General features: G+C 71.5%; 108 protein-coding genes and 1 tRNA gene (2 of these 109 only partly in view). 57 read left to right on the top strand and 52 right to left on the bottom strand.

Translation table 11 applies throughout. The features are described from left to right. The 5 genes from nuoK to HNQ09_RS03850 form a co-directional block, all read left to right on the top strand. Window positions 1–144 carry the 3' end of an NADH-quinone oxidoreductase subunit NuoK gene (gene nuoK / locus HNQ09_RS03870; RefSeq protein ID WP_184025707.1) on the top strand. 159 nt of this gene lie to the left of the window's left edge, so 144 of the gene's 303 nt are visible here — the last part of the coding sequence; its start codon lies beyond the left edge, outside the window; it ends in the stop codon at window positions 142–144. A gap of 8 nt (window positions 145–152) precedes the next feature. Next, complete coding sequence (gene nuoL / locus HNQ09_RS03865; protein ID WP_184025705.1) at window positions 153–2069, top strand: NADH-quinone oxidoreductase subunit L; 1917 nt, start codon at window positions 153–155, stop codon at window positions 2067–2069. Further along, window positions 2066–3490 (top strand): NADH-quinone oxidoreductase subunit M, encoded by a 1425-nt coding sequence (locus HNQ09_RS03860; protein WP_184025703.1) that lies wholly within the window; start codon window positions 2066–2068, stop codon window positions 3488–3490. Before nuoL ends, HNQ09_RS03860 begins: the two co-directional genes overlap by 4 nt. Continuing rightward, complete coding sequence (locus tag HNQ09_RS03855) at window positions 3491–4951, top strand: NADH-quinone oxidoreductase subunit N (protein WP_184025701.1); 1461 nt, start codon at window positions 3491–3493, stop codon at window positions 4949–4951. A 139-nt stretch (window positions 4952–5090) separates the two neighbouring features. Further along, window positions 5091–5690 carry a hypothetical protein gene (locus tag HNQ09_RS03850; protein ID WP_184025699.1) on the top strand — a complete coding sequence of 200 codons (600 nt, stop codon included), beginning with the start codon at window positions 5091–5093 and terminating at the stop codon, window positions 5688–5690. 20 nt (window positions 5691–5710) lie between these two features. Here the strand turns inward: HNQ09_RS03850 and HNQ09_RS03845 are convergent, their stop codons facing one another. Then, window positions 5711–7171, bottom strand: a complete 1461-nt coding sequence (locus HNQ09_RS03845) for a CHASE2 domain-containing protein (RefSeq protein WP_184025697.1) — start codon at window positions 7169–7171, stop codon at window positions 5711–5713. Then, window positions 7155–8750 carry a hypothetical protein gene (locus HNQ09_RS03840; RefSeq protein ID WP_184025694.1) on the bottom strand — a complete coding sequence of 532 codons (1596 nt, stop codon included), beginning with the start codon at window positions 8748–8750 and terminating at the stop codon, window positions 7155–7157. Before HNQ09_RS03840 ends, HNQ09_RS03845 begins: the two co-directional genes overlap by 17 nt. 100 nt (window positions 8751–8850) lie before the next feature. On the opposite strand from HNQ09_RS03840, the gene HNQ09_RS03835 reads away from it, so the two are divergent. Continuing rightward, window positions 8851–10731, top strand: coding sequence for an ATP-binding cassette domain-containing protein (locus tag HNQ09_RS03835; protein ID WP_184025692.1), 1881 nt, complete (start codon window positions 8851–8853; stop codon window positions 10729–10731). A 3-nt stretch (window positions 10732–10734) separates the two neighbouring features. Here HNQ09_RS03835 and HNQ09_RS03830 read toward each other — a convergent pair whose 3' ends face one another. The 6 genes from HNQ09_RS03830 to HNQ09_RS03805 all read right to left on the bottom strand — a co-directional run bounded on the left by HNQ09_RS03830 (window position 10735) and on the right by HNQ09_RS03805 (window position 15853). Then, window positions 10735–12045, bottom strand: a complete 1311-nt coding sequence (locus tag HNQ09_RS03830) for an erythromycin esterase family protein (RefSeq protein ID WP_184025690.1) — start codon at window positions 12043–12045, stop codon at window positions 10735–10737. Further along, window positions 12042–12704: a phosphoribosyltransferase gene (locus HNQ09_RS03825; protein ID WP_184025688.1), complete on the bottom strand. Its 663-nt coding sequence runs from the start codon at window positions 12702–12704 to the stop codon at window positions 12042–12044. Before HNQ09_RS03825 ends, HNQ09_RS03830 begins: the two co-directional genes overlap by 4 nt. A gap of 87 nt (window positions 12705–12791) precedes the next feature. Continuing rightward, on the bottom strand, window positions 12792–13463 hold the full coding sequence (locus HNQ09_RS03820) for a nucleoside/nucleotide kinase family protein (RefSeq protein WP_343057598.1): 672 nt from the start codon (window positions 13461–13463) through the stop codon (window positions 12792–12794). Further along, window positions 13460–13639, bottom strand: a complete 180-nt coding sequence (locus HNQ09_RS03815; protein ID WP_184025687.1) for a hypothetical protein — start codon at window positions 13637–13639, stop codon at window positions 13460–13462. The genes HNQ09_RS03820 and HNQ09_RS03815 overlap by 4 nt, the downstream gene beginning before the upstream one ends. After that, the gene (locus HNQ09_RS03810) at window positions 13636–14856 is read right to left on the bottom strand and encodes a toxic anion resistance protein (protein WP_184025685.1); all 1221 of its coding nucleotides are present in this window, start codon (window positions 14854–14856) and stop codon (window positions 13636–13638) included. Before HNQ09_RS03810 ends, HNQ09_RS03815 begins: the two co-directional genes overlap by 4 nt. A gap of 118 nt (window positions 14857–14974) precedes the next feature. Then, window positions 14975–15853 (bottom strand): protease complex subunit PrcB family protein, encoded by an 879-nt coding sequence (locus HNQ09_RS03805; protein ID WP_246363114.1) that lies wholly within the window; start codon window positions 15851–15853, stop codon window positions 14975–14977. A gap of 72 nt (window positions 15854–15925) precedes the next feature. Here HNQ09_RS03805 and gatC point away from each other — a divergent pair, with 72 nt between their 5' ends. The 5 genes from gatC to HNQ09_RS03780 all read left to right on the top strand — a co-directional run bounded on the left by gatC (window position 15926) and on the right by HNQ09_RS03780 (window position 20997). Continuing rightward, the gene (gatC, locus tag HNQ09_RS03800; protein WP_184025681.1) at window positions 15926–16216 is read left to right on the top strand and encodes an Asp-tRNA(Asn)/Glu-tRNA(Gln) amidotransferase subunit GatC; all 291 of its coding nucleotides are present in this window, start codon (window positions 15926–15928) and stop codon (window positions 16214–16216) included. Beyond that, entirely contained in the window at window positions 16216–17508 is a 1293-nt protein-coding gene (gene serS, locus HNQ09_RS03795) for a serine--tRNA ligase (RefSeq protein WP_184025679.1), read from the top strand. Before gatC ends, serS begins: the two co-directional genes overlap by 1 nt. A 410-nt stretch (window positions 17509–17918) precedes the next feature. After that, on the top strand, window positions 17919–18479 hold the full coding sequence (locus tag HNQ09_RS03790; protein ID WP_184025677.1) for a hypothetical protein: 561 nt from the start codon (window positions 17919–17921) through the stop codon (window positions 18477–18479). A 47-nt stretch (window positions 18480–18526) separates the two neighbouring features. Continuing rightward, entirely contained in the window at window positions 18527–20494 is a 1968-nt protein-coding gene (locus HNQ09_RS03785) for a trypsin-like peptidase domain-containing protein (protein ID WP_184025675.1), read from the top strand. A 98-nt stretch (window positions 20495–20592) separates the two neighbouring features. Further along, window positions 20593–20997: a hypothetical protein gene (locus HNQ09_RS03780; RefSeq protein ID WP_184025673.1), complete on the top strand. Its 405-nt coding sequence runs from the start codon at window positions 20593–20595 to the stop codon at window positions 20995–20997. A 9-nt stretch (window positions 20998–21006) separates the two neighbouring features. Here HNQ09_RS03780 and HNQ09_RS03775 read toward each other — a convergent pair whose 3' ends face one another. Further along, window positions 21007–21300 (bottom strand): hypothetical protein, encoded by a 294-nt coding sequence (locus tag HNQ09_RS03775; protein WP_184025671.1) that lies wholly within the window; start codon window positions 21298–21300, stop codon window positions 21007–21009. A 240-nt stretch (window positions 21301–21540) separates the two neighbouring features. On the opposite strand from HNQ09_RS03775, the gene HNQ09_RS03770 reads away from it, so the two are divergent. The 4 genes from HNQ09_RS03770 to HNQ09_RS03755 all read left to right on the top strand — a co-directional run bounded on the left by HNQ09_RS03770 (window position 21541) and on the right by HNQ09_RS03755 (window position 24071). After that, entirely contained in the window at window positions 21541–22065 is a 525-nt protein-coding gene (locus HNQ09_RS03770) for a hypothetical protein (protein WP_343057597.1), read from the top strand. A gap of 8 nt (window positions 22066–22073) precedes the next feature. After that, on the top strand, window positions 22074–22697 hold the full coding sequence (locus HNQ09_RS03765) for a ComF family protein (RefSeq protein WP_184026189.1): 624 nt from the start codon (window positions 22074–22076) through the stop codon (window positions 22695–22697). 103 nt (window positions 22698–22800) lie between these two features. Beyond that, the gene (locus HNQ09_RS03760) at window positions 22801–23340 is read left to right on the top strand and encodes a hypothetical protein (protein WP_184025669.1); all 540 of its coding nucleotides are present in this window, start codon (window positions 22801–22803) and stop codon (window positions 23338–23340) included. Between the two features lie 23 nt (window positions 23341–23363). Next, on the top strand, window positions 23364–24071 hold the full coding sequence (locus HNQ09_RS03755) for a DUF2259 domain-containing protein (protein WP_184025667.1): 708 nt from the start codon (window positions 23364–23366) through the stop codon (window positions 24069–24071). Window positions 24072–24121: 50 nt separating this feature from the next. Here the strand turns inward: HNQ09_RS03755 and HNQ09_RS03750 are convergent, their stop codons facing one another. From HNQ09_RS03750 to HNQ09_RS03735, 4 genes are all read right to left on the bottom strand, one after another. Further along, a complete protein-coding gene (locus HNQ09_RS03750; RefSeq protein WP_184025665.1) occupies window positions 24122–25771 on the bottom strand; it encodes a VOC family protein in 1650 nt (549 codons plus the stop codon). A gap of 61 nt (window positions 25772–25832) precedes the next feature. Continuing rightward, complete coding sequence (locus HNQ09_RS03745; RefSeq protein ID WP_184025663.1) at window positions 25833–26318, bottom strand: MarR family winged helix-turn-helix transcriptional regulator; 486 nt, start codon at window positions 26316–26318, stop codon at window positions 25833–25835. Between the two features lie 68 nt (window positions 26319–26386). Beyond that, window positions 26387–27664, bottom strand: coding sequence for an aspartate aminotransferase type Ic (locus tag HNQ09_RS03740; protein ID WP_184025661.1), 1278 nt, complete (start codon window positions 27662–27664; stop codon window positions 26387–26389). A 44-nt stretch (window positions 27665–27708) separates the two neighbouring features. Further along, entirely contained in the window at window positions 27709–28155 is a 447-nt protein-coding gene (locus HNQ09_RS03735) for an HIT family protein (protein ID WP_184025659.1), read from the bottom strand. A 40-nt stretch (window positions 28156–28195) separates the two neighbouring features. Here HNQ09_RS03735 and HNQ09_RS03730 point away from each other — a divergent pair, with 40 nt between their 5' ends. From HNQ09_RS03730 to queA, 3 genes are all read left to right on the top strand, one after another. Then, window positions 28196–28378: a hypothetical protein gene (locus HNQ09_RS03730; protein ID WP_184025657.1), complete on the top strand. Its 183-nt coding sequence runs from the start codon at window positions 28196–28198 to the stop codon at window positions 28376–28378. 110 nt (window positions 28379–28488) lie between these two features. Further along, on the top strand, window positions 28489–29046 hold the full coding sequence (locus HNQ09_RS03725) for a LabA-like NYN domain-containing protein (protein ID WP_184025655.1): 558 nt from the start codon (window positions 28489–28491) through the stop codon (window positions 29044–29046). Continuing rightward, on the top strand, window positions 29015–30085 hold the full coding sequence (gene queA / locus HNQ09_RS03720) for a tRNA preQ1(34) S-adenosylmethionine ribosyltransferase-isomerase QueA (protein ID WP_184025652.1): 1071 nt from the start codon (window positions 29015–29017) through the stop codon (window positions 30083–30085). Before HNQ09_RS03725 ends, queA begins: the two co-directional genes overlap by 32 nt. 38 nt (window positions 30086–30123) lie before the next feature. On the opposite strand, the gene HNQ09_RS03715 is transcribed toward queA, so the two are convergent. After that, window positions 30124–31092 (bottom strand): GNAT family N-acetyltransferase, encoded by a 969-nt coding sequence (locus HNQ09_RS03715; protein WP_246363113.1) that lies wholly within the window; start codon window positions 31090–31092, stop codon window positions 30124–30126. A gap of 86 nt (window positions 31093–31178) precedes the next feature. Between HNQ09_RS03715 and HNQ09_RS03710 the strand changes: the two genes are divergently transcribed. Both HNQ09_RS03710 and HNQ09_RS03705 read left to right on the top strand, forming a co-directional pair. Further along, window positions 31179–33239 carry a M3 family metallopeptidase gene (locus HNQ09_RS03710; protein WP_184025648.1) on the top strand — a complete coding sequence of 687 codons (2061 nt, stop codon included), beginning with the start codon at window positions 31179–31181 and terminating at the stop codon, window positions 33237–33239. Window positions 33240–33740: 501 nt separating this feature from the next. Next, on the top strand, window positions 33741–34232 hold the full coding sequence (locus HNQ09_RS03705; protein WP_184025646.1) for a CAP domain-containing protein: 492 nt from the start codon (window positions 33741–33743) through the stop codon (window positions 34230–34232). A gap of 45 nt (window positions 34233–34277) precedes the next feature. Here the strand turns inward: HNQ09_RS03705 and HNQ09_RS03700 are convergent, their stop codons facing one another. Next, window positions 34278–35060 carry a 3-hydroxybutyrate dehydrogenase gene (locus HNQ09_RS03700; protein WP_184025645.1) on the bottom strand — a complete coding sequence of 261 codons (783 nt, stop codon included), beginning with the start codon at window positions 35058–35060 and terminating at the stop codon, window positions 34278–34280. 93 nt (window positions 35061–35153) lie between these two features. On the opposite strand from HNQ09_RS03700, the gene HNQ09_RS03695 reads away from it, so the two are divergent. Next, window positions 35154–35759 (top strand): Rad52/Rad22 family DNA repair protein, encoded by a 606-nt coding sequence (locus tag HNQ09_RS03695; RefSeq protein ID WP_184025643.1) that lies wholly within the window; start codon window positions 35154–35156, stop codon window positions 35757–35759. A gap of 73 nt (window positions 35760–35832) precedes the next feature. Here the strand turns inward: HNQ09_RS03695 and HNQ09_RS03690 are convergent, their stop codons facing one another. From HNQ09_RS03690 to HNQ09_RS03675, 4 genes are all read right to left on the bottom strand, one after another. After that, window positions 35833–38853, bottom strand: a complete 3021-nt coding sequence (locus HNQ09_RS03690) for a winged helix-turn-helix domain-containing protein (protein ID WP_184025641.1) — start codon at window positions 38851–38853, stop codon at window positions 35833–35835. 162 nt (window positions 38854–39015) lie between these two features. Then, on the bottom strand, window positions 39016–39531 hold the full coding sequence (locus HNQ09_RS03685) for a chromate transporter (protein ID WP_343057595.1): 516 nt from the start codon (window positions 39529–39531) through the stop codon (window positions 39016–39018). Next, entirely contained in the window at window positions 39528–40130 is a 603-nt protein-coding gene (locus tag HNQ09_RS03680; RefSeq protein WP_184025639.1) for a chromate transporter, read from the bottom strand. Before HNQ09_RS03680 ends, HNQ09_RS03685 begins: the two co-directional genes overlap by 4 nt. A gap of 211 nt (window positions 40131–40341) precedes the next feature. Then, on the bottom strand, window positions 40342–41091 hold the full coding sequence (locus HNQ09_RS03675) for a spermine/spermidine synthase domain-containing protein (RefSeq protein ID WP_184025637.1): 750 nt from the start codon (window positions 41089–41091) through the stop codon (window positions 40342–40344). A 137-nt stretch (window positions 41092–41228) separates the two neighbouring features. On the opposite strand from HNQ09_RS03675, the gene HNQ09_RS18645 reads away from it, so the two are divergent. The 5 genes from HNQ09_RS18645 to HNQ09_RS03650 all read left to right on the top strand — a co-directional run bounded on the left by HNQ09_RS18645 (window position 41229) and on the right by HNQ09_RS03650 (window position 44715). After that, window positions 41229–41432: a hypothetical protein gene (locus tag HNQ09_RS18645; RefSeq protein WP_221269574.1), complete on the top strand. Its 204-nt coding sequence runs from the start codon at window positions 41229–41231 to the stop codon at window positions 41430–41432. Continuing rightward, on the top strand, window positions 41429–41782 hold the full coding sequence (locus HNQ09_RS03665) for a VOC family protein (RefSeq protein ID WP_184025634.1): 354 nt from the start codon (window positions 41429–41431) through the stop codon (window positions 41780–41782). Before HNQ09_RS18645 ends, HNQ09_RS03665 begins: the two co-directional genes overlap by 4 nt. A 145-nt stretch (window positions 41783–41927) precedes the next feature. Beyond that, the gene (locus HNQ09_RS03660; RefSeq protein ID WP_184025633.1) at window positions 41928–42935 is read left to right on the top strand and encodes an ABC transporter ATP-binding protein; all 1008 of its coding nucleotides are present in this window, start codon (window positions 41928–41930) and stop codon (window positions 42933–42935) included. Window positions 42936–43025: 90 nt separating this feature from the next. Further along, on the top strand, window positions 43026–43829 hold the full coding sequence (locus tag HNQ09_RS03655) for an ABC transporter permease (protein WP_184025631.1): 804 nt from the start codon (window positions 43026–43028) through the stop codon (window positions 43827–43829). Window positions 43830–43926: 97 nt separating this feature from the next. Beyond that, the gene (locus HNQ09_RS03650) at window positions 43927–44715 is read left to right on the top strand and encodes an ABC-2 family transporter protein (RefSeq protein WP_184025629.1); all 789 of its coding nucleotides are present in this window, start codon (window positions 43927–43929) and stop codon (window positions 44713–44715) included. Window positions 44716–44730: 15 nt separating this feature from the next. Here HNQ09_RS03650 and HNQ09_RS03645 read toward each other — a convergent pair whose 3' ends face one another. Continuing rightward, the gene (locus HNQ09_RS03645; protein WP_184025627.1) at window positions 44731–45471 is read right to left on the bottom strand and encodes an alpha/beta hydrolase; all 741 of its coding nucleotides are present in this window, start codon (window positions 45469–45471) and stop codon (window positions 44731–44733) included. 45 nt (window positions 45472–45516) lie between these two features. Beyond that, window positions 45517–45957: a GNAT family N-acetyltransferase gene (locus HNQ09_RS03640; RefSeq protein WP_184025624.1), complete on the bottom strand. Its 441-nt coding sequence runs from the start codon at window positions 45955–45957 to the stop codon at window positions 45517–45519. Window positions 45958–46037: 80 nt separating this feature from the next. On the opposite strand from HNQ09_RS03640, the gene HNQ09_RS03635 reads away from it, so the two are divergent. Then, entirely contained in the window at window positions 46038–47156 is a 1119-nt protein-coding gene (locus HNQ09_RS03635) for an NADH:flavin oxidoreductase/NADH oxidase (protein WP_184025621.1), read from the top strand. 83 nt (window positions 47157–47239) lie between these two features. Here HNQ09_RS03635 and HNQ09_RS03630 read toward each other — a convergent pair whose 3' ends face one another. The 5 genes from HNQ09_RS03630 to HNQ09_RS03610 form a co-directional block, all read right to left on the bottom strand. Further along, the gene (locus tag HNQ09_RS03630) at window positions 47240–48508 is read right to left on the bottom strand and encodes a VanW family protein (protein ID WP_246363112.1); all 1269 of its coding nucleotides are present in this window, start codon (window positions 48506–48508) and stop codon (window positions 47240–47242) included. Between the two features lie 99 nt (window positions 48509–48607). Further along, complete coding sequence (locus tag HNQ09_RS03625; protein ID WP_184025618.1) at window positions 48608–49099, bottom strand: fasciclin domain-containing protein; 492 nt, start codon at window positions 49097–49099, stop codon at window positions 48608–48610. Between the two features lie 310 nt (window positions 49100–49409). Next, on the bottom strand, window positions 49410–50123 hold the full coding sequence (locus HNQ09_RS03620; RefSeq protein ID WP_380003286.1) for an ABC transporter ATP-binding protein: 714 nt from the start codon (window positions 50121–50123) through the stop codon (window positions 49410–49412). Between the two features lie 33 nt (window positions 50124–50156). After that, entirely contained in the window at window positions 50157–52133 is a 1977-nt protein-coding gene (locus tag HNQ09_RS03615) for a tetratricopeptide repeat protein (protein WP_184025616.1), read from the bottom strand. A 124-nt stretch (window positions 52134–52257) separates the two neighbouring features. Continuing rightward, window positions 52258–53490, bottom strand: a complete 1233-nt coding sequence (locus HNQ09_RS03610; RefSeq protein WP_343057594.1) for a S8 family serine peptidase — start codon at window positions 53488–53490, stop codon at window positions 52258–52260. A gap of 280 nt (window positions 53491–53770) precedes the next feature. Between HNQ09_RS03610 and HNQ09_RS03605 the strand changes: the two genes are divergently transcribed. After that, window positions 53771–54463 (top strand): Crp/Fnr family transcriptional regulator, encoded by a 693-nt coding sequence (locus HNQ09_RS03605; protein ID WP_184025612.1) that lies wholly within the window; start codon window positions 53771–53773, stop codon window positions 54461–54463. A 220-nt stretch (window positions 54464–54683) separates the two neighbouring features. Here HNQ09_RS03605 and HNQ09_RS03600 read toward each other — a convergent pair whose 3' ends face one another. Further along, a complete protein-coding gene (locus HNQ09_RS03600) occupies window positions 54684–55886 on the bottom strand; it encodes a class I SAM-dependent rRNA methyltransferase (protein WP_184025611.1) in 1203 nt (400 codons plus the stop codon). A 312-nt stretch (window positions 55887–56198) separates the two neighbouring features. Here HNQ09_RS03600 and HNQ09_RS03595 point away from each other — a divergent pair, with 312 nt between their 5' ends. The 5 genes from HNQ09_RS03595 to hrpB all read left to right on the top strand — a co-directional run bounded on the left by HNQ09_RS03595 (window position 56199) and on the right by hrpB (window position 63573). Next, the gene (locus tag HNQ09_RS03595) at window positions 56199–58970 is read left to right on the top strand and encodes an ExeM/NucH family extracellular endonuclease (protein WP_184025609.1); all 2772 of its coding nucleotides are present in this window, start codon (window positions 56199–56201) and stop codon (window positions 58968–58970) included. 62 nt (window positions 58971–59032) lie between these two features. Then, a complete protein-coding gene (locus tag HNQ09_RS03590) occupies window positions 59033–59377 on the top strand; it encodes an inorganic pyrophosphatase (protein ID WP_184025607.1) in 345 nt (114 codons plus the stop codon). Window positions 59378–59387: 10 nt separating this feature from the next. Continuing rightward, the gene (locus tag HNQ09_RS03585) at window positions 59388–60080 is read left to right on the top strand and encodes an SDR family oxidoreductase (protein WP_184025605.1); all 693 of its coding nucleotides are present in this window, start codon (window positions 59388–59390) and stop codon (window positions 60078–60080) included. After that, window positions 60080–61048: an NAD(P)/FAD-dependent oxidoreductase gene (locus tag HNQ09_RS03580; RefSeq protein ID WP_184025603.1), complete on the top strand. Its 969-nt coding sequence runs from the start codon at window positions 60080–60082 to the stop codon at window positions 61046–61048. The genes HNQ09_RS03585 and HNQ09_RS03580 overlap by 1 nt, the downstream gene beginning before the upstream one ends. A 14-nt stretch (window positions 61049–61062) precedes the next feature. Next, entirely contained in the window at window positions 61063–63573 is a 2511-nt protein-coding gene (gene hrpB, locus HNQ09_RS03575) for an ATP-dependent helicase HrpB (protein ID WP_184025600.1), read from the top strand. Window positions 63574–63759: 186 nt separating this feature from the next. Here hrpB and ddrA read toward each other — a convergent pair whose 3' ends face one another. The 3 genes from ddrA to HNQ09_RS03560 form a co-directional block, all read right to left on the bottom strand. After that, a complete protein-coding gene (gene ddrA / locus HNQ09_RS03570; protein ID WP_184025598.1) occupies window positions 63760–64365 on the bottom strand; it encodes a single-stranded DNA-binding protein DdrA in 606 nt (201 codons plus the stop codon). Between the two features lie 146 nt (window positions 64366–64511). After that, window positions 64512–66053: a S8 family peptidase gene (locus HNQ09_RS03565; protein ID WP_184025595.1), complete on the bottom strand. Its 1542-nt coding sequence runs from the start codon at window positions 66051–66053 to the stop codon at window positions 64512–64514. 403 nt (window positions 66054–66456) lie between these two features. Further along, window positions 66457–67515 carry a peptidylprolyl isomerase gene (locus HNQ09_RS03560; RefSeq protein WP_184025592.1) on the bottom strand — a complete coding sequence of 353 codons (1059 nt, stop codon included), beginning with the start codon at window positions 67513–67515 and terminating at the stop codon, window positions 66457–66459. A 102-nt stretch (window positions 67516–67617) separates the two neighbouring features. On the opposite strand from HNQ09_RS03560, the gene HNQ09_RS03555 reads away from it, so the two are divergent. Then, entirely contained in the window at window positions 67618–68682 is a 1065-nt protein-coding gene (locus tag HNQ09_RS03555; RefSeq protein ID WP_184025589.1) for a lipid II:glycine glycyltransferase FemX, read from the top strand. Window positions 68683–68727: 45 nt separating this feature from the next. Here HNQ09_RS03555 and HNQ09_RS03550 read toward each other — a convergent pair whose 3' ends face one another. Both HNQ09_RS03550 and HNQ09_RS19235 read right to left on the bottom strand, forming a co-directional pair. Further along, on the bottom strand, window positions 68728–69114 hold the full coding sequence (locus HNQ09_RS03550; protein WP_184025587.1) for a VOC family protein: 387 nt from the start codon (window positions 69112–69114) through the stop codon (window positions 68728–68730). A 50-nt stretch (window positions 69115–69164) separates the two neighbouring features. After that, on the bottom strand, window positions 69165–69866 hold the full coding sequence (locus HNQ09_RS19235) for a helix-turn-helix domain-containing protein (protein ID WP_184025584.1): 702 nt from the start codon (window positions 69864–69866) through the stop codon (window positions 69165–69167). Between the two features lie 263 nt (window positions 69867–70129). Between HNQ09_RS19235 and HNQ09_RS03540 the strand changes: the two genes are divergently transcribed. From HNQ09_RS03540 to HNQ09_RS03510, 7 genes are all read left to right on the top strand, one after another. Further along, on the top strand, window positions 70130–71269 hold the full coding sequence (locus HNQ09_RS03540) for an acyl-CoA dehydrogenase family protein (protein ID WP_184025581.1): 1140 nt from the start codon (window positions 70130–70132) through the stop codon (window positions 71267–71269). A gap of 99 nt (window positions 71270–71368) precedes the next feature. Next, on the top strand, window positions 71369–72151 hold the full coding sequence (locus tag HNQ09_RS03535) for a hypothetical protein (RefSeq protein ID WP_184025578.1): 783 nt from the start codon (window positions 71369–71371) through the stop codon (window positions 72149–72151). Window positions 72152–72457: 306 nt separating this feature from the next. Continuing rightward, entirely contained in the window at window positions 72458–73615 is a 1158-nt protein-coding gene (locus tag HNQ09_RS03530; RefSeq protein WP_184025576.1) for an ABC transporter substrate-binding protein, read from the top strand. A 91-nt stretch (window positions 73616–73706) separates the two neighbouring features. After that, on the top strand, window positions 73707–74681 hold the full coding sequence (locus tag HNQ09_RS03525) for a branched-chain amino acid ABC transporter permease (RefSeq protein ID WP_184025573.1): 975 nt from the start codon (window positions 73707–73709) through the stop codon (window positions 74679–74681). A gap of 1 nt (window position 74682) precedes the next feature. Next, window positions 74683–75624 carry an ABC transporter permease subunit gene (locus HNQ09_RS03520; protein ID WP_184025570.1) on the top strand — a complete coding sequence of 314 codons (942 nt, stop codon included), beginning with the start codon at window positions 74683–74685 and terminating at the stop codon, window positions 75622–75624. Continuing rightward, on the top strand, window positions 75621–76400 hold the full coding sequence (locus HNQ09_RS03515; protein ID WP_184025567.1) for an ABC transporter ATP-binding protein: 780 nt from the start codon (window positions 75621–75623) through the stop codon (window positions 76398–76400). Before HNQ09_RS03520 ends, HNQ09_RS03515 begins: the two co-directional genes overlap by 4 nt. After that, a complete protein-coding gene (locus HNQ09_RS03510; protein ID WP_184026181.1) occupies window positions 76400–77110 on the top strand; it encodes an ABC transporter ATP-binding protein in 711 nt (236 codons plus the stop codon). The genes HNQ09_RS03515 and HNQ09_RS03510 overlap by 1 nt, the downstream gene beginning before the upstream one ends. A gap of 73 nt (window positions 77111–77183) precedes the next feature. Here the strand turns inward: HNQ09_RS03510 and HNQ09_RS03505 are convergent, their stop codons facing one another. Genes HNQ09_RS03505 through HNQ09_RS03485 form a run of 5 tightly spaced genes read right to left on the bottom strand, consistent with a single transcriptional unit; the run spans window position 77184 to window position 81645 of the window. Then, a complete protein-coding gene (locus tag HNQ09_RS03505) occupies window positions 77184–78074 on the bottom strand; it encodes an NAD(P)-dependent oxidoreductase (RefSeq protein WP_184025564.1) in 891 nt (296 codons plus the stop codon). Further along, a complete protein-coding gene (locus tag HNQ09_RS03500; protein WP_184025561.1) occupies window positions 78055–78621 on the bottom strand; it encodes a GNAT family N-acetyltransferase in 567 nt (188 codons plus the stop codon). Before HNQ09_RS03500 ends, HNQ09_RS03505 begins: the two co-directional genes overlap by 20 nt. A gap of 5 nt (window positions 78622–78626) precedes the next feature. Next, window positions 78627–79715: a 3'(2'),5'-bisphosphate nucleotidase CysQ family protein gene (locus HNQ09_RS03495; RefSeq protein WP_184025558.1), complete on the bottom strand. Its 1089-nt coding sequence runs from the start codon at window positions 79713–79715 to the stop codon at window positions 78627–78629. Between the two features lie 53 nt (window positions 79716–79768). Further along, window positions 79769–81094, bottom strand: a complete 1326-nt coding sequence (locus HNQ09_RS03490; RefSeq protein ID WP_184025555.1) for an MFS transporter — start codon at window positions 81092–81094, stop codon at window positions 79769–79771. Continuing rightward, window positions 81091–81645, bottom strand: coding sequence for a TetR/AcrR family transcriptional regulator (locus HNQ09_RS03485; protein ID WP_184025552.1), 555 nt, complete (start codon window positions 81643–81645; stop codon window positions 81091–81093). The genes HNQ09_RS03490 and HNQ09_RS03485 overlap by 4 nt, the downstream gene beginning before the upstream one ends. A gap of 231 nt (window positions 81646–81876) precedes the next feature. Here HNQ09_RS03485 and aspS point away from each other — a divergent pair, with 231 nt between their 5' ends. Continuing rightward, window positions 81877–83235, top strand: coding sequence for an aspartate--tRNA(Asn) ligase (gene aspS, locus HNQ09_RS03480; RefSeq protein ID WP_184025549.1), 1359 nt, complete (start codon window positions 81877–81879; stop codon window positions 83233–83235). Between the two features lie 66 nt (window positions 83236–83301). Here aspS and HNQ09_RS03475 read toward each other — a convergent pair whose 3' ends face one another. Continuing rightward, entirely contained in the window at window positions 83302–83817 is a 516-nt protein-coding gene (locus HNQ09_RS03475) for a pyridoxamine 5'-phosphate oxidase family protein (RefSeq protein WP_184025545.1), read from the bottom strand. Window positions 83818–83920: 103 nt separating this feature from the next. On the opposite strand from HNQ09_RS03475, the gene HNQ09_RS03470 reads away from it, so the two are divergent. Beyond that, window positions 83921–84661: an alpha/beta hydrolase gene (locus HNQ09_RS03470; protein WP_246363111.1), complete on the top strand. Its 741-nt coding sequence runs from the start codon at window positions 83921–83923 to the stop codon at window positions 84659–84661. A gap of 65 nt (window positions 84662–84726) precedes the next feature. Here HNQ09_RS03470 and HNQ09_RS03465 read toward each other — a convergent pair whose 3' ends face one another. From HNQ09_RS03465 to HNQ09_RS03445, 5 genes are all read right to left on the bottom strand, one after another. After that, the gene (locus tag HNQ09_RS03465; protein WP_184025542.1) at window positions 84727–85464 is read right to left on the bottom strand and encodes an ABC transporter ATP-binding protein; all 738 of its coding nucleotides are present in this window, start codon (window positions 85462–85464) and stop codon (window positions 84727–84729) included. 166 nt (window positions 85465–85630) lie between these two features. Then, the gene (locus tag HNQ09_RS03460; protein WP_184026177.1) at window positions 85631–86404 is read right to left on the bottom strand and encodes an ABC transporter ATP-binding protein; all 774 of its coding nucleotides are present in this window, start codon (window positions 86402–86404) and stop codon (window positions 85631–85633) included. A gap of 5 nt (window positions 86405–86409) precedes the next feature. Further along, window positions 86410–87402, bottom strand: a complete 993-nt coding sequence (locus HNQ09_RS03455) for a branched-chain amino acid ABC transporter permease (RefSeq protein WP_343057593.1) — start codon at window positions 87400–87402, stop codon at window positions 86410–86412. Further along, on the bottom strand, window positions 87399–88259 hold the full coding sequence (locus tag HNQ09_RS03450; protein ID WP_184025539.1) for a branched-chain amino acid ABC transporter permease: 861 nt from the start codon (window positions 88257–88259) through the stop codon (window positions 87399–87401). Before HNQ09_RS03450 ends, HNQ09_RS03455 begins: the two co-directional genes overlap by 4 nt. 123 nt (window positions 88260–88382) lie before the next feature. Continuing rightward, window positions 88383–89543 (bottom strand): ABC transporter substrate-binding protein, encoded by a 1161-nt coding sequence (locus HNQ09_RS03445; RefSeq protein ID WP_184025536.1) that lies wholly within the window; start codon window positions 89541–89543, stop codon window positions 88383–88385. Between the two features lie 122 nt (window positions 89544–89665). Here HNQ09_RS03445 and HNQ09_RS03440 point away from each other — a divergent pair, with 122 nt between their 5' ends. Genes HNQ09_RS03440 through HNQ09_RS03425 form a run of 4 tightly spaced genes read left to right on the top strand, consistent with a single transcriptional unit; the run spans window position 89666 to window position 92844 of the window. Continuing rightward, on the top strand, window positions 89666–90766 hold the full coding sequence (locus tag HNQ09_RS03440; protein ID WP_184025533.1) for an alpha/beta fold hydrolase: 1101 nt from the start codon (window positions 89666–89668) through the stop codon (window positions 90764–90766). Continuing rightward, window positions 90759–91487: an alpha/beta fold hydrolase gene (locus HNQ09_RS03435; RefSeq protein WP_184025530.1), complete on the top strand. Its 729-nt coding sequence runs from the start codon at window positions 90759–90761 to the stop codon at window positions 91485–91487. The genes HNQ09_RS03440 and HNQ09_RS03435 overlap by 8 nt, the downstream gene beginning before the upstream one ends. A 32-nt stretch (window positions 91488–91519) precedes the next feature. Beyond that, window positions 91520–92215: a CoA transferase subunit A gene (locus HNQ09_RS03430; protein WP_184025527.1), complete on the top strand. Its 696-nt coding sequence runs from the start codon at window positions 91520–91522 to the stop codon at window positions 92213–92215. Continuing rightward, a complete protein-coding gene (locus tag HNQ09_RS03425) occupies window positions 92215–92844 on the top strand; it encodes a CoA transferase subunit B (RefSeq protein ID WP_184025525.1) in 630 nt (209 codons plus the stop codon). Before HNQ09_RS03430 ends, HNQ09_RS03425 begins: the two co-directional genes overlap by 1 nt. Before the next feature lie 303 nt (window positions 92845–93147). Here the strand turns inward: HNQ09_RS03425 and HNQ09_RS03420 are convergent, their stop codons facing one another. After that, a complete protein-coding gene (locus tag HNQ09_RS03420) occupies window positions 93148–93597 on the bottom strand; it encodes a hypothetical protein (protein WP_184025522.1) in 450 nt (149 codons plus the stop codon). A 236-nt stretch (window positions 93598–93833) separates the two neighbouring features. Between HNQ09_RS03420 and HNQ09_RS03415 the strand changes: the two genes are divergently transcribed. The 6 genes from HNQ09_RS03415 to HNQ09_RS03390 all read left to right on the top strand — a co-directional run bounded on the left by HNQ09_RS03415 (window position 93834) and on the right by HNQ09_RS03390 (window position 99912). Further along, window positions 93834–94058 carry a hypothetical protein gene (locus tag HNQ09_RS03415; protein WP_184025519.1) on the top strand — a complete coding sequence of 75 codons (225 nt, stop codon included), beginning with the start codon at window positions 93834–93836 and terminating at the stop codon, window positions 94056–94058. A gap of 66 nt (window positions 94059–94124) precedes the next feature. Continuing rightward, entirely contained in the window at window positions 94125–95798 is a 1674-nt protein-coding gene (locus tag HNQ09_RS03410; RefSeq protein WP_184025516.1) for an acyl-CoA carboxylase subunit beta, read from the top strand. A 228-nt stretch (window positions 95799–96026) separates the two neighbouring features. Continuing rightward, entirely contained in the window at window positions 96027–97229 is a 1203-nt protein-coding gene (locus HNQ09_RS03405; protein ID WP_184025513.1) for an acyl-CoA dehydrogenase family protein, read from the top strand. A gap of 488 nt (window positions 97230–97717) precedes the next feature. Beyond that, entirely contained in the window at window positions 97718–98290 is a 573-nt protein-coding gene (gene hpf / locus HNQ09_RS03400) for a ribosome hibernation-promoting factor, HPF/YfiA family (protein ID WP_184026173.1), read from the top strand. Between the two features lie 142 nt (window positions 98291–98432). Continuing rightward, window positions 98433–99521, top strand: a complete 1089-nt coding sequence (locus HNQ09_RS03395) for a butyrate kinase (protein WP_184025510.1) — start codon at window positions 98433–98435, stop codon at window positions 99519–99521. Window position 99522: 1 nt separating this feature from the next. Beyond that, entirely contained in the window at window positions 99523–99912 is a 390-nt protein-coding gene (locus tag HNQ09_RS03390; RefSeq protein ID WP_380003298.1) for a hypothetical protein, read from the top strand. Between the two features lie 136 nt (window positions 99913–100048). On the opposite strand, the gene HNQ09_RS03385 is transcribed toward HNQ09_RS03390, so the two are convergent. Continuing rightward, window positions 100049–100125 (bottom strand) — tRNA-Met (locus HNQ09_RS03385). 173 nt (window positions 100126–100298) lie between these two features. Here HNQ09_RS03385 and fni point away from each other — a divergent pair. Further along, window positions 100299–101354 carry a type 2 isopentenyl-diphosphate Delta-isomerase gene (gene fni, locus HNQ09_RS03380; protein ID WP_184025507.1) on the top strand — a complete coding sequence of 352 codons (1056 nt, stop codon included), beginning with the start codon at window positions 100299–100301 and terminating at the stop codon, window positions 101352–101354. 115 nt (window positions 101355–101469) lie between these two features. Here the strand turns inward: fni and alr are convergent, their stop codons facing one another. Continuing rightward, window positions 101470–102528: an alanine racemase gene (alr, locus tag HNQ09_RS03375; RefSeq protein WP_184025504.1), complete on the bottom strand. Its 1059-nt coding sequence runs from the start codon at window positions 102526–102528 to the stop codon at window positions 101470–101472. Between the two features lie 80 nt (window positions 102529–102608). Between alr and HNQ09_RS03370 the strand changes: the two genes are divergently transcribed. Beyond that, window positions 102609–103058, top strand: coding sequence for a hypothetical protein (locus HNQ09_RS03370; protein ID WP_184025501.1), 450 nt, complete (start codon window positions 102609–102611; stop codon window positions 103056–103058). Between the two features lie 71 nt (window positions 103059–103129). Here HNQ09_RS03370 and HNQ09_RS03365 read toward each other — a convergent pair whose 3' ends face one another. Then, window positions 103130–103864, bottom strand: coding sequence for an ABC transporter ATP-binding protein (locus HNQ09_RS03365; protein WP_184025498.1), 735 nt, complete (start codon window positions 103862–103864; stop codon window positions 103130–103132). Further along, on the bottom strand, window positions 103864–105024 hold the full coding sequence (locus HNQ09_RS03360) for an ABC transporter permease (RefSeq protein WP_184025495.1): 1161 nt from the start codon (window positions 105022–105024) through the stop codon (window positions 103864–103866). The genes HNQ09_RS03365 and HNQ09_RS03360 overlap by 1 nt, the downstream gene beginning before the upstream one ends. 497 nt (window positions 105025–105521) lie before the next feature. Here HNQ09_RS03360 and HNQ09_RS03355 point away from each other — a divergent pair, with 497 nt between their 5' ends. Continuing rightward, window positions 105522–106784: a DUF4127 family protein gene (locus HNQ09_RS03355; protein WP_184025493.1), complete on the top strand. Its 1263-nt coding sequence runs from the start codon at window positions 105522–105524 to the stop codon at window positions 106782–106784. A gap of 242 nt (window positions 106785–107026) precedes the next feature. Then, complete coding sequence (locus HNQ09_RS03350) at window positions 107027–107398, top strand: hypothetical protein (protein ID WP_184025490.1); 372 nt, start codon at window positions 107027–107029, stop codon at window positions 107396–107398. 4 nt (window positions 107399–107402) lie between these two features. Here HNQ09_RS03350 and HNQ09_RS03345 read toward each other — a convergent pair whose 3' ends face one another. From HNQ09_RS03345 to rapZ, 4 genes are all read right to left on the bottom strand, one after another. After that, complete coding sequence (locus HNQ09_RS03345; RefSeq protein WP_343057592.1) at window positions 107403–108311, bottom strand: DMT family transporter; 909 nt, start codon at window positions 108309–108311, stop codon at window positions 107403–107405. Further along, window positions 108308–109045 carry a glucodextranase DOMON-like domain-containing protein gene (locus HNQ09_RS03340; protein WP_343057591.1) on the bottom strand — a complete coding sequence of 246 codons (738 nt, stop codon included), beginning with the start codon at window positions 109043–109045 and terminating at the stop codon, window positions 108308–108310. The genes HNQ09_RS03345 and HNQ09_RS03340 overlap by 4 nt, the downstream gene beginning before the upstream one ends. A 40-nt stretch (window positions 109046–109085) precedes the next feature. Continuing rightward, window positions 109086–110363, bottom strand: a complete 1278-nt coding sequence (locus tag HNQ09_RS03335) for a gluconeogenesis factor YvcK family protein (RefSeq protein WP_184026167.1) — start codon at window positions 110361–110363, stop codon at window positions 109086–109088. 92 nt (window positions 110364–110455) lie between these two features. Then, window positions 110456–110781, bottom strand: the final stretch of a protein-coding gene (rapZ, locus tag HNQ09_RS03330) for an RNase adapter RapZ (RefSeq protein WP_184025485.1). The gene runs 517 nt beyond the window's last position; the window shows 326 of its 843 coding nt (coding positions 518–843); its start codon lies off the right edge, out of view; it ends in the stop codon at window positions 110456–110458.

Below are 110781 nucleotides of genomic sequence, written 5' to 3'. Positions count from 1 at the left end.
GGGGACCTCGCCGGGCAGACAGCCGTCTTTATCGTGATGACGCTGGCCGCCGCCGAGGTCGCCATCGGCCTCGCGATCATCGTCGCCATCTTCCGCAAGCGTGAGACCACCAACGTGGACGACCTCGCGACCCTGAAAGGCTGAGTCTGCGCGTGCCCCTGTACCTGCTTCCCTTGCTGCCCCTCTTGGGCTTCGCGCTGCTGATGCTCTTTCCCCGTCTCTTTCCCGGCAAGTCGGGCGGCTGGCTCGCGTCGGGCACCGTGCTGGCGAGCTTCGTGATCGCGGTGCTGCGCTACCTCGGCCAGGGCGACGAACCCGCCCGCGAGGTGCTGTGGACCTGGCTGCCGGGCATGGCGCTGAACGCCAACCTGTCCGTCGGCTTCTGGTACGACCAGCTGTCGGCGCTGATGGCGCTGATCATCACCGGCATCGGCTTTCTGATTCACCTCTACTCGGTCAGCTACATGGGCCACGACCGCCAGTTCACGCGCTTTTTCGCGTTCCTGAACTTCTTCGTGGCGATGATGCTGATTCTGGTGCTGGCCGACTCCTACCCCCTCATGTTCGTGGGCTGGGAAGGGGTGGGCATGGCGTCCTACCTTCTGATCGGCTTCTGGTTCAGCGGGCGCAACTCCGAGGCCTCGGACAGGGACCTGCGCGAGGCCAGCGACCGCGAGGGCGTGGCGAACTCCAACGCCGCGCGCAAGGCCTTCATCATGAACCGGATCGGGGACCTGGGCTTTATGTTCGGGATGTTCCTGATCTACCGGCTCTACGGCACGCTGGTCATTCCCGAACTCGCCGTGCGGGTCGAGGGGGCGCAGGTGGCCGTCGCTGGCATCGAACTCGCCTGCCTCTTCTTGCTGGTCGGCGCCATCGGCAAGTCGGGTCAATTGCCGCTGACGACCTGGCTGCCTGACGCGATGGCGGGGCCGACGCCCGTCTCGGCGCTGATCCACGCCGCCACGATGGTCACGGCAGGCGTGTACCTGATCACCCGCAGCCACTTCCTGTACGAGCTGGCGCCGAACGCCTCGACCTGGGTCGCCTGGGTGGGCGGCCTGACCGCGCTGTACGGGGCCCTGTCGGCCCTGAACCAGCACGACATCAAGAAGATCTTGGCGTACTCCACCGTCTCGCAGCTCGGGTACATGTTCATGGCGGTGGGCCTGGGGGCCTACTCGGCGGGCGTGTTCCACCTGCTCACCCACGCTTTTTTCAAGGCGCTGCTGTTCCTCGCAGCGGGCGCGGTGATCCACGCGCTGCACGAGGGGCAGGACGTGCGCCAGATGGGCGGGATGCGCAGGTTCATGCCCTTTACCCACATTGCGGCCCTGATGGGCGTGCTCGCCATCGCGGGCATTCCGATCTGGAGCGGCTTCTTCTCCAAAGACGCGATCCTGGCTGCCGCCTTCGAGGCGAGTCCGGGGCTGTACGTGGTGGGGCTGGGCGTGGCGTTCCTGACCGCCTTCTACATGGGCCGCTGGTACTTCCTGGTGTGGCGCGGCGAGTACCGGGGAGACGTGGCCCATCCGCACGAGGCCGACGGGCTGATGAAGGTGCCGCTGGGCATCCTGGCGGCGGGCGCCACCCTGATCGGGTTCCTGAACGTCCCGACCTTCCTGGGGGGCGGGCACGCCTTCGACGACTACCTGGGCCGGGCCATTCCGGTCCACGCCCATGAGATTCCGGTGGCGACCGAGTGGCTGCTGACCCTGCTCGCCGTGGCCGCCGGAGTGGGCGGGCTGCTGTGGGCGCTGGCCGAGCACCGCCGCCGCACGCTGGCGGACGGCCCGCTGGGGGCCGCGAGCACCAACGCGCTGTACCTCGACCGGGTCTATGACGGTCTGGTGGGGGCGCCCAGCCGCGCAGTCGCGAGCGGGCTGGACGTGGTGGACCGGGGCGTGGACGGCACGCTGGCGGGGATCGCCCGCACCAGTGCCGCGCCGGGCGGTCTCTTTACCCTGTGGCAGAGCGGCTTCGTGCGGGCCTACGCGGTGTCCATGCTGCTGGGCACGGCGCTGATGCTGGGGTACTGGGCGCTGCGCACCATTGGAGGCGGCGCATGATTCACCTGATGATTTTTCTCCCCCTGCTGGGGAGCCTGCTGCTGTTCGCCTTTCCCCGGCAGTGGCGCGAGGAGGTCGCGGGCTTTTTCGCGGCGCTCACCCTGGGGCTGGGCCTGCTGATCTGGCGCGGGGGCGGGGCCGAGCTGTTCAGCATCAACTGGGTGCCCGCGCTGGGCGTGACCTACTCGGTCGAGCTGGGCGGCGCGAGCCTCGCGCTGGCGCTGGTAACCGCCTTCATGACCCTGGTCGCGGTGGTCTACGCCGCGCGGCGGGTCGAGAACCCCGGCACCATGCTCTCGCTGGTGCTGGCGATGGAAACCGGGCTGCTGGGCATCTTCGCGGCGCGCGACCTGGTGCTGTTCTACGTCTTTTTCGAGGACGCCCTGATCCCGGCCCTCCTGATGCTGGCGATCTACGGCGGCCCCGCGCGGATGCGGGCGCTGGTGAAGTTCGGCGCTTACACCCTTTTCGGCAGCCTCTTGATGCTGCTCTCGATCATCGGCGTGAAGTACTACGGGGGAAGCCCGACCTTCGCGCTGAGTGACCTGGTGCAACACCCGGTCGAGGGTCCGGCGCAGACCTGGCTGTACCTGGGCTTCCTGGCCGCGATGGCGGTCAAGCTGCCGCTGTGGCCGCTGCACGCCTGGCTGCCCGACTTTCACGAACAGAATCATGCCAGCGGTGTGCCCGACGTGATGGGCACCCTCTACAAGGTGGGCGGCTACGGGCTGTTCGTCTTCGCCCTGCCACTCTTCCCCGACGCCTCGCTGGCGCTGCGGCCGGTGCTGATGGGCCTCGCGGCCTTCACGGCGCTGTACGCGGCCTGGATCGCCTTCCGCCAGACCAACTGGAAACGGCTGCTGGCCTACGCGGGGCTGTCCCACATGGGCATCGTCGCGCTGGGCATTTTCAGCCTGAACGAGACGGCGACCGTGGGCGCCCTGTACCTGCTCGCCTTTCAGAACGTGTATACCGGCGCGCTGTTTCTGGCGGTCGGGATGCTTCAGGAGCGCGTCGGCAGCCTGGACACCCGCGTGGGCGGCGTGATGACCCAGGCGGGCGCGCTGGGCGGCCTCACCATGAGCCTGTGGTTCGCGTCCATCGCGGTGCCGGGGCTGGCGGGCTTCGTCGGAGAGTTCAGCGTGCTGCTGGGGGCCTATCAGGTCGCGCCCTGGCTGACCTTCGTGGCGGGCCTGTCCACCATCGCCGCCGCCGCCTACGCGCTGACGGCCTTCCAGACGACCTTCTGGCAGGGGAGACCGCCCGGCGGGGTGCGGGTGGCGGACCTGCGCCAGACCGAGTGGCTGGTGCTGGGGGTGCCGCTGGCGGTCGCCATCTTGTTCGGCGTGTACTCGGCCCCGGCCCTGAACCTGATTCAACCTGCCGTGCGCGGGGTGCTGTCTACCCTGGGAGGAACCTGAATGCTTACCCCTCCTGACGTGGCGCTCGCGCCGCTGCTGCCCATCCTGCTGGTGCTGGCGGGCGCGGTGGCCTCGACTGTGCTGGGCTTTCACCTGCCCCGCCGGACCCTGACGTATCTCAACCTCGCGCTGCTGGTGCTGAGCGGCCTCAGCATGGCCCTGCTGTGGAGCGGTCCCGGCGAGGTGCCTGCGACCTCCTTCGGCGGGGGACTCCAGGCCGACAACGTGGCGATCCTGCTGGGGCTGACCCTGCTGGTCGGCAGCGTGATGACCCTGCTGGTGAGCCTGGACACGGCCTTCCGCGCCCGGGTGAGTTTCCCCGAGTTCGACGCGATGCTGATGTACGCGGTGACCGGCACGCTCTTGATCGCCTTTTCCGGCGACCTGATCGTGATGCTGATCGGGCTGGAGATCATGAGCCTGAGCAGCTACGTGCTCGCCACCCTGCAAGACTCGCGCCGCGCCGAGGAATCCGGCCTGAAGTACTTCCTGCTGGGGTCGGCGGGCAGCGCCGTGCTGATCTACGGCCTCGCCTTCGTGTACGGGGCGACCGGCAGCCTGGGCTACGCGGGCATCGCCCAAGCGGCGGCGGGCCTGAATCCCGGGAATCTCGCCCTCTTGGTCGGCGGCGCGCTGCTGATGCTGGCGGGTTTCGCCTTCAAGGTCGCGCTGGCGCCCTTTCACCAGTGGACCCCCGACGTGTATTCGGGCGCGCCGACCTCGGTCAGCCTCTTTCTGAGCACGGTGGTGAAGGTCGCGGCCTTCGCGGGGATGCTGCGGGTCTTCGGCGGCGCCCTACAAAATGCGCCGGGCTGGGCAGGCGTCCTTCAGATCCTGATCGCGGCCACCCTGATTATCGGCAACGCCGCCGCGCTCTTTCAGCCCAACTTCAAGCGGATGCTGGCGTACTCGGCGGTCGCGCACACCGGCTTCCTGGCGATGACGCTGCTGGGCACGCCGGAGGTGGGCGGCTCGGCGCTGAGCTACTACCTGCTGGTGTACACCCTGATGACCGCCGCCGCGCTCGCCATCGTGGCCGCGCTGCAACGCACGGAAGCGGGCATGGAGATCAGTGACCTGCGCGGCCTGTACTACCGCCACCCGGCCTACGCGGCGGCGCTGGCGGTCTGTCTGGCGAGCCTGGCAGGGTTGCCGCCCTTCGCGGGCTTTTTCGGCAAGTACCTCGCGTTCCAGGCGGCCTTCCAGAACGGCTACGTGTGGCTGAGCGTGCTCGCCGCGCTCGCCAGCGTGGCCGCGCTGGTGTACTACCTGCGCCCGGCGATGCTGCTGTTCATGCCCGACCGCACGCCTGCCCGCGAGTACGCGCACGGTCAGCGCACCCCCACCACCCTGACGGTCGCGCTGGGCGTGGTCGGCGTGACGGTGCTGGGCATTCTGCCCAACCTGTGGTACGGCTGGGTCTCCAACCCCGGCATCTGGCAGGCGCTGGCGGGGAGATAGGGTGTAGGCACAGACGGCAGGCAGGGCCGCCCGGGTGGATGGGGCGGCCCTGCCTGTTTTCCGCAGCCTCGGGGCTTACGGATTGACGGGAGACGGAGCGCGTCGCCCCGGCCTCATTCGGCGGGCTTAACTTTGAAGCATGCGTCGCCTCGTCTCCCTGCTCCTGCTGCTCAGTCCGCTGGCCCAGGCCGCCCAGGTCACGCTGCGTCAGGGGGAGACCGGGCGGCTGGGGGCGCGCCAGATCACGGTCCTTGGGGTGCAGGACCGGCGCTGCGGCCCCACAGAAGACTGCCTCGCCGACGTGGTGGCCCGGGTCCGTGTCCAGCAGGGCGCCCAGACGTCGCTGCTGACCCTGCGGTTCCCGCCAGACCGCTTGCCCCGCTGGAGTGGGGTGGGCGTGGCCGGCATGACCGGGGGCGTCTCTTCCAGGGTGACGCTGACAGATCAGCCCTCTGGCAGCCACCAGAACGCCCAACGGGTCACGCTTGGGCGCGGTGAGAGCGGACAGCTCGGTCCCCGGCAGGTCAAGCTGCTTGGCGTGGAGACGCGGCGCTGCCGGGAAGGCGTGTTCTGTACCCGGCCCGTGCTGACCTCCGTTTACGTTCAGGTCCGGTGGGGCAAAAATGCCAGCTGGCTCGCGCTGGCATACCCCCCTCCACCAGCTTGGCCGGGCGTGAGCCTGATCGGCGCGACCGCTGGCCCACGTCCGGCCCTGACCCTGTCCGACCAGCCGCGCTGAGGCCCGGCGACCTCTCCCCGCTACGCCTCCTGTTCGCGCTGGTACTTCATGCGGTAGCGGCTGCGGCTGGCGGCCTCGATCAGTTCGCTGGGGGTGTGGATCTCGGGGCCGGTGGAGGCGGCGCCGACGCTCGCGCGCAGGCGCAGATCGCGGTAGCCGAGGTCGGCGAGGGACCGCTGCGTGCCCTCGCTGATGGTCTGGATGCCCGCTGGCCCGACGTTGTCCAGCAGCACCGCGAACTCGTCGGGACCCCAGCGGAAGACCAGATCGCCCCGGCGCTTGTGGGCCTGAAGGCGGCCCGCCAGGTCGCGCAAGACCTCGTCTCCGGCAGCGCGGCCGTAGGTCTCGTTGACCTGCCGGAAGCCGCTGAGGTCCACCAGCAGGAGGCCGATGGGTCGCCCGCCCCGGCCCGGCCAGCGGTGCTCGACCGCGCGGGTAAAGCCCAGGCGGTTGCCGAAGCCGGTGAGGGGGTCGCGGGTGCCGATGTTCCGCAGGGTCCACCAGCGTTCCAGCGCGACCAGGGCGCTGCCCAGAATCGCGGCGACCGAGACGGTCACGCCGGGAAACAGCACGCCGAGCTGCCACAGCGGCACCGACAGGGCCAGCACCCCCAGCGCGATCACGAAGCCCCACAAGCCCCGCAGCAGCACCGCCAGCACCGCGACCGCCACGCACAGCAGCGCCGTGAGCCACAGCGGCAGGCTCAGCAGCGGCGCGCCCAGCAGGGTGGACACCGCCCGCGCCTGAAGCACCACGCCCGGCGTCTCCTCGCCGGAAGGCCCGCGCCGGGTGGTGCCGGGCAGGCTGGAGGCCGTGAGGCCGATCAACACCACCCGGCCCTGGAGGTCTCCGAAGCGCACGTTGCCGTTGACCACGTCTCGAAAGGGAACCACCCCCAGCCGCGAGGGATCCTGCCGCACCTGCCGCAGCAGCCGGGGCGTGGTGTCCAGCGGCACGTTTTGGCCCGCGCTCTGGGCGAGTTGCCGGGCGAAGCTGGGGCGCAGGGTGCCGTCAGGGTCCGGGTAGGCGGTCTGGAAGCGGCGCACCACCCCGCCGGAGTCGGCATTCAGGGCGCTCACGCCGGTCGCGGTGCGCTGGCCGCTCAGGCGGCGCGGCACCTCGCCGGGGGGGCTGGACAGCACCACGTTGGGCCGGGCAAAGACCCCCGCCAGCTCGGGCGTGCGCGCCAGCGCCGAGAGCCGCACGTCCAGGCCGACCGTCTGCACGCCCGCCTCGTCGAGGGTGCGCAGGGCCTGCGCGTACAGGTCGCGCGGCCAGCCGGACAGGGGGCCATAGTCGCGCAGCGAGGCGTCGTCGATGCCGACCACGACCACGCGGGGATCGGCGGGCGCGGGCAGCGCGCGGTTGAGGCTGTCCCACAACCGGCTGTTGTCGGGAAGAAGCAGGCCCAGCCCCAGCGCCAGCAGCGCGGCGGCCGGCACCATCACCCGCCTGAGCGAGCGTTCAGGGGAGGAGCGCATACGTCTCGTTTCCGGCCTCGTCGCGCACCGTCACCCGGACCGGGGTGCCCGGCGCGGGGGTGGGCAGCGGCACCCGCAGCTGGGCCGCGCCATTGGCGGCCAGCGTCAGGCTGCGCGTGAAGCTCGCCCCCGGCGGGGTCTGGCCCCCCAGCCGCACCGTCACCGCGAGGCGCCCGGCCCGGGTCGCCGCCGTTCCCGCGTCGCGCACCTCGCCGCTCAGGAGCAGCACCCGGCCGCTGCGCTCGGCCCGCACCCTGCTCAGCGCCGGGGGGGTGCGGTCGATGACCACCGGCAGCGTGCGGGTCCGTACCTGCCCGCGCCACTCGGCCCGCACCTGCACGGACGCGGTGCCTTCCGGCAGCGCCGGGGCAGGTGGGGTCAGCCGGAAGCGCCCCGGCTGCCCGGCGACGGCGGTCAGCGGCAGGCTGCGGCGGCCCACCCGCACGCTGACCCGCGCGCCCGGCAGGCTGGTCGCCTCCAGGCTGAGGTTGCGCTGCGCTCCGGCGACCTCGGCAAGTTGCAGCGTCAGCACCTGCGGCTCCCCCGTGGTGGGCGGCGGGTCGGGGCGGCGGGGTGCCGGGGAGGGCGCCGCCGGACTGCTCGCCGGACGGCCCAGGGGAGCGGCGCCGAACGTCTGCGTCAGGCCCGCAGCGCCCACCTGAAAGACGCTGCCGCGCAGCGCGGACCCCACCAGGGAGGCGCCTCCCTGCGCCACGTTCCAGGCGCTGCCGCGCGTGAGCTGCAAGGTCACCTCGCGGCCCCGCGCGGTGCGCTGAATGCCCAGCACGCCCAGCTCGCTGCTGGCCTGGAGCCGCAGATCGCCGCCCTCGGCAAAATGGATCTCGGCCCAGGCCCCTTCGCCGGTCTGGAGCCGCTCGCCCGCCTCCAGCGCGGCCCCCACCCCCACGATCTGCCGTCCCGACGCGCGGGCCACGTATACCGGCCCGCGGGTGGCCTGCACAGTTACCCGTCCCAGCCCCACGAACTGCGCCGCGTACCAGGGGTCGCCCCCCGTGAAAGGCGTGACCTGCCCGCCGCGCAGGGCGACCTGTTGCCCGGCTTGCAGGTTGGTCACCCGCCCCAGCGCCAGCCGGGCGCGGCCCTCCAGCACGGCGACCCGGGGCGCGGCGCTGGAGGGCGGCAGGTCCACCCGCGCCTGCGCTCCCGGCTCCAGCACCAGGTGGCTGCCCAGCACATGCACCGCCAGCGGCCCGGCCAGCAGGAACTGTCCGGCTTGCAAGTCGGCCTCGCCCCGGTACACCCGCAGGCGCGACGAGGCGCCCACCAGCAGCGATCCGGCGCGCCCGCCCCCCGCGCTGCTCAGCCAGGCCCGCCCGTTGCCGGTCCGCAGGCCCTGGGTGACTGGCCCGCTGCCGGAAACCGGGCGCCAGGTCAGGCCCTCTTGACGCTCGGCGCGGCCCAGCAGTTGCTGAAGCCGCAGCGGGGTGGTTTGCGGGGTCTGGACGGACGAGGTCTGCGCCCGCGCCCCAGCTCCGGCAACGAGCAGCGCGGCGAGGGCCAGACCCAGGGGCAGCGGGGCGGGGCGGGCGGCTCTCGGCCCCGGGACAGCGGCTCTCATCACCTCAGTCTAAAGCATAGATAAAGCCTGTGCCCACCCGGCGGCGGCCTCGCGCGCCCGGCCCGCCGCTCCCCGGGAGGCAAAACGTATACTGCGGGGCGTGCTTGTCGCCGTTCAGGACGTTACCAAGGAGTACGGGCCGCTGACCGTCCTGTCGGAAATCAGTTTTGCCGTCGAGCCGGGCGACCGGGTGGGGCTGGTGGGCCGCAATGGGGCGGGCAAAAGCACCCTGCTGGGGCTGCTGACCGGCGAGCTGCGCCCCGACGGCGGAACCGTGCGCCGCGCCCCCGGCGTGCGTGCCCGCGCGCTGCGCCAGGACCCCACCTTCGCGCCCGGCGCCACGGTGGATCAGGTGCTGGAGGCCGCCTTCCACGACCTCGACGCGCTGGAGGCCGACCTCGCCGCCGCCGCCGAGGCCATGGGCAGCGGCACCCCCGAGAGCGTGCTGCACCACGAGGCCGTGCTGGAACACTACGTCCGGCGGGGCGGCTTCGAGCGCCGCAGCCGCAAGGAGGCCGTGACCCTCGCCTTCGGGTTCCGGGGCCGCGAGCACGACCCCGTCTCGGGGCTGTCGGGCGGCGAACGCACCCGCCTGGGCCTCGCCGCCCTGCTCGTCGAGAACCCCGACGTGCTGCTGCTCGACGAGCCGACCAACCACCTCGACATCGTGATGGTGGAGTGGCTGGAGGGCTTTCTGGGGCGCTACCCCGGCGCGGTCCTCGTCATCAGCCACGACCGGGCCTTTCTGGACGCGGTGACGAACGAGACGGCCTACCTGCGTGGCGGCGGCCTGAGCGTCTACAAGGGCGGCTACACCGCGTTCCGCGAGGCGCTGGCCGCCGAACTCGAACAGCAGGCCGCTCAACACGCGCAGGACGCCAAGGCGATCGCTGCCCTCCAGGCCAGCGCCGACCGCATGAAGATCTGGGGCCTGGGCATGAGCAAGCTGGCCCGCCGTGCGGGGGCGATGCAGGCCCGGGTGGACCGGATGCAGGCCCGCGCGGCGGCGGCCCCCCCACCCGAGGAGCGCACCACCCGCATCACCTTCCACGCGCCGGAAAGTGGCGACGTGGTTCTGGACGCGCGGCACGTCTCCCGGTCGCTGGGCGGGCGGACCCTTTTCCGGGACGTGAACGTGCAACTGCGCCGGGGGGACCGGGTGGCGATCATCGGGCGCAACGGGGCGGGGAAGACCACCCTGCTGCGCGCCCTGCTGGGCCTGGACCCCTCTGACGATCCCCGCGCCCGGGTGCTCACCGGCGCCCGCGTCAGCGTGGGCTACTACGACCAGGCGCTGCGCGGCGTGGATCCCTCCCAGACCCTCTACGACGTGGCCCGCGAGTACGTGGGGAAGGACTTCGAGGCCCACAACCTGCTGGGCACCTTCCTCTTTCCCTACGACCAGCACGACAAACAGGCCCGCATCCTCTCGGGCGGCGAGCGGGCGCGGCTGGCGCTCCTCAAGCTCGCGCAGGAGGACCACAACCTGCTGGTGCTCGACGAGCCGACCAACCACCTCGACATGGAGATGGTCGAGGCCCTCGAAGACGCCCTGACCGCCTACGCCGGGACCCTCCTGATGGTCAGCCACGACCGCGCCTTTATCGAGGGCCTGGCCGACCGCATCTGGCTGATCGAGGACGGGCATTTTTACGAGTACCCCGGCTGGGCCGACTACCGCGAGAAGCACCGCCCCGTGGTCCCCGAGGCGCCGAAGCCGAAGGTGGAGGCCAAGCCCGCGCCCGCCGCCCCGAAAGGCAAGGGCCTGTGGCACCTGAGGCGCGAGGTCGGGGCACTGGAGGCCGACATCGCCCGGCTGGAAGCTGAATTGATGGACGCCCAGGCGGCCCTCGCCAGCGCCGCACCAGACGCCGATTTCGTGGTGCTGGGGCAGGCCGCCCACGACCTCGAAGTGCAGTTGGAAGCCAAGATGACCGCCTGGGGCGAGAAACAGGCGGAGGTAGAGGCGCGGGGGGGCTGACGCTTACAGCCCCGTCGGGTACGTCTCCGGCACCTCACCTTCCTCCTCCGCGCCCGCTGTGGCGTCCAGCGGCACTAGCGCCGTCGTCCCGTCGAAGTGCAGCAGGGCGCCATACATGTCGGCCGGGCGGGTCGGCACGTAATGGCTCTGGCGCTCGGTCCCCGGGCGGTAGATCACGCCGATGAAGCGCTGCAAGACCTCCTCGCCCAGCGCCCCGGCGACCTCCGGCGAGCGCAGGTCGAGCCAGAAGTCGCCCCCGACCGCGTGCAGCCGCTCTTCCAGGCTGCCGGGCAGGCCGGGCCGCACCTGCTGGACCCGTGCTGGCTGGTCCCAGCCGCCCGAGGCGGTCACGCTGCCGTGGTGGGTGGTCTGCCCCAGGATGAAGGTCGAGTCCGGCCAGCGCTCGCGCGTGAGCTGCCCCAGGTTGAGTTCGCCTCGCGCCCAGCCCATCTCGCTGGCGCGGGCGTCCCCCAGGTGCGAGTTGTGCGCCCAGACCACGATCTTCTGGGGGCGGCCCTGGGCCTCGCCGTGGGCCACCAATGCCGCCAGCGTCCCGGCCATGTGGGTGTCGCGGATGTTCCACGCCTCGCCCCGGCCCCGGAACACGGCGCGGGAGTAACGCTCGGCGTTCTGGACCAGCCGCGCATTCTGCTGGGCAGAGAAGAGGTCGTCGCCGCCCAGTGGTCCCCGCGCGGGGTCCGGCCCGCGCCGCTGGAGTTCGAGAAGCTGCGCGGCGGCGGCCGCCTCACAGGGTTCCTGGTGGCCGTGTTCGGCCGCGTGGCCGTAGGTCTGCGGGTCCCCGCCGGAGCCGTCGAAACAGGCGTAGCGCTCGCGGGCGCGGGCCGCCGCCCCAGGGTCCACGCCTTCCAGATACTCGGTCACTGCCCGCATCGAACGGTGCAGGCTGTAGAGGTCCAGGCCGTGAAAGCCCGCCTCCTGTCCCGGGTGGCGCCTGGTGTGCTCCCGCAGCCACGCCACGAACCGCCGCACGTCCTCGTTGCGCCACAGCCATCTCGGGAAGCGGGTGAAGTCGCCCAGGGCTTCCTGCGCGCTGCCGTCCTCGCCCCCGCCGCGCACCCAGCGGTTGACCCGGGAAGCGTCGGGCCAGTCGGCTTCGGCCGCGACCGCCGTGAAGCCCCGTTCCTGGATCAGCCGCCGGGTCAGCCGCGCCCGCGCCCGGTAAAACTCGTGGGTGCCGTGGGACGCTTCCCCGATCAGGACGAACCGCGAGTCCCCGATGCGCTCCAGCAGGGCGTCGTAAGCACGGGAAGCGCCGGTCAGGGGCCGGGCGGCCGTCTGGAGGGGGTCGGTCATGGTGACTCCTGGGGACGGGCGTGGCGGGCCAGCAGGTCCCGCACCTCGCCGTCGCTGGTCTGGGCAAAGTCGCGGTAGAACTGGCCGACCGCCCGGAAGTCGGGCGGGGTGAGCAGGCAGACCACCCCGTCGGCCAGGGTCCTCAGCGTGCGGCAGGCGTTCGGCGGGGCCACGGGCACGGCGACGACCACCCGCGCGGGGGACAGGGCGCGCAGGGCCGTCACCCCGGCCCGCAGGGTGGCCCCGGTCGCCACGCCGTCGTCCACGAGCAGCGCGGTGCGGCCCGCGACCGGCGCCGGCGTGCGGCCCTCGCGGTAGACGCGTTCGCGGCGGGCGAGTTCGGCGCGTTCGCGGATCTCCACCGCCGCGAGGGCTTCCGGCGTGACGCCCGCGCGGCGCACCAGATCGTCGTTGAGTACCCGCACCCCGCCCGAGGCGACGGCGCCCATCGCCACCTCCTCGTGGCCCGGCAACCCCAGCTTGCGGACCACGAACACGTCCAGCGGCGCGCCCAGCACGGCCGCGACCTCGGAGGCCACCGGTACCCCGCCGCGCGGCAGCGCGAGGACGGTCGTGTCCGGCCAGTCGTGCAGCGAGGCGAGCCGGGCGGCGAGCTGCTGTCCGGCGTCCTGGCGGTGAAGAAAGGGAGGCTGGGGCATAGACACCTCGCCCCGATTCTCAGCGCCCCCCGCGTGCGCCGCCAACCCGGGTTCACTTCATGGCCTCCGGGGGCGGCACTCATGCGTTCAGGCCAGGGCAGAGGCCCGGACGACAAAAGGCGCGGCCAGGTCGGTGTTGTCCACCACCACGCCCGCGCGCCCGGAGGGGTCGGCCTCGCGGAAATACAGGCGATGGCCCTCCACATACCGCCGGTTGGAGGCCGCGTGCGGGTCGGGTGAGCCGTACCCCGGCCCCCGCGCGGCGCCGCGCGGCACCGAGACCCCGAACGGCACATGCAGGAAGACCGAGTCGTCCCACACGTCGCGCAACTCCGGGCGGTGCAGGAAAAGGCCGTCGAAAATCAGAACGCTTCCGGGTGGGGCGACCTCTTCCGGTGGATGCACGGGCGAGTCGGTGGTGTGGTCGAAGATCGACGTGCGGTAGCGCCCCGACCCGCCCGGTCCCAGCGGGTCCAGCAGCGCCGAGCGCAACCCCGCGAGGTCATAGGAGTCCCGGTAGAACCCCTCCGGTGAGGTTCGGCCCCGGCGGTAACGCACCTCGCGTGGCGCGTGGAAGCCGTCCACCGAGGCGCGGATCACCGTCCGGCCCCTCTCCCGCAGCACGCCCGCCAGCTCATCCGCGAAGGTGGTCTTGCCCGCGCCGTCCACCCCATCCACGGCGACGCGCAGGACCGGGGCGGCGGGCTGGGGTTCCAGGCGGTCAGCCAGAGCGCGCAGCAGTGCTGTGCGGAGGCTCACCCCCGGCTCCGACGGTCGCGCCAGATCAGGCCCGCCCCGGTCAGGTACACCAGACTCGATACCGCGCCGAAGATCCACGGGTCCCGCGCCTGCCAGTCGCCAAGGGCTTCCCAGCCCCTTGAAACCCCGAGCAGCAGGATCAGCAGGGCCAGGGCAAGCTTCCAGCGGCCCCTCACAACTTCAGGTCGCCCTGCTCGGTCACGTTCAGCCCCTGCGCCACGTCTCTTGAGGTGCGCTGGCGTTCGCGGTCGAGGTAGCTCTGGGCCTGCCCCACCTCGCGGTCGAGGACCTGGATGGTGTCCTTGAAACGGTCGAGGGCCTGGGCGCGGTAGGTGCTGATCGCGTCGAGCGCCCCGTACACCTCGCGGAAGGCGTTCTGGATGACCTGCGGGTCCACGGTAGCGCTGCCCGCCTGCTTCTGGATCTCGGTGGACTGCTGCCGCAGCAGGCTGGCGGTCGAGCCGATCATGCGCCCCGTCGTGTCGTTGAGCGCCGTGACCTGCCCCAGCACCGCCTGCTGGGTGCCCAGCGCCTGCGCGACCATGATGGCGGTCCGCAAGGCACTGACCGTCGTGGTGGTCGCCCGGTCCACGCCCTTGATGAGTTCGATGTTGTTGCGCCGCACCAGGTCGAGCGCGAGGTAGCCCTGAATGCCCACCGCGAGCTGGGTCAGCAGGTCGGTCACGCGCTGGCGCACCGCGAACAGCAGCTCCTCACGGACGATGCGGGCCTTTTCGGGGTCACTCTGCGCCAGGCTGTCGAGCCGGGTGGTCAGCGCCTCGTCCACCGCCTTGCCGACGTGGGCGTACTGCCGCAGCTTCTGCATCGTCTCCCAGAGGTGGACCTTCTCGGTCTCGATGCTGGCGTTGTCGCGCCGCAGCTCGTCTTGCGAGCGGTAGAGCGACTCCAGAATCGCGTTGAGGTGGCTCTGCGCACTCTGGTAGCGGTCGAGCGCGTTCTGCGCCTTGCGGCCCCCCGGCAGCTTGCCGAAGAAACCGCGCACGGTGGGCGTGCGGCTGGGGTCGAGGTCCTCGACCGTGCGGCGCAGGTCGGTCAGGCCCTTCAGGATGTCGCTGCCCTCGGCCAGGGCCCCGGCGCGGGTCGCCCGCAGCGGGCGCTCCAGCATCCGGCTCGACACCTGCGCCGCCGCGCGCTGCTCGGGCGCGCCGAGGTCATGCACCGCGTCGAGCTTGCGCTTGAAGTCGGGGCTGTGGGTGCCCGCGTGCAGCACGTCTTCCACAAAGGCGCGCGCCAGCGTGTCGAGCCGGGCGCGGTCCTCGGGGGAAAGGGGCACCATCTCGGGCGCGTCGTCCGCCTGCACCGGGGCCACGGCCTCGGGGGCCTTCAGCAGGGACTCGGGCGGCGTCAGGGGACCGGGCTTGTCGGCGCTCATGTCCCACAGTACGCCCCGGGGGGAGTCAGGGTTGCATCGGGCGAAAGGTGGAGGAGACAGCGGCCAGCCTCCGGCAAAAAGCCCCACCTGCCGGGGCGGGTGGGGAAGGAAGGGCGGCTCAGCGGATCAGGCCGCCGCCCGTGCCGAGCTGCACCGGGCGGCCCGCCGCGTCCACCAGCCTCACGTCGCGGAAGCTGCCCGGCACCCGCACCAGGGTCCAGGGGCTGGTCAGCGCCTGGGTGGTGATCGCCCCCGCCCCCGGTGCGCGCACCTCCACCGTCAGCGTCAGCGTCTCGCCCTGTCCGCTCGCCCCGGTCACCCGCACGCTGTAGCCCCCGGTGGGCCGCTGGCCCAGGAAAACGCCGACCACCGTCTCGTCGGCGCGCAGGGTGGGGACGGGAGGGGCGCCGGTCTGGTTGCCGTAGGCGACCCGGTACAGGGTGCCCAGGGCGCCCGGGGTGGTGGCGAGCTGCACGGCAGGGGCGGTCTGGGCGGCGTTGGTGCCGCTGGCGAGTTCGGTCACGGGCACGCGGCCTCCGGAGACGGGCGTGATGATGGGGTCGGTGGTGCCCACCGGGGGCGTTGCGGCGGGCGGGGCGCTGGGCGTGGGCGCGGTCGGCGTCTCGGTCACCGTTCCGGTCGCGCCCCCCGTGCTCGTCGTGTAGGTCACGATGCCGCTCGGCAGCCCCGCCGCCGACAGGCGTTGCAGCACGGCCACGCGCTGCACGGCCGTCCCCACGCTCACCCGCACGCGGCCCTGCGCCGTATCGATCTCCTTGGCGGTCAGGCCCGGCAGGCCCTCCAGCGCGGCGGAGGCGGCCTGAAGCTGCGAGAGCCGGTAGCCCGAGCGGTACTGCGGGTCCGCCGTGGGGCTGGCCGTGGTGGGCGCCGTGGGCGCGGGCGCGCCGGGCGGCGTGGCGGGAATGGCGGTCACGCCCTGGGCCGAGGCGCAGGTGCCCAGGGTCAGGGTCAGGGAGAGCAGCAGTCTGGCGGTCATGGACCCAGACTCGCGCGCCGCCCCTGACGCTGCATGAGCGCCCGTATACTCCCCTTTAGAATGAGCACTGGCATGATTGATGCGGCGCAAGTTTCCCATCTCGCCCACCTCGCGCGGCTGGAATTGACCCCGCAGGAGCGGGAGACGATGCGGCACGACCTGAACACCATCCTGGGCCATTTCGAGCAGCTCAGCGCGGTGGACACCACCGGGGTGGAGGAGATGCAGCGCCCGGTCGCCCTGGTCAATGTGCTGCGGGACGACGTGCCCGGCGAGGTGTTCGGCGCCGGGGTGGTCGCCGCCCTGGCCCCCGAGATGGAGGGCGGCTTCGTCCGCGTTCCCCGCACCGTGGAGACGGACTGATGCTCGACCTCAAGTTCATCCGCGAGAATCCAGATGCCGTGAAACGCGCCATCGAGGTCAAGGGCGTGGCGCTGGATCTGGACGAATTGCTGCGGCTCGACCGCGACCTCGTGGCGATGAAGCAGCAGGTCGAAGCCCTTCAGACCGAGCGCAACGCCAACGCCAAGCTGGTGCCCAGGGCCGCCCCCGACGAGCGTCCCGCCTTGATCCAGAAGGGCAAGGACCTGGGCGAGGAACTCAAGGGGCTGGAGCCTCAACTCCGTGCCCACGAGGACAGGCTGCACCAGCTTCTCCTGCGCGTGCCCAACATCCCGCACAGCTCGGTGCCCGTCGGCCGGGACGACTCGGAGAACGTCGAACTGCGCCGCGAAGGCACGCTCCCCGAGTTCGCCTTTTCGCCCCTCGACCACGTCGAACTGCTGGAACGCCAGGGCTGGAGCGATCCCGAGCGGGTGGCGCGGGTGTCGGGCAGCCGCTCGTATCTGTTGAAAGGCGACGCGGTGATGCTGGAGATGGCGGTGCTGACCTTTGCGCTTGGTTTCCTGCGCGGGCGCGGGCTGGAGCCGCTGAGCACGACCGCGCTGGTGCGCCCCGAAGCCTTCGTGGGATCGGGCCATTTTCCGGGCGGCGAGGATCAGGTCTACAAGATCGAGGGCGACGCGCTGATGCTGGCCGGAACTTCCGAGGTGCCCGTCAACAGCCTCTACGCGGGCGAGCAGCTCTCGTACCAGCAACTGCCGCTCGCCTTTGCCGCGATCAGCGCCGCCTTTCGCAGCGAGGCGGGGTCGGCGGGGCGGGACGTGCGCGGGCTGATCCGCGTCCACGAGTTCCGCAAGGTCGAGCAGTACGTGATGACCCGCGCCGACGAGGCCGAGGCCCTGGACTGGTTCGCCCGCATTCTGGACAACGCCGAAGCGCTGCTGCGGGCGCTGGAGCTGCCCTACCGGGTCGTGCAGAACTGCACCGGCGACATGGGCGCGGGCAAGGTCCTGATGTACGACCTCGAAACGTGGGTGCCCAGCGAGGGGCTGTACCGCGAGACCCACTCCTGCTCGTACCTGGGCGACTGGCAGGCCCGCCGCACCGGCCTGCGCTACCGCGACGAACAGGGCAAGCTGGTCTACGCCCATACCCTCAACAACACCGGGGTCGCCGCCCCGCGCATCCTGGTGCCCTTCCTCGAAAACCACCAGCAGGCCGACGGAACCATCCGCGTTCCGGCGGCGCTGAGGCCGTATCTGGGTGGGCGCGAGGTGTTAGGGACGGCGGTGCGCGACGTGGCGACGGCGTAGACATAAGCGGAGGTGGGCGCGGGCCGGTGTCTTCGTGAATAGAGACCCTCACTTCAGCTTTAGGTTACTATTGACAGGTCCCGCGAGGGACGGGGCGCATGACAACCGGGGAAAAGCGAGGGGGAACAACGAAACGGAGCGTGGAAGCGCCCGGATCGTGACTCCGGGCGCTTCAGAAAGGGGGTGGTACTTGTGACTAACCATCGCAAGTCTACCAAAAACCCCCGCCGGAGACCACTGAAGCCTGCTGAAATCGCCGCGATTCTCGTGGCGTTCGGTACGGTGCTCAGTGGCCTGGCGGCCCTCATTCAAGCCCTGAGATAAGCCCTCTCGCCTCCCCGGTGGCGCCTTCTCTCCTTGGATCACGGCGAGGTCAGGTGGCCTGGCCCTTTTTTCTGTACCTTGTCCGCATGAGCAGGCACGGGCTGTCGGCGCTGGCGCTAGCTGTGCTCCTGAGTGGTGGGGCTGCCGCAGGTGGCGCAACTCCTCCTGCCTCCTGGCTGGGCCAGCGGGTGGACGTGGCGCAGACGGCGTTTTGCCGGGCGCAGGGGTGCGCGTTGGTCGAGGTTCGGGAAAACAGTTTCAACACTCCGGGCTGGCACGACGGAACGAAGCGAACCTACCGACTCCGGGGCGGCGAACGGCTGGAGGTGGACGTGCGTCCGGGCGGCTGGATCAGTAACGTTTTCCTGCTGAAAGACGGGGCGCGGCTGGGCAGCTCGTTGACCCTGCGGGAGCGTCGGCTGGCCGCCGAGTTCCTGACGCTGGCGACCGGGCGGCGCTTTCCTTCCCAGGCGGTCGCCCAATGCGTCGCGGCAGGGCTGACTGCACAGAGGCGCAATCCAGACGTGTACGGTCCCGACCAGCCCCTGAGTCAGTGGTCCACTCCGGCAGGTCTGCCCTACAAGGCGCGTTGCGGTGTCGCGGGCGCCGGGCCGCTGGGTGTCTGGGCGGGGTGGATGCAGCAGTAAGCCGATCCCCGGCGACCCCCTCACCCCCACCCGTTACCCTGACCGGCATGGACATTCCGCCTGAGGTACTGGAGCAGACGCAGGCCCGCTTCATCCAGCGCGACCCCGAGCGCGGGGAGTGCCGCGAGCGGCTGAGAAGCGGGGGACCGCTCGCTGCCGACACGGAGGCGCGGGTGGAGGCCCGCCTGGCCCGCCTGGGGGTGCCGCTGCCCGACGCCCGGGCGGTGGCGGGGGGCCACGAGGACGCCCTGGCCGTCGCGGCCCGCCTGCCCGAGGAGGCCCGGCTGGGGCTGGAGCGGGTGATCGGCGCCAACGATCTGGTGGGGGTGGCCTACCTCGACCTGGCGCGGGCGGCGGCGCGGGCGGTGGGGCGCATCGTCTTGCGGGACGCGCGGGGCCGCGCCGCCGGGTACGGGACCGGCTGGCTGTGCAGCCCCCGCGCCCTGCTGACCAACCACCACGTGCTGGAGGGGGCCGAGGCTGCCCGCAGCGCCGTGATCGAGTTCGACTACGAGCTGCGCCCGGACGGCACCCTGCGCGACCGGGTGACGCTCGGCCTCGACCCGGCGGCGCTTTTCGTGACCTCGGAGACGCTGGACTATTCGCTGGTGGCGGTGCAGGGCGACACCTCGGCGTTCGGCTGGCTGCCCCTGTTCGGCAGCACCGGCAAGGCGCTGGTGGGCGAGGCGCTGAGCATCGTGCAGCACCCTTCCGGCGAACCCAAGCAGATCGCGCTGCGCGAGAACCGGCTGGTGGACCTGCTGCCCGACTTTCTGCACTACGAGACCGACACCGCGCCGGGGTCGAGCGGCAGCCCCGTTTTCAACGACGCCTGGGAGGTCGTGGCGCTGCACCACAGCGGCGTGCCGCGCCGGGACGCCCAGGGCCGCCTGCTGCGCCGGGGCGGCCAGCCCGCGCAGCCCGGCGACCCCGACACCCTGCTCGACTGGATCGCCAACGAGGGCGTGCGCGTCAGCCGCATCGTGGAGGACCTGCGCCGCCGCCCGGACGCGGCCGGAAATGCGCTGGTCGCGGAGGTGCTCGCCGCCCACCGCCCGGCGCTGGCCGCCCCGCTGACGGTCGCCCCGGCCGCGCAAGTCTCCCCGGCGCAGGGTGGACCCGAGGCCGCCCGCGTCCTCGACCTGGGCACGGTGACGGTCGGGGAGGGCGGCGTGGCGACCCTGCCCGTCACCCTGCGCCTGCGGGTGGGCGGGGGAGAGGCGGGGCGGCCCGCTGGGCCTGGCCCCGCACGCCCCTACCTTGACCCCGCCGACGCGGAGCAAGCGGCGGCGTACTACGCGGGGCGGCCGGAGGGCGGGACCCCCCAGGCCCGCTTCCTGGCCCTCTCGGACCTCGTGACGCGCACCCACACGCGGCCCCTGGGCTACGACCCGGCGGACGACCTGTACCCCTGGGTGGACCTCTGGCCCGACGGCCGGCTGCGCAGCCTCTACTCGGCCCGCGAGCACACGCCGGAGGAACTGATTCAGGCCGACCGGGCCGTGCAGGAGCGCCGCCTGACCCTGGCCGCCCGCGAGGGCCTGAACGTGGACGCGCTGGAAGCGGCGCTGCCGTACAACTGCGAACATGTCGTGCCGCAGTCGTGGTTCGGCAAGCGCGAGCCGATGCGCGGCGACCTGCACCACCTCTTTGCCTGCGAACCGGACTGCAATTCCTTCCGGGGCAACACGCCGTACTTCGACTTTCCCGACTACGGCGAGGCCCTCAGAAGCGATTGCGGGCGGCGCGACCCCGGCGAGTTCGAACCCGCCCACGGCAAGGGGGCGGCGGCCCGCGCGACCCTCTATTTTTTGCTGCGCTACCCCGGGGTGGTGCGCCAGTACGGGGAGCGCCACCTCCAGACCCTGCTGGCCTGGCACGCGGCCGAGCCGCCCGGCGACTGGGAGCGCCACCGCAACGCCGCCATCTTCGAGAAGCAGGGCAACCGCAATCCGCTGATCGACCACCCCGGGTGGGCCGGGGAGGTGGCTTTCAGCGAGGGGCTGGGGCGCTAGCGTTCAGGGCACGGGCGGCGGTCGTGCGTTCCTGAAACAGCAGGAAGTCGAAATCGGAACGGTCGCCAGCCTCCCCCGTCACCCGCTACCCTCCTGCTATGACCAAGCCCCCCACCTCCACCCGCACCGACAAGGGCGTGCGCGGCTTCGACCTCGACCTGCACGTGACCTTTGCCCGGCCCCTGCCGCGCGAGCAGGCGCTGGCCGTGCTGCGCGCCGCCGAGGGCTTCACGGTGGACCTCTACGCCCCGCACGACCAGCCGCAGGCCCCGGTGCCCTCCGCGCGCCTGACTGGCCCGTTGCGTGACCCGGACACGCTGCGCGCGGTCCTCACCGCCTGGCTTCAGGGGGAGGTGCGTTCCGTGGAAGTCGGCCTGCACGGCTTCCTGCGCTCGGCGACCGGGCAGACCGAGTGGATGCCCTGGCGGCGCAACGCGGTGCTCCCGCGCGATCAGGTGGCGCGGGTGGCCTTCGACGAGGGCGTGAAGTACGTGCTGGAGTAGGGGGAGGGCTTAAGCGCTCAGCGGCAGCACCAGCGCCCGCGCCTTGGCCGCGTCGGTGCCCGGCGGGCGCAGCACCAGCACCGCCAGCCGCGCGTCGGGCCGCAGCAGGTAGGGCAGGCAGGTGTAGTTCAGCGTCAGCAGCGCCTTGCGGGCCTGTTCGGCGGTGTCCACCAGGCCGATGCCGCGCAGCACCAGCACGGCCCGCTCGCCGCCCTCGCTCGCCCACACGTCCACCACTCCTGCCCGGTCGATGCCCCGGTGGTCGCGGTACTCGAATTGATGCCTGCGCCTGAGCAACTGCATTCCTCTTCACCCTCCCGTGTCGTGTGCCCGCAGCCCTGGGTCAGGCGCCGCGCCTCCCGTGACAGGCGGCGTGTGCCCCTCTCCGTGCCCGGTCTGGACTGTGGTTGCCTGTCCAGCGTACCGGGCCGCGCGATGGCCTTTGTCCCGCTGGAGGCGGCCTGCGGGGCACGGGGGGAAGCTAAAGGCCCCGCCTGCGCCCCAGCTCACGGTGCTGCGGGCGGGCGTTTCTAGAATGGGCGGGTGACGCGGGGCGGGCTGACCGAGATGCTGCTGGAGTTTCAGGGCTACGTGCTGGCGTGGCGCCTGCGCGCGGCGGTGGGCGGCCGGGTGGCCCCGCCCGGCGAAACCCTGACGCTGGAAGGCTACGCGGCGCGGCGGCTGGAGCGCCAGGAGCTGGCCCGCCGCCTGGTCCGGGCCGGGCTGCATCCCCGCGACCTGAACCGCCTGGAGACGCTGTCCGACGAGCTGATGTTCGGCTTCTGGCTCAACCCTGCCGAGGTCGCCGCCTTTCTGCGCGCCGCCATCCGTCAGGGCAGCCACCCGGCGCTGGGCGACCCGCGCGCCTTTGCGGCCCTGCTGACCGCCTCCGAGCGTGACCGCCTGGGCGAGACCGGGGTGCAGCTGGTGTGCGCCCACCACCTGAGTTGCCTGTCGCTCGCTGCGCCCATGCTCGACCCCGACGCGCTGGCGGGCGTGTGGGCACGGGTGGAGGCGACCACGCCGCCGCTCTTCGTGGATGAACTCGCCTCGGCGGGGCGGGCCTGAGCGTGGACCTGGCGGGGGTGCTGCGGGCGCTGCTTCCCCGCCGCTGTCCGGGGTGCGAGGCCCAGCTCGGGCGCGAGGCGGGGCTGTGCCTGGCCTGCCGGGCGGCGCTGCGGCCCCGGGTGGAGACGCACTCGCCGCTCTCTTCCCGGCCCGCTCCCCACCTCGTCACGCTGGGGGCGTACGGGGGCCGCACCCGCCGCGCCGTCCGCGCGCTGAAGTTCGGCGGGGCGCGGGACCTGGCGGGCGCGCTGGGCGGGGCGCTGGCCGGGGGCGTTCCGGCCGGGTGGCAGGTGGGCGCGGTCGTGCCGGTCCCGCTGCATCCGGGCCGCGAGCGCCAGCGCGGCTTCAACCAGTCCGAGTTGCTGGGGCAGGCGCTGGGCGCCGCGCTGGGGGTGCCCTGTGTCCCCGCCCTGCGCCGCACCCGCGCCACCGCCCAGCAGGCCCGGCTGCACGCGGGTCAGCGCGGGGCCAACCTCGCCGGAGCCTTTGCCGTGGACGCCCGGCGGTTGCCCCCCGGCCCGGTCCTGCTCCTGGACGATGTGCTCACGACCGGAAGCACCCTGCTGGCCTGCCGGGACGCGCTGCACGCGGCGGGGGTGGGGCCGGTCTACTTCGCGGTGGTGGCGCGCTGACGCGCCGCCGCCCTCCGGCTGGATGACGGCGCCCTGACGGCCTCCGCCCGCCCTTTCACCCCGCGTGTGGCGGCGCCTCATGGGAGCGGGGTACGGTCGGGGCATGAAGTCTGCCCTCCTGACCTCCCTCGCCGCCGCCCTGCTGCTGGGGGGCGCTTTTCCGTCCAGCGCTGCGGCCCAGACCGGGGCCGCCCAGACCCTCGTGCCCTTCAACGACGCCCGCTTGCCCTTCACCCTCACCCTGCCGCGCGGCTGGTTCGGCGCCAACTTCGAGGACGGCTCCAGCGGCGTGAGCGTGGTGTCCGCGCAAAAGCCGCCCGCCACCCTGATGCGCTTCCTGTTCGTGGACAAGAAGGGCAAGGCCGCCGACCTCAAGACCGAGTTCCAGAACTTCGAGGCCGGGGTCAAGGGATCGGGCGGCACCTTGCGGCTGATCGCGGGCAAGAACAGCGCCTACGGCGGCGTGCGCGGCGTCGAGCGGATGTACGCCCTCAAGCACGCGCAGGGCGAGCTGCGGATCAAGGTCTGGTTCGGCAACGGCGCGAAAAACCTCTACTCCTTCCAGGTCACCGACTCGCCCACCCGGTTTGCCGCCAGCGACGCCCTGTTCAAGCGGGTGCTGGGCAGCGTGCGCTTCCGCTAGGGGCGCGGGGGAGGGTCAGGGAGATGCGGCGAGAAGGGTGGGTCCGGCGGGGGCTGCTGGCCCTGCTCACCCTAGTGACTACGGCCCAGGCAGGTGACCGTCTGGACGTGCAGGGGGTCCGCTTCTCGCCCCCCGGTACCCGCGCCCTGGTCGTGACCGGGGGCGTGCAGGACGGCAGCGGCTTTCGCGTGGCGGCCCTGACGGTGCTGGAAACCGCCACGGGCCGGACCCTGCTCAGCGCCCGCGCCCGCTCGGAGACCGCAACGGTGGCGAGCGTCGTGGAAACCCTGCTGCGGCGCGAGCGGGCACGGCTCGCCGCGTGGGGGCTGGAACAGGCACGTCCCGCCCGGCCGGTGTATGCCCGCTCCTTCCCGGTGCAGGCCCCGGTCTGGGGCGAGGGCGTCCGCGCCGGAGCCAGCCAGACCACCCCGGTGCGGCTGTGGACCCGTACGGTCCCGCTGCGCCTGAGCGTGCGGCCCCTGGCCTCGCCTTGCGCGTCTCCCGAACTGCTCCCGCCCGGCGAGCGGCCCGCCGGATTCAGTCTCACGGTGCGCGATCAGGTGGTTCACCGCGACCACGTTCTGCCTCCTGGCCGCGCCTGCGCCGCCCGTTACACGCTTGACCGGGTGTATGTGCAGGGCAACCGCGCCGTGTTTATCGTGCGGGCCTACACGCCGGGCTTCGAGGGACCGAATGCGGACGTGGTGCCGGTGGCGGCGCGGCTGCGGTAGGAGCAACAGGGAAGGGGGCGCGGAGTGTGCTCTCTCGCGCCCCCTTCCCTTTACACCTGTCCCGCCACCCGCTGCATGACCGTCCGCACCGCGTCCAGCTCGTCCGTGTTGATGCTGTGGCCCAGGCCCGGATAGACCCGGGCGTCCACCGCCGCCCCCCGCGAGCGCAGGTGCGCGGCGCTCTGCTGAAAGCGCGAGAGGGGAATATGGGCGTCGTCGGGGGCCACGCCCATAAATACCGGGACCCCCGACAGGTCGCCCGCCCGGTCCAACGTGATCAGCCCGCCGCTGAGGGCCACCACGCCCCCCAGGGGTCGCCCGGAGCGGCTGGCATATTCCAGCGCGAGGCACGCCCCCTGCGAGAAGCCGCCCAGCACCACGTTCTGCGGCGGAATGCCCTGGCGCTCCAGCTCGGTCAGCACCCCGTCCACCGTCGCCAGCGCCCGGTCGAGGTGCGGCTGGTTTTGCTCCACCGGGGCCAGGAAGGACAGCGGATACCAGGTGTTGCCCGGCGCCTGCGGGGCGAGGTACGCGAAGGCGCTGAGGTTGAGGTCGTCCGCCAGCGAGAGGATGTCCGGCGCCGTTCCCCCCCGCCCGTGCAGCAGCACCGCCGCCACCCGCGCTTCCCCGAGGGGCCGCCCGGCGGTGTGAACCTCGATGCCCGTTACGGCGTCGGGCGAGACGGGCGCGGCGGCGCTCAGGTCGCGGGACCCCAGCGTGCTGCCATACTCGCGGTTCACGATCTTCGGCACGTGCGCCTCGATGGTCGCGCGGCGGTCCTCGTACCACGCGGGGAGCTTGAGGTGCTTGCCGAGTTCCTCCACTGCCTCGTCGTCCGGGAAGCCGGGCGCGTCGGTGGCGATCTCGAACAGCACGCTGTTGGGTTCGCGGAAGTAGATGGAGTGGAAATACTGGCGGTCCTGCACGGGGGTGGGGCGGTAACCGACTTCCGTCAGTCCCGTCAGGTACGCCTCCTGCTCGGCGTCGTCCCGGGTCCGCAGGGCGACGTGGTGGATGCTGCCCGCGCCGAAGGTGCCGCGCGGCTGGCCTGGCCGCTCCACCACGTCCACGTACAGGCCCACGCCGTCGCCGCTGCCCCGGAACCGGGTGCGGGTGCCCTCGGGGTCCGGTTCGCTTCCGGCCTCCGTGAAGCCGAGGTGCCCCACCAGCAGCTCGCGCACCGCGCCCGTGTCGCGCACCCAGGCGGTCACCGAGTGGAAGCCGCGCAGCTCGTGTTCGGCGGGGACCGGGCTGGCGGGCCAGGGCTGCACGGCCCCGCCGTCCTCGAACACCAGTTCGACCCAGGTGCCGTCGGGGTCTTCGACCGTCAGGACGGGCTGCCCGAAGCGTTCGGAGCGGGTCGGCTTGAAACCCTGCTCGCGCAACCGGGCCTCCCAGTACTGGTCGCTGCCGCGCGGGGCGCTGTAGGCGGTCGCCACCACCTCGCCGTTGCCGCGCACGCCCTTTTTCGCGCCGGGCCAGGGAAAGTGGGTCATGATCGTGCCCGGCTGCCCGGTCAGGTCGCCGTAGTACAAGTGGTAAGTGCCGGGATCGTCGAAGTTGACCGTCACCTTCACCAGCCGCTGCCCCAGCGTCTGCGAGTAGAAGTCGATGTTGCGCTGCGGGTCGGAGGCCATCACCGTGACGTGATGCAGGCCCTGCACCGGGCTGGTGCCGGGAAAGGGGGAAAGGGTCGTCATACCCCCAGTATAGTTCAATGTTGAACGATTGGGGTCGGGTGGAGCCGAACGGTGAAGGACTTCAGCGCCGGGCGGACGGGGCCGGTTCGGCCGCCTCGCCTATCAGCGAGCGCCCCAGCTTGCGCGAGAGGGCGGCGAGCTGAGCCAATTCCTCGGGGTCCAGGCCCGCGAACACCTCGCGGATGCCGCGCACGTGGTCGGGCAGGACGCGGGCGACCAGCGCCTCGCCGCCCGGGGTCAGGAAGACGTTGATGACCCGGCGGTCCCCGGGATCGCGCTCGCGGCGCACCAGCTGGCCGCGCTCCAGGTTGTCGATCACCATGGTCAGGTTGCCGCTGGAGCGCAGGATCTTGCCCGCCAGTTGCCGCTGGCTGAGGGGGCCGAGGTGGTGCAGCGCTTCCAGGACCCCGAACTGGCTGACGGTCAGGCCGTGGTCTGTCAGGTGCCGGTGGGCCGCGACCTCGACGGCGTGCGCGGCCCGCCACAGCTTGATGTAGGCGTCCAGCGCGGCGCGTTCTTCGGGGAGACCGGGATAACGGGTGGGCATCTCCCCGCCATGGTCGGGCATGGGGGCGCCGGGGGCAAGGGAATTTGCCTCTGGACCCCGGCCCGCCGTCAGGAGCCTTCGTCCGCCGCGCGGCGTTCCTCGGTCGCCAGCCGGATGCACGCCGCGAGGCCCTGCATCGCCACCCGGACCTCCTCCAGCGGGGGACGCGTGGGCGCGAGGCGCAGGTTGCGCCCGGTGGGGTCTTTGCCCCCCGGATAGGTCGCCCCGGCGGGCGTGAGGCTGACCCCGGCCGCGTCCGCGAGTTCGACCACCCGCGCCGCGACGGGTTCGGCGGTATCCAGGCTGATGAAGTACCCCCCGCGCGGCACCCGCCACGTCGCGTACTCGCCCTCCGTGCCCAGCTCGGCCCGCAGCACCTCGTCCACCGCCCGGAACCTGGGCGCGATCAGCCGGGCGTGCGCCTGCATCAGCCCTTCCAAGCCGCCGGGGTACCCCTCCAGAAACCGCACGTGCCGCGCCTGCTCGACCTTGTTGGGGCCGATGCTCTGGGCGTTGAGGTACTTCGACAGCCACTTCACGTTGTCCTCGCTGGTGCCCACGAAGCCCAGCCCCGCGCTGGCGAAGGTGATCTTGGACGTGGAGGCGAAGACAAAGGCGCGGTCGGGGTGCCCGGCGTCGCGGGCCAGGGTGACCAGATTGACCGGCTCGTCGCGTTCGGTGTCGGAGAGGTGGTGCGCCCGGTAGGCGTCGTCCGCGAAGACCGTGAAGTCGGGGGCCGCTGCCCGCACGCCCATCAGCCGCCGCGCCTTTTCCGGGCTGATGCTTTCACCGCCGGGGTTGGAGTAGGTCGGCACGAACAGCACACCCTTGACCGAGGGGTCCCCCGCCGCCAGCCGCTCGATGGCGTCCACGTCGGGGCCGTCAGGCTGCATGTTCACCGCGAGCATCTCGAAGCCCAGCGTCTCCAAGAGTTGGAAGTGGCGGTCGTAGCCCGGCACCGTCACGATCATCTTGGGCCGCTCGTGAATCCAGCCCCCCTCGGAGCCGCGCAGCCCGTGCAGCAGCGCGAAGGTCAGCACCAGCCCCTGCAACTCCAGGCTGGAGTTGTTCCACACGATCAGGTTCTCGGCCTTGAGGTCGAGATACCCGGCGAACAGCGCCCGCGCCGAGGGCAGGCCGGTGACCCCGCCGGGGTAGTTCCGGAGGTCGAGGCCGTCCATCTTCACGTCGTCCTCGCCCAGCGCGGTCAGGAGTCCGTTCGAGAGGTCGAAGTCGGCGTCCGACGGCTGGCCGCGCTGCATGTTGAGCTTCAGGCCCCTGGCCCGGAAGGCGTCGTAGGCGGCGCGGGCCTGGTCCAATGCCGGGGAGGTGGCGTGCTGGGTCATGCCCCCACGTTACCCGCGCGGGGCCGGGGAGGGGAGGGGGCTGCTTAGGAGGCCGCCCCCGCGTAGGCACGCTGGAGTTGTTCGGTCAGTGCCTCACTGTCTTTGGGCGTCAGAGGCCGCACCGGGGCGGGAACCGCGTAATGCGCCGGGTAATCGGGGTCCGTGAAGGTCTGCCCCCCGAACTTTCTCGGCCCGCTGTATCTGGGAATCACGTGCAGGTGAATGTGCCGGTCCTGATTTTGCAGGAAGGCGTAATTGAAGTGGTCGGGGGCAAACACGTTCCCCAGCGCCCCGGTCGCTCGCCCCAGGACCACGTGCAACTCGGCCCACTCCTCCGGGCGGAGGTCGGGCACGGCCTCGGCGTGGTGGCGCAGGACCAGCATCAGCTTGCCCAGCAGGTTCTGGTTGCGGTTCAGGACCACGGTCCAGTGCGCCTCCTGGGCAATCACCGGGCCGAGCGTGGGCGAGCAGAGGACGCAGGGAGTCGGCACAGCCCACCTTACCGGCAGCGGGAGGGGTCTACACTGCCCCATGACTCCGCGTTCCGGCCTGCGTCTGCTGCTGGCCGCCCTGCTCGGCGGGTTTGCCCTGGTGCTGGGCTGGACAGCCCTCCCGGTCGCGGAGAATGGCGCGTCCTGGCGGCCCTTTCTCGTGGTCAGCGGGGCGGTCGCCGTGCTGGCGCTGACGCTGGGTTGGCTGGTCGCGCCCGCCTGAGCCGCAGCCACCCTCCTTCCCGATTTGCCCTATCCTGCATCCGCTTGCCCGACCGGGTGGGCTTTCATACCGCCCCCCTTTTTCCGGCCCCACCCAACAGGAGACTTCCAATGCAGTACGTCGTGTCCCGCCCCCGCGTGGGCGTTTTTATCGATACCCAGAACCTCTACCACTCGGCGCGCGACCTGCTGGAGCGCACGGTCAACTTCGAGACGATCCTGCGCGAGGCGGTCGCCGGGCGCGAACTCGTCCACGCGATCTCGTACACGGTCGAGCGCGAGGGCGAGGCGACCGCGCGGCCCTTCATCTACAAGCTCTCGGCGCTGGGGTACAAGGTGCGCCGGATGAACCTGACGCTGCACCACGTCGCGCAGGACGGCCGCGCGATCTACGAGGGCAACTGGGACATGGGCATCGTGGCCGACATGGTGCGGCTGATGGACCACCTCGACGTGGTGGTGCTGGGCAGCGGCGACGGCGACTTCACCGACATGGTGGAAGTGTTGCAGGAGCGCGGCAAGCGGGTCGAGGTGATCGCCTTCCGCGAACACACCGCCCAGAAGCTGATCGACGCCGCCGACCGTTTCACCCACCTGCCCGACCTCGACGGGGCGCTGATGCCCGCTCGCCAGAAGAATGGAGCCAAAGCCAGCAGTGACGAGGCCTGACCCCGACGCGGTTCTGGCGTGGCTGCACTTCGAGCTGCCCGAGTCGCGCATCGCCCAGACCGGGGCCGAACCGCGTGACTCGTCCCGGCTGATGGTGGTGGGCGAGAGCGTGGAGCATCACGTCTTCCGCGACTTGCCCGACCTCTTGCGGCCCGGTGACCTCTTGGTCTTCAACGAGAGCCGCGTCATTCCGGCCCGCGTAATGGCCCGCAAGCCCGTGGTGAACGGCATGGGCGGCGGTCAGATCGAGGTTTTGTTGCTGAGGGAGGAGGAGGCGAATGTCTGGTCCGCGTACCTCAAGCCCGCCAAACGCGCCGGGAACGAACTCTGGCTGGGTGAGCACAAGGCCGAGGTCGTCGGCGTGCTGGAGGACGGCGCCCGGTTGCTACGCTTTGAGCACGACATCAAGCCGCATCTGGACGAGATCGGACGGCTGCCGCTCCCGCCCTATATCGCGGCGGGCGACTCGGACGAGACGTGGCGCGAGCGGTACCAGACGGTCTACGCCCGCGAGCCGGGCAGCGTGGCCGCGCCGACGGCGGGCTTGCACTTCACGCCGGAGTTGCTCTCGCGGCTGGAGGCGCGGGGCATCGAGCGCGTGGCCGTGACCCTGCATGTGGGGGCGGGCACCTTCAAGCCCATCACCGGGCCGGTGGCAGAGCACGTCATGCACGCCGAGCGCTACACGATTCCGCATGCTACGGCGAACGCGATCAACCGAGCCAAGGCGGAGGGCCGCCGCGTGGTCGCCGTGGGCACCACCACCGTCCGCGCCCTGGAAAGCAGCGCCCAGGAGGACGGCACCGTGCGCCCCGGCGAGGGAGATACCCGCATCTTCATCACGCCGGGGACGCGGGTGCGGGTGCCCGACCTGCTGATCACCAACCTGCACCTGCCCGGCTCGACGCTGCTGCTGCTCGTGGCCGCCTTCGCTGGAGAGGAGCGCATTCGGACGGCCTATGACGCGGCGCTCGCGGGGGGCTACCGGTTTTACTCGCTGGGGGACGCGATGCTGCTGGAGAGGGAGCATGGAGTGTAGAGCGTGGATCGTGGGAGCCTCGGCTAAAGCAGAAGTTCCTACGATCTACGATCCACGTTCCGAACCAGCGTCACCGTCGCCGCCTCCCGCACGAAGCCCAGCCGCTCGTTGATGGCGAGCATGGGACGGTTGCCGGTGTGGTTGCTCGTGCGCGAGTAGGTGTAACCCCGTGCCAGGGCTGCCCGCGCCGCCGCGAGCTTGAGGGCCAGCCCCAGCCCGTGTCCGCGCCATGCGGGAAGCACCCCGGTCAGGCCGTTGTGCAGGCTGCCGGGCCGCGCGGGGAGAGGCTGGGCCAGTTGGCTGGTGCCCACCCATTCGCCGTTCGGGGTGACGGCCACGAACAACCCTTCGCGCTCAATGCCATTGCCGAAGCGCCGCTGCCACACCTCGAAGGGCCAGGGTTCGATGCGCCGGGTGCTGGGCACGTCTGCAAGCAGGGCGATGGTCAGCTCGTAGTAGCGCCGCTGCTGTGCCTCATCCCAGGGGCCGAGTTCGGTCAGGGGGAGGAGGCGGAACCCAGCCTCCCGCGCCCTCGCCTCCTCGTCGGCAAAGGCCGCGAAATCCAGCGTCCGCAGGTCGAGGGTCGACGGCCACATCCGGTCGTGTTCCTGCCAGCCCCGCGCGAGCAGGAAGGGAAGGTCCGGGGTGTCCTCCTTCACGCGGGTGACGGCGGTCTGCGCTCCCGCCGCTGTGACGGTCGCTAACGCCTCGGCCCACAGCGCCTCCCGCACCGCGTCCTCCGGGCGCACGGGGTGGACGACGAGTTGGAGCCAGCCCTCGAAGCTGTCCATGCGGGGTAGCTCGGTTTCCAGGGCGCCCACGATTTCCCCGCCCTCCCACGCGAGGCGGCGGGTGTGGTGCTCGCCGGGAACGCGGGCGGCGTCAAGGCGGTGCAGGTCGGCGGCGGAGACGGGCGCATCGGGGGCCGAGGCGTTCACAGCGGCGGCAAAACCCTCCGCGTCGGCAGGCTGAAAGGTAAGTTGGGCGGGCGGGGCGGCGCGTTCCATAGGGCAGGACAGCATAGGTGCTGGGGGAAAGAACATCCGCCGTTTGGCGCAGTCGCCCCTCTGCACGGCTGCCTATACTCGGGGTCATGACGCAAGCGCCACCCGCGCCCGTTCAGAGCGACAACCCGCTGCTGAACGTCGGCTTCCGCATTCCCTTCGACCAGATTCGCCCCGAGCACGCCGAACCCGCCGTGGATACGCTGCTCTCGCAGACGCAGGAGCGGCTGGAGCATCTCGCCCGCGCGGGCGAGCGCGACTATGCCGACTTCATGGCCGACCTCGACACGCTGACCGAGCAGCTCGACACCGTGCGCGTGATCGTCGGGCACCTCGACAGCGTGGTGACCAGCCCCGAGTGGCAGGCGGCCAAGCGGGCGATTCTGCCCAAGGTCACCGAGTTCTACACGGGCCTCAGCCTCCATCCGGGGCTGTGGACGGCGCTGAAGGGCTTCGCGGAGACGGAAGCGGGGCGCGGCCTCGACCCTGTGCGGGCGCGGCACCTCAAGCTCACGCTGGACGAGTTCCGCCGCCAGGGCGCCGACCTGCCCGAGGACCAGAAGGCCCGACTGCTGGAGGTCAACACCCGCCTCGCGCAGATCACCAACGACTTTTCCAAGAACGTGCTGGACGCGACCGCCGCCTTCGAGCTGTACGTGCCCACCGAGCGACTGGCGGGCGTGCCCGAGCGCGTTCAGGAAGCGACCCGCCTCGACGCCGAGAAGCACGGGCAGGAGGGCCACCGCCTGACCCTGCACCTGCCCACCCTGGAACCCATCCTGACCTACGCCGACGACCGCGAGCTGCGCCGTGAGCTGTGGCTGGCGCAGAACTCGGTCGGCAGCCAGGAAGGCCGCGATAACCGCCCCCTCGTGGGCGAGATTCTGCGGCTGCGCCGCGAGCAGGCCCGGCTGCTGGGCTTCGGCGACTTCGCCGACTACGTGCTGGAAGACCGCATGGCGGGCGGCGGCGAGCGGGCGTTGACCTTCGAGCGCGACATGGAAGCCCGTGTGCGCCCCTTCTACGAGCGCGAGAACGCCGAGCTGGAAGCCTTCTACCGCGAGCAGGTCGGCGCGGATGCACCCGCTTTGGAAGCCTGGGACGTGGGCTACTGGGCCGAAAAGCAGCGGCAGGCCAAGTACGCCTTTGACGAGGAGGCGCTGCGGCCCTACTTCGCGATGGACAGCGTGCTGTCGGGCCTCTTTGAAATCTGCCGCCGCGTCTTCGGTATCACGGTTACGGAGGCCGAGGCCCCCGGCTGGCACCCCGAGGTGCGCTACTACGACATCCGCGACGAGGAGGGCACGCACCTCGCCTCCTTCTACACCGACTGGTTCCCCCGCGACACCAAGCGGGCGGGCGCGTGGATGAACGCCTTCCTGACCGGCGGCCCGCGCGAGGACGGCGTCGAGCCGCACCTGGGCCTGATGTGCGGCAACATGACGGCCCCCAGCGGCGACACCCCCGCGCTGCTCTCGGTGCGCGAGGTCGAGACGGTCTTCCACGAGTTCGGCCACCTGCTGCACCACGCGATGTCGAACGTGGAGGTTCGCTCGCTCAGCGGCACCCGCGTGGCCTGGGACTTCGTGGAGCTGCCCTCGCAGATCATGGAGAACTGGGTGCTGGAGCGCGAGGCCCTGGACCTCTTCGCCCGCCACTGGCAGACGGGCGAGCGCCTGCCCGACGACCTGTTCGAGAAGCTGGTCGCGGCCCGCAACTACCGCGCGGCGAACGGCACCATGCGCCAGCTCTCGTTCGGGACGGTGGACCTCGAATTGCACGTCACCTTCGACGCCGACGCGCCGGGGGCGGACCCGATCACCTTTGCCCGCGACATCATGGCCCGCTTCTACCCTTACGCGCTGCCGGAGGATTATGCCCGCATCGCGCAGTTCGGGCACCTGTTCTCCAGCCCGGTCGGGTACGGGGCGGGGTACTACTCGTACAAGTGGGCCGAGGTTCTCGACGCCGATGCCTTCTCCCGTTTCGCGCAGGAGGGCATCTTCAACCGGGAGACGGGGCGGGCCTACGTGGAGAGCATCCTGAGCCGGGGCAACAGCAAGGACGCCGCCGAGCTGTACCGCGACTTCATGGGGCGTGACCCGGATGCGGAGGCGCTGCTGCGGCGGAGTGGGTTGGTCGAGGCTTAAACACAGCTTGGTTTTGGGCCTCTGCCTTCGGGTAGAGGTCTTTTTTTGTGGGCAGGGTGTCTTGATCCGGCTTCGTCCCCACCCCCCAGCCCCCTCCCCCAGACTTGCAAAGCTGCGAAGCAGAGGGGCGGGGGGAGCGGCGCTGCGCTGGGCGAAGGTCGTTCCCCCCTCGGCGTCTCTGCTTGCCCCGCTCCCATCTCCCCCTCCACGCCATCCTCCGCCCGATTGGGAGGCCTCGGCGCTATCGCGCCGAACGGCTCGGCTGCCTGGAAGATGGCCTCGCCGGGTAGGGACGTTGAGAGCGGCTGACACAGGAAAAAGATGGCTTTTGCGAGAGCAGCGGTTGATCCCTCTCCCCCCGTGGGTGACTTGCAAAGCTATGAAGCAGAGGGGGCGTGTAACCATCCCCCCGCCCAGAGGCCCTGTACCATCCACCGCCCCCTCCCGTCTGCCCCCCAGTTCACTTCGCGGTGTGAGCCAGGTCTTTATCCTGCGCCCATCATGCTTCGTGCAAAACTCACGATTGCGGCGGGGATGTTCGCGGCGCTGGCCGCCTTCCCGGCGGGGGCGCAGTCCCTGGCCGAGACGCAGATTCTGGCGGGGCTGAACGCCGCGCGGGCGCAGGGAGTTACGTGTCCGGGGACGGGGAGGCGGCCGGTCGCGTCGCCGCTTTTTGCCAGCGGGACCCATGCCCTCGCTGCCCGCACCCAGGCGGGGTACATGAGCAGCCGGGGAGGAATCACCCATTCCGGGGCCGGGGGCAGCACGCCGCGCGTCCGGGCCGCCAGCGTGGGCGTGGAGGCCGTCAGCGTGACCGAGATCATCTACATGGGCGCGGGGGCGGGGCCGCAGGGCGCCGTGACGTGGTGGCTGAATTCCCCGGTTCACTGCGCGATCCTCACCGACGCGCGCTACACCCACGCGGGGGCCGCCGTCGTGCAGGGGGCACGGGGCACCGCCTACGTGGTGGTGCTGAGCAGCCAGCCCAAGTAGGCGGGTGGCAAAAGGCTGCGGTCGCCCCGGCCTCCGGCCTTCCGCCTACCGCGCCGTCCACCCCAGGTCGAGGTCCAGCACCGCGCCGGTCATGCCCCAGGCGGCGGGGCTGACCACGTAGCTGGCGAGGGCGGCCACATCCTCGGGATCGAGCAGCCGCTTGATCGCGGCAGGTTCCAGCATCACCTTCTGCTCGACCTCCTGCTCGGAGAGGCCGCGTGTGCGGGCCTGGTCCGCGATCTGGCCCTCGACCAGCGGCGTGCGCACGTAGCCGGGGCAGATGGCATTCACGGTCAGCCCCTGCTCGCCCGCCTCCAGCGCCGCCGTGCGGGTGAACCCGATCACGCCGTGCTTGGCGCTGATGTAGGCACTTTTAAAGGGGCTGGCGACGTGCCCGTGGATACTCGCCACGTTCACGATCCGGCCCTGCCCCGAGCGCGTGAGGAACCCCCAGGCGTACTTGCTGAGCAAGAAGGGAGCCGTGAGCATCACGTGCAGCATGGCGTCCCAGGTGTCTTCCGGAAACGCCGCGATGGGGTCGATGTGCTGAAAGCCCGCGTTGTTCACCAGCACGTCCAGGCCGCCCAGCGCCGCGACTGTCTCGTCCACCGCCCGGCGGCAGTCCTCCCGGCGCGAGAGGTCGGCCCCGACGAACGTGAAGCCGTGGCCGCGTGCCACCTCGCGCGCCTGCGGGCGGTCGAGGTCGAGGACGGCTACCCGCAGCCCGTCTTGCTGAAGCCGCCGGGCGATGGCGAGGCCGATGCCGCTGGTGCCGCCGGTGACGAGGGCGGCGCGGGCCGGTGCTCCCTGGGAGTTGGGCTGGGTCATGCGGCGAGTGTAGGGTGGGGGCGTCACGGGGCCGTTTCAGCCGCCCTCTTTTCTGTTCATGTCAGAAACAATGAAATGTTTTAGTCTGGAGGCGTGACGTATCCGCAGGTGAAAGACCTTCTGGCGGCGCCGTTCCCGGCGGCGCGGATCGCCTGGAAGCCCCAGACGCTCAGCCGCGACCGTTCCTCGGCGCTGATGGTCGCGTTCGTGGACGCGCGCACGGTGATGGAACGGCTGGACGCCGTGTGCCCGGGCGACTGGACCTTTGACGTGAAGCTCTTTCCGGGACAGGCGGGGCAGCCGCCCACCGCGCGGGGGCGCCTGACCGTGCTGGGCCTGACCCGCAGCGACGTGGGCGAGGCGGGGGAGGGCGAGGCCGGGACCCTCAAGGCCGCCGCCTCGGACGCCCTCAAACGCTGCGCCGTGCATTTCGGGGTGGGCCGCTACCTGTACGACCTGCCCCGGCTGTGGGTCGCCTGGGACGAGGGCCGCCGCGCTCCCCTCGACCCCCCGAGGTTGCCTGACTGGGCGCTGCCCGAAGAAGAACGCACCCCCGGCGCCGCGCACGTGCTGGGCGCGCTCGAGGCCCTGCGCGCGGGGCTGCCCCAGGACGTGGCCGAGCTGCGCGAGGTGTACCGGCACCTCAGGGCGGCGCTGGACACGGCCGAGCGCTCCGGCCGGTCACAGGAGGTCGTCTAGCACGTCGGGCGGGTGCCCTCAGGGGCAGACTGATCTGGGCGGGTGCCCCAGGTTCAGGGCCGCGCCCGCTGGGTCACCCGCCGCGCTGCTCTCTGCCCTGCTCATGCCCGGTCAAGGCCCGGTGCAGGGCCTCGGTTTCGGGCAAGGGGGTCAGGCCCAGCTCCGCGAGGGCGGCGCGCAGGGCCGCGTAGGTGCGCGCGGCGGCGGCAGGGTGGGCGCGGGTGTGGTGGACGCGCAGCAGGGTGCGGGCGGCGGGTTCGAAGGCGGGGTCGAGGCCTAGGGCGCGCTCGGCCAGCCGGGCCGCGAGGTCGGGCCGGTGGGCGCGCAGGGCCTGGTCGGCCTCCTGGGTCAGGGCCTCGGGCAGGTGGGCGGCGTAGCGTTCGGCCTCGGCCTGCACCGGGGCCAGGTCGCTGGCGGCCACCTCGCCGGGGAGGGCCAGCAGCGCGGCGGCGCGGCCCGGGGCGCCGGGAGGCGCGTCCAGCCAGGCGTGGGCCTCGTGCAGGTCCACCGTCAGGTCGGGGCCGCCTCTCAGGCGCAGCCAGTCGCCGCGCTCCAGAAAGGTGCCGCTGGTCACCCCGTCTTCAAGCACCTGCCCCAGCGCGTGCAGCGTGACCCGGAAGTTGCGTTCGCCCACCCCGGGGTCCACGCCCGGAAACAGCGCCTCCTGGGCCGCCTCGCGTGGCAGGCCCTGGGGGTGGACGGCCAGCAGCGCCAGCAGGTCGCGGGCGCGGGCGCGGCCCCACTCGCGCCCCGCTTCCCCCCCCCGGGTGACCGCCACCCGGCCCAGCACCTGCACCCGCACGTCGGCGTCCGGGACCTCGCCGGGACGCGGCAGGGCGGGGTAGCCCAGCGCGCGGGCGACCGGCAGGAGGTCCGGCCCCGCCTCGGGCACCGCCGCTCCCAGCCGTGCCAGCAGCGCCGCGCGGCCCGCCCGCCCCGGCGCGGGCGAGAGCAGCGAGCGCCGGGTGAGGAGGAAGGGAAAGGCGGCCGCGGCCCGGGCCGCCGCCTGTGCGTCTTCACCCGCAGCCGCGTACTGGGCCAGCGCCGCCGCCGCCGCCCCGAAGCGGTCCCCGCAGGCCGCAAAGACTTCGGCGGCCTGCCGCAAGCCGGGCAGCGCGCCCGCCGGGTCGCCGCCGTGCAGCCGTCCCAGCGCCGCCGTCAGCCGGGTCAGCCCGGCCACGTAGCGGTCGCCGCCCGCGTGGGCCAGCGCGGCCCGCTCGTGGTCGGCGGCCCGGTCGGGCGCTCCGGCGCGGCCCTCCAGGTAGGCCAGCCCCATCTGCGGCTCGACCTGAAGCCGGGGCACCACGTCCTGCGCGAGCGCGAGGGCGTCCGCATACGCCTGGCGCGCGGCCCCGTCCTGCCCGCGGGTGGCCTCGGCGTGGCCCAGCCGGGCCAGGGCCAGCGACCGCACGAAGCGGCTCTCCAGCCGCTCGCCCTCCTGAAGCCCCGCGCGGGCGCGCCGGGCCGCCTCCTCCGGCTCGCCCAGCACCGCGTGCAAGAAGGCGGCGAGCAGCAGGCCCTCGCGGTGGTTCTGGGCGGCGCGGTCGCCCCCCGCCTCGCCCTGGGCGGCCGTGAGCGCCAGCGCCAGGGCGCGCGTCAGGTCGCCCGAGCGCAGCGCGTAGCGTGCCCCGCCCGCCAGCTCGGGCGCCAGCGCCAGCGCGCGGTCCAGCTCTCCGGCGTTGAGGTGGTTCTCGGCGCGCATCCGGGCGACCTGCGCGCGGGTGGCCGCGTCCGGCGCGAGCGCCCCGGCGGTGTCCAGCGCCTCCCAGGCGTGACCGGGCTGCACGGTGTCCAGCGCCACCTGCGCCTCGCCCAGCGCCCGCGCCAGCGGTCCCGCCTGCGCGTAGGCCGCCAGCGCCTCGGCGTAGCGCGACGAGAGCCGCCGCGCGTCGCCCGACAGCGCGTGCAGCGCCGGGGTCCAGGCGCTGCCCGGCAGCCGGGCCAGGCTGCGGCCCACCAGCGTGACCCGGCCCTGCGCCAGCCAGCGCCCCCCCGACCCCGCGAGCAGTTCGGCGGCCCGCGCCGCGTTGCCCGCCTGGAGATGCGCCGCCAGCGCCCGCCGGGGCCGCCCGCTGCGCTCGAAATAGGCGGCCCCGCGCGCCGCGATGCGCTGCGCCTCGCCGGGGGCGAGCAGGCCGCGCAGGTGGGCGCGCAGCAGCGGATGCGCCCGGTAGGTGTCGCCCGTGCGGGTCAGAAAGGTGCCCTCGCCCGCCAGCGTGCCCAGCAGCGCCGCCGCCTGGCGCTCCTCCAGCACGTCTTCGAGCAGCCCCGGCGAGAGTTCCTCGAAGACGCTGCCGCGCGTGAGCAGCCCGCGCAGGGCTGGCCCCAGCGGTCCCAGCACCTCCTGCGCGAGGTAGGCAAAGAGGGTGCCCAGCTGCGCTTCCCCGCCGTCGAGGTCGGCCAGGTCGGGCAGCCGCACCCGCCCCTGCGCCGCCGCCTGCGCCAGAAATCGGGCGGCGATGGGCCAGCCTTCGGTCAGGGCGTGGGCCAGCCGCACGTCGGCTCCGCTGGCCGCCACCCCCTGCGCGGCCAGCAGTTCGCCCAGTTCGTCCGGCGTAAAGGCCAAGTCCAGCGCCGTGACGCGCGCCAGCTCGCCCCCCGCCTCCAGCCGGGTCAGCGCCGGGGTCTCCAGCGGGGTGCGCGACAGCAGCGCCACCCGCCCGCCCAGCAGCTCGCGCAGCACGCCCTCCGTGAGCGGCCCGGCGAGGTGCCCGGCCTCGTCCAGCACCAGCAGCGCGCCGGAAGCGTCCAGCACGTCGGCCACCCGCGCAGCCACCCGCCGGGGCACGGCGCCCGCGTCGAGCAGCGCGCCCGGCGCCTCGCCGCCCGGCAGCCCCGAGACCGCCACCGCCAGCCCCGACACCAGCACCTGCGGGTCGGCGTCGTCCACGTCCAGGGTCAGCCACGCCGCGCGCCCCAGCTCGGGCAGGTGCGCCGCCAGCGCGGTCGTCTTGCCGTAGCCCGCCGGGGCGACCACCGTCACCACCCGCGCCGAGCTGAGCAAGGAAAGCAGCCGGGGCCGCGCCACCGCCCCGCGCACCTGCGGGGGCCGCGCCCGCCGCGCCGAGGCGTGTTCGCGCCAGTCTGCCGTCACGGGGGCATGCTAGAGCATCCCTCCGCTGGACTTCAGGACAGGCGTAGGCGCGGCGAAGGGGTCCAGCCCCCTGTCTGGAGGCGAGCCAGGAGCCACAGGCGGGGCTGGACGCGGCGCCGAGCTGCCCCACAGCTTCCTGGGGCGACTCCGGGCCGGCCAGGATCACAGCCCCAGCAGCGCCCCCAGGACGGCCGCCCCCAGCACCACCACGGCGCTGTTCACCCGCGTGCGCCACAGCAGCAAGAAGGCGAGCGCGGCCAGCCCCGCCGCCCCCCAGGAGGTCACGCTGGTCTGCCCCAGCACCAGCGCCCCGGCCAGGACCACCCCGCCGCCGAAGGGCAGCAGGGCGTTGCGAAAGGCGATCACCCAGGGGTGCGCGCTGTGGCGCTGCCACGCCAGGGCCGCCCCCGCGCTCACCAGCGCCGTCGGGCCGTAAAAGCCCAGCGTGGCGACGAGCGCGCCGCCCAGCCCCGCCGCCGCGTAGCCGTAGTGGGTGACCGCCAGCATGTTCGGCCCCGGCATCAGCTGGCCCAGCGCGAAGCCGTTCGCCAGCGTCTGCGCGTCGATCCAGCCGCGCTCCAGCACCAGCGCCCGCTCGATCTCCGCGACGTTGGTGCCCCCGAAGCTGATCAGGCCCAGCCGCGCGAAGGCCAGGAACATCTCCCCGAGGTCCGTCACGGCGCCCGCCGGGGACGGTGGACGACCAGCCCGGCGCCCACCAGCACCAGCAAGACGGGCAGCAGGTCGAGCCGGAAGACGCCCAGCGCCAGAAAGGCCAGCACCGTGATCACCGGCCCGCCGCGCACGCCCCAGCCCACCCGCACCACCGGCAGCGCGGCGCCCAGCAGCACGGCCAGGGCGGCGCAGGCCGCGCCCCGCAGCGCGCTTTGCAAGGTCGGCGGCAGCCCGCCGGGGTGTCCCAGGGTGACCACACTCACGGCCAGCATGGCGGCCAGCCCCGGCAGCAGCACCCCCAGCACCGAGGCGGCGGCCCCCGCCTTGCCCGACAGCCGCGCGCCCACCATCGCCGCGAGGTTCACCGCGTTCGGCCCCGGCGTGAGCTGCGCCAGCGTGAAGGTCTCCGCGAAGGCCTCGTCACCCAGCCAGCCGCGCCGGGCCAGCGCCCGCCGGGTGTGGGCCGGGAGGCCGCCGCCGATGCCCGCCAGCGCCACCCCGGCGAACATCCGGGCCAGCGCCAGGGGCGTCGGTGGGGCAGAGGTCGCCGGGTCGTCCTCCGGCACGCTGGCGGCTGGGGGGGCAGGCGAGGGCGCAGTCATGGCCCGAGCCTAGACCCGCGCCCGGGCGGCGACCCCGTGACTGGGCGGGGAACAGGGAGGGCGCCTGGGGAAGCGCTCAGAGCGCGGTTCGAGCGTGGGACGGGAAGCCTCGCCAACCCCGTGACGGCACTCTCTGTGCTCCTGTGCAAGCCGCTCTGCGGGTCCCGCCTCCCTCCTTCACTGGAGAGAAGGCCCCTCTATGACCAGGTGCTCAGCGCCGCCCGCTTCTCCGGCCGGCCTCCTGCCGCCTCACCGCCCCCGTGACGCTCTCCTCCTTGCCCGGCGCGTGGGCCAGCCAGACCGTGTGGTGAGCGCCCTTGCCGGGGCGGGCGCGGACGGTGTGGACCTCGGTGCGGAAGCCTGCCCGGTTCAGGCGGGTGGTGAAGCGCGGCTCGGGCGTGGCCGACCAGACGGCCAGCACGCCGCCGGGGCGCAGGGTGCGCTGCGCGGCCGCCAAGCCGGGCGGCGAGTACAGCCAGTCGTTGCCGTGGTGGGTCATGCCCTCGGGGCCGTTGTCCACGTCGAGCAGCACGGCGTCGAACGTCCCCTGCCCGCGCCGCAGCAGCTCGGCCACGTCGCCCACGTGGACGCGGGTGCGCGGGTCCCGCAGCGGGTGGCCCGCGCACTCGCCCAGCGGGCCTTTGTTCCACTCCACGACCTCGGGCACAAGTTCGGCCACCGTGACCGTCCCCGAAGGTCCCACCCCCCGCAGCGCCGCCGCCAGCGTGAAGCCCATGCCCAGCCCGCCCACCAAGACGTGGGGCCGCGCCCGCCCCGCGATGGCCGCGCAGGCGAGGTCGGCCAGCGCGTCTTCCGAGGCGTGCTGGCGGCTGTTCATCAGCTCGCTGACGTAGCCGGAAATCTGAATCGAGAACTCCAGCAGGTCGCCCCGGCGGTACAGGCACAGCGCCTGGTCGGTGCCGGGGATGGGCGCGCGGCCCAGGGGCGCCCAGGGAATCACGCGGGCACCGGACGAGTAGAGGGGAGGAGAGACGGACTCATCCCCTGAATCTATCCGGCGGGAGGACCGCCGACAGGTCAGAGACAGACAGGAGCCTGGCCGTTGCTAGCTTGCTAGCATCCTAGTATGCTGCCGGTATGGGAGACGACGACAAGCGGCAGTTCAACATCTACCTGCCTGGGGCTTTGATCCGTGAGGTGAAGATCGCCAGTATCGAGGCCCGCGAGAGCCTCAGCGCCTATGTCGAGCGGGCGCTGCGCCAGCACCTGCTGATCGAGGCCGAGGCGAAGCGGGCCGGGGACGAGGCCGCCGCGCAGTTCAGCGGGAAGGCCGGAGCATGAGGCCCAACGTCCTGATCTACGCCACGGACGTGAACCGCAGCCGTGACTGGTACGAGCGGGTGGGGTTTCGGCTGCGGCGGGTCAACCGCAACGGCGGCTGGGCCGAGCTGGAATGGGGAGAGTTCCTGCTGTACCTGCATGGCGCGGCGGCGGCCCGCCCGCCGGGGTTTGCCCTGCCCGGCTTCGAGGCGCAGGAACCGCTGGAACTCCTGGCCGCGCGCCTGACCTCGGCAGGCGTCCTGCCTGATCCCGAGATTCTCGACGAGGGCTTCGGGCGCGTGCTGAAGCTGCGCGACCCCGACGGCTACCAACTCGACATCGTGGAGCATGACCCGGAGCTGTACGCCTGAGCGCGCGCCAGGCGGCGCCGTCCCCCTTCTCATATACCCCGTCCTCACGCCCCCCCTTCAGGCTGCCCGCGCCCGCTGGGCGGACCAGACACGCCAGTTTGCCCCCATGCCCCGCCTCCCCCCGCCGCGTACTCTGAGGCCACCTATGACCACACCCACCCCGGACGCCCGCGTGCGCGTCCGCGACCTGCGCAAGAGTTACACCGTCCACGAGAAGGAACCGGGTTTTCTGGGCAGCCTCCGCAGTTTCGTCCACCGCAAGAGCCGCAGCGTGGAGGCGGTCAAGGGCGTCTCCTTCGACCTCGCGCCGGGGGAGGTGGTGGGCTTTCTGGGGCCGAACGGGGCGGGCAAGACGACCACCCTCAAGATGCTCTCGGGCCTCTTGCACCCCTCGGGCGGCGAGGTGCGGGTGGCAGGCTCCGAACCCCGGCGCCGCGAGACGGCCTTCCTGAAGAACATCACGCTGGTCATGGGGCAAAAGCAGCAGCTGATCTGGGACCTTCCGGCGCTCGATTCCTTTCTGGTCAACCAGGCGATCTACGAGATCCCCGACGCCCAGTACCACGCCACCATGCGCGAATACACCGAGGTCCTGGGCCTGGAGGGCATCCTGAAAAAGCAGGTCCGCAAACTCTCCCTGGGCGAGCGGATGAAGTGCGAACTCGCCGCCGCGCTGCTGCACCGGCCCCGGGTGCTGTTTCTCGACGAGCCGACCATCGGCCTCGACGTGAACATGCAGGAAGCCGTGCGGACCTTTATCCGCGACTACAACGCGCGCTACGAGGCGACCGTGATCCTGACGAGTCACTACATGGCCGACGTGACGGCCCTGGCCCGCCGCATCCTGGTGATCGACCAGGGCCAGCTCGTCTTCGACGGCGACCTCGCGCGGCTGGCGGAGCAGGGCAGCGGCGGCAAGACCGTGCGGCTGCAACTGCGGCGGCCCGTCACCGAGGCGCAGCTCGCCCGCTACGGCTCGGGGGTCAAGGTGGACGGCCTGAGCGCCGAACTCACCGTGCCCCGCGCCGAGGTGAGTGTGCGCGCCGCCCGACTCCTCTCCGACCTCGACGTGGCCGACCTGACCGTCGAGGACCCGCCCATCGAGACGGTGATGGGGGAGCTGTTCGGAGGCAAGGAGGCGGTCCGTGGCTAGTGGTCCGTGGTCCGTGGGGCGCGGCTCTCGCCCCCCGCGTCTTTCCTCCTCGCCGCTCCCCGCTTCCCACCCACCGCGCCGGGAGCGCCCATGACCGCCACCTGGAAAAAACTCCGCACCCTCTTCGCCGCCCAGTTCGCGGAGATGGTCGAGTACCGCGCGGAGGTCGTGATCTGGATGCTGTCGGGCACCCTCTCGCTGGTGATGATGCTGGTGTGGATGGCGCAGGCGGCGGCGGCCCCCGGCGGCGAGATCAACGGGTACACGCCCTCCGAGTTCGCGTCCTATTTCCTGGGCACCTGGACCGTCTCACAACTGATGGTGGTGTGGGTCGCCTGGGAACTCGACCTCGACATCCGGCAGGGCACCCTGTCGCCCAAGCTGCTGCGCCCGCTCGACCCGCTGTGGACGTGGTACACCGGGCACCTCGCCGAGCGGGTGGTGCGTTTCCCGCTGATGCTGGTGCTGGTCGCCGTGTTCGCGTGGCTGGCGGGGGCGCGCTTCACCACCGACCCGCTGGCCTACCTCGCCGCCCTCGGGCTGGCCTTTCTGGGCTTCAGCGCGCGCTTTCTGTGGGAGTACTGCGTGGGGCTGCTCGCCTTCTGGACCGAATCGAGCACCAGTTTCCAGGAGGTCGTGTGGCTCTTTTACGCCGCGCTGGGCGGCATGTTCGCGCCGCTCGCCTTTTACCCCCAGTGGGTGCAGAACGTGGCGGTGTGGACGCCTTTCCCCTACATGCTGGGCCTGCCCGCGCAACTGCTGGCGGGCAAGGCGTCCCTGGCCGACGCGGGGCGCGGGGCGGCGGTCCTGGCCGCTTGGCTGGTGATCTTCTGGTTCCTGCGGCTCCTGGTGTGGCGGGTGGGGCTGCGGAAGTACGGGGCGGTGGGGGCGTGAGGGGGTTAGTGGTCAGTGGTCAGTGGTTAGTGGGTCGGTCGCTTTTCCCGGTCCACTTCCCACTCACCACTTCCCACTCACCGCGCCGGGGGCGCGAGTGACCCGCTACCTGCGCCTCATCCGCATCTTCACGGGGGCCACGCTCTCGGCACAGCTCGAATACCGGGCCAACTTCCTGGGCGCCGTGCTTGCCAGCGTGGGCGAGGCCGGGGTGGCCCTGCTGGGCATCGCGGTGCTGTTCGGGCAGCCGGAGCTGGACACGGTGGGCGGCTGGACTTTCCACGAGGCGCTGCTGGTCACGGGGCTGTTCATGCTCACCGAGGGGGTCATCAGCGTCTTTATCCAGCCCAACATGAGCAAGATCGCCGAGGCCGTGCGCACCGGCAGCATGGATTTCACGCTGCTCAAGCCCATCGACGCGCAGTTCGGGGTCAGCACCCGGCACCTCAACGTGCTGCGGGTGACCGACCTGTTGATCGGGGCGGGGCTGATCGGCTACGCGGCCTCGCACCTGACGGTCACGCCGGGGGGCTTGGCGGGGGCGGCGCTGCTCTACCTCTCGGCGGTCGTGATCGTGTACTGCATCTGGCTGGCGCTCTCCACCACCGCCTTCTGGTTCGTCAAGACCCAGAACGCTTCCGAGCTGTTCAACGGCGTCTTCGGGGCTGCGCGCTTTCCGGTCACGGCCTTTCCGGTGCCGGTGCGGGCGCTGCTGACCTTCGTGGTGCCGGTCGCCTTCATCACGACCGTTCCGGCCCAGGCCATGACGGGCACCCTCACGCCCGCGCTGGCGCTGGCCTCGCCGCTGGTGGCCGCCGCGCTGTTCGTGCTGACGCGCCTCTTCTGGCTGAGGGCGGTGGCGAGCTACACCAGCGCGAGCAGCTGAGGCCGGGTGGCCGCGTCAGCGGGCGCGCAGGAAGCGCAGGAGCGCCCGCCAGTACTCCTCGCTGGCTTCCGGGCCGTCCATCGCGGCGGGGTCCAGACTCTGGGCGCCGGGCAGGCCGAAGCCCGGCGGGACGTACTGCACCTTGCGGGCGCTTTGCGCGGCGTGCAGGAAGTTTCCTGCCGTCTCCACCGCGTACGGGCCGTTCTCGCTCGTCACGAACACCGGCACCCGCACGTGCCGGGCCGCCGCCAGCGCGTCCAGGTCAGGAAGGTCCGAGGGATTGGGGCTGAAGGCCAGGATGCCCGCGAGTCCTGGCTGCTTTGCTGCCAGCCCAAACAGCAGCGTGGCGCTCCGGCCGCTGCCCAGCGCGAAGAGGGGCCGCCCCGGATAGCGGCGCCTCAGCCAGCCCAGGGCGACCTCCAGGTCCGCCAGCTCGTCGGCCCCGGTGAGGACGCGCTGGCCCAGGCCCTGCGCGGTGAGATTGGGATGACCCCCGTACTCCCCGCCCGAGCGCTGGTCGAGTGCCAGCGAGGCGTAGCCCTCCTGCGCCAGCCGCCGGGCCACCGCGTCCAGTTCGTGCCGGTTGCGGGCCGCCGAGTGCAGCAGCAGAACCGCTCCCCAGGGCCGGGCCGCTCCGGGCTGGGCTGCCGGGGTGGCTTCCGCGTGCAGCGTCAGGCCGTCGGGCGCCCGGAGCTGGACGGGCGTGGCCCAGGCGGCAGAGAGGGCCAGCAGCAGCGGCAGGATCAGGTGACGCATGGGGCCTCCAGCGGTGTTCCTCGGGGAGAAGTTGGGGTGGCCCGGTCAGTCTAGGCCGCCTGGTCCGGGCGTGTCTGGGAAGCCGCTCACACCACTCTGCCGCGCGTAGTTCCGCAGGGACATCGCGTTGCCCCGTTCCATCCCCAGCCGCTCGTAGAAGGGCACCAGTTCCGCGTCGCAGCTCAGGTCCACGGCGTAGAGGTGCTCCAGTTGACCGAGCAGATGGCGCATCAGCCGCGTGCCCAGGCCCTGTCCCTGGTGCTCCGGCAGGACTTCCAGCAGCGGGATGAAGGCGGTCAGCACGCCGTCGCTGATCGCCTGCGCGAAACCGGCAACCCGCCCACCTTCCTCCACGGCCAGCGAGATTCGGTACGACCCGGCGAGGAGGCGGTGGAACGTTTCGGGTGAGGGCGGGTTGGGCCAGCCCGCGAAAAAGCCCTGCAAGTTCTCCGGCGTGAGGCCTTCCAGCGAGTCGGTCAAGCGCATCACCCCACTCTGCCCGCCCCGGCCTGCATGAAGCGTCCGCCATCTGGCGCAGGGGAGGGGCGCGTGGCTAGATTCGGGGCATGACCCAGCCCGTCCCGGCGCCCGCCGCCACCCCCGCCACAAGCGCGCCGACGCCCCTGCTGTTTACGCCCGTCAAACTGGGCGGCCTGACCCTGCCCAACCGCGCGGTCGTGTCGCCCATGTGCATGTACAGCGCCAAACACGGCCTGGCGAACGACTTTCACCTCACCCACCTGGGCCAGTTCGCGCTGGGCGGCGCGGGCCTCATCCTGACCGAGGCGACCGCCGTGTCGCCCGAGGGCCGCATCAGCCCCGAGGACCTGGGCCTGTGGAGTGACGAGCAGATCGTGCCGCTGGGCCACGTCACCGATTTCGTGCACCGCCACGGCAGCCTGATCGGGGTGCAGCTCGCGCACGCCGGGCGCAAGGCGAGCACCTACGCCCCCTGGCGCGGGCGCGGGGTGGTGGCCCCGGAAGCGGGGGGCTGGCAGGTCATCGGCCCCTCGGAGGACCCCTACAACGCCGTCTTTCCCCATCCCGTCGCCATGAGCACGGACGACATCCGGCGCGTGACTTCCGACTTCGCGGCGGCGGCGCGGCGGGCGCAAGTCGCGGGCTTCGACGTGGTCGAGATCCACGCCGCGCACGGCTACCTGCTGCACCAGTTTCTCTCGCCGCTGGCGAACAGCCGCGCGGACGAGTACGGCGGTCCCTTCGAGAACCGCGTGCGCTTCTTGCTGGAAGTCGTGCGGGCGGTGCGGGCGGTGTGGCCCACCCACCTGCCCCTCTTCGTGCGGGTCAGCGCGACCGACTGGGCGCCCGGCGGCTGGGACCTGGGGCAGACGGTGCAGCTCGCCGGACTGCTGCGCTTCGAGGGGGTGGAAGTCCTCGACGTGAGCAGCGGGGGCCTCACGCCCCTCCAGGAGATCAGCGCCGGGCCGCTGTATCAGGCGCCCTTCGCCGCCCGCATCCGCGCCGAGGTGCCCGACCTGCGGGTGATGACCGTCGGCATGATCGAGACCCCCGCCCAGGCCGAAGGTGTGCTGCAAGACGGCGTCGCCGACCTCGTCGCGCTGGGCCGCCCCTTCCTGCGCGACCCGCACTGGCCCCAGCGCGCCGCCCGCGAACTCGGCCTGACGCCCGCGCTGCCCGACGTGTACGCGCGGGCCGGGTGGTAGGGGGCGCGCCCCTGGCCGGGAGAAGATGAAAGAAGGTGGGCGGCGGAAGCTCCGCTGCCCACCTGCCTTTCCGCGCCACCCGCCTACCGCAGCCGCTCGTCTCCCGGCGCCACCGCGAACACGCCGCCCCAGGGGCGGTAGTGGCTGAGGGTCTCGTCGCGGCGGACCTTTCCGTCTCTGCGCACCGTGCGTTCAATGCGCACCCGCATCCCGGAGGCGGGCAAGTCGATGCGGCGGGCTTCCCCTGGCTTCAGGTCGGGGGCGGGCACGAAGGAGGGCGCCAGTGCGGGCCGCAGGTCGCGGATGCGGGGAGGGGAAACCTGCACCTGACGGTCGGGCGGGCCGCCGAACAGGTGGATGCTCAGCGTCCCCGCCTCCAGGTCCCAGGCGGCCTGCATCAGCAGGGGAGAGGCCGTGTCGTTGCGAAAGCGCAGGTTCTTGGCGGGCGCGTACACGGTCGCCTCGAAGCCGGGCGGGTCGTAATAGGCCACCTGATGCGAGTGGGCGTGGCGCTCGACGACCTCCAGCCCCGCCAGATACGCGGCGCGAAACACGGTGGTGCTGACCTGGCAGATGCCCCCGCCGGGTTCCATCGTCAGGCTCTGGCCCGCGATCACGTAGCCGGGCACGAAGCCCCGCTCCTTCGAGATGCGGCCGATCAGCGCATTGAAGTCGAAGACCGCGCCGGGCTCAAGCCAGACCCCGTGCAGGCGGCTGCTCCCCACCCGGATGTTGTGGACCCGGAACTCCGGGCTGCCCGCAAAGCCCGACTCGCCCGACGCGAGGTGCGCCACCACGCCGCGCTCGTGCAGGTCGGCCACCGTCCGGGCCGGGGGGGTCAGGCGCAGGGCGACCTCGACCTCCAGGGCGCCCCGGCCCGCTGCGGGGCGTTCCAGGGCCGCGCGCAGCCGCTCCGCCGTCTCGGCCCGCCGCACCCGCCAGCCGGTCTGCGCCTGCGCGGTCCACTCGCCCCCCACCCGCACGAAGCGGGCGTCTCTGGGCGTCCTCGCCTCGATGCGGGCGTAGACCTGTTCCAGCAGCGCGTTCAGGTCGCGGCTGGGCTGTTCCCGGCTGGGTTGGCGGGCGCGCAGCAGGCGGCGTTCCCCGGCATCCAGGGTCAGACTGTAGGTCCGGGTGACCTGGCCGGGCACGACCACGCCGCCGCGCAGCACGGGTTCGGGGGCCGTGACCTTCAGCAAAAGCGGACGGGGCGCCGCCGGAACGTCCGCGCGCACGGGGGGCGCCAGCCCGGCCGACACCAGCATCAGCGCCGCCGCCAGCGTGGCGGTGCGGGTCAGCCCCCGCCTCAGGACCAACGGCCGGGAGGGTCTCTGGTCTGCCTGATGGGTCATGGGCACCGTCCTGGGAAAGGGGGGCAGCCAAATCCCGGCAGCAGAGGAAAGCTGCGCCTCTGGCTGCCGGGGTCCGGGTCTGTGCCGAGCGTCAGGCGCTCAGTTGGGCGGCAGCAGCACAGTGTCGATCACGTGGATGATCCCGTTGCTGGCGCGGATGTCGGCGCGCGTGACAGTCGCGTCGTTGATCTGCACCGTGCCGCTGCTCGCGCTGACGCTCAGGTCGGCGCCCTGCGCGGTGCGCGCGCTCGTGAGGCTACTGACCTGCGCCGCCGTGACCCTTCCCGGCACCACGTGGTAGAGCAGCACGGCGCGCAGCTGCGCGGGGTTGTTGAGCAGCGCGGTGAGCTGGTCGGCCGGAACCTTGGCAAAGGCCGCGTTGGTGGGCGCGAACACCGTGTAGGGGCCAGGCTGCGCCAGCGTCTGGGTCAGGCCCGCCGCCTGCACCGCCGCGAGCAGCGTGCTGAAGTTCGGATCGTTGGCGACGATCCCGGCGATGGTGTTCGCCGCAGGCACAGAGGAGCCGCCGCCCGCCAGGGCCGGAGAAACGAGGAACAGGGCGGCGCTGACCATCAGGATTCGCTGCTTCATGGTGTCCTCCAGAACAAGGCAAGACGGGGGCGCTTCTTGACAAGAGAGCCGACCTCTCTGCCATGACGCGCGGGACCTTTCGATTGACCCGTCCTGTTGTGCTTTCAAAGCGTAGATGACACGTGCCGCAGCTGTCGTAGCGCCCCGTACAATCAAGTGTTCGGGCGTTACAATAAAGACCCGGCCAACAACTGACTGACAGGCGAAGTGGGCCTCTGGCGCAGGCGCGCGGTCTGTTTTGGACCGGGTCAGGCGCGGCCGATGAGAAAGAATTCAGCTGGTGAGGGTGCGGGCAGCGAGGGTCTGGCGCTCAGGCGTCCACGATCCGTCCGTCGAGCAGGTGCAGCGCCCGGCCCGCATGCGCCGCCAGCCGCTCGTCGTGGGTGACCAGCAGCACGCCCGCGCCGTCCTCGCGGGCGAGGTCGAGCAGCAGCGTGGCGATCACCTCGGCGTTGGCGCGGTCGAGGCTGCCGGTCGGCTCGTCGGCCAGGATCACGGCGGGGCGGGTCGCCAGCGCGCGGGCCACCGCGACCCGCTGGCGCTCGCCGCCGCTCAAGACACCGGGCAGGCTGCTTTCCCGCCCGGCCAGCCCCACCCTTCTCAAGAGGGCGCGCGCCCGCTCCTGGCCGTCTTGCCGGGTCAGCAGGGCGGGCACCAGCACGTTTTGCAGCACGCTCAGGTCCTCCAGCAGGTAGTGGTGCTGAAAGACCAGCCCGACCCGGCCGGCCCGCCGCAGCGCCCGCGCCTGGGTGCCCAGGCTGTCCACCCGCTCGCCCGCCCACCACACCTCGCCCGCCTGCGGCGTGTCCAGGCCGCCCAGCAGGTGCAGCAGCGTGCTCTTGCCGCTGCCCGAGGGGCCGGTCACCGCGACGACTTCGCCCCCCTCCACGCTGAGCGAGACGCCGTGCAGCACGGGCGTGCTGCCAAAGCCGTGGCGCAGGTCCCGGGCCGCGAGCGCCGGAGCCGCTTGGGCCGGGGCCAGGGTCGCAGGGGCCAGGGAGGGGAAGGCGGGCGGCGGAGTCACGCGGAGCACTGTAGCGCAGCGGGGGAGTCCGGCTCAGCGCGGCGTGATCGGTCCCTCGACCCGCGAGAAGACCCGCAGCCCCGCCGCCACCACCTCGGGGTCGAACTGCTGGTCCGCCTGCCGCTGCAATTCCGCGAGCGCCTGCGCGCGGGTCCACGCCGACTTGTAGGGCCGCTCGTTGGTCAGGGCGTCGAATACGTCCGCGACGGCCACGATGCGCCCGGTGAGGGGGATGCTGTGTCCGGCCTGGCCCAGCGGGTAGCCGCCGCCGTCCCAGCGTTCGTGGTGCGACAGGGCGATTTCCTCGGCCATTCGCAACAACCGGGAGTGCCCGCCCGACAGGATGCGGGCGCCGATCAGGGTATGGACCTTCATCCGCTCGAACTCTTCGGGGGTGAAGCGCCCAGGCTTGAGCAAGATGGCGTCGGGAATGCCGATCTTGCCCACGTCGTGCAGGCGCGCGGCGATCCGCAGCAGGGCCACGTCCTCCTCGGGCAGGCCCAGGTCGCGCGCGATCAGGGCCGAGACGTGACCCACCCGCCAGGTATGCTCGCCGGTCATGTCGTCGCGGTACTCGGCCGCCACCGCCAGCCGGGTCACGATCTCCACCTGGGCCTGTTCCAGCTCGGCGGTGCGCGCTTGCACCAGCGCCTCGGCCTCCTCACGCGCCGTGTCGGCCAGCTCGCGTTGCAGGCGCTGCACCTCGGTCTCGTGGCGGGCGCGCTCCACCTCGAACTGCGCGCCCAGTTCACGGGTCTTGCGGTCACTCTCCTCGTTGAACAGTGCGCGTTCGGCCTGGTGATAAAGCTCGTGGTGGCGCAAGGCGCGCTCAAAGTCTCCAGCCCGCTTGTGGACCTCTGCCAGGGCGCGGTGGGCCTCGTACACCGTCTTCTTGTGGTCGGCGTCCTGGGCGAGCGTCAGGGCGCGCTCCAGCGAGGCCAGGGCAGCGGGGAAGTCGCCCTGTTCGGCCTGAACCTCTCCCAGGTGGTTCAGGGCATCGAGTTCGCCCTCCAGGTCCTCGATCTCGCGGGCGATGGCCACGGCCTCGGCGTGGGCGGCGGCGGCCTCGGTCAGTTCGCCGCGCTGCGCCAGGAGCCTGCCCAGGCCGATCAGCGCGGAGACCTCGCCGGTGCGGTACTGGATCTGGCGGGCGGTGGCCAGCGCCTCGCTGTAGGCAGCCTCGGCCCGCTGGGGGTCCCGGTTGCCGGTCCACGCCTCGGCGATGTTCAGCTTGGCCGTGGCGATGGTCAGCCGGTCGCCCCGCTGCACCGCGATATCCAACGCCTCCTCGAAGTAGCGCGCCGCTCTGGTGAATTCCCCCATGTCCAGGTGAACGGTGCCCAGATTGATGAGGGCTATCGCCTGCATCCGCTCGTCGCTGAGGCTGTCGCGGAAGATCCGGTAGGCCTCGGACAGGTGCGCGAGGGCATCGGGGTAGTTGCCCAAGCTGGTGTGGAGGGTGCCCATGTTGCCCAGCACGTTGGCGACCTCCCGCTGGTCCCCCAGCAGTTCATGGATCTGCCGCGCCCGGTGCAGGTGGCTCAGGGCCTGCGCATATTCCCCGCTGGCATGGTGGGACCCGGCCAGCAGGTTGAGTATCTGGGCCGCCTCGGCACTCTGTTTTTCGGTCAAGGACAGCGCCGCCGCCAGGTGGTCCCGGGCGACCAGAAAGTCCCCCAGTTGCATGCCGATGCGCCCCAGGGCCGTGAGGGCGTCGCGCTCCCCGGCGGGATGGTCGGCGGCCCGGAACAGCCGCAGTGCGTCCTGCAACTGCGCCAGCGCCTGCTCGCTCTCGCCGCGCCGTGCATAGACCGACCCCTGAATCAGCTGCGCCCGGGCCAGTCCAGCCACGTCGTGGGTGCCCGCGAGGCAGGCGGCAGTCTGCGCAAGACTCAGCGCCCCTGCCTCGTCGGTCTTTAGCAGGGCAGAGGCAGCCTCGTTCAGCGCGGCTACCCTTGCGGCGGGATCGTCGCTGCCAGTGTGCTGTGCAGCGCTCCCAGGTCCGAACATGGGGGCATAGTCCCCCCCGGGGCCTGTCCGGACTCTTACAGCTGCGGAGGTAGACAGCATCAGGGACAGGAGAGGGCGGCGAGCCTTTCTCCTGTCAGTCTGACAGCCTGCTGGGCCGCTGGGTTCAGTACCGAACGACGTTGATCAGGAACTTCTCCAGATCGAGGCGGCCCTTGCCCAGCTTGTCCTTGTAGGCGCCGTTCATGCCGTTGTTGTAAAGGTCCTGCCCATTGTCGGCCATCTTCTTGGTGACGTCCTTGAGGCTGACCGCCAGCGTCTGCCCCTGCGCGAGCGCCAGCCCGCCCGCGACCATCGGCGCCGCCATCGACGTGCCGCTCCACGACACCAGCAGGCCTTCTGGCCCCGCCGCGTAGACGTTCTCGCCGGGGGCGACCAGTTCCAGCTTGTCTTTCTGGTAGTTGGAGAAGTCCGACTTGAGGTCGAGGGGGTTGACGCTGCCCACGCTGAGGCTGCGTTCGCCCGCCGCGCCGTCCGTCGCCTGGGCCGCCGGGTAGGTGATCGCCGCGAGGTCCTCGTTGCCCGCCGAGGCGACGACCAGGATGTTCTTCTTCTCGGTCGCGTATTTGATGGCCTTTTCGATCACGTCCGAGCGCTCGGCGCTGCCCAGGCTGAGGTTGATGACCCGGGCCCCCACGGCGGCGGCGTGGTAGATCGCGTTGGCGACCTGCAAGGTGTCGCCCGAGCCGTCCGGTCCCAGCACCCGCAGCGGCAGGATGGTGGCCCGGGGCGCGACCTGGAGAACGATGCTGGCGACCGCCGTGCCGTGCCCGTACCCGCCGATACCCAGGGTGCCTTCCTCCTGCGGCAGGTCGTCGTTGCCCACAAAGTCCTTCCACTCGGTGGACGGCGCCAGAGCACCGACGAAAGCCGGGTGGCTCAGGTCGAGGCCGGTGTCGATGACCGCCACCTTGACCCCCGCGCCGAGGTTAGGCGCGAGCTGGTGGGCACGCTCCAGTCGGATCTGCTGGAAGGTCCCCGAGTTCTGTTCGACCGGGGTATAGGTGCCGCCCATCCATATAGTCCGGCGCGCTCCCGCCCAGGTCTCCCATTCGCCGCCCATCCATATGCTGCGGCGGGCACCCATCAGGGCCGTGTTTCCGGCGCGGAACTGGTCGAGGTTGCGCTCGGCCATCCCCAAACGGCTGCCTGTCTGGGCGCTGAGGTTGTGGGCCTGCGCCCCGGCCCGGTCCAGCCCCAGGACCGCGTAGCCTGCCGCCACGTTCAGCCCGGCGACCTGGCCACCGTAGCGCGCCTCCAGGCTCTGCGCGGTGTCCTCAGCCGTGACCGGCACGCTGACAATGTAGGCCGGGCGGTACGCCGCGGGGGCCTTGGCCACTGGGGCCTGCGTACAGCCAGCCAGCAGGCCCGCCGTACACACGGCCACAGCAAGTTGAAGTGTTATTCCTGGCTTCATGTGACTCCTTTCATCGAAAAAGTCGCGGAAACTGGGCTAGGCTCCCACACTTCTTCAGGTCAGATCATCAAGAACTTAGCATGTAAGGTTTCTTACATGAAGCCTGTGTAAAGAGCGGTGGCCTGAGACGGGGTGGCCAGGGCCTGCGGACCGCCGGGCGCTCTTTGCCCCGGGGTGGCCGGATGCTCTAGGATGCCCCGCGATGGCGCGCCTGGACGACCTGAAACGTTCCCCCCTCTTTCAACAGGTTCCCGAGGACGCCCTGCGGGAGGCCGCGCAGATCGTGACGCCCCGGACCTTCCGGCCCGGTGAGCTGGTCGTCGAGCAGGACGCCGAGGGCGAGGCGCTGCACCTGATCACCGCCGGGGTGGTGCGGGTGAGCCGCATCAGCCTGGGCAGCCGCGAGCGGGTGCTGGGCGACATCTATGCGCCCGGCGTGGTGGGGGAGACGGCGGTTCTCGCGCGGCAAGACCGCAGCGCCTCGGTGCGCGCTCTGACCCCGGTGGGGACCCTGATGCTGCACCGCGAGCACTTCGAGACGATCTTGCGTCGCCACCCGCGCGTGCTGTGGAACCTCGCGGAGATGCTCGCCCGGCGCGTGACCTTCTTGAACGACGAGCTGATCGCCTTTGGCCTGAACACCGAGGCGGCCCTGGCGCACGTCTTTGCCAACCTGCACCAGCAGCGGGTCGCCGCCGGGGTGCCCCGCCCCCAGGAGCTGCCGCTCACCGCCGCCGACATCATGGCCCGCACCAGCAGCAGCCGCGAGACCGTCTCGCGCGTCCTGAAAAAGCTCGAAGCCCAGCGCCTGCTGCGGGTCACTCCCCAGGCCGTGATCCTGCTCGACCCCGGGGCGCTCGACCACGTTTCCATCGAGGCCGCCGAGGGAGACTGACGGCGGCGTCCCGTGCCGTGGAAGGGAGGAGGGTGGCCCCTCCCACGGCGCGCCAGCCACGGTCGAGCGCGGTCCCTCGCTTCCGGTCGCCTGATGACCGTTGTGAGGCGGGGCGTCCCGTCACGCGGCGGTCTGCCCGGCCCCGGTCGGTCCATCCTGGAGGCGGCCCAGACCGGAGCAGCCCAGACCAGGCCCCGGCGAGGTCCGTTTCCCCCGGCCCTCATCCCTCCTTGCGCAGCAGGATGCTCTTGAGGTAGAGGCTCTCCGGCACGCTGAGCCGGTGGGGATGGTCGGCAGGCTGGTAGGTGATCGCCACGACCTCGGCGCCGGAGCCTGCCTCGCCCGCCGCCACCCGCGCGGCGTCGAGCAGGTCGCTGACCCCGATGTAGTGGGCGCAGGTGCTGACCAGCAGGTGTCCGCCGGGCCGCAGCATCCGCAGGGCGCTGGTGGTCCCCTCGGTAAAGACGCGCTTGGCCCGGGGCACGTCGTCCTTGCGCTTGGCGAGGGTGGGGGGGTCGAGCACCGCCGCCCCGAAGGTGCGCTTCTCCTTTTCCAGTGCCCGCAGCGCCTCCAGCGCGTCGCCCCAGCGCACGCCCACCTGGACCCCGTTTTCGCGGGCCTCGCGCTCCAGCACCGCCAGCGCCTTCTCGTCCTTGTCGATGGCGACCGGCTTTCCTCCCGCCCGCGCCGCGTGCAGGCTGAAGCCCCCCGTGTAGGAATACACGTCGAGAAAGCCCTCGCCGGGCTGCACCACCGAGCGCATCAGGCGGCGGTTGTCGCGCTGGTCGAGAAAAAAGCCGGTCTTCTGCGCGTCGAAGGGGTGGAAGTGCAGTTCCAGGTCGTCCTCGTGAAAGGCCACGCGCTCCGGCACGTCGCCCCACAGCACGCCGGTCCGCAGGTCCAGGCCCTCGCGGCGGCGCTCGCCGGTGTCGCTGCGCTCGAAGGCCGAGGCCGCGCCCGTCTCCTCGCGCAGCGCCCGCACGATCAATTCGCGGTGGCGCTCCACGCCCGCGTTGCGAAACTGCACGCTCAGCACGTCCCCGAAGCGGTCGGCGACCACGCCGGGCAGGCCGTCGGCCTCGGCGTGCAGCACCCGCATGGCGTCGGTGCCCGTGATGCGCCCCGCCCGCCGGGAGAGGGCCGCGCGCACCCGCGAGCGGTAGAAGTTCAGGTCGATGGCCTCGCCCGGCGTCCAGGTCAGCAGCCGCAGCGGCGTGGCGCCGTCCGGGTTGAAGTACCCGCGCCCGATCAGCGTGCCGTCGGGTGCCCTGACGTCCACCACCTCGCCCGGCGTGAGGCCCGCGTCCGCGTCCGCGATGTCCCCACTGTGCCCGAACGGGTAGCGGCCCGCCACGCGCCGCACCGCGCCGGGCTGGAGGGTCACGCTGCTGTGGGTGCCTTTGGGGGAACTCTGCTTGCTCATCGGCCTCGCCTCATCCGGCCAGCCTAGCAGGGGCGGCAGACCGCTGCCCCGGCGCGCCTGACAGCCTCTGGCACCCCCCAGGGACGCGGCCCGCAGGGGGCGGGAACGGGACACGCGGCGGCACCCCGCGTCACACGGGGGCGCCCTACCACCCCTCTTCTGACAGGACTGTCACCGCTGACGGGCGGTTGACCCTCCAGGCTTTATACTCCGCTCATCCAGAACAGGGTCGCTCTCCCGCCTGGACCGGGACGACTTTGCGGCTGGACCACGGCGGCCACTTTCCCTGCCCTCCCAAGGAGACCTTTTCCCATGCCCAAGACCCTGCCTAAGACACTTCCGACCGCCTCCAAATGCCTGCTGCTCGCAGGCCTTCTTGCGCTGGCCTCCTGCGGCCAGACCCCCCAGGCTGCCGGGCAGACGGCGCTCCGGACCCAGAGCCTCGGTGAGGCCGACGCCGGTCCCGTCACGAACATCGCGGCGGTGCAGGGCCAGACGGCCAGCGGCAACGCGCCCTCGCTGCTGCTGGGCCAGCGGGTGACGGTGGAAGGCGTGGTCACGGGGCTGCGGACCTCCTATGTGGCGGCGACCCGCTCGGCGCAGGTGGACGGCTTCTTTCTCCAGGAGGAGCAGCCGGACGCCGACCGCAACGAGCTGACCAGCGACGGCCTGTTCGTGTTCTGCGGCGGCACCTGCCCCAGTCTGGGCTCCAGCCTGGCGCCGGGCGACCTCGTGCGGGTCAGCGGCACGGTGGCCGAGAGCTTCACGGCGACCCAGCTCACGGCGGAGGGGCTGACCAAAGTCGCGTCGGGGCTGGAATTGCCCGCTGCCGTGCGCGTCAAGCTGCCGTTGCCGGTGGCCGAGCGCGAGCGCTACGAGGGGATGCGGGTGGGCACGGCGGGCGTGGTCACCAACAACTTCACGCTGGGCCGTGGGGCGAGTTTCGACATCGCCGACGCGCGCATCCCGACCTACACCCAGGTCAACCGTCCCAGCGCGGCGGGCCTCGCCGCCTATCAGGCGGAGGTCGCGAACCGCGTGCTGCGAATCGACGATTCCAGCCGCTGGCAGAACCCCGATCCCGTGATCTTCGCGCGGAACGGCCAGCCGCTGAGCGCCGCCAACACCCTGCGCGGCGGCGACCGGGTGGTCGTGACCGGCGTGCTGACCTTCAGCAACGACGGCTGGACCGGCAGCGGCTCGGAGGACGTGTACCGCCTGCAAGCGACCTCGGCCAGCATCGACGGCCAGGAGCGCCCCAGCGAGCCGGGCGGCGTGGGCGGGCGTCTGCGCGTCGGTTCGATGAACGTGCTGAACTACTTCACCACCCTGGTCGAGAGCAACAGCGGTTGCACGCTGGGCGGGGTGAGCAGCGCCGCACGCGGGGCCGACGACTGCGTGGAGTTCGAGCGTCAGCGCGCCAAGATCGTGGCGGCCATCACCAAGATGAATCCCGATGTGCTGGGCCTGCTGGAAATTCAGAACGACTTCGAGAAGGGGAGCCGTTCCTCCATCGCCAATCTGGTCACGGCCCTGAACGCCGCCACGGCCCCCGGCACCTACGCCGCGATCAACCCCGGCGAAAATGTCGGCACCGACGCGATCACGGTCGCCCTGATCTACAAACCCGCCAGCGTGACCCCGGTCGGGCAGCTCGCGGTGCTCGACAACCGCGTAGACCCCACCTACCAGGACACCCGCAACCGCCCCACCCTGGCGCACACCTTCCAGAGCAAGGCGAACGGCGGGCGCGTGACGGCGGTCGTCGCCCACCTCAAGAGCAAGGGCAGCGCCTGCGCGGGCGATCCGGACCTCGGCGACGGCCAGGGCAACTGCAACCTGACCCGCACGAACGCGGCGCGGATCATCGCGGGGTGGCTCGCGACCAACCCCACCGGCGTGCAGGAGGACGACCGCCTGATCCTGGGCGACCTCAACGCCTACCGCATGGAAGACCCGCTGCGGGCGCTGGAGGAGGGCGGCTACCTCAACCTCTTCGACGCGTCGAGCTACTCCTACCAGTTTGGCGGCCAGTGGGGCAGCCTCGACCACGCGCTGGCGACCCCCAGCCTGGAGCGTCAGGTCGTCGGCGAGGCGAAGTGGCACATCAACGCCGACGAGCCGACCGTGCTCGACTACAACACCGAGTTCAAGAGCGCGGCGCAGCTCGCAGGCTTCTACGCCCCCGACCCCTTCCGCTCCAGCGACCACGACCCGGTGCTGGTCGGCCTGAACCTGCGCGCCCAGACGCCGCTGCCCGCCTCGGTCCCCGTCACGCGCGTCCACCTCTCGCCCGACGCGGCCCAGCTCACAGCCACGGTGGGCGCCGAGGCCGTGAGCCAGAACTTCACGGCGAGCAGCGTGAACGTCCCCGACGAGCTGACCGTCAGCGTGACCCCTCAGGGCGGCGCTCCGGCGCTGGCGACTGCGCCCGCCACGGCGACAAGCGGCGAGGCCTTTACCGTCACCGTCTCGGCCCCCGAGGGCACCGCGCCCGGCGTCTACACCTACGAGGTGAAGGCGGCGGCGGGCGGGGCGAGCGACACCAGCCTGCTCACGGTGACGGTGCAGGCGCCCAAGCCGGTCCAGGCCGCCGACCTCTACTTCAGCGAGTACGTGGAGGGGAGCAGCAACAACAAGGCCCTGGAGATCTATAACCCCACCTCGCAGGCGGTGGACCTCGGCGCCTACAGCGTGGAGCTGTACTCGAACGGCGCCACGACCGCCGGGAACAGGGTCACCCTCAGCGGCACGCTGGCGGCAGGCGGCACCTACGTCCTGTACAACAGCCAGGCGGTCGCCGCGCTGAGGGAGCGGGGTCAGCTCAGCAGCGCCGTGACCAACTTCAACGGCGACGACGCCCTGCTGCTCAAGAAGGGCGGCGAAGTGATCGACTCCTTCGGGCAGGTCGGCTTCGATCCGGGCACCGCCTGGACCTCCGGCGCCGTCACCACGCTCGACCGGACCCTGCGCCGCAAGGCCAGTGTGACGGCGGGCGACGCCACCGGCACGGACGCCTTCGATCCCGCCGCCGAGTGGGACGTGTTTCCCATCGACACCTTCGACGGCCTCGGCAGCCGCTGACCCTTTCTCCCCTTTGGCCACCCCGTCTCCCTCCCGGCGGGGTGGCTTTCTATGCTGGCCCGGTGAAGCCTGACCTGACCGCCTGGCTGGGCCAGATCGTCCGCGTCGCCGTGGACCGTCCGCTGGGCAGCGTGCATCCCCGTCACCCCGACCTCGTGTACCGGGTGAACTCCGGCGAACTGCCCGGAACACTCAGCGGCGACGGTCAGCCCATCGACGCCTACCTGCTGGGGTGGGACGTGCCCGTGGGGGAGGCGAGGGGCGTGGTCGCCGCCGTGATCGTCCGCGAGGACGACGTGGAGGACAAGCTGGTCGTCGTGCGGCCGGGCACCACCTGGGCAGATGCGGACATCATGAAGGCCGTTTGGTTTCAGGAGCGGTATTTCCGGGTACGGCTGGTGCGTTAGCCTGCCGCCCATGACCCACTCCACACGGCCCGTGACGCTGATTACCGGCGCGGCGGGCGGCATCGGCGCGGCGCTCGCGCGGGCGCTGGCAGGCACCCATACCCTGATCTTGCAAGGCCGCGACCCGGCGCGGCTGGCGGCCCTGGCGGACGAGGTGGGCGGCCAGCCCCTGCTCCTCGACCTGCTCGCGCCGGACACCTTCGGGGAGGCGCTGGCAGGGCTGGGCCGGGTGACCAACGTGGTCCACAACGCGGGGGTGGCCGAGCTGGGGGCGGTGGCCGAGCAGGGGCACGCCGCCTGGACCCACACCCTGGGGGTCAACGTGGTCGCGCCCGCCGAGCTGACCCGGCTGCTGTTGCCGCGCGTGCGGGAGGAGCGCGGCACCCTGGTGTTCGTGAACAGCGGGGCGGGCCTGCGGGCCAACCCCGGCTGGGCCAGCTACGCGGCCAGCAAGTTTGCCCTGAGGGCACTGGCCGACGCCCTGCGCGACGAGGAAGCCCCCCACGGCGTGCGGGTCTCGACCGTCTATCCGGGCCGCACCGCCACGCCCATGCAGCAGCAGGTGCGCGCGCAGGAGGGCGGCGCCTACGACCCGGACGCCTACCTGACCCCGGAGACGGTGGCCGCCACGATCCATTTTGTGCTGGGCGCTCCCCGGGACGCGGCCCTGCCCGACTTGAGCGTGCGGCCGGGTCCCCGCTGATGCCCAGGCAGGAGTATGACGCCGTGGTAGTCGGCGCAGGTCCGGCGGGGCTGAACGCCGCGCTGGTGCTGGGCGGCGCCCGGCGGCGGGTGCTGCTGCTTGACGGCGGGCCGCCGCGCAACGAAAAAGCCACGGCGGCCCACGGGGTCTTTACCCGCGACGCCAGCCCACCCGGTACCCTCAAGACGCTGGGACTGGCCGACCTCACCGAGTATCCGGTGACGGTGCAGCCCGGCGTGGCCCGCGAGGCCAGGGCGCTTCCTGAGGGATTCGCGGTCCGGCACGACGGCGGCTGGGCTTTTGCCCGGCGCCTGCTGTTCGCGACCGGCGTGCGCGACGTGCTGCCGGGCGTGCCGGGCCTGCGTGCCCGCTGGGGCCGCACCGTCCACCACTGCCCCTACTGCGACGGCTGGCCCAACCGCGAGGCGGCGCTGGGCGTGCTGGGATCGCACCAGGAGGGCCACCACCTCGCCCTGAGCGTGCGCGCGTGGTCCGGCCGGGTGGTGCTCCTGACCGACGGCCCCGACGAGCTGACCGAAGAGCAGCGCGAGGACCTGCGCCGGGTCGGCGTCCCCATCCACACGGCCCCGATCCTGCGGTTGGAGGGCCGCGACGACCTCCGGGTCCGCTTCCGGGGAGGGGAGCGCCTGCACCTCGACGCGCTGTTCCTCAACCCCACCCAGGTTCAGAACAGCGCCCTGCCCGCGTCGCTGGGCTGCGAGCTGAACGAGAAAAGCCGGGTGGTCGTCAACGAGCACGGCATGACCAGCGTACGCGGCGTGTGGGCGGCGGGCGACATGACCGGCGCGCCGCAGTACGTGATGAGCGCGGCCTCGGCAGGGATGCTCGCCGCCGTCTCGCTGAACACCACCCTGATTCATGAGAACGTCCGCGCGCTGGGGGCCGCCTTTCACAAGTCCCCCGACGGGGAAATCGGCAAGGCTCCCAGCGGCGGCGAGGCGTCCTGAGCGTCCCTGCTACCATGCCCCGCGTGACCTCGCCTGGCCTCGCTCTTCCCGTTTTCGAGGTGTTGCCCGAGCTGCGCTCGGCGCTCGCGGCGCACCCGCTGGTGGTGCTTCAGGCGCCGCCGGGCGCGGGAAAGAGCACCGGGCTGCCGCTTGAGCTGCTGCATGAACCCTGGCTCGCCGGGCAGGGCACCGTGATGCTGCAACCGCGCCGGGTCGCTGCCCGGGCGGTCGCGGCCCGGCTGGCCGAAGGGCTGGGGGAGGAGGTCGGCGGCACGGTCGGCTCGCGGGTGCGCTTCGAGTCGAGGGTGTCGAACCGGACCCGCATCGAGGTCGTCACCGAGGGCATCCTGACCCGCCGCCTCCAGCGCGACCCTGAACTGGCGGGTGTGGGCCTGGTGATTCTCGACGAGTTCCACGAGCGCTCGCTGAACGCCGACCTCGCGCTGGCCCTGCTGCGTGAGGTGCAGGGGGCCCTGCGTGACGACCTGCGCGTGCTGGTCATGTCGGCTACGCTCGACCCGGCGCTGCCCACCCGCCTGGGCGCTCCGCTGGTGCAGAGCGCGGGCCGGGCCTACCCGGTGGACGTGCGCTACCTGCCTGCCGACCCGGCAGGCCGCGTCGAGGACCAGGTGGCCCGCGCGGTGCGGGAGGCGCTGGCGGCGCACCCGGAAGGGGACATCCTGGCCTTTCTCCCTGGTGTGCGCGAGATTCGCGGGGCGCTGGGGGCGCTCTCCGGCGTGGACGCGGCCGTGCTGCCGCTGTACGGCGACCTCCCGCTGGCCGAGCAGCGCCGGGCGATCCTGCCGGACCCGGGGGGCCAGTGCCGGGTGGTGCTGGCGACCTCCATCGCGGAAACGTCGCTGACCCTGGCGGGCGTGCGGGTGGTCGTGGACGGGGGCCTGAGCCGCACCCAGCGCTTCGACCCCGGCACGGGCCTGACCCGCCTGGTCACCACCCGCGTCACCCGCGACGGGGCCGAGCAGCGCGCGGGCCGGGCAGGCCGCACCGCGCCGGGCACCGCCTACCGCCTGTGGAGCGAGCGCACCCACGCGGCCTTGCCCGCTGCGCGCCCCCCCGAGATCGTGGAGGCCGACCTCGCGCCGCTGACCCTGGAACTTGCCGGATGGGGCGCGCCCGACCCTGCCGCCCTCGCCTGGCTCGACGAGCCGCCCGCGCCCCGGGTCCAGAGCGCCCGCGCCCTGCTGCGCGATCTGGAGGCCCTGGACACCGCTGGGCGCATCACGCCGCGTGGCTCGGCCCTGCTGGAATTGCCCACCCACCCCCGCCTGGCCCATCTGCTGCACGACGGGGCCGCGCTGGGGCTGGGACCCCTCGCTGCCGACGTGGCTGCGCTGCTGGAAGAACGCGATCCCCTGGCCGCCGGGGCCGGAGCCGACCTGACCGACCGGGTGGCAGCCCTGCGCGCCTGGCGCCGCCGGGAGGGGAGCCGGGGCGACGCGGGGGTGCTGGAACGCGCCGAGCGGCTCGCGCGGCAGTGGCGGCAGGCCCTCGCCGTGCGGCCGGACGACACCCCGCCGGACGGGTTCGCGGTGGGCCAGCTCGTCGCCCTGGCCTACCCCGAGCGGCTGGCCCTGGCCCGCGAGGGGGGTGGAGGCCGCTTCCTGCTCGCGGGCGGTCAGGGGGCGCGGCTGCCCGAGGGGGACGCGCTGGCCGCGAGTCCGGCCCTGGCGGTCGCCCACCTCGACGCGGGCACGGCCGAGGGCCGCATCTCCCTCGCCGCGCCGCTCGCCCCGGCGGTCCTAGGCGCCCGCGCCGGATGGCAGGACGCGGTGCGCTGGGACGCCCGCAGCGGCACCCTCGTCGCCCAGCGCGAACGGCGGGTGGGGGCGCTGGTGCTGGACACCCGGCCCCTGCGCGACCTGCCGCACGCGGCGCGGGTGGAGGCGCTGGCCGGGGCGATCCGTGCGGAGGGCCTCCACCTCCTCACCTTCTCCCCGGACGCCGCCAGCCTGCGCGCCCGGGTCCAGTCGCTGCGCGCGTGGCGCCCGGAAGAAGCCCACGCCGATCCACCCCAGTGGCCCGACCTCTCGGACGCCGCGCTGCTCGCGGGGCTGGAGGACTGGCTGGGGCCAACGCTGGAGGGGGTGCGCACCCGCGAGGACCTGGGCCGCCTCCCGCTGCTTCCGGCCCTGCAAGCGCTGCTGCCCTGGCCGCTCCCGGCCCGCCTCGACGAGCTGGCGCCCACCCACCTGACGGTGCCCAGCGGCTCGCGCGTGCGCCTGAGCTACCAGCCTGACGGCTCGCCGCCCATCCTGGCGGTGAAGTTGCAGGAACTCTTTGGCCTGACCGAGACCCCCAGCGTCAACGGGGGCCGCACGCCCGTGCTGCTGCATCTGCTCTCGCCCGCCGGGCGCCCGGTGCAGGTGACCCAGGACCTGAGGTCTTTCTGGAACTCCTCGTATTTCGAGGTCCGCAAGGAGCTGCGCGGCCGCTACCCCAAGCACCCCTGGCCCGACGACCCCTGGAGCCACGCGCCGACGCGGCACGTCAAGAAGCGCCTGTAGGGCGTGGCCTGCGGCATGGGCGCGTAGGCCAACGAGGAAGGTGGGAGACGTACGACTGCGTCTCCCACCTTCCTTGACCAGCCACCGGCCACACGCTCTACAGCAGGTTCGCCAGCGCCCCGCCGACCAGGGTCAGCGTCAGGATGCCCAGCATCACGGCGGCGAGGTGCCGGGGCTGCACCGGATTCACGCGGCCCGTCCGTGCCCGCCCTGCGGCAGGGGGTGGAGGCTGCCCAGCGCGGCCTTGAGGTGCTTGTACACCTCGCGCTGGAGTTCGAGGTCCTCGGGCAGCTCGTACTTGAGCTGCTCCATGGCCTGCACGATGTGGGCGCCGCCGGGGCTGCGCTCGTGGTCGGGGCGCGCCCACTCGGGCAGCTCGGGGGTCACGGCAGGCTCGCGCCGCGCGTCGTTCCAGTCCACCCACTGCTTGGGCAGGTCGTAGAGGTAGCGCCCGAGGCCGAACTGCACCGCGCAGCGCTTCAGCGCGTCCGACGAGGCCGCCTTGAGGGTCCCGTACTCGCCCTCGCCCGCCTCGCCGATGTCCTCGCGGGTCACGCCCAGCACGGTCAGGCGGCCCTTGACGGTAGGGTGCTGGGTGCCCGGGATGACCTCGATCTCAAACGACCAGCCGTCCGGGCAGATCGCGTCCAGGCGGTCTTGAACGGCGCGGGCGTCCACGTAGGCCAGCAGCAGCGCGCGGGTGCGGTCCTTGGTGAATGCCTGGGGCTTCCAGCCCACCAGGTGAGCGGGAAACGGAGCCTGGAGTCGTTTCTGAACATCGCTCAACTTCATGGATTTAGTTTATAACAGAATGTAATTACGGTCAAGGCGTAATTCTGGGACTGGAGTTGTCGGCTGTGCCGTCCAGCAAAACCCCCAGCACGGGGCTGGGGGGTCGTGGAGGGGACTGAGAAAGAGGGAGACGGCCTGCGAGGCGTTTACCTCGTCTCGGTCAGGCTGTAGCTGCCGCTGCCGGAGTAGGCGTAGACCTCCCAGCGGTAAGTGCCCTGAGCGGCCGCGTAGTTGATGCTCTCGCTGCTGCTGGCGCCCTCGCTGGCGGCCACGTCGGCCCAGGCGCTGCCGTTCCACTTCTGGAGGAACAGGTCGAAATCGGTGCCGCTGGCCGCGCTGAGGGTGCCTTTCAGGGTCCCGCCCGCGTAGGAAAAGCCCCCAGTGCCCGGCTGGTAGCTGCTGGCGCGGCTGCCCACGCTGCCGGTATAGGTCGTGCCCGGCGCGGGGGTGGTCGTGGTGCCCGTGCCCGTGTACAGCAGGCGGTTGGGGCTGCCCGTCTGGGCGCCCGTGACCTTGCCGGTGGTGGCGCCGTTGAGCAGGGCGCTGGTCGCCGCGCTGTTGGTGGTGTTGCCGCCCGCGATCAGCAGGGCGATGGCGCCTGCGACGTGCGGGGTCGCCATGGACGTGCCGCTGATGGTGTTGGTGGCGCTCGTCGAGCCGATCCAGGTCGAGGTGATGTTGCTGCCCGGCGCGAACAGGTCCAGGCACGTCCCGTAGTTGGAGAAGCTGGAGCGGGCGTCGGTGTTGGTGGTGCTGCCCACCGTGATCGCGCTCGCCGCGCTGGCGGGGGAGACGTTGCAGGCGTTCTGGTTCTCGTTGCCCGCCGCGACCGCCATGATCAGGTTCTTGCTTGCCGCGCTGTTCACCGCGTCGTTCACGGCCTGGCTGAAGCCGCCGCCGAGGCTCATGTTCGCCACGGCCGTCGCGCTGCCCTTGTTGGTCACGGCCCAGTTCACGCCCGCGATCACGCCCGAGTTGGTGCCCGAGCCGTCGCAGCCCAGCACCTTGACCGCCACCAGCTGCACGCCCTTGGCGACGCCCCAGGTGTTGCTGCCCACCGTGCCCGCCACGTGGGTGCCGTGGCCCTGGCAATCACTGTTGGTGCCGTCCCCGGTGGTGTTGGTGCCCCACACCGCCCGGCCCCCGAAGTCGGTGTGCGCCGTGTTGATGCCGGTGTCGATGATGTAGGCCTTCACGCCGTTGGCGGTGCTGTTGTAGGTGTAGCTGCCGTCCAGCGGCAGGTTGCGCTGGTCGATGCGGTCCAGGCCCCAGGTCGCGCCGCCCTGGGTGGCGCTCATGCGCATCACGCCGTCTTGCTCGATGTACTTCACGCGCGTGTCGGCGCGCAGGGCGGCGAGGTTCTGGGCACTGAGCTTGGCCGCGAAGCCGCTCAGGGCCTGCGCGTAGATATGCTGCACGGTCACGCCCTGCGGATCGAGGCCCAGCGTGCGGACCAGGGCGCCCGCGTCCTGCGCGCCCAGGTTGGTCGGCAGCGCGCCGTCACTGAACACCACGATGTACTGCCCCGGCACCGCGTCGGGATTGGCGGTGCCCAGCAGCGGCGCGGAGGTGCGGGCGCCGCGCTCGGTGGACGCCTGGGCCGGGGCGACCGAACCGGGAGCCTGCTGACCACAGGCGGCGAGAAGCAACGCGAGACCGAGTGAACCGAGCGCAATACGTGAAGTCATCCTGAACCTCCGGGGGCTGGACTGAGAGCGAGATGGGTTGTGGATGTGTTGACGAGGAAGGTGTAGCACATCCTTCCAAAAGGCCCTTTTGCAAACAGCTAGACAAGCTTGGTAGCGTCTCACAAAGCTTCGATTTCCTAAAAATGTGCTTTTATAAATTTACAAACGCAATCTATAGAGACAGAGAGTTTTACATTTGGTTAAAAGGGCGGCGTCCGCTGAGCCTCTTGTGATGGGCCTGTGTGCTAGGAGTGACGGTGCCGTTTCTGCGCTGGTCCTCTTTGGAGCGTGCAGCCTCATGTTCCGGGAAGGCCGTCCCGGGCAGGGCGCGGCTGGAGAATGACAGAGGACCGGGACGGTCCCGCGCGTGGCGAAACCGTCCCGGCCTGGGGATCGCAGGATTTTAGCGGGGGGCTGTCACCGTCACGGCCGCCGGGTTGGTGGTGATGGTCAGGCGGGCGAGCTGCGAGTCGAGGTACTTCTGGGCGGCGTCGCGGGCGAGCTGTTCGCGGATGACGGGCGCGACCTCGGTCAGCGGAGCCAGGCCCGCCGCCGTGCGTCTGGTCACGACCAGCACGTGCCAGCCGTACTCGGTCTGCACCAGCTGGGGCTGGTTGACGGCGCCGTTGAACGAGGCGCGGTCAAAGGCTTCGACCGTGTCCCCGGGCGACAGGCAGCCCAAGTCGCCGCCCTGCGCGGCGCTGCCGGGGTCCTGGCTCTTGGCCTTGGCGATGGCCGCAAAGTCCCCGCCGCCCTGCACCTCGCGCAGCACGGCCTGACCCTCGGCCTGGGTGGCGACCAGAATATGCTTCACGCAGGCCTCGGCCGGACGGTTGAACGACGCCTTGTTGAGGTTGTAGAAGCTCGCCACCAGCGCGTCTCCGAACTTGAAGCGGTTCTTGGTGGCGTCGAGGTACGCCTGCACGACCGCCTGCCGCTCGATGTCGGCGCGCAGATCGGCCTCGTTGGCAAAGCCGGTGGCCGCCAGGGCTTCTGCAAAGTCGGCGTCGTTCTCGAAGTCCTTTTTGGCCTGGGCGACCTGCTCGTCGATCTGCGCGGCCGGGACCTGGGTGGTGCGCCGGGCGAGCTGGTAGACCGCGCGGTCGCGGGCGTACTGGGTCAGGAACTCGGGCCGGGCCTCTGCAAATTCCGCGAGCATCTCGGGCGTGAAGGGCACCCCCTGCGAGTTCAGGACCCGCGCCACCGCGATGCGGAAGGCCTGCTCGTACTGCGCCAGCGTAAAGCGCTCGCCGCCCACCTGCGCGACCACGGTCTGGGGATCGGCGGCTGGGGCAGCGGGCGTGGCCGGGGCGGGCGCGGTCTGGGTCGGCGTCGTCGGAGCCGGGGCCGTCTGGGCAGGCGCGGCAGGAGCAGGCGGCGTGGCCGTAGGAGGCGTCGGGGCTGTCTGCGCGAGGGCCGCACCGCCCAGCAGCAGGGCGAGCGTCAGGATGCTCTGTTTCACCCGTTCACTCTAGAGCATTTGCTCTGGCGCGCAGGCGGCTTCCGGATAGGCTGGCCCCCGCTTGTCCGGCCACTTTGCGCGGCCCTGCTACAATCCCCCCCGATGCGCCTGACCCTCGTGCCCACCCAAGACCCGCGCCTGTACGACGACGCGGTGCGCGCCCTGCCGCTGACCAGCGCCCTGCAAGGCTGGGGCTACGGCGAAGCGCGGCGTGAGCTGGGGCAGACGCCGCTGCGCTACCTGATTCAGCGGGGCGCCAGCACGGTGGGCGCCGTCCAACTGCTGCGCAAACGGCTGGTGCCCGGCTTTTCGACCCTGTATGCCCCGCGCGGCCCGGCACTGGAGTCGCTCGACCTGCTGCCCGCCGTGGCTGAGGCCATAAGAAAGGTCGCGCGCCCCGGCGACGCCCTGCTCAAGATCGAGCCGCCCTCGCCCGTTCCCGCCGAGGACGGCGTGGCGGTGCCAGACGCTTACGGCCCCTTTCGCCGCGCCGAGAGCGAGCAGCCCGAGCACACCATCCTGGCCGACCTCACCCGCCCGGAAGACGAGCTGTTTTCTAACCTGCACTCCATGGCCCGCCGCAACGTGCGCGCCGCCCAGAAGCTGGGCGTGATCGCCGCCCGCGACGACGACTTCGACGCCTTCTGGGAGATTTTCACCGCGACGAACGAGCGCGCCAAGCTGGGCGCCTTTCCCCGCAGGTACTACGAGACCATGCTGCGCGAGGGCGGCGCCCACGGCGGCGAAGCCTACCTGGTGCTGTCGCGCTTCGAAGGCAAGGCGCTCGCCGGGGGCTTTTTCCTGGCGATGGGGGGCGGCACCTCCTACCTGTTCGGCGGCAGCGTGCGCGACGACCGTACCCACCCCGACGGCAGCCCCTACAAGGACGTCAAGGCCCCCGACGCCTTTTACTGGAACGCGATGCTCGACGCCAAGCGCCGGGGCTACACCACCTTCGATTTCTGGGGCATTCCGCGCAAACTGGACGAGGACAAGCATTCCTTCGGCGTGTTCAAGATGAAGCTGAAGTTCTCCGAGCAGCGGGTGTGGTACCCCGCCTACGACCTCAGCCTCAACCCCGCCGCCCCCGCCATCGTCCGGGCGCTGCGCTGGCGCAAGACGCAGAACAACCTTCGCAAACGCGGCAGCGCCGACGACGTGCTGTAAGGGGCAGTCAGCGGTCAGCTTTCAGCAGTCAGAAAAAACTTGGGGTCAGCGGTTTTCCGGACTCAGCGTGTAGACGACCAGATGGTGCCCGTCGAGGTCGCGGGCGTCGAAGGTGCGTCCGAAGCCCTGATCCTCGATGGCCCTGACGAACGCGCCCAGTTCGGTCAGGGCAGCGTGGACGGCCTCCAGCTCCTGCGTCTCGAAGCCCAGCTCGACCGACCCCGGGCCGGTGCGCTTGCCTACGTCCTCGGTCTGGGCGGCCTTGAGGCTGAGGGTGCAGCCCGGCGCACCCAGAATCAGCATGTGGGGAGGGGCGGATCGGGAGGCGTCCATCACCAGCCCGAAGGCACGTTCGTAGAAGTGCTGCGCCCGCGCCACGTCCGCCACAAGCAGGTTGACGTTGCCGAGCCTCGCCCTGGAGATCATTGTCATGGGTCCACGGTGCCACGACGCTCGCCCCCCGTCTTGAACGAAAACGACCGTCAGGCGCGCAAGCGTTCGGCGAGGCGCGCAGGGGAGAAGCCGGAGAAGGCGCGGACTTCGCGGGTGAAATGCGATTGGTCGGCGTAGCCCAGGCTCAGGGCGAGTTCGGCGAGTGGCAAGGCGGGCGGGGAGGCCAGCGCCGTCACGGCGGCCTGGAAGCGGGCGAGCCGCTGAAGGCCCTTGAGGGTGAGGCCCAGCTCGCGGCGGCTGCGGCGCTGCAATTCGCGGGCCGAGCACCCGGCGAGGTCCTCCAGCTCGGGCAGGTGAAACGTCAGGGGCGCCTCGCAGACCTGCCGGGCCGCCGCCTGAAGGGGACCGGGAAGTGCGGCCAGCCGCCGCCCCACCCAGGCCCGGACTGCCTCGGCCGCCCCCGCAAGGTCATCCGCCCGCAGCCGCTCCAGCACGTCGGGGGCCGCGTTTGCCCCGGCGAGCACGTCCGCGTAGAGGGCGGGAGGGACCCAAGGGGACAGCCGCACCCGCAGGACGTTCCCCTCCCCCACCTGCGCGAGCAGCGGCCGCCGCTGGATCCCCGGGGTGAAGACCGGACCCGGACGCCAGACGCCGCCGCCGGGCGTCCCCAGGGTGAGCCGTGCGGTGCTAAACACCAGTTCTACCCCCGCGTCCGGCCACAGCCAGCGGGGGGCCGGGGCCGCCGCGAGCCGCCCCACCCTGAGGTCCTGGACGAAGGGGGCGAGGTCCACGCTCCGGCCTATCCGCCCGCCCAGACCCGCCGCGCCGGGGCGCTCACGCCCAGCGCGACCCTGCCGTAGCAGACCCTGCCTGCCTTGGGGGTGGGGGCGCTCATCCTCCCAGTGTAGGACTGGTGGCGCCGCGTTCCGCAAGCAGTGACGGCCGCCCTCCTCTCGCCGCCCTAAGGCCCCCATGTTAAATTGAACCGAGTTCAGCGCCCCCCTTTTCCCGGCCCGGCAAGGCCCCGGCGCCGCGCCCTTTTCCAGGAGTGCCCATGATCGATTTCACCTTGACCGACGAGCAAAAGCAGCTTCAGCAACTCGCGCGCGACTTCGCCCGCAAGGAAATCATTCCCATCGCCGCCGAGTACGACCAGAAAGAAGAGCTGCCCTGGCAGGTCGTGGAAAAGGCCTTCGAGGTCGGCCTCCTGAACGCCTCCATCCCCGAGCACGCGGGTGGCCTGGGCCTGGGCATGGTGGACGAGTGCCTGATCGGCGAGGAGCTGGGCTACGGCTGCATGGGCATCTACACCGTGCTGATGGCCTCTGAACTCGGCATCACGCCGATCCTGGTGGGCGGCACCGAGGAGCAGCAGAAGCGCTTCCTGGGGCCGCTGACCGAGAAGCCCTCCCTCGCCGCTTTCGCCCTCAGCGAGCCGAACAACGGCTCCGACGCCGCCGCGATGCACACCACCGCCGTGCTCGACGGCGACGAGTGGGTCATCAACGGCACCAAGATGTGGATCAGCAACGGGGGGCTGGCCGAGATCACGGTCGTCTTCGCCACCACCGACCGCCAGGGCGGCCACAAGGCGACGGTCGCGCTGGTCGTGCCCAAGGACGCGCCCGGCTTTTCGTACAACAAGATCAAGCACAAGATGGGCCAGCGGGCCTCGCTGACCTCGGAACTCGTGTTCGAGAACGTCCGGGTGCCCAGGGAGAACCAGCTCGGCGGCCTGGGCGACGGCTTCAAGATCGCCATGAAGACCCTCGACAAGACCCGTATTCCGGTCGCCGCCGGGTCGGTCGGCATCGCCCGCCGCGCGCTGGACGAGAGTGTGAAGTACGCCAAGGAGCGCGAGGCCTTCGGCAAGCCCATCGCCCAGTTTCAGGCCATTCAGTTCAAGGTCGCCGAGATGGCGATGGGCGTCGAGACGGGCCGCCTGATGTACTGGAAGGCCGCGTGGCTGGTGGACCAGGGCCTGCCCCACGGCTACGAGTCGGCCATCGCCAAGGCCTACTGCTCGGAGATGGCCTTTGACGCCGCCAACGAGGCGATTCAGGTGCACGGCGGCTACGGCTACGTGGGCGAGTACCCGGTGGAGAAGCTGCTGCGCGACGTGAAGCTCAACCAGATCTACGAGGGCACCAACGAGATTCAGCGCGTGGTGATCAGCCGCAACCTGCTCAAGTAAGGCCGCCTCGTGTCCGGCGCCCGGGGTCCGCTCCGGGCGCCTTGTTGTGGGCCACGCTGGATCATCCGGACGTCATTCGTGCCCTTTAGCCTTCAGAACATGCCCCGACGCAGCGTCCTCCTCGCGTGTGCCCTGTCCTCTGCTCCGGCCCTGGTCGGCGTTTCCGCCCAGACGCTGAGGAGTCAGGCCGCGCCGCTTCCCCACGTCACCCTGAAGGCCCCCGGCTATACGGTGCAGACTGAGGTCCGCAAGGCCGTGGTGTACCCGGAAAGCGGGCCGAACGTGGGGCCATATTTCCAGTTCTCGCCCGCGCAGGTGCGGGTGGTCCTCAACCGCCCTGGTGAGCACTGGAAGCCGGGCTTCGAGGCCGACGTGCCGCCCGCCTCCGTCACGGTGACGCCGGTCCAGAACTGGCTGACCCTCTATAAGGGGCCGACGGCGCGGGTGGTCAAAGAGCGGCTGGACCTGCTCAGGAAGATCAATGCGGGCCAGCAGGACATGGGCCAGTTCCGCAACTGGCTGGAGTTGCCCTATTTCCCACTGCGGAACTCGGCGCAGGCGGTCAGCGGTGCGGTCAAGCGCATCAACACCGGGCACCTTCGGGGGGTGCGTTACCTCGCGGTCTACAGCCAGGAATCCCTGAAAGCGTATCCGCGTTCGGCCGCCTTCTACACCTTCCAGGGGCTGACCCGTGACGGCAAGCACCTCGTTTCGGTGCGGCTGCCTTATGCGCCCCGAAGTTTTCCGGTGGAGCCGGGAGAAGGCGTCTTGCCCGAGAAAGGCTGGCTCGCCTACCGCCAACAGGCCCAGACCAAACTTGATGCCGAGAGTGGCAAACTGGGCCAGCTCGACGCCCTCGTGCAGTCCATCCGGGTGCGCTGAGGCCCACGGGCGCTGCGGTTCAAGGGCAAAAATCCGGGCGGGGGCGAGAGCTTCCGCCTTCACCGGGCACCGGCCCAGGCGGGTGCCTTCGGCCTGATCGCGGGACGGGTGTGGGTGGGCGACTTCTGAAAAGTTCTCTCCTCAGATCGCCCAGTCCCCTCCGCCTGCCCCCAGCTTGACTTCCCCTGCCCTCCACCCGATAGTGGGCCAATCCACAACGCAGGATGAGCGGGTGTCTCATCCGGACCGCTGGCTGGCGCGGCCGCCGCCTTCCATTTTGCAGAAACGTTCTCAGGAGGAGTGCCGATGAAACGAGTTGCTTTGACGGTCACGCTCGGGCTGGTCGCCGCTGCCCACGCGCAAAAAGTTCAGGCGCCCATCCCCATCGGGGTCGCGCTGGCGCAGACGGGGAATGTGGCGCTGCTGGGGCAGGAACAGGTGATCGGGGCGCGCCTGGCCGAGAAGTACATCAACGCGCGCGGCGGCATCAACGGCACGCCGATCCGGTTGATCTTCCAGGACGCCTCAGGTGACGAGAACACCGCCATCAACGCCTTCCAGAACCTGATCAGCAAGTCGAACGTGGTGGGCATCGTGGGGCCGACGCTCTCGCAGCAGGCCTTTGCCGCCGACCCCATCGCCGAGCGCGCCAGGGTGCCGGTGCTGGGGCCGAGCAACACCGCCAAGGGCATCCCGCAGATCGGCAACTACGTCGCGCGGGTGTCGGCGCCGGTCGCGGTGGTCGCCCCCAACGCGATTCGCACCGCGCTGAGGCTCGATCCCAAGATCAAAAAGGTCGCCGTGCTGTACGCGCAAAACGACGCCTTCTCGGTCAGCGAGACGGGCACCTTTCAGGAGACGGCCAAGGCGCAGGGCCTCGACGTGGTCACGGTGCAGAAGTTCCAGACCACCGACACCGACTTCACCACCCAGGTCACCTCGACGCTGAACTCGGACGCCGATCTGGTGATCGTCTCGGGGCTGGCGGCCGACGGCGGCAACCTGGTCAAGCAGCTGCGGCAGCTGGGCTACAAGGGCCTGATCGTGGGCGGCAACGGGCTGAACACCTCCAACATCTTCCCGGTGTGCCAGCAGTACTGCGACGGCGTGATTATCGCGCAGGCCTACAGCCCGGCGCAGCCCAGCGCCGCCAACCAGGTGTTCGTGAAGGACTACCGCGCCCAGTACAAGAAAGACCCGCCCCAGTTCGCCGCCCAGGCCTACGCGGGCGTGCAGGTCATGGCCGACGCGCTGCGCGTCATCGACCGCCGCAAGAAGCTGACGACCTGGGAGCTGCCTGCCCTGCGAACCGAGCTGAACAAGCAGATTCTGGCCGGGAAGTACAACACGCCGCTGGGCGAACTGCGCTTCGACAAGGACGGCGAGATTCTCCAGAAACAGTTCTACGTCGCCCAGATCAAGATGAAGGACGCCAAGAACGGCTCGTTCGTGTTCCTGAAATAAACCCTCGGCGGTCAGCCGTCAGCGTTCAGCCGCCTGTTTGCTGAGGGCTGACGGCTGAGTCGTGAACACCTCCCCGCCAGAAAGGGCCACCATGGAACTGAGCCAACTGATCCAGAACCTGCTCAACGGTCTTGCCATCGGCAGCGTCTATGCCATTTTCGCGCTGGGGTACACGCTGGTCTTCTCGATCCTGGGCATCATCAATTTCGCGCACGGGGCCGTGTTCACGCTGGGCGCCTACTTCACCTACACGCTGGTGGTCGGGCAGTTCGAGAACAACGGGCTGCTGAGGGGCATCAACCTCTTTCCGGACGGGTCACCCTTTGCGGGAAATCCCTGGGCTTTCGCGCTGGCGACCCTGATCGGGGCGGCCGTCGCCGGGGTGGTCGCGGTCCTGATCGAGCGCCTCGCGTTCCGGCCGATGCGGGCACGCGGGGCCGATCCGCTGCTCGCGCTGGTCAGCAGCCTGGGCGTGGCGCTGGTGATCGTGAACCTGATTCAGCTGCTGGTGGGCGCGGAGATCTACAACTTCCCGTCGAACGCCTACGGCGAGGTGCGGCCCGCGCTGAGTTTCGAGCTGGGAGGCCGCACCGTGATTGTCCGCACCGTGCAGCTCATCATCTTCGGGGTCAGTCTGGTGATGCTGGCGGTGCTGGGCTACGTGATCGGCCGCACGAAGGTGGGCAAGGCGCTGCGGGCGGTGGCCGAGAGTCCAGGCACCGCCAGCCTGCTGGGCATCTCGGTGGACCGCTTCATCCTGATCACCTTTTTCCTGTCGGGGTTTCTGGGCGGGCTGGCGGGCACGTTGGTGGGTACGGCCTTCGGGGTGGCGGGGCCGTATTTCGGCGTGACGTACGGCCTCAAGGGCCTCGCCGTGATCGTGCTGGGCGGGCTGGGCAGCATTCCGGGCGCGGTGGTGGGCGGGCTGGTGATCGGGCTGGCCGAGGCCTTCGTGCCCGGCGACTACAGCGCCTACAAGGACGCGGTGGCTTTCGCGCTGCTGTTCCTGATCCTCCTCGTGCGGCCGCAGGGGCTGCTGGGCCGCGCCCAGATTCAGAAGGTATGACGTGACCGAGTTTCTCGCGCAGTACGGCTTTCTGATCGTCACGCTGGTGCAGGCGGGGCTGCTGGGCCTCAGCCTGTATTTCCCGCTTCAGGCCGGGCAGCTCAGCCTCGCCAGCCCGGGGTTTTACGCGGTGGGCGGGTACGTCGCCGCGATCCTGCTCACGAACCCGGCGTTCCTGGGCCTGCGCGAGTCGCTGGGGAACGCGGTCTTCCCGCTGAGCTGGCTGGCCGCCGCCCTGATCTGCGGGGTGCTGGGCGTGGTCGTGGGCGTGCCCGCGCTGCGGCTGCGCGGCATCTACCTGGCGCTCGCCACCATTGCCTTTGTCGAGATTCTGCGGGTGGTCAGCCTCAACCTGGCGATCACCGGGGGCGCGGTCGGCATCTTCGGGATTCCGCAGGCGTTCGGGTTTCAGGACCGCTGGCAGTACATCTTCCTGTTCGGGCCGCTGCTGCTGCTCACGCTGCTGTTCGCGCGGCAGGTCGAGCGCTCGCGGGTGGGGCGGGCCTTCCGGGCCATCCGCGAGGACGAACTCGCCGCCGACGCGATGGGTGTGCCGCCGACCCGCTACAAGGTGCTGGCCTTCGTGATCGGGGCGGTCCTGGCGGGGATCGTGGGGGCGATGAGCGCGCCTTTTCTGAACACCTGGAACGCCAAGCAGGGCACCTTCGACGCCTCCATCGCCATCCTGGCTTTCGTCCTGATCGGCGGGTCGCGCAACATCTGGGGGCCGGTGGTGGGTGGGGCGCTGCTGACCGCCGTCCCCGAGCTGCTGCGCTTCCTGGCCGACTGGCGGCTGGTCATCAACGGGCTGGTGCTGGTGGTGGCGAGCCTGTATCTGCCGCAGGGGATCGTGGGCGCGCTGCAAGGAGGAAGGCGTCCGGCTCCGCCCCGGCGTCCGCCTTCCGTGCCCGTCGTGGTCGAGGCGAAGGGAGAGACGCCATGACCGCCACCCTCACCGAGCGGGCGACCGTGCTCGAAGCGCGTGGCCTGACCCGGCGTTTCGGCGGCCTGATCGCCGTGAACGACGTCTCGTTCGACGTGCAGGGGGGCGAGATTTTCGGACTGATCGGGCCAAACGGGGCGGGCAAGACGACCCTCTTTAACCTGATGACCGGCCTGACGCCGCCGAGCGCGGGCACGCTGACCTACCGGGACCAGCGGGTGACGGGCCTGGCGCCGCACCGGGTCGCCGCGCTGGGGATCAGCCGCACCTTCCAGAACATCCGGCTGTTCCGGGCGCTCTCGGCGCTGGAGAACGTGAAGATCGCCCAGCACGTCCGCACGGGCGCGGGGTTGTGGGCGGGCGTGTTCGGCACCGCGCGGGCCGAGGAGGCGCGGGTGGAGGAGCGGGCCTGGGCGCTGCTCGACCTGGTGGGGCTGGCGGACCGGGCGGGCGAGAGCGCCGGGAACTTCAGCTACGGCGACCAGCGGCGGCTGGAGATCGCCCGCGCCCTGGCGACCGAGCCGCGCGTGCTGCTGCTCGACGAACCCGCCGCCGGGATGAACACCGCCGAGAAGGGCCAGCTCACCAGCTTTATCCGCGAGGTGCGGGACCGCTTCGACCTCACCGTGCTGGTGATCGAGCACCACGTTCCGCTGGTGATGAACCTGTGCGACCGGGTGGCGGTGCTGAACTTCGGGCAACTGATCGCGGTGGGGGACCCGGCGGACGTGCAGCGTGACCCCCGGGTGATCGAAGCGTACCTGGGAGGCGAATGATGCCGCTGCTGGAGATCGAGAACCTCAGCGTGAACTACGGCGCGATTCAGGCGGTGCGCGGCCTGAGCCTGACCGTCGAGGAGGGCGAGGTCGTCACCCTGATCGGCGCGAACGGGGCGGGCAAGACGACCACCCTGCGCGCGGTGTCGCGCCTGCTGCGGCCTAGAGCGGGCCGGATCGTGTTCGCGGGCCGTGACCTGTCGCGCGCCGCCCCCGACGAGGCGGTGCGGCTGGGCATCGCGCAGAGTCCGGAAGGGCGGCAGGTGCTCGCCCGCCAGAGCATCCAGGACAATCTGGAACTGGGCGCCTACACCCGGCGCGACCCGGCGGGAGTCCGCGCCGACATCGCCGAGATGTACGACCGCTTTCCCCGTCTGGGCGAGCGGCGCACCCAGCTCGCGGGCACCCTGTCCGGCGGCGAGCAGCAGATGCTCGCCATCGCCCGCGCGCTGATGAGCCGCCCCCGCCTGCTGCTGCTCGACGAGCCGTCGTTGGGGCTGGCTCCCCTGATCGTGCGCGAGATCTTCGACATCATCCGCACCCTCAACGAATCGGGCACGACCATCCTGCTGGTCGAGCAAAATGCCCGCCTCGCCATGAGCCGCAGCCACCGCACCTACGTGCTGGAGGCCGGGCAGATGACGTTTTTCGGGGAGAGCGCCGAACTTATCAGCGACGAGCGGGTGCTGCACGCGTACCTGGGGGGGTAGACGCAGGAAAAATCGGGGTGGCTTCCGACGAGGCCGCCCCTTTTTCGTGCCGCCGGTGTGGTCCGCCGGGTCTTCAGTACCCGCGCCCGCGCGCCACCCGCCCCTGCGGCTCCCGCCCGGCCCTCAGCTCCTCCAGAAAGGCCCGCGTGTACTCGGCCCCGCGCTGCACGAGGTCGGCGGTCGTGCTGGCGATATGCGGGGTGAGGATCACGTTCTCGCGGCTCCACAGCGGGTGCCCCGGCGGCAGCGGCTCGGGGTCGGTCACGTCGAGGACCGCGCCCCCGAGGTGGCCGGAATCGAGGGCAGCGAGCAGCGCTTCCGGCTGTACCAGAGAGCCGCGTCCCTGGTTGCTCAGCCAGGCACCGGGTTTGAGGCGGGCGAGGACTTCCGCGCCCACGATGCCGCGCGTCTGCGGCGTGTTCGGCAGCAGCAAGACCACCCAGTCGGCCTCCGCCAGCGCCTCGTCCCGCTCGGCCTGCGGGGTGCTGGACCGGATGCCCGTGACCCGGACGCCGAAAGGCGCGAGCAGGCTTTCCAGAATCCGGCCGATATGCCCGTATCCCCAGATCACGACCCGCGCCCCGTCCAGCGTGCTCAGGTCGCGGCGGGGCCGCCACTCCCCCCGGTGCTGGGCGTCGCGGAAGTGGTGCAGGCCGCGCGCGGCGGCGAGCATCCCGGCGGCCGCATGGACGGCGACCGCGTGGTCGTGCAGGCGGTGGGCGTTGTAGAGGGTCACGTCCGGCGCCAGCGCCCCCGCCACGTGGTCGATGCCCGCCGTCAGGGTCAGCACCCATTTCAGGCCCGGCCAGCGCAGCAACTCGCCGCGCTGCTCGGCAGTGGCGAGCCACAGCACCAGGCCGTCGGCCTCGCCCTGGGGCAGCCCGGCGGGGCCGTAGGAAATGAGGTCCAACCCCTCCAGCCGCAACGCCCGGAACGCAGGCAGATCAGGCACCAGCACGCGCATCCAACCACTCTCCCCTCGTGATCTCCATGTGAACGTCGGTGCGGCCGGGGCCTTCGCTGCGCCCGACCTCGCGAAAGCCGCAGGCCAGGAAAGCCCGCTGGGCGCGGCGGTTGTGCCCGAAGGTGGTCAGGCGCACCCGGGTGAGGGGCTGCCCCCGCTCCCGAAAGGCCCAGTTCAGCAGCGCCATCACGGCCTCGCGCCCGTAGCCCTGGCCCCACAGCGCGCGCAGGCCGATCATCACCCCCAACGTGCCGGTGGTCGGCGTGGCGGGGGGCGGTGGGCGCAGGTCGTACAGCTCGGCGCTGCCGATCAGCTCGCCGGTTTCGCTCAGCACGCCGAAGCCCGCGCGCTCGCCGGTCTGCTCTTCTTCCAGCATGACCCGGCGAAAGAGCCACTCGGGCAGCCGGATGGGTTTGGCGTCGTTCCAGTCCGCGAGTTCGCGGTCGCGGAAGAAGCGGTAGAGCGTGCTCCACTCGGCGGGGGTGAAGTCGGCCACGGGCTTGAGGGCCACGCGCCCCCACCCGCTCGCCGTGCCGTCCGCCGCCATGCGGGTCAGTCTAGCCCCCCGGCCGCCGGGAGCGCCGCCCGGCCGACAGTGTTCAGCGCCGAAGACCCCAGCACTGATGAACCCAGCGCCCGGGTCACGTCGCGTGTCAGGCGTTCGAGGTGAAAGGCGTCCCCTGAAGCCCGCTCGACCGCGCCGCTGGCGCCCACGACCACCAGCGCCAGCACCTGTCCGGCCGCGTGGCGCACGAACACGCCGGGGTGTCCGCGCAGGGCCGCCTGATCGGCCTCCGGGAGGGTGGCCCAGGCGGGATCGGCTTCAGTCAGCCCCAGGTGGGCGGTGGGCAGCCCGCGCGCGGCGAGTTCGCCCTCCAGCCACGTCAGCGCGTCCAGCCGCCCACCGATGATCCCCTGCTCGATGTGGGGCCGCCCGAGGTTGTAGCGAATGCTCCGCCCGTCGCGCCGCCGCAACTCGCCACCCGCCGCCCGCAGCAGCGCGTGCCCGCCCGCCAGGTCCCATTCGGAACGCGGGGACATCGAAAAGGTCACGTCCGCCTCGCCCGCCGCGATGCGCGCCAGCTTCAGGGCGATGGAGCCGCTGGGCACCAGGCCGGGGAGGTCATGGCGGTGCAGTTCCCGCTTGAACTCGGTGTCCGACACGCTGACCACGTACCCGGCCCGGTCGCTGAAGCCTGCCGCCCGCCCGTTCTTGGTCACGCCTCCCCCGACCGCTCCGGCGAACAGCTCGTCGCCAGCGGGCGCGTAGACCACACCCAGCACGGGTTCGCCGCCGACCGCCAGGCCGATGCTGACCGCGTAGTCGGGGCTGCCCGAGGTGAACTCCTTCGTGCCGTCGATGGGGTCCACGATCCAGACCCGCTGCCGGGCCAGCCGCGTGGGGTCGTCGGCGGCTTCCTCGCTGAGCAACCCGTCTTCCGGAAAGGCCGCGCGCAGCCCCGCCAGGATCAGCTCGGACGCCTCGCGGTCGGCGGCGGTGACGGGGTCGTCCGCGCCAGTCTTGTGCTCGACGGTCAGGCCGCGCGCCAGGTGTGCCCGGAGCAGCGCACCGGCCTCCAGGGCCAGGCGGGCGGCGGTGTCCAGCTCGGCCGCGAATGGGGAAGAAGGGGCGCGGGTCATGGGTGGAGGATAGTGCAGGAGCAGCGGCGCGCCTGCCCTGCCCCGGCGGTTGCTCAGGGGTCCTGACGGGCCTCTGCGGTCCCGGTCCCGGTCCCGCCCGTCGGCAGGGTGGCCCCCGGCGCCTCCAGGGGCGCGCCGCGGTCCAGCCGCAGCAGGGCGGGCGAGAGAAAACCCGCCAGGCACGCCAGCGCCGAGAGCACGCCCCCCACCACGAAGACGCCGCGCACCCCGGCCCACTCGCCCAGCGGCCCGGCCAGCGCCAGCCCGGCGGGACCCGCCAGCCCCATCACGGTGGAGAGCAGCGACAGCGCCCGGCCCTGAAGCTGGTTGGGAATCACGGTCTGGAGCACGGCAGTCATCGGCGCGTTGCCGAAAGAAAAGGTCACACCGCTCACCACCCACCACACGACCGCCAGCCAGAAGGCGTCCCCGGGCGCCAGGGCGGTCAGGGCCACCGTCAGGCACGACAGGGCCAGCGCCAGCAGCACCGTGACCACCCGCCGCTTCGGCGCCAGCACGGCGACCGCCAGCCCGCCCGCGACCATGCCGACCCCCGACAGTCCCTCCATCAGCGCGACCGCCCCCGGCCCGCCCCCGAAATGCGACTTCACCAGCAGCGGCGTCAGGGTAAAGGTGGGCATGACCGTCAGCACGACGGCGCCCAGCAGCAGGTACAGCCGCCGCAGCCCGGGATGGCCCCAGACCAGCCGCACCCCCTCGCGGAACTCGGCCCACACACCCGCGCGCTCCCCCCGGGACAGGCGCAGCTGCGGAATGCGGAACAGCAGCAGCGGCAAGATGCCCAGCAGCGCCGTCGCCACGTCGATGCCCAGGGCCGCCCCCAGCGGCAGCACGCTGATGGCGAGCGCGCCCAGCGGCGCGGCGGCGACCGTCATCACGCCCTGGAGGGTCTGGTTCAGCCCCGCCGCCCGCGGCAAAAAGTCGGCGGGCACCAGCATCGCCGTGCTGGCCGCCGCCGCCGGAGCCTGAAACGCCTGCATCGAGGAGCGGATGAACATCATGGTGTAGACGTGCCACAGTTCCACCCGGCCCGTGCTGAACAGAAAGATCAGCACCAGCATGCACGCGGCGCTGACCGTATCAGCCCCGATCATCAGCAGGCGGCGGCTGTAGCGGTCGGCGAAGGTGCCGCCCAGGGGTCCCAGCAGCGCCTGGGGCAGCAGCGCGGCCATGCCCGCCGTCGCCAGCGCCGAGACGCTGCCGGTCGTGTCTGTGATCCACCACAGCAGCACGAACTGGGTCAGCGCCGAGCCGGTCAGCGAGAGCGCCTGCCCGCCGAAGATCGCCCAGTAGCGCCGCTGCCACCCCGGGCCGGGGTCGAGGTGGCCCGGGAGAGCCGCCGTGTCCGCGCCGGTCATCCCCGCGTCCAGGCCAGCAGCTGCTCCCGCAGCGCGGCCCGCCCCTCGGCGCCCAGGTCCGGCACGCCGGTCAGCGGTCCCAGGGCCAGGGCGTCGCAGGCGAGGCGGATCGCGTGGGCGCGGCCCGGCGGCAGGCCGTCCGCCTCAACCTCCTCCACGACGAACGCCTGCGCCGCCCGTAAGCCCGCGAGCAGCTCGGGATGGCCCGCCAGCGGCGCGAGCGCGGCGATCAATGCTTCCTCGCCCGCCTGCGGCGTGAAGCTCACCTCGATATAGGCGCGCAGCCAGGCGCCCGGCGCCCCCCCGTGCGCGGCGACCTCGCGGGCGCGGGCCTGTTCCACACACGCCCGAAAACGCGCGATCAGCTCGTGCGCCAGCGCCGAGAGCAGCGCCTCGCGGCTGGGGTAGTGGTGCAGCAACCCGCCCTTGCTGACGCCCGCCTCGCGGGCCACGGCGTCCAGCGAGAGCGCCGCTCCCTGCGTCTGGAGCACACGCCCCGCCGCGTCCAGCAGCGCCGCGCGGGTAAGTTCGGGATTCCGGGTCCGGGTCATATCCTCAGCATACCGTCCGGACGGTCGATAGGGGTGAGGGTATGGCCCCTTCTCCTGCCTAGCTCCCCGAGATTGACCCCGCGAAGGTGTGCCGCTACACTTTCCGGAATGACTGCGGCGCTCAGCAACGTGAATGACGATCCCTGTTAGGGGACGCCTCGCCGCATACCGCCGCGCCCCCGACCCCTCCACGAGGTCGGGGGCACTTCCTTTTCAAAAGAGGTCCAGACCATGACCAGCGAACCCCAGACCGGTAAACCCCAGACCAGTGAACGCCAGCCCGCTCCTTCGCAGCTTCAGCGGACGCTGAGCCGTGACCTGCCTGCCCATGAGGGGCAGACCGTGAAACTGCAAGGCTTCCTGCACGCCCGCCGCGACCTGGGGGGCGTGCAGTTTCTGGTGCTGCGCGACCGCGCCGGGGTGGTGCAGTGCGTGGGCAGCGGCCTGGAACTGCCGCTGCCGGAAAGCAGCGTGGAGGTCGTCGGCCGGGTCGCGGCGCACCCCAAGGCGCCCGGCGGCTACGAGGTGCACCTTCAGAGCCTGCGGGTCGTGACTGCGGCCGTGGAGCCGTCCCCGGTCGAGCTTCCCAAGCTGGACTGGCATGTCAACCCCGAAACGCTGCTGGACTACCGGGTGGTGACCGTGCGCGGCCTCAAGGAACGGGCGGCGCTGAAGGTGCAGGCCGAACTGGTGGCGGCCTTTCGCGACCACCTGATCCATGAGGGCTTCACCGAGATCAGCACGCCCAAGATCGTCTCGGCGGGGGCCGAGGGCGGCGCGAACCTCTTTCCCATCGACTACTTCGGGCAGCCCGCCTACCTCGCGCAGAGTCCGCAGCTGTACAAGCAGATCATGGTCGGCGTCTTCGAGCGGGTGTTCGAGGTCGCGCCCGTCTACCGCGCGGAGGAGCACGCGACCTCCCGCCACCTCAACGAATACCTCAGCCTCGACGTGGAGCTGGGCTTCATCGAGTCCGAGGAGGACGTGATGGACCTCGAAACCCGCGTCCTGGCCGCGATCATGGCCCGCCTCGCGGAGCGCGCGCAGCCCGAACTCGCGCTGCTGGGCGCCGCGCTGCCCGAGGTGCCCGCCCACATTCCCCGCATCCCGCTGCTGGAGGCCCGCCAGCTCGTGCAGGAGAAGTACGGCCACGCGGTCCACGGCAAGGACCTCGACCCGGAGGCCGAGCGGCTGCTCTCGGGGCACTACGCCGAGGCCCACGGCAGCGACTTCGTGTTCGTGACCAAGTATCCGCGCGCGGCCCGGCCCTTCTACGCGCACCCCGAGCTGAACGCGGACGGCAGCGCGGACGCCGAACTCACGCGCGGCTTCGACCTGCTGTTCCGGGGCATCGAGATCACCTCGGGCGGGCAGCGCATCCACGACCACGCGATGCTGCTCGAGTCTATCGCCGCCTACCGCCTCAACCCCGAGGCCCTGGCGGGCTACACCGAGGTCTTCAAGTACGGGATGCCCCCCCACGGCGGCTTCGCCATCGGGGCCGAGCGGCTGACCGCCAAGCTGCTGGGAATCAGCAACGTGCGCTACGCGCGGGCCTTCCCGCGTGACCGCCACCGCCTGACGCCCTGAGCGCGGACGACCCCGCCCGATCCGACACTGGGGCGGGGTCGTCTTCTGGGGCGGGGCTGAGCAGGGCTAGCCTTCCAGGTCGAGCTTCACGTCTTTTCCCGGCGGCGTCTTGCCCCCGCTCGCCAGGGTGCGGGCAAAGGCGACGATCCTCCCGATGCTGCTGGAAGGACCGTCCCAGTACTCGGCCCGCGCGGGCGTGACCTTCAGCAGCGTGAGGTTGGGGTCGTCCACCCCGTCCGGAAAAAAGGCCTTCAGCGGGGCTTCCCACAGCTCCTGCATCTTGGCGCGGTCGTCCACCACTTCCGCCGTGCCCGTCACGTTGACCCACAGGTTCTTCTGAGGCTCGTTGTACCCGAGATTGACCTGGGGATTGCGGCGAACGTCCTCCACCTTGTGGCTGTCGGCGTAGCTGAAAAACCACAGGTCGCCGTCAAAGTCGGCCTGCTGGGTCGCCATCGGGCGGCCGTGCAGCGAGCCGTCCTCCGCGACGGTCGTGAAGGTGGCAAAGCGGACGCCCTTGATCTTCTCGGCCAGCAGGCGGGCGGCCTCCTGGGGGTCATCGACGTGCTGCGCTTCGGTCATGGCTCCTCCCTTGCGGGCAGTGTAAGGGGGGGCGCTGGGCGCGGGCTTGAGTCGCCGTTGTCCCTCCGCTCCTGCCGCTCTCACTCCTGCCACAATCACCCGCATGGAACAGTTCGCGCAGTTCAAGGTGGGCGCCCAGCGCGTCTACGGCATGCTGCATGTCCCGGACGGCGAGGCCCCCGCGCAGGGCTGGCCCAGCGTGGTCGTCCTGCACGGCTTTACCGGGAACCGTGGGGGTGACCACCGCCTGTTGCCGCTGCTCTCGCGGCACCTGGCGGCGCGCGGCGTGGCCTCGTTGCGCTTCGACTTCCGGGGCAGCGGCGAGTCCGAGGGGGACTTTTCCGAGATGACGGTCGCCCGCGAGGTCGAGGACGTGGAGGCCGCGTTCGCTTACCTGCGCGGCCTGCCGATGCTCGACCCCGAGCGGGTCATGCTGCTGGGGTTCAGCATGGGCGGCCTGGTCGCGGCCCTCGCGGCAGAGAAAGTGCGGCCCCACCGCCTGGCCCTCTGGGCGCCCGCCCTGCCCGAGCTGTGGCTCCCGCTGCTGCGCGGGGGCTACGCGCCGCCCGTGATCCTCGACCACGGGGGCTGGCCGCTGGGCCGCGAATTTCTGCTGGAGATGCCGCGCGTGAAGCCGCTGGAGGCCGCCGGGCGCTGGGGCGGCGTGGCCCGCGTCTTTCACGGCGACGCCGACACGGTCTGCCCCCCCGCCTTCGGGGTGCGCTACGCCGGGGCGCTGGGCTGCGACGCGGTCGCCATTCCCGGCGCCAACCACACCTTCGACTCGCTGGAGGCGGTGGAGCTGCTGTACCGCGAGACGGGGCGGTTCTTGACGGGGGGTTAGGGCGCGGGGCGCGGGGAAAGCGTATCTCTCCCGCGCCCCGCGCCCTGGCTCTGCCTGCCCCCGGTCTACAGCGCCAGATAAGCCTCGCGCACCTTCGGGTCGGCCAGCAGCGCCGCGCCCGTCCCCTCGTTGACGACCTGCCCGTTTTCCAGCACGTAGGCCCGGTCGGCGAGCTTGAGGCTCAGGCCCACGTTCTGCTCGACGAGGAGGACGGTCACGCCCTCGGCGTTCACGGCTTTCAGCGCCCCGAACACGGTCTGGGTCATCAGCGGCGAGAGGCCCAGGCTGGGTTCGTCCACCACCAGCACCGAGGGGCGGCCCATCAGCGCCCGGCCCACGGCGACCATCTGCTGCTCGCCGCCCGACAGGGTCCCGGCGAGCTGCGCGGCGCGTTCCTGAAGGCGCGGAAAGAGCGTGTACACGTAGTCCAGCGTCTGCACCTGCGCCGCCCGCGCCTCCGGCCGCATCGCCGCCCCGAGGTCGAGGTTCTCGCGCACGGTCATCAGCGGGAAGAGTTCGCGGCCCTCGGGCACATGCCCCAGCCCCAGCCGCACGATCTGTGACGGGGTGGCGCGGGTGATGTCCTGCCCGCCGAGCAGGATGCGCCCGCCCGAGGGCCTCACCACGCCGCTCACGGCGCGCAGGGTGGTCGTCTTGCCCGCCCCGTTCGCCCCGATCATGGCGACGAACTCGCCGGGCCGCACGTGCAGGCCCACGTCCCACAGCACCTGCACCTTGCCGTAGCCTGCGGCAAGCCCCTCGATCACGAGGTCCTGGCCGGGCAGGGGAGGGGTGGCGGTCATCGGCGGGCCTCCGGGTGGGGCACGGTGAGCGGTGCGCAGTGCGCGGAAAAAATCCTCTGCTCGCCTCGTGCGGTGAAAGGCGGCGGATAAAGGGCTGCAAGACCCCGGCCCTCCCTGGCGCCCGAATACCGCACCCCGCGTCCCGCCTCCTGCTTCCCTCTTCTGCTCATGCGTGCAGCCCCTCTTCCGTGCCCAGGTACGCCGCGACCACCTGCGGATTGGCCGTCACCTCGCGGTAGGTGCCCTCGGCGAGCACCTGCCCCTGGTCCATCACGACCACCCGGTCGGCCAGGTCGCGCACCACCGGCATGATGTGTTCGATAAACAGCACGCTGACCCCGCTCTCCTGCACGCCCCGCACGAGTTGCACGGCCTCCTGCGCCTCGGCCGGGCGCAGCCCCGCCATCACCTCGTCGAGCAGCAGGACGCGCGGCTCGGTCGCCAGGGCGCGGGCGACCTCCAGCCGCTTGTCCTGGAGCAAGGTCAGCTCGTGCGCGGCCTTGTCGGCGTGCGCGGCGAGGCCGGTGCGCTCCAGCAGGTCGTAGGCCCGTTCGCGCGCCCCCGGCAGCCGCCCGCCGGGCTTGCCGAACAGCGCCCCCACCGTCACGTTCTCGTGGACCGTCATCTCGGGAAAGGGCCGCACGATCTGGAAGGCGCGGCCCAGCCCGGCGTGGCAGCGCGCCTCCATGCTGGCGGCCGTCACGTCGCGGCCCAGCAGATGCAGCCGCCCCGAAGTGGGCCGGTACACGCCCGAGAGCAGGTTGAGCAGCGTGGTCTTTCCGGCCCCGTTCGGCCCGATGACCGCCAGAATCTCGCCCGCGTACTGGCTGAAGGTCACGTCCCGCACGGCGTGGAGGCCCCCGAAGCGCTTGCTGAGGCCCTCGGCCCGCAGCACGGTGTCCCCAGGGCCGGCCGCCGGAAGCTGGCTGCTGGCTGCCATCACCGTCACAGGTCCCCCCCCTGCTTGCCCTTCTTGAACAACCCCATCAACCCGCGCGGCAGCCACAGGATGCTCAGCATCAGGACCAGGCCGTACACGACGAGGTAGCCGTTTTTCACCGAGTTGTGCAGCAGCTCCTCGGCCACCCGCAGCACCGTGGCCCCCAGGATCGGTCCCAGCGTGGTGTACAGCCCCCCGAAGATCGAGGTCGTCAGCGGCGCGATGGAGTTGGCGAGGCTGAAGGTCTCCAGCGGGTTGATGAAAAAGGTCTTGCCCGCGTACAGCACGCCGCCCAGCGCCGCCAGCGACGAGGAGATGAAAAAAGCCAGCAGCTTGTAGCGCACCACGGAGACGCCCAGCACCCGCGCCGTCTCCTCGCCCTGCCGGATCGCCGCGAAGGCGTGGTGCAGCCGCGAGCGCCGGATCGCGAGGCTGACCAGCGCCGTGAACAAGAGCACCCCGAAGGCCAGGAAATACTGCCCGCGCGCGTTGCCGCCCAGCAGCGCCGGGACCAGCAGGCCGTTGGCGCCGCCCGCGACAGGTTCAGGCAGGTTCTGGATCACCGTCCGCACGACTTCCGTGAAAGCCAGCGTGGCGATGGCGAAATACATCCCGCTCAGGCGCATGGTCACCGCTCCCAGAATCAGCGAGATCAGCCCGGCGAGCACGGCCGCGAGCGGCATCGCCAGGAACCAGGGCATCGCCTTGCTCAGCAGCGCGAAGCCGTAGGCGCCCAGGCCGTAAAAGGCCGCGTGCGCGAGGCTGACCTGTCCGCTGCGCGCCAGGATGTCCCACGACAGCGCGAGCACCCCTGCCACCAGCGTGAAAAAGGCGATCTGGAGGAGGTACTCGGCCCGGTCCCCCAGCGGCAGGAAGGGGAACGCCAGCGCCAGCCCGAAAAAGAGGCCCAGCGGCACCAGCGACCGCGCGGTGAAGTCGGGGCGGCGGGTGACGGTTCGGGCCGCCTCCCGCGCGCGGCTCCCCATCTCCCGCGTCACCGCGCCCCCCGGAACGAGCGGAAGACCAGCGTGGCGAAGATCAGGAGGAAGAACACGGCGTCGCTCCAGCCGCCGCCGCCGGGCACGTAGGTCTGCACCAGCGCTTCAGACACGCCCAGCACGACCGACGCCCACAGCACGCCCGTCAGGTTGCCCAGCCCCGCCATCACGATGATCGCGAAGGCCTTGAGGGCGAACACCAGCCCGACGGTGGGCGAGGCGAACAGCAGCACGGCCACCAGCACGCCCGCGACCGCCGCCAGGGCGCAGCTCACCGCGAAGGCGATCAGGTACACCCGGTCCACGTCGATGCCGATGAGTTGCGATCCCCGGCGGTTTTGCGCCACTGCGCGCATCTGGCGGCCCAGGGTGGTGCGGTACAGCACCGCGTACAGCCCCGCCAGAATCGCGACCGCGAAGCCGAACGCGACGGCTTTCGGCCCGCCCACGCTGAGGTCGCCCAGGCTGAGGCTGCTGCCCTGGTACGGCGTGGTGACCGTGCGGGTGTTGCCGCCCAGCCACATCAGCGCCACGTTTTGCAGCAGGATGCCCAGCCCGAAGGTCAGCAGCATCTGGTTGAGTTCGGGGGCCAGCAGCACGTGCCGGATGCTGACCCGGTAGGTCAGCGCGCCGACACCGAAAACGGCCAGCGCGGCGAAGGGCAGCGAGATCAGGGGGTCCACGCCCAGGTACGCGCTCAGCGCCCAGGCCAGAAAGGCGCCGATCATCAGGAATTCGCCGTGCGCGAAGTTCACGATGCCCACCACGCCGACCGCCAGCGCCAGCCCCGAGGCGACCAGCGCGTAGATGCCGCTCTGGAGCAGGCCGTTGAGCAGGGTTTGTAAAAACAGTTCCATACAGGGAAGCTCCGTCCGGGAAGAAGGGAGGCCGCCCCGGTGCTGGCGGGCGGCCCTGGGAGGCGGTCAGTGTTCAGCCTGGAGCTTTTCGCATCTGACGGCTGAGAGCTGACCGCTGACGGCCTACTTGCCCCACACCATCGGCTTCTGGGCGAACCGGATCGGGAAGACCGGCACGCGGTCGTCGCCCAGGAACTGGAAGTGCAGCCAGTTTCCGGCCTTGAAGCCCTGGTACTGGGTCTTGTTGCTCTTGGAAAAGGTCAGCGGACCAAAGGGCGTGGGCGTGTTCGTCCTGGCAAGTTCGGCGGCGACCTTGTCCTTGTCGGTGCTCCCCGCCTTGTTGATGGCGGCGGCCAGCGTCTTGAGGTTCACGTAGGCCAGCGGCGCGAAGTATTCCTCGGTCACGGTGCCGAACTTCTTCTTGTAGGCGGCGACAAACTTGCGGCTCTCGGCCTGCGGGCTGGCGGGCAGCCACAGGCTCAGGCCCGCGACGTTGTCCGAGAGCTTGTTCTTCTCGAAGCCGACCGGCCAGGAGGGCGGGGTGCCGTACAGCAGCCCGAGTTGCAGGTTCTGCTGCTTGATCTCGGTCGCCAGCGGCAGGGCGTCGGTGTCGTAGCCCACCCAGTAGAAGATGTCGGGCTTGGCGGCCTTGGCCTTGCTGACGATCGGGCCGAAGTTGCCGCTGCCCGTCTTGAACTTCTCGGTCATCACGACGTTGAAGCCCGCTTTCTTGAAGGCCGCGACCGTATCCGCGATGCCCGCCGAGCCGAAGGGGCCGTCCTCGTAGGCGATGGCGATGTTTTTCGCCTTCTTCTGCGTCTTGAGCGTCTTGAAGTAACCCAGGATCGCCTCGAAGTTGTAGTAGGACCAGGGGTGGTAGTGGAAGAAGTAGGGATGGTCCGCAAAGGCGTCCTCGACGGGCACGGCGGCGGCCCCGATCCAGGCCATGAAGGTGTTGTACTGCTTGGCCGGGCCGCTGATGGCGATGGAGGTGGCGCTGCTCACGCCGCCCGCCATGAAGTCCACCTTCTCGACCGTGACCAGCTTGACGAACTCGGGCACCGCCTTGGCCGGGGAGGAGCCGTCGTCGGCGAACTCGACCTCCAGGGGTTTACCCAGGACGCCCCCGGCCCGGTTGATCTCGTCGAGCGCGAGCAGGTAGCCGCTCCTGGCCGCCTGCCCGGACACGCTGCCCGCCCCCGTGAGGGGAAGCAGCACGCCGACTTTCACCGCGCCCGCGCCGGAGAGCGCGAGCAGTACGCCCGTCAGTAGCATCTTTTTCATGTTCGCCGGCAGTCTAGAGGGGGGGCGTCACATCGGCGTTACAGGTGCCCCGTCGCCGCTGCGCCCGCCGCCTCCCCGCCCTGTGACCGCCCCGTTACGCGGTCCCCCTACCCTCTCGAGTAATGCGAGACGACGAGCTGGGGGGGGTGGGGGCGAGCCTGGAGCGGGAAGCGCCGCCGGGTGCCTGGACGCTGGAGGTCACGGCGCTGCTGGCGGGCGTGCCGGTGCCGGTGCGGCTGGGCGTGCGAAGCTGGGGGCGTCTGAGCGCGGCGCGGGACAACGCCGTGCTGGTCTGCCACTACTACACGGGGACGGCGCAGGCGGCGGGCGTGGGCGGCGCCCCCGGTTGGTGGTCGCCCCTGATCGGGCCGGGGCGTGCGGTGGACACGGGGCGCTACTTCGTGGTGGCGATGAACACCCTCTCCAACGTGCAGGCCCGCGACCCCGGCGTCGTGACCACCGGGCCGGACACGGGGCACCCGGACGGCCAGCCCTGGGGGGGGCGTTTTCCCGCCTGGGGCTTCGCGGACCTGCACCGCCTGCAAGCCGAGCTGCTGCGGTCGCTGGGCCTGGCCCGCTGGCACGCGGTGATCGGTCCCAGCCTGGGCGGTATGCAGGCGCTTCAGTGGGCGGCGCGCGCGCCCGAGCTGGCCCCCCGGGTGGCCGCCGTCGCCACCAGCCCCTGCGCGGGGCCGGTGCTGCGCGGGGCCTTCGGGCCGCTGCTGCGCGACGTGGCGCCCACGGGCGGGCTGGAGGCGGCCCTGCGGCTGATCTCCTTTTTCGGCCTGGGTGCCGACGGGCTGGAGGCCACCTTCCGGAACGCCGACTTCGCGGAGTACCTGCGCTCGCGCTCGGAGACGGCCAGCCTGGGCCATATCCTCGACCTCGCGCGGGTGGTGGAGACGCACGACCTGCACGCGGTCCTCCCCCGCGCCGAGCTGTTCTCGCGCTGGCGGGACGCGGGGCTGCGGCTGCTGACCGTGAACATCCGGGGCGACCAGTTCTTCCCCGCCCACGAGATGCGCGCCTTTGCCGGGGCGGGCCGCGCGGCGGGCGTGGCGCACACCCATCTGGAATACGACTCGCCGCACGGCCACCTGGGCTGCGTGGCGGACACGGCGCCCTTTGCCGGGCTGCTGCGCTCGCTGCTGGACGATACGCTGCCCGCTGGGCCGCTGCCCCCCGACCCTCCCCTGGCCGCCGGGGAGGCCTCCCATGCCTGAGCACCCTGTTCCGGAGCGCACGCTGGTCGCGGTCCACGGCAACTTCGCCTCCTCCGCGTGGTGGGCCGACCTCCTCGCCGCTCCGCCCCAGGGCTGGCGCGTCCTCGCCCCCGACCTCTCCGGCTTCGCGGGCACCCCGCACGACGGCGAGGTCAGCATCCCCGCCTACGCCGACTGGTTGGAAGGCTGGTCGGCCGAACGGGGCGTGACCCGCCCGGTGCTGCTGGGGCACTCGCTGGGGGGGGCGGTGGTGCTGGAAGCGGCCGCCCGTCGCCCGGACGCCTACGCCGGGTTGGTCCTGGCGGCGTCGGCGCCCCTGGCCGGCCTGGTGACTCCCGAGGAGAATTACCCCGTGCTGGAACTGCTGCGCGGCAATGCGGGGTTGCGCGAGATGAGCCTGGGGGCGCTGTTTCCGTCGCGCCGCCTTGACAACTTCGGCACGCTGCTGGACCACGCGGGCCAGATGGACCCCAGCCATTACAGCGGCAATGCCCGCGCCCTGGCCGCGTGGAGCGTGGAGCCGGAGCGCCTCGCCGGGCTGCCCGTCCTCGTCCTGGGGGGCGAACTGGATACGCTGGTCACGCCGGAACTGGTGCGGGCGCAGGCGGCGGCGTTGGGAACGGACGCGACCGTGCTGCCCGGCGTCGGCCACGGCTTTCCGCAGGAGGACCCCGCCACCTTCCGGACCCTACTGCAAACCTTCCTCGACACGCTGTCCTGAGTAGGGCGGTCCTGAATTAGTCTGGAGCCGACATGAACAAGGTCTACCCGAGTGCCCGTGAGGCGCTGCAAGATGTGGTCGCGGACGGCCAGACCGTCGCCGTGGGGGGCTTTGGCCTCTGCGGCATTCCCGAGCAACTCATCCTCGCGCTGCGCGACAGTGGCGCGAAGAACCTCACCGCCGTGAGCAACAACGCGGGCGTGGACGGCTGGGGCCTGGGGCTGCTGCTCCAGACCCGCCAGATTCGCAAGATGATCTCCTCCTACGTGGGCGAGAACAAGGAATTCGAGCGCCAGTACCTCGCGGGCGAGCTGGAGCTGGAGTTCACCCCCCAGGGCACCCTCGCCGAGCGGATGCGGGCCGGGGGCGCGGGCATTCCCGGCTTCTACACGAAGACGGGCGTGGGCACGGTCGTCGCGGACGGCAAGGAACACAAGGACTTCGACGGCGAGACGTACATCCTCGAACGCGGCATCCGCGCCGACCTCGCGCTTGTCAAGGCATGGAAGGCTGACAAATCCGGGAACCTCGTCTACCGCAAGACCGCGCAGAACTTCAACCCGATGGCCGCCACCTGTGGCCGCGTGACCGTGGCCGAGGTGGAGGAGATCGTGGAGGTCGGCGGGCTTGATCCCGACGAGATCGACACCCCCGGCATCTACGTGCAGCGCGTGGTGCTGAACCCTGAGCCGGAAAAGCGCATCGAGCAGCGGACGGTGAGGAACTGATGCCCTGGACGAGGGACGAGATGGCGGCCCGCGCCGCCCGTGAGCTGCAAGACGGCTACTACGTGAACCTGGGCATCGGCCTGCCCACGCTGGTCGCCAACCACATCCCCGAAGGCGTCTCCGTGATGCTCCAGTCCGAAAACGGGCTGCTGGGCATCGGCCCCTTTCCCACCGAGGACGAGGTGGACCCCGACCTCATCAACGCGGGCAAGCAGACGGTGACGGCGCTGCCGGGCGCGAGCTTCTTTTCCAGCGCCGATTCCTTCGCCATGATCCGGGGCGGACACGTCAACCTCGCCATTCTGGGAGCGATGCAGGTCAGTGAAAAGGGCGACCTCGCCAACTGGATGATTCCCGGCAAGATGGTCAAGGGGATGGGCGGCGCGATGGACCTCGTGGCGGGCGTGCAGCGCGTGGTCGTGCTGATGGAACATGTGGCGAAGGGCGACGCGCACAAGATTCTGCGCGAATGCGACCTGCCGCTGACCGGTCAGGGCGTGGTGGACCGCATCATCACCGACCTGGGCGTGCTGGACGTGACGCCGGAGGGCCTGAAGCTGGTCGAACTCGCTCCCGGCGTCACGTTGGAGGAGCTGCGGGTGAAGACGGGCGCTCCCATCCACGAGTAGGGGAGAACGGGCGGGCTGGGCGCCTCTGTGGGGGCGTCCGCCTTTGTTCCGCCCGGAAGAGGTCGCGCCTCCTCCTGATCCTGCTCGCCCTCCCACCGGGTGACCTGCTGGTCTGACGGCTGTTCGGGCTGCCGGGGTGGGGCCGCCGCTGCTCGTGCACCTTCCCAGGCGGGTCCAGCCTGGGCCGCCCCAGCACCAGCCGCGCACGAACCGGCGAGAGTTCTGGCCCAGCTGGGGGGATATTCCCAGTTCCCCACGCTTGCGCCCGCGCTGGCCCGGGAGGCGCGCCCCGGGGCCGGCTGCTCAGCCCGCAGGCAGGCCCAGCCGCAGCAGATGTTCCATGTATCTGTCCGAGAGAAATTGCACCAGCAGCTCGGCCATCTGGGCGCCCTCCAGCGCGAGGCTCTGGCCGAACGGTTCATCCACCGTGAACTTGTTGATCTGCGCGCCCTCCACGATCAGCCGACCCGAGTAGGTCACCACCAGCGGCAACTGGACCCGGAAGGTGGGCGATTTCAGGGCCTGGAGTGGCAGCCGCGCCACCACGACCAGCAGCGTGTCGGCCGCCGCATTCGCGCGGGAACACCCCGCCGCCGACGGCTTGACGTGGACCTCGTGGTACCCGCGCCGCTCCAGGGCGGGCTTGATCTCGGTCTGCAAGGCGGCCAGGTAAGCGCGGCCCCGGTCTTCCAACTCCTGCCGGGTTTGCAGCAGCCGGGCAAAATCGAGGGCGCTGGGCCGCAGGGCCGTCATGGCTCGCCCCCGCCCGACGGCCTGAGGGAACCTGCTTTTCGCGGCGCGGAGGGGGGCGGAGGGCACATGGTCGTCCGATTCTGCCGGGCGCCGCTGCCCCGGTGGATCGGGATTGCTTGAAGACCGGTTGACCGATCTTGAAGCTTGCGCCCAGGCGAACTTAACGGCTGTTCATCAAGCCCCGCGCCCGGCACCGTCGCCGGGTCCCCTGGTGACCCTGGCCCTAGAGTGTGAATATGGGCCACTGGGTGCGCGGGCTGCTATCAGTGCTGGCCGCCGTGGGGCTGATCGCCTGCTTTTTCGGGGTGCTGGCGGCGCTGGTCTTCGGGTACTCGCCCAACTCGCCCCTGTCTGCGGGGAACCTGGCGGTTCCGCTGATCGCCTCCGCAGCTGGCATGGTGCTGTCGGGCGCCGCGCTGTGGGCGCTGGGGCGGCGTCCAGAGGGCAGCGACCCCACTTAAGACGCGCCGGGTCGTCCCCTCTTCTTCGCCTCCCCCTAACGACCGTTTGTTAGACTTGTCCCACAGATGACCCAGCCAGACACCCGCGCCGCGGCGCAGCCGTCCACCCCGCAGGGAGCCTGGGCCGAGGCCCTCGCCCGCCTCACCGCCGACCAGCAGCAGGTCCGCGCGGGCGGCGGTTCCAAGGCCCAGCAGCGCCAGCACGACAAAAATCGCCTGACCGCCCGCGAACGCATCGCCCGCTTGGTGGACGGGGGCACCCCCTTTGACGAACTGATGACCTTCGCCGGGTACGGCATGTACGAGGAGGTCGGCGGCTGCCCCAGCGGGGGCACCGTGACCGGCATCGGCACCATTCAGGGCCGTCCCTGGATGATCATCGCCAACGACGCCACCGTGAAGGCGGGCGCGTTCTTCCCGATCACCGCCAAAAAGGTGATTCGGGCGCAGACCATCGCCTTCGAGAATCATCTCCCCGTCGTCTACCTCGTTGACTCGGCAGGCGTGTATCTGCCCATGCAAGACGAGATTTTCCCCGATCAGGACGACTTCGGGCGGGTTTTTTACCTCAATGCCCGGATGAGCGCCAAAGGGATTCCGCAGATCGCCGCGATCATGGGCAACTGCGTGGCAGGGGGTGCGTACCTACCGGTCATGTGCGACACGCTGATCATGACCGAGGGGTCGGGCCTCTACCTCGCCGGACCCGCGTTGGTGAAAGCGGCCATCGGACAGGTCGTGGACTCCGAGGAACTCGGCGGGGCCGACATGCACGCGAGCATCGCCGGAACGGTGGATTACAAGGAACCTGACGACGACGCGGCGCTCGCCCGCATTCGCGCCCTGGCTGACCTGTACGCGCAGGGTGACCCCGCCCCCTTCGCCCGCCGCCGCAAGGAAACCGTGCCCGCCCCGGAGCGCGACCTCACCGACCTCGTGGGCTTCGACGGCTCCAAGACCTACGACGTGCGCGACCTGATCACGTCCATTGTGGACGGCGGCGAGTTCCATGAGTTCAAGCCGGAGTACGGCGAGACACTGGTGTGCGGCTTCGCGCGGGTGTGCGGCTTCCCGGTCGGCTTCGTCGCCAACCAGCGCACGGTGATCAAGAAGAAGCTCAAGTCGGGCGGCGAACCCGGCCTGCGCACCCGCATTGAGGTGGGCGGCGTGATCTACGGCGACTCGGCGGACAAGGCGGCCCGCTTCATTCTGGACGCGAACCAGGCGGGCGTGCCGCTGGTGTTCCTCTCGGACGTAACCGGCTTCATGGTGGGCCGTGACTCCGAGCAGGAGGGCATCATCCGCCGGGGGGCGAAGCTGGTGAACGCCGTGTCCAACTCCGTCGTCCCCAAGATCACCATCATCACGGGCGGGTCCTTCGGGGCCGGGAACTACGCGATGAACGGCAAGGCGTATGCACCCCGCTTCCTCTTCGCGTGGCCCAGCGCCAAATACGCCGTGATGAGCGGCAACGCGGCGGCCAAGACGCTGCTCGACATCCAGCTCGCGGCCCTCAAGCGCAGCGGCCACGAACCCGACGACGAGGAGTTACAGCGCCTCTACGACGAGGTGAAGGCCAAGTACGACACCGAACTTGACCCCCGCTACGCCGCCGCCCGCCTGTGGGTGGACGAGATCATCCCGCCGAATGACACCCGTGACCGATTGATCCGCGCTCTGGAAGCCTGCGCCCAGAATCCGGTGCAGGAAGAGTTCAAAGTGGGCGTGTTCCAGGTGTAGATGTGTTTCTCCCTCCCCACCCGTGGGGGAGGGCTGGGGAGGGGGGGCGTGTGACCATCTCTAACGTCAGCAAGACGCCCTGCCACCCAACCAAGCCGCGCCGGAGGGCGTGACCACCCCCTCTGCTCCGCAGCTCTACGAGTCCCAGCCTCCCCCCTCTGCAAGCAGCTCTGCGAGTCAAGGGGGAGGAGCAGAAAAGCCCTCGTCCCTCTCCCGGAGGTTTCAACCATGACCAGCACCCTTGACCGTCCCGCCAACCCCAACACCGCGCCCCTCAACGACGACCAGCGCACCATCGTCTCGGCCCTCAAGAGCTTTCTAAAGACTCGCGTGGAACCCGGCGCCGCCGAGCGCGACCAGACGGGCGAATTTCCGTTCGAGATCGTGCGCGAACTCGGCGAGATGGGCATCATGGGCGCCCAGACGCCCGAGGAATACGGTGGCTCGGGCCTCGACACCGCCACCTTCGCCATGATCATTGAGGAGATCGCGGCGGTGGACGGTTCTCTCTGCCTGACCGTCGCCTCGCACAACTCGCTGTGCCAGGGGCACATCCTGATCGGCGGGACCGAGGCGCAGAAGCAGAAGTTCCTGCCTGACCTCGCCGCCGCGAAAAAGCTGGGGGCCTGGGGCCTCACCGAACCCGGCAGCGGCTCCGACAGCGGCGGCATGGTGTCCAACGCCAAGGAGCAGCCCGACGGCTCGTGGATTCTCAACGGGTCCAAGAACTTCATCACCCAGGGCAGCGTGGGCGGCACCTACGTGATTCTGGCCCGCACCGACGCGCCGCGCCCCGGCAAGGGCAAGAACGACGGCATCTCCGCCTTCGTCTTTAACCGCGACGAGGTGCAGGGCTTTTCCATCGGGCGCAAGGAGGACAAGCTGGGCCTCAGGAGCAGCGACACGGCGCAACTCATCTTCGAGGACATCCATCTGCCCGCTGACGCCCTGCTGGGTGAGCGCGGCAACGCCTTCAAGGACGTGATGAAGGTGCTCGACGGCGGGCGCGTGGGCATCGCCGCGATGGGGCTGGGGCTGGGCCGCGCTGCCTACGAGTACGCCGCCCGCTACACCGCCGGGCGCGAACAGTTCGGCAAGCCGATCTCGCACAACCAGGACATCGCCTTCCGGCTGGCCGACATGGACACCAAGCTGGAAGCGGCCCGCCTGCTGATCCGCAAGGCCGCCGACCTCAAGGACGCGGGGATGACCTTCACCGTGCCTGTCGCCCGCGCCAAGCTGTTCGCCACGACGGTGGGCGTCGAGGCTTGCGACGAGGCGATTCAGATGCTGGGGGGCTACGGCTACATCAAGGAGTACCCGGTCGAGCGCTACTGGCGCGACAACCGCCTCACCCGCATCGGGGAGGGCACCGACGAGGTGCAGCGCCTGGTGATCAGCCGCGACGTGCTGCGCCGCTTCGGAGCCTGAGTCCCTGGCCCGGGCAGGGGACCCCGGAAGGGGAGGGGCCGCTGGGCTTCTCTCCCTCCGTGACCCCACGGAGCACTGCCTAGAGCAAACGTTCAGTTCGGCCTCAACGTAAGCGGGGGTGCATCTGCCCCGGCCCCCGGCCTCTACACTGCGGCCATGAAGGGCCTGCGTGAATTCATCGACTGGTTGCGCGAGGCGCTGAAGGGTGCGCCGCAGCCCCAGCCGGTGCCTGTGCCGGTCCGGGTGCGCGAGCGGCGCTGAGAGACCCCGGGCCTCTTTCTCCGAACCTGTATTTCGTCCACCCCTGTCGCGGGTGGGCGTTTTCCTGGCGTGTTCCGTGCCCGGCAGGCCGTAAGGCTGACTCCCCCACCATACCGCGCCGGGTGAAGGTCTGCTGTGGTCCATTCGCCTGACTTCGGGTAGGCGGCCGCCCTAGAGTGGACTCCCGGACCCATCACTCCTCCGGGGACAAGGAAAGGGTGAAAGCCGTGCATATCTACAAGCTGTCAGGCCGGAACGTGGACGTCACCGATGCGATGCGCGATTACGTGGAGGAAAAGCTCACGCGCCTGGACCGCTTCAGCGACCAGATCACCGACGCGCGCGTGACCCTGACCGTCCGCGAGGTGCGTGACGCCGGACGCCGCAACCGCGTCGAGGTGCAGCTCAACGTGCCGCACGGCATTATCCGCGCCGAGGAACACCACGCCGACATGTACGCCGCCATCGATCGGGCCTCCGACGTGCTGGAGCGTCAGCTGCGCAAGTTCAAGACCCGTTACATGAAGCAGCGCGCGGAGGTGGCCCCCTCGCCCCAGCCGGATCTGGCTGAAGTCGAGGAAACTGCGGGCGCGGGTCTGGAAGACGACGTCACCGAGTTCCAGCCCGAGATCGTGCGCCAGAAGCGCTTCGACCTGCGCCCGATGAGTCCCGAGGACGCCGTCGTGCAGATGGAAGCCCTGGGCCACGACTTCTACGTCTTCAAGAACATGGATACCGGCGGCTGCGGCGTGGTCTACCGCCGCCGCGACGGCAACTACGGCCTGATCGAACCGAGCTGAGCGTCGGCCGGGCGCGTAGTCTGGGCACCGTGCCCAGCGCAGGCGTGTCCAGGCCACGCGCCAGGGTGGGGGAGCGCTTCCCTCACCTTTTTCTCATGACAGGAGGCGGCCCGGGCGCGCCATCTGCTACGCTGTGGTGTTCATGATCGCGCACGTGGTCAATCCCGGTTCCAGCAGCGTGAAGCTCGCCTGCGCCTTCATCCAGCCCAGCGAGAACCCGGCGTTGCCCGGCCAGCTGCGCCTCGAGCTGACCCGCGCCGAGGTGCCGTTGCTGGGGCCGCCGGGCGAGCGGGACCTGGCGGCCCTGACCCGTGCCGTGTTGGACGTCACCGCCGACTGGCCCGCGCCCGACGCGCTGGCCGCGCGCGGCGGCTGGCTGGGACGGGTGGCGGCCGGGACCTACCGGGTGACGCCCGAGCTGGCCGCCTACGCGGCGGCGGAGGGCCGCGACGGGCTGGGGAGCATGCTGGCGCTGGGCGTGGCGCGGGCGCGCGGGGTGCCCGCCTACGTGGTCGATCCGCAAAGCGTCAACGAATTGCTGCCCGAGGCGCGCGAGACCGGCGTGCGGGGGGTCAAGCGCGAGGCCCGCTTTCACGCGCTCAATGCCCGCGCGGTGGCCCGGCGCGCCGCCTACGAGGTCGGCCAGCGCTTTCAGGACGCGCGGGTGGTCGTGGCCCACCTGGGGGCGACGACCAGCGTGACGGCCTTTGACCGGGGCCGCGCGGTGGACACCAGCGGCACCGGTCCCGACGGCGGTCCCCTGGGTGCCTTACAGGCCGGGCCGCTGCCCGCCTCGGCCCTGCTGCGACTGGCGGGCGAGGAGGACCCCGCGTCGCTGCTGCGGCGCCTGGCCTCGGGCAGCGGCGTGCTGGCCCTGACCGGCAGCGCCAACCTGCGCGAGATCGAGGCCCGCGAGGCCGAGGACCCCGCCGTGCTGGCGGCGGCGGCGGCGCTGGTGCATCAGGCGTGCAAGGCCATCGGGGAGCAGTGCGGCGCACTCCCCGCCCGGCCCGACGCGCTGGCGATTACCGGCGGGATCGCCCGCTGGGACGCGCTGGTGGACCGCATCGAGCGCCGCCTGAGCTGGATCGCCCCGGTGATCGTGGTGCCGGGCGAACTCGAACTCGAAGCGCTGGCTGAGGGCGTGGGCCGGGTGCTGCTGGGTCTGGAAGCCCCCCGTGAGTGGACCCCGCCCGTGCCCGAGGGGCCGCAGCCACAGGAAGCCCCCTGACGTGGCTCGCCGCCGCCTGCCCCGTTCTGGAGTGGCCCGCCCAGCCCCCGAACCCATTCGCGCCACCAGCATGTGGCGGGTCGATCAGGTGTTCCTGACCCGGCGGGGCATGCGCATCGAGGTCACCTGCTCGCTCGTCAACGACCGCGGGGGCCTGAGAAACCTCGGCGTGGTCGCCCCCACCGAGGACCCCGCCGAGGCCCTGCGCCACGCCGCGCGGTTCATCGCCGGAAAGGGGAACGTGAGCAGCGCCCGCCAGGCCCGGGTGCGCTGGGCGCGCGAGCAGACCACCACCCTGCAAGACGAACTGATTCGTGACCGCGTGCTGGAAGACGAATTTCAGGACGCCTTCGAGGACACCTTGCAGGAGGTCCGCGACCGGATGAGGTGAGGCCGGGGCGTTGGGTGGGTCGCAGGCGGGGAAAGAGGAGGGTGGAGGGACCCGGCGCCCGGCGCGGGCCTGACCTGCTGCCGCGCCGCTCCAACGGCAAGAAAGGTCCCCACCCGGAGGTGGGGACCTTTCTTTTTGGTTGCAGGGACAGGATTTGAACCTGCGACCTCCGGGTTATGAGCCCGACGAGCTACCAGACTGCTCTACCCTGCGTTGCTGCTTGCGGCCTTGTTCAACCTCTCGGTTCTTCCGGCGCTCAGGAATAGTAGCGCGGGTTCAAAAATCTGTCAAGGGCGGCGGAACGCGGGAGGGGGGGAAGGAGGAAGGAGAGGTGGGGGTAGGGACGCCCACGGTCGGCGGCGGGCGCCGGGGCGTAGGCTGGGCGCGTGACCGAAGTCCCTCCCGGCGGCATCGAGGCGCGCAAGCTGCGGCATCTGGAGGCCTGCTTGCTGCCGCAGAGCCAGTACGCGGGGGTCCGCACCGGGCTGGAGCGGGTGCCCTGGCCGTACCGGGCGCTGCCGGACCTCGATCTGGACGCGGTGGACCTGGGCAGCCTCTTTCTGGGCCGCCGCCTAGCCGCGCCGCTGCTGATCGGCGCGATGACCGGCGGGGCCGAGCGGGCCGCTGTCATCAACCGCAACCTCGCGGCCGCCGCACAGCGCCTGGGCCTGGGGATGATGCTCGGCTCGCAGCGGGTGATGCTGGAGCGCCCGGGGGCGGGGGCGAGTTTTCAGGTGCGTGACGCGGCTCCCGACATCCTGCTGGTGGGCAACCTGGGCGCGGCGCAGTTCGGCCTGGGTTACGGGGCGGGGCACGCCGAGCGGGCCGTGCGTGAGGTCGGCGCCGATGCCCTGGCCATCCACGTCAACCCGCTTCAGGAGGCCTTACAGGCGGGCGGCGATACGCGCTGGGCGGGCCTGCGGGAGCGGCTGATTGAGCTGGTGCCCGGGCTGCCCTTTCCGGTGGTTCTCAAGGAAGTCGGGCACGGGCTGGACGCGGCGACCCTGCGCTCGGTGCGCGGCGCGGGCTTTGCGGCCTTCGACGTGGCGGGGGCGGGGGGAACAAGCTGGGCGCGGGTCGAACAGCTGGTGCGCCACGGAACGGTCCGCTCGCCCGACCTGTGTGAGATCGGCGTGCCTACCGCCCAGGCACTGCTGGACGCCCGCCGCGCCGTGCCGGGCGTGCCGCTGATCGCCTCGGGGGGCATCCGCACCGGGCTGGACGCTGCCCGCGCCCTGGCCCTGGGCGCGCAGGCCGTGGCGGTCGCGCGGCCGCTGCTGGAACCCGCGCTGGAAAGCGCGGACGCGGTGGAAGCCTGGCTGACGACCTTCCTGGCGGAACTGCGGGTGGCCCTCTTCGTCGGCGGCTACGCGGACGTGGAGGCGGCGCGCGGCGCAGCGATAGGCGTGCTGAGCGCAGACCGGGCGCACCCAGCGCGGTAGCGGCGGCTGCCCCCGCGCCGCCCGGCTGCCAGCGGTTCGGCTCGCCTTTCAGGCCCAGTCTGACGGTCGCCCGGGGCTTCTCCGGCCTGCGGCCTGCGCCCCGTCGGCCCTGGCCTCAGTCTTCCAGCCGCCGCTCGACCCGGGGACCCACGCCGGTCAGGACCTCGTATTCCACCGTGCCCCCCCAGGCGGCCACGTCGCTGACGCTGATCTCGCCCCGGCCCCAGACCTCGGCCCAGTCGCCCACCCTGACCCCCAGGCCAGTCACGTCCACCATCAGCTGGTCCATGCAGATGCGCCCCAGCACCGGGCGGCGCTCGCCCCCGACCAGCACCTCGGCCTGCCCGGTCGCGCCCCGCGGGTAGCCGTCCGCGTAGCCGAGGCCGACGGTGGCGACCGCCGTCTCACTTGTGGCGCGCCACAGCCCGCCGTAGCTGACGCTCTCGCCGGGGTAGGCGGTGTGAACGTGGGTGACGCGGGCGCGCAGGGTCATCACCGGCCTGAGGCCCGACCCGGCGCGCAGGTGGGCGGGCGCGAAGCCGTAGGAGGCCAGACCGGGCCGCGCGAGACCCAGGCCCGTCAGCGCCCCGAAACTCAGGATGCCGCCGCCGTTCGCGGCGTGGGCCAGCACCGGGGGCAGCGCGGCGAGCACCTCGCGGAAGCGCGCGAGCTGCTGGCGGGCAAAGGTCAGGTCGGGTTCGTCGGCGCTGGCGAAATGGGTGTAGACCCCCTCCAGCAGCCCCCGCTCGGCCAGGCGCAGGCCGATGGGCACTGCGTCCTCGGGCCGGGCGCCCAGACGGTTCATGCCGGTGTCCACCTTCAGGTGGGCGCGGGCGTGGGCGGGCAGCGCCCCGGCCTCGGCCAGCGAGGCGACTGGCAGGCGCACCCCCAGGTCGGCCAGCGGCCCGACTTCTTGCGGGGTGGGCGGGGTCAGCAGCAGGACCGGGCGGCCCAGGTCCAGCGCGGCCAGCGCGGCGGCCTCCTGCGGCACCGCCACCGCGAAGCCCCACAGGTCGGGATGCCGGGCCGCCGCGCGCGCCACCTCGGCCAGCCCGTGCCCGTAGGCATTCGCCTTGACCGGCAGCAGCAGCCGGGCGCCCGAGCGCCGCGCCAGGAGGCTGAGATTGCTGCTGAGGGCGGACTCGGAGATCAGGGCCTGCGCGCGTGCCTGCATCGTGCGTATGGTAGCGGCCCTGCGGGGGGATTGTCGGTCCGGTCGCCCCCCGCAGGCCGCTTTTCCGGTACCCTGAAGCCGTGAGACGTGCGTGGCTTTGGCCGTTGGCTGCCGCCCTGCTGGGCGCGTGCGGCACGCTCTCGTCGCCTCCGGCGCCCAGCACCGGAGACCTGCTGGCCGCGCCCACTGCCCTGCAAGTCAGCGCCCGCCGCCTGAAGGTGGAGGCGGTCCCGGTGCTGGGCGGCGAGACGTTCCGGGTGCGCGTACGGGTCCAGGCCAGCCGCCCGCCGCTGCCCCCGCTGGCGCTGACCGGCGTGTACGTGGTCACCGGAGACGGCGTCTGGACGGCGCCCCTGACGCCCGCCGTGGCCCGGCGCTGCGGCGCGCGGCCCTGCTGGCAGGCCAGCGGCAGCGGCGAGGCGCGCGGCCTGCGCCCCGGCGAGGGCGTGCAGGTGGTCGTCAGCCTGCGCGACGGGGCCGGGCGCACGCTCTGGCTGCGGGACGCGCGGGCAAGCATCCAGGGGGAGTAGCGGCGGTGGGCCTGGCAGGGGAGAGAGGCGACCGGGTCTCTCTCCTCCTACCCCTGACGCGGGCGCCCGGCCTACTCAGCAGGGTTCCGGCGCCCGCCGCCGGTGACCAGGACGCCTTCCGGACGGTCCAGCGTGACCTCGCCGTCGCGGACCCGCAGCGTGCGGTCGGCCAGCGCCGCCACGTCGCGGTCGTGGGTGATCAGGACCACCGTGCGGTCCCCCCGCGCGGGGCCAGTGAGCAGCGCCAGCACCCGCTCGCCGGTCCGCGAGTCGAGGTTGCCGGTCGGCTCGTCGGCCAGCAGCACGCGCGGGTCGTGGGCCAGCGCGCGGGCCAGCGCCACCCGCTGCGCCTCGCCGCCCGAGAGCTGCGACGGCAGGTGCGAGGCGCGGTTTTCCAGCCCCACCTGAGCCAGCAGCGCCCGCGCCCGGTCGCGCCGCTCGCGCCGGGGCATTCCGGCCAGCGTGAGCGGAAACTCGACGTTTTCCAGCGCGGTCAGGATCGTCACCAGGTTGTGGTTCTGAAACACGAAGCCGTAGGTGGCCAGCCGAAAGTCGGCCCGCTGCGCTTCCGAGAGCGCGTGCAGGTCGGTGCCGCCGACCACCACCCGGCCTGTCGTGGGGGTGTCGAAGCCCGCCAGTAGGTTGAGCAGGGTGCTTTTGCCGCTGCCCGAGGGACCGACCACTGCCGTGATGCCCGGCGCGAAACTGTGGGTCAAGGGGGCCAGCGCGGTCACGCTGCCCTCGCCGCTGGGGTAGACCCGCGAGAGCTGTTCAGCGTGCAGCAGGGGGGTAGACGCTGCCGTCATCACACCCTCCCCAGCGCCGAGACGATGCTCAGGCGGCTGGCGCTGCGGGCCGGAAGCAGCCCCGAGAGCAGCCCCAGCAGCAGGCTGATGCCCAGTGCCAGCAGGGTGAGCCGGGGGGTCAGGGCCGCCGCGTCGATTCCCGCAAGGTCCTGGGTATAGAGGTTCACGGCCCAGATGCCCACCAGCCCCAGCAGCACCCCGCCCACCCCGCCCACCAGCGACAGCAGCAGCGACTCGGTCAGCACCAGCCCGCGCACGAAGCCGGGGCGCGCCCCGATGGCCCGCAGGGTGCCGAACTCGCGGGTGCGCTCGAACACGCCCATCATCACCGTGTTCGCCACCGCTAGCCCGCCTACGATCAGGGCGATCAGGCTGATGCCGAACCGCACCGCGTCGCTGATGCGCAGCGCCCGCCCCACGAAGGAGGCAAAGTCCGACTGCGTTTGCGCCTCCACGTCCAGCCGCGCCGTGATCGTGTCGGCCACCGCCCGCGCGTCGCGGGGATCGGCGAGGTCGAGCGCCACCGTCGAGACGCGGCCCTCGGCCCCTTCGGTCTTTTGCAAGATGCCCAGCGGCAGAAAGATCAGCGAGTCGACCAAGCCCGATTCCGGCGCAAGGACGCCCACCACCTCGGCGCGGTTGCGGCGGTTGAGGTTGAGCGTGCTGCCCAGGCCCAGGTTGAGGTTCTCGGCTGCCTTGGCTCCGACCACGGCCACCGGCCGGTCCTCGTCTTCTGCGGTGAGGGCGCGGCCCTGGCTGACCCGCGCCTTGGGAAAGATGTCGGTCATGCCGCCTGCGGCCGGGACCCCGTACAGCACCGAACTCTGGGTCACGTCCAGGCCGCCGCGCACCGCCGTGATCACCGGCGTCACGCTCTGCACGCCCAGCTCAGGCGCGAGCTGCCGCAGGGCCTCGACCGTCTCCTGGGGCAGGTTCGGGTGCAGCGCGATGCCCTGCGAAAGCGGGGTCAGGCTGACCTGCACGTCGGGGCCGATGCCGCCGAGTTCGGAGGTGAAGACCTTGCGGATGCCCTCGCCCAGCGACAAGAAGACCACCATGCTCGCCACGGCCACCGTGATGCCCAGGGCCGTGAGCAGCGTCCGCATCGGGCGGCGGGTCAGGCCGCGCCAGGCCAGGGTCCAGAGGTCTGAGGTGTTCACGCCCTCCAAGCTACGCCGCCGGGTGGGGGAGGACGGCGGGAAGGGCTGCGATTGCGGGTGGGGGTGGGGAGGGGGGAGGCTTGGGTCTGGGCATCTTGATTCGGTCTGCCCCCACCCCCAGCCCCTCGCCCCAGACTTGCGAAGCTGCGGAGCAGAGGGGCAGGGGAGCTTTCCACTACGCTCGGCAAGAGTTGTTCCGGGCGGTTGCGGGTGGGCCTGGCCTGTAACAGTTCCGGCCTCGACGCCATCTTCCGGTCACGTTGGAAGGTCACTGGCCCACGGCCCGAACGGCTCTGCTGCCTGGAGGGTGACGCTGGAGGGATGGGCCAGGGCTGTTCTGCTGACCCGGGTTTGAAGAGCGAACAAGGAGGCCAACGCTTGAGCTGAGAGGGGAAGGGCAACCAGTGGCGAGGCCGCGAGTGGGGGTAGAGGGGACGCGGACAGCCCAGACCGCCGTTTCATCCACCTCTCTCACCGCCCCGCTTTACCCTGCCGCCATGCTCCGCCCCGCTTTCCTGCTGGCCCCCCTGCTGCTTGCCGCCCACGCGGGCGCCCAGACCCTGATTCCCCTCGACTCCCGCCCGGCTACCCGCGTCCTGCCCGCCCTGATCGCCGGACTGCGCGGCGACGGCGTGTCGGTGCCCCCCGCCGAACTGCTGGGCAACGCCACGCGCGGCGCCGATCCGGCGGCCCTGACCGCCTGGCTGGACGCGCAGCCCACCGACCGGCCGCTGGTGGCCGCGCTCGACACCTTCGCTTACGGGGGGTTGGTGCAGTCGCGCACCAGCCCGCTGAGTGCGGCCGAGGCGCTGGCCCGGCTCGCGCCGCTGCGGACCTGGGCGGGGCGAACCGGGCAGCCGGTGTACGCCTTCATCACCCTGCCCCGCGAGCCGGACGCCGTGAACCGGGCGCGCAATCTGGCGGTGGTGCGCGAGCTGCTGGGCTGGGCGCGTGAGGGAGTTTTCCGCGAGCTGCACGTCACCTGGGACGACGCCCTACCTGGCAGCCCCGCTCCGGCGGAGGGCGCGGCGCTGGCGCAGGAGGCCCCGGCCAACGTGCGCGTCTACCCCGGCGCCGACGAGGTGCTGAGCCTGCTGGTCGCGCGGGCGCTGGCCCCAGCCGAGAAGACCGTGCGGGTGGAGTACAGCGACCCGGCCAGGGCCACGCAGGTTATCCGCTACGAGGGCATCCCGCTGCTTCAGAGCGCCGTGAACCACGCGCGGGCGGGCAGCTTCCGGGTGGTGGAGTCCGGCCCGGCGGACCTGACCCTGTATGTGTACAACGGCGGCGATCCCCGGCAAGCGGCCGTGCGGATCAGCGGCCTCGTGCGGGGCGGGCCGGTCGCGGTCGCGGACGTGGCGCAGGTCAACCTGGGCAACGCGCGGCTGTGGCGCGACCTCGCCACGCTGCGGCAGCACGCCAACCTCCGTTCGCTCGCGGCCTGGGGCACGCCGGGGAACAACCTCGGCACGGCGCTGGCCCACGCCCGGCTCACGCTGGAGGGGGCCGATCCGCTGCGGCAAGATGCCCTGCTGGCCCGCGAATACGCCAACGACGTGATCTACAGCGCCGAGGTCCGCGCCGCCCTCCGCCGGGCCATTCCCGAGGCCGAGCTGAACACGCCCGCCGGGCAGGCCCGGCTGCTGGAACTGGCCCGGGACTTCTTTCCGCTGCGGGTGGGCCTGACCTACCGCCTGGAGGACGCCTCGCTGCCCTGGGGCCGCTCCTTCGAGTGGGATTTCACGCTGGAAGGGCGCTGAGGCCGGGACCGTGCGCGCCTTTTTGACAGGCGGCGTGCCGCTGCGGGCGCTCGCGGTGCCGGAGCGGTGAGGCGCGGCCTTTTGCTCGGCGGGGTGGCCCTCCTGTGCGTGGGGTTCACGGTCTGGGCCTTCGCCGGGTCGTCCCTCTCCACAGCGGGGGCCGTGGCCGGGGCGCTGCTGGGGTCTGGCCGTGTTTGTCCGCGTGCGGCGGGGGAACGGCGAGGCGGGGGGGCCTGGCCCTGGTGGGGTCACAGGGCCTTTATCTGGCGCTGTGGATCGCCGGGGGCCTGCTGTGGGCGGGGCCGCCGCGTGAGCTGCCACGTTTCGCGTCGCCCGTCAGACTCGGTGTGGACGAACTTCAGGGCCGCTGGACTCACAAGAACGGACAGGTGTACGAGGTGCGGGAGGAATGGTTCTGCCCGGTGGGCGAGCGCGCATTTCCAGAACACCCCTCGCCTTTTGACTGCTCCACTTTGGACGACTCGGACGGGCGCCTGACCTTCTTCGTGGATGACCAGAGAGTGCCCGCCAGGACCTACCGGCGCTGGGGCCGGGACGTACTGGTGGCCGAATGGGACGGCCTGACCTTCTCCCGGCCTGTGCCGCAACGCTGATGGTTCACGGCGCGGCGGGCGCTGTCTGTGTCCGCTTTTCCCCACCCACGCTGAGCAGCAGCGCCGCCCCGATCACCAGCGCGGCGCCCAGCAGGGCCAGGGCGGACAGGCGCTCTCCGAAGATCAGCGCGGCCAGGGCGGCGGCCACGACCGGCTCCAGGCTCGCGATCACGCTGGCGCGGGTGGCGGGCAGGTGCCTGAGTCCCGCGCTGTAGGCCAGGTAGGCGAAATAGGTGCTCAGCACCGCGATGCCCGCCAGGCTGCCCCAGGCGGCGGGCGTCTTGGTGCTGAACTCCACGAAAGGCAGCAGCCCCAGCGCCCCGACCGGCAGCGCGACCGCGAACAGGGCGGTGGGGCTGTAGCGGGTGAAATAGGCCTTGCCGTACAGGTAATACAGGCTGTAGGTGAATCCGGCGCTCAGCCCCCACGCCAGCGCTGCTCCCGTGACCGTCACGCCCCGGCCCCCGCCCAGGCTGATCAGGGCGATGCCCAGCAGGGTTCCGGCCACCGCCAGACCCTCCCGCGCGCCCAGCCGCTCGCGCAGCAGGCCCCAGCCCAGCAGCGCCACGAAGGCGGGGGCGGTGTACAGCAGCACGCTGGCGAGGCTGGCTCCTCCCGCCCGCACCGCGAGCTGATAGGTGCCGTAAAACACGCTGACGCCCACCACCCCGAAGGCCGCCGTGACCAGCAGGTCGCGCCCCCGGGGCAGCGCGGCGCGAGTCACGGCCGCGTGCAGGGCGAACAGCCCCCCGGCCAGCACCGCCCGCCAGAAGGCGACCTCCAGCGGCCCGACTCCGGCCCCCTGCGCGTTCTTGCCCAGAATCCCCAGCAGGCCCCACAGCACGGCGGCGAGCACGATCAGCAGCGGTGCGGGCAGGGCCGGGCGCAAAGGTGCGGGGCGCCGGGGCTTCACGGGCCGCGCCGCCGCTGCGCCAGGGTCGCGAAGGCGACCAGCAGCAGGCCCAGCCCGCCCAGCCCGGCCAGGAGCAGCGTGCGCGTGTCGCGGGTCTGGCCGACCGGGGCCAGCGTGCCCTGGGTAAAGGGAGCCGGGTCGCCCGAGGGCAGCAGCACGTCGACCGGGACGGGCGCCCCCGCGCGGCCCGCCTGAAGCACGGCCTGGCCCGGGGTGGTCACCGGGCGCAGCACCCCGTCGGGCGTCAGCGGCGAGTACACGCTGCTGGTCACCCAGTAGGCGTACCGGCCGGGCGGCACCGCCGCGTCGATGACCAGGCGGGTGCCCTCCACCCGCACGGACGGCGCGGCCAGCCGGGCGGCCTCCTGCTCGCCCTGCGGCGCCCGGCTCAGCGTGCTGCCGAAGCCGGTCACGCGCAGGTGGTACTGCCAGCCGCCGCGCGCCGTGGTCAGCCGCAGGTCGTCCAGTCTGCGCTCGCCGCCCAGGCCGCCCCCCACGAAGATGTCGGTCACGCCCGCCGAGAAGCCCAGCGGCGATTGCCAGGGATTCTCGACGCGGCCCAGCCCCACCGTGAAGCGCATGCCGGCCCCCTGCGGCGCGGCCTCGAAACTGCGGAGGTCCAGGGCGTCCGCGCTCAGGGCCGGGCGGGTCGGCAGCAGGTAGCCGCCGTCCCCGCGCGCGTCCCCGGCAGGATCGGCCAGCGACAGCAGCGCGGCAGTCAGGAGCGTCAGCACGCGCGCCAGCATAGCGGCTCACGCGCCCGGCGGGTGGGTCTCACAGGCCCAGGCGGCTGCGCGGCGTCAGCGTGACCAGCGCCTGCGCCAGTGCGGCGGGGTCGTGCCGGGCCTGCTCGTCTTCGGGGTGCAGGAGGGGCGCGGAGCGGATGCGGCCTTGCAGGTCGCCGCCCGCCCCGACCAGGTCGAGGACCTGCGCGCCCTCGGCGGCGTAACGGGCGCGCACGTCCTCCGGCACCGGCGTGCTGTTCATCAGGACCCAGTCGGGCGTGCGGCCCAGGTGGGCGGTGATGGCGCGGACGTGGTCTTCCAGGCCCAGTCCGGTCGTCTCGCCGGGTTCGGTCATCAGGCTGGCGACGTACACGACGGGCGCTGCCGAGTCGCGGATCGCCCGCGCCACGTCGGGCACCAGCAGCGCGGGAATGATTGAGGTAAAGAGGCTGCCCGGCCCCAGCACGATCAGCTCGGCGCCGTCGATGGCCTCCAGCACGGCGGGCAGGGCCGGGAGGTGGGCAGGTTCCAGCCGCACGCTCTGCACGCGCGCGCCCCCCATCTGCGCGGCCAGGCCGCTCTCGCCGCGCACCTCCCGGCCGTCGGACAGCCGGGCGACCAGCGTGGTCGGCGTGGTCGTGGCCGGAAAGACCTGCCCGCGCACCCGCAACACCTCGTGCACGTCGCGCATGGCTCCCTGAAGCCCGCCCTGTTCCTCGCTGAGGGTGGCGAGCAGCAGATTGCCGAAGGTGTGGCCTTCCAGCCCCTCGCCACGCCCGAAGCGGTGCAGCAGCAGCCGCGCCAGGACGGGGCTGTCCGAGAGCGCCGCGTAGCAGTCGGTCAGGTCGCCGGGCGCGATCATGTCGAGCGCCTCGCGCAGCCGCCCGCTCGATCCGCCGTCGTCCGACACCGCCACGATGGCCGTGAGGTTGCCCGAGTGCGCCTTGAGGCCGCTGAGCAGGTTCGACAGCCCGGTGCCGCCGCCGACCGCCACGATCCGGGCGCCGCGCGAGAGGGTCCGGTGCGAGTAGATCACGTCCAGCGCCTGCTCGGGGGCCGTGCCGGTCGAGCGCAACATCGAGCGGTTGAGCATGGCGATGCTCAGCAGCGCGCCCCCCAGCGCGAGCGCCATGACCGAGATGCCCGCCACCCACAGCGGCAGCACCTCGGGTTTGGTCAGGGCGTTGAGCCACAGGATCCAGCGCGTGGCCGTGAAGTGCAGCGGCCCGGTCCAGGTGAAATGCAGGAAGCCGACTGCCCCCAGCAGCGTGCAGACCGCGAACAGCAGCAGCCAGCGCTTGACCCCCAGCCCCGGCGAGAGCCACATGCGGGCGCGCCGGGCCTGCTCGCGCGCGGCGCGGCCCCCGCTGCTGCCCTGGCCCCCGCCCGGACCGGGGCCTTGCAGACCGGTCGGGTCACTCATTCCTCACCGCCGGGGCGCATGTCGCGGTGGTCGGCCACCTGCGCGCCGAGGTCCAGCAGGTCGCCCGCCAGCCGCGCGGCGACCGCCACCGAACGGTGCTGCCCGCCGGTGCAGCCCACCGCCACCGTGTACCCGTGCCGCCCCGCCGCCCGCGCCCGCTCGGCGGCGATCCGCACGAAGTCGCGCACCTCGCCGTAAAACGCCTCCGAGGCGGCGTCCTGAAAGACGTACTGCGCCACCTCGCGCTCCAGCCCGGTGCGGGGCCTTAACTCGGGCACGTAGTGGGGGTTGGGCAGCGAGCGCACGTCGATCACCAGGTCGG

The organism is Deinococcus budaensis, from assembly GCF_014201885.1.
Taxonomy (GTDB): Bacteria; Deinococcota; Deinococci; order Deinococcales; family Deinococcaceae; genus Deinococcus; species Deinococcus budaensis.
Note: the sequence above shows the minus strand (reverse complement) of the source record. Positions and strands in the feature narration are given on the sequence as shown.

Bases quoted from the DNA above. Each gene is read 5' to 3' on its own strand.
- HNQ09_RS03860 (WP_184025703.1), top strand. From the start codon at position 2,066: ATGATTCACCTGATGATTTTTCTCCCCCTGCTGGGGAGCCTGCTGCTG.
- HNQ09_RS03855 (WP_184025701.1), top strand. From the start codon at position 3,491: ATGCTTACCCCTCCTGACGTGGCGCTCGCGCCGCTGCTGCCCATCCTG.
- HNQ09_RS03850 (WP_184025699.1), top strand. From the start codon at position 5,091: ATGCGTCGCCTCGTCTCCCTGCTCCTGCTGCTCAGTCCGCTGGCCCAG.
- HNQ09_RS03845 (WP_184025697.1), bottom strand. From the start codon at position 7,171: ATGCGCTCCTCCCCTGAACGCTCGCTCAGGCGGGTGATGGTGCCGGCC.
- HNQ09_RS03840 (WP_184025694.1), bottom strand. From the start codon at position 8,750: ATGAGAGCCGCTGTCCCGGGGCCGAGAGCCGCCCGCCCCGCCCCGCTG.
- HNQ09_RS03830 (WP_184025690.1), bottom strand. From the start codon at position 12,045: ATGACCGACCCCCTCCAGACGGCCGCCCGGCCCCTGACCGGCGCTTCC.
- HNQ09_RS03825 (WP_184025688.1), bottom strand. From the start codon at position 12,704: ATGCCCCAGCCTCCCTTTCTTCACCGCCAGGACGCCGGACAGCAGCTC.
- HNQ09_RS03810 (WP_184025685.1), bottom strand. From the start codon at position 14,856: ATGAGCGCCGACAAGCCCGGTCCCCTGACGCCGCCCGAGTCCCTGCTG.
- HNQ09_RS03805 (WP_246363114.1), bottom strand. From the start codon at position 15,853: ATGACCGCCAGACTGCTGCTCTCCCTGACCCTGACCCTGGGCACCTGC.
- gatC (WP_184025681.1), top strand. From the start codon at position 15,926: ATGATTGATGCGGCGCAAGTTTCCCATCTCGCCCACCTCGCGCGGCTG.
- serS (WP_184025679.1), top strand. From the start codon at position 16,216: ATGCTCGACCTCAAGTTCATCCGCGAGAATCCAGATGCCGTGAAACGC.
- HNQ09_RS03790 (WP_184025677.1), top strand. From the start codon at position 17,919: ATGAGCAGGCACGGGCTGTCGGCGCTGGCGCTAGCTGTGCTCCTGAGT.
- HNQ09_RS03785 (WP_184025675.1), top strand. From the start codon at position 18,527: ATGGACATTCCGCCTGAGGTACTGGAGCAGACGCAGGCCCGCTTCATC.
- HNQ09_RS03780 (WP_184025673.1), top strand. From the start codon at position 20,593: ATGACCAAGCCCCCCACCTCCACCCGCACCGACAAGGGCGTGCGCGGC.
- HNQ09_RS03775 (WP_184025671.1), bottom strand. From the start codon at position 21,300: ATGCAGTTGCTCAGGCGCAGGCATCAATTCGAGTACCGCGACCACCGG.
- HNQ09_RS03760 (WP_184025669.1), top strand. From the start codon at position 22,801: ATGAAGTCTGCCCTCCTGACCTCCCTCGCCGCCGCCCTGCTGCTGGGG.
- HNQ09_RS03755 (WP_184025667.1), top strand. From the start codon at position 23,364: ATGCGGCGAGAAGGGTGGGTCCGGCGGGGGCTGCTGGCCCTGCTCACC.
- HNQ09_RS03750 (WP_184025665.1), bottom strand. From the start codon at position 25,771: ATGACGACCCTTTCCCCCTTTCCCGGCACCAGCCCGGTGCAGGGCCTG.
- HNQ09_RS03745 (WP_184025663.1), bottom strand. From the start codon at position 26,318: ATGCCCACCCGTTATCCCGGTCTCCCCGAAGAACGCGCCGCGCTGGAC.
- HNQ09_RS03740 (WP_184025661.1), bottom strand. From the start codon at position 27,664: ATGACCCAGCACGCCACCTCCCCGGCATTGGACCAGGCCCGCGCCGCC.
- HNQ09_RS03730 (WP_184025657.1), top strand. From the start codon at position 28,196: ATGACTCCGCGTTCCGGCCTGCGTCTGCTGCTGGCCGCCCTGCTCGGC.
- HNQ09_RS03725 (WP_184025655.1), top strand. From the start codon at position 28,489: ATGCAGTACGTCGTGTCCCGCCCCCGCGTGGGCGTTTTTATCGATACC.
- queA (WP_184025652.1), top strand. From the start codon at position 29,015: ATGGAGCCAAAGCCAGCAGTGACGAGGCCTGACCCCGACGCGGTTCTG.
- HNQ09_RS03715 (WP_246363113.1), bottom strand. From the start codon at position 31,092: ATGGAACGCGCCGCCCCGCCCGCCCAACTTACCTTTCAGCCTGCCGAC.
- HNQ09_RS03710 (WP_184025648.1), top strand. From the start codon at position 31,179: ATGACGCAAGCGCCACCCGCGCCCGTTCAGAGCGACAACCCGCTGCTG.
- HNQ09_RS03705 (WP_184025646.1), top strand. From the start codon at position 33,741: ATGCTTCGTGCAAAACTCACGATTGCGGCGGGGATGTTCGCGGCGCTG.
- HNQ09_RS03700 (WP_184025645.1), bottom strand. From the start codon at position 35,060: ATGACCCAGCCCAACTCCCAGGGAGCACCGGCCCGCGCCGCCCTCGTC.
- HNQ09_RS03680 (WP_184025639.1), bottom strand. From the start codon at position 40,130: ATGACTGCGCCCTCGCCTGCCCCCCCAGCCGCCAGCGTGCCGGAGGAC.
- HNQ09_RS18645 (WP_221269574.1), top strand. From the start codon at position 41,229: ATGGGAGACGACGACAAGCGGCAGTTCAACATCTACCTGCCTGGGGCT.
- HNQ09_RS03665 (WP_184025634.1), top strand. From the start codon at position 41,429: ATGAGGCCCAACGTCCTGATCTACGCCACGGACGTGAACCGCAGCCGT.
- HNQ09_RS03660 (WP_184025633.1), top strand. From the start codon at position 41,928: ATGACCACACCCACCCCGGACGCCCGCGTGCGCGTCCGCGACCTGCGC.
- HNQ09_RS03655 (WP_184025631.1), top strand. From the start codon at position 43,026: ATGACCGCCACCTGGAAAAAACTCCGCACCCTCTTCGCCGCCCAGTTC.
- HNQ09_RS03645 (WP_184025627.1), bottom strand. From the start codon at position 45,471: ATGCGTCACCTGATCCTGCCGCTGCTGCTGGCCCTCTCTGCCGCCTGG.
- HNQ09_RS03640 (WP_184025624.1), bottom strand. From the start codon at position 45,957: ATGCGCTTGACCGACTCGCTGGAAGGCCTCACGCCGGAGAACTTGCAG.
- HNQ09_RS03635 (WP_184025621.1), top strand. From the start codon at position 46,038: ATGACCCAGCCCGTCCCGGCGCCCGCCGCCACCCCCGCCACAAGCGCG.
- HNQ09_RS03630 (WP_246363112.1), bottom strand. From the start codon at position 48,508: ATGACCCATCAGGCAGACCAGAGACCCTCCCGGCCGTTGGTCCTGAGG.
- HNQ09_RS03625 (WP_184025618.1), bottom strand. From the start codon at position 49,099: ATGAAGCAGCGAATCCTGATGGTCAGCGCCGCCCTGTTCCTCGTTTCT.
- HNQ09_RS03615 (WP_184025616.1), bottom strand. From the start codon at position 52,133: ATGTTCGGACCTGGGAGCGCTGCACAGCACACTGGCAGCGACGATCCC.
- HNQ09_RS03605 (WP_184025612.1), top strand. From the start codon at position 53,771: ATGGCGCGCCTGGACGACCTGAAACGTTCCCCCCTCTTTCAACAGGTT.
- HNQ09_RS03600 (WP_184025611.1), bottom strand. From the start codon at position 55,886: ATGAGCAAGCAGAGTTCCCCCAAAGGCACCCACAGCAGCGTGACCCTC.
- HNQ09_RS03595 (WP_184025609.1), top strand. From the start codon at position 56,199: ATGCCCAAGACCCTGCCTAAGACACTTCCGACCGCCTCCAAATGCCTG.
- HNQ09_RS03585 (WP_184025605.1), top strand. From the start codon at position 59,388: ATGACCCACTCCACACGGCCCGTGACGCTGATTACCGGCGCGGCGGGC.
- HNQ09_RS03580 (WP_184025603.1), top strand. From the start codon at position 60,080: ATGCCCAGGCAGGAGTATGACGCCGTGGTAGTCGGCGCAGGTCCGGCG.
- hrpB (WP_184025600.1), top strand. From the start codon at position 61,063: ATGCCCCGCGTGACCTCGCCTGGCCTCGCTCTTCCCGTTTTCGAGGTG.
- ddrA (WP_184025598.1), bottom strand. From the start codon at position 64,365: ATGAAGTTGAGCGATGTTCAGAAACGACTCCAGGCTCCGTTTCCCGCT.
- HNQ09_RS03565 (WP_184025595.1), bottom strand. From the start codon at position 66,053: ATGACTTCACGTATTGCGCTCGGTTCACTCGGTCTCGCGTTGCTTCTC.
- HNQ09_RS03555 (WP_184025589.1), top strand. From the start codon at position 67,618: ATGCGCCTGACCCTCGTGCCCACCCAAGACCCGCGCCTGTACGACGAC.
- HNQ09_RS03550 (WP_184025587.1), bottom strand. From the start codon at position 69,114: ATGACAATGATCTCCAGGGCGAGGCTCGGCAACGTCAACCTGCTTGTG.
- HNQ09_RS03540 (WP_184025581.1), top strand. From the start codon at position 70,130: ATGATCGATTTCACCTTGACCGACGAGCAAAAGCAGCTTCAGCAACTC.
- HNQ09_RS03535 (WP_184025578.1), top strand. From the start codon at position 71,369: ATGCCCCGACGCAGCGTCCTCCTCGCGTGTGCCCTGTCCTCTGCTCCG.
- HNQ09_RS03530 (WP_184025576.1), top strand. From the start codon at position 72,458: ATGAAACGAGTTGCTTTGACGGTCACGCTCGGGCTGGTCGCCGCTGCC.
- HNQ09_RS03525 (WP_184025573.1), top strand. From the start codon at position 73,707: ATGGAACTGAGCCAACTGATCCAGAACCTGCTCAACGGTCTTGCCATC.
- HNQ09_RS03515 (WP_184025567.1), top strand. From the start codon at position 75,621: ATGACCGCCACCCTCACCGAGCGGGCGACCGTGCTCGAAGCGCGTGGC.
- HNQ09_RS03510 (WP_184026181.1), top strand. From the start codon at position 76,400: ATGCCGCTGCTGGAGATCGAGAACCTCAGCGTGAACTACGGCGCGATT.
- HNQ09_RS03505 (WP_184025564.1), bottom strand. From the start codon at position 78,074: ATGCGCGTGCTGGTGCCTGATCTGCCTGCGTTCCGGGCGTTGCGGCTG.
- HNQ09_RS03500 (WP_184025561.1), bottom strand. From the start codon at position 78,621: ATGGCGGCGGACGGCACGGCGAGCGGGTGGGGGCGCGTGGCCCTCAAG.
- HNQ09_RS03495 (WP_184025558.1), bottom strand. From the start codon at position 79,715: ATGACCCGCGCCCCTTCTTCCCCATTCGCGGCCGAGCTGGACACCGCC.
- HNQ09_RS03490 (WP_184025555.1), bottom strand. From the start codon at position 81,094: ATGACCGGCGCGGACACGGCGGCTCTCCCGGGCCACCTCGACCCCGGC.
- HNQ09_RS03485 (WP_184025552.1), bottom strand. From the start codon at position 81,645: ATGACCCGGACCCGGAATCCCGAACTTACCCGCGCGGCGCTGCTGGAC.
- aspS (WP_184025549.1), top strand. From the start codon at position 81,877: ATGACCAGCGAACCCCAGACCGGTAAACCCCAGACCAGTGAACGCCAG.
- HNQ09_RS03475 (WP_184025545.1), bottom strand. From the start codon at position 83,817: ATGACCGAAGCGCAGCACGTCGATGACCCCCAGGAGGCCGCCCGCCTG.
- HNQ09_RS03470 (WP_246363111.1), top strand. From the start codon at position 83,921: ATGGAACAGTTCGCGCAGTTCAAGGTGGGCGCCCAGCGCGTCTACGGC.
- HNQ09_RS03465 (WP_184025542.1), bottom strand. From the start codon at position 85,464: ATGACCGCCACCCCTCCCCTGCCCGGCCAGGACCTCGTGATCGAGGGG.
- HNQ09_RS03460 (WP_184026177.1), bottom strand. From the start codon at position 86,404: ATGGCAGCCAGCAGCCAGCTTCCGGCGGCCGGCCCTGGGGACACCGTG.
- HNQ09_RS03450 (WP_184025539.1), bottom strand. From the start codon at position 88,259: ATGGAACTGTTTTTACAAACCCTGCTCAACGGCCTGCTCCAGAGCGGC.
- HNQ09_RS03445 (WP_184025536.1), bottom strand. From the start codon at position 89,543: ATGAAAAAGATGCTACTGACGGGCGTACTGCTCGCGCTCTCCGGCGCG.
- HNQ09_RS03440 (WP_184025533.1), top strand. From the start codon at position 89,666: ATGCGAGACGACGAGCTGGGGGGGGTGGGGGCGAGCCTGGAGCGGGAA.
- HNQ09_RS03435 (WP_184025530.1), top strand. From the start codon at position 90,759: ATGCCTGAGCACCCTGTTCCGGAGCGCACGCTGGTCGCGGTCCACGGC.
- HNQ09_RS03430 (WP_184025527.1), top strand. From the start codon at position 91,520: ATGAACAAGGTCTACCCGAGTGCCCGTGAGGCGCTGCAAGATGTGGTC.
- HNQ09_RS03425 (WP_184025525.1), top strand. From the start codon at position 92,215: ATGCCCTGGACGAGGGACGAGATGGCGGCCCGCGCCGCCCGTGAGCTG.
- HNQ09_RS03420 (WP_184025522.1), bottom strand. From the start codon at position 93,597: ATGACGGCCCTGCGGCCCAGCGCCCTCGATTTTGCCCGGCTGCTGCAA.
- HNQ09_RS03415 (WP_184025519.1), top strand. From the start codon at position 93,834: ATGGGCCACTGGGTGCGCGGGCTGCTATCAGTGCTGGCCGCCGTGGGG.
- HNQ09_RS03410 (WP_184025516.1), top strand. From the start codon at position 94,125: ATGACCCAGCCAGACACCCGCGCCGCGGCGCAGCCGTCCACCCCGCAG.
- HNQ09_RS03405 (WP_184025513.1), top strand. From the start codon at position 96,027: ATGACCAGCACCCTTGACCGTCCCGCCAACCCCAACACCGCGCCCCTC.
- HNQ09_RS03395 (WP_184025510.1), top strand. From the start codon at position 98,433: ATGATCGCGCACGTGGTCAATCCCGGTTCCAGCAGCGTGAAGCTCGCC.
- alr (WP_184025504.1), bottom strand. From the start codon at position 102,528: ATGCAGGCACGCGCGCAGGCCCTGATCTCCGAGTCCGCCCTCAGCAGC.
- HNQ09_RS03365 (WP_184025498.1), bottom strand. From the start codon at position 103,864: ATGACGGCAGCGTCTACCCCCCTGCTGCACGCTGAACAGCTCTCGCGG.
- HNQ09_RS03355 (WP_184025493.1), top strand. From the start codon at position 105,522: ATGCTCCGCCCCGCTTTCCTGCTGGCCCCCCTGCTGCTTGCCGCCCAC.
- HNQ09_RS03335 (WP_184026167.1), bottom strand. From the start codon at position 110,363: ATGTGGCTCTCGCCGGGGCTGGGGGTCAAGCGCTGGCTGCTGCTGTTC.